General features: G+C 42.4%; 90 protein-coding genes (1 of these 90 running past the window's edge). 36 read left to right on the forward strand and 54 right to left on the reverse strand.

What is annotated here, in order from left to right; genetic code table 11:
- Positions 1-193: 193 nt before the first annotated feature.
- The 4 genes from bioD to coaD all read right to left on the reverse strand — a co-directional run bounded on the left by bioD (position 194) and on the right by coaD (position 3235).
- Positions 194-913, reverse strand: a complete 720-nt coding sequence (bioD, locus tag WAZ74_RS09660) for a dethiobiotin synthase (RefSeq protein ID WP_422308090.1) — start codon at positions 911-913, stop codon at positions 194-196.
- A gap of 11 nt (positions 914-924) precedes the next feature.
- Entirely contained in the window at positions 925-2250 is a 1326-nt protein-coding gene (gene bioA / locus WAZ74_RS09665; RefSeq protein WP_422308091.1) for an adenosylmethionine--8-amino-7-oxononanoate transaminase, read from the reverse strand.
- Positions 2251-2253: 3 nt separating this feature from the next.
- Complete coding sequence (locus WAZ74_RS09670; RefSeq protein WP_201562428.1) at positions 2254-2502, reverse strand: YfhL family 4Fe-4S dicluster ferredoxin; 249 nt, start codon at positions 2500-2502, stop codon at positions 2254-2256.
- A gap of 223 nt (positions 2503-2725) precedes the next feature.
- Positions 2726-3235: a pantetheine-phosphate adenylyltransferase gene (gene coaD / locus WAZ74_RS09675; protein WP_422308092.1), complete on the reverse strand. Its 510-nt coding sequence runs from the start codon at positions 3233-3235 to the stop codon at positions 2726-2728.
- Positions 3236-3501: 266 nt separating this feature from the next.
- On the opposite strand from coaD, the gene smpB reads away from it, so the two are divergent.
- A complete protein-coding gene (gene smpB, locus WAZ74_RS09680; RefSeq protein ID WP_422308093.1) occupies positions 3502-3978 on the forward strand; it encodes an SsrA-binding protein SmpB in 477 nt (158 codons plus the stop codon).
- A 247-nt stretch (positions 3979-4225) separates the two neighbouring features.
- Here the strand turns inward: smpB and rarD are convergent, their stop codons facing one another.
- Entirely contained in the window at positions 4226-5254 is a 1029-nt protein-coding gene (rarD, locus tag WAZ74_RS09685; RefSeq protein ID WP_422308094.1) for an EamA family transporter RarD, read from the reverse strand.
- A gap of 244 nt (positions 5255-5498) precedes the next feature.
- Between rarD and WAZ74_RS09690 the strand changes: the two genes are divergently transcribed.
- From WAZ74_RS09690 to WAZ74_RS09715, 6 genes are all read left to right on the forward strand, one after another.
- Positions 5499-5966, forward strand: a complete 468-nt coding sequence (locus tag WAZ74_RS09690) for an Lrp/AsnC family transcriptional regulator (RefSeq protein WP_422308095.1) — start codon at positions 5499-5501, stop codon at positions 5964-5966.
- Between the two features lie 191 nt (positions 5967-6157).
- Positions 6158-6916, forward strand: coding sequence for a hypothetical protein (locus WAZ74_RS09695; protein ID WP_422308096.1), 759 nt, complete (start codon positions 6158-6160; stop codon positions 6914-6916).
- Positions 6917-7146: 230 nt separating this feature from the next.
- The gene (locus WAZ74_RS09700) at positions 7147-9594 is read left to right on the forward strand and encodes a YgiQ family radical SAM protein (RefSeq protein ID WP_422308097.1); all 2448 of its coding nucleotides are present in this window, start codon (positions 7147-7149) and stop codon (positions 9592-9594) included.
- Between the two features lie 345 nt (positions 9595-9939).
- Positions 9940-10350 (forward strand): hypothetical protein, encoded by a 411-nt coding sequence (locus tag WAZ74_RS09705; protein ID WP_422308098.1) that lies wholly within the window; start codon positions 9940-9942, stop codon positions 10348-10350.
- Positions 10351-10608: 258 nt separating this feature from the next.
- Positions 10609-11133: a hypothetical protein gene (locus WAZ74_RS09710; RefSeq protein WP_422308099.1), complete on the forward strand. Its 525-nt coding sequence runs from the start codon at positions 10609-10611 to the stop codon at positions 11131-11133.
- A gap of 311 nt (positions 11134-11444) precedes the next feature.
- The gene (locus WAZ74_RS09715) at positions 11445-11846 is read left to right on the forward strand and encodes a glutaredoxin family protein (protein WP_422308100.1); all 402 of its coding nucleotides are present in this window, start codon (positions 11445-11447) and stop codon (positions 11844-11846) included.
- A 97-nt stretch (positions 11847-11943) separates the two neighbouring features.
- Here WAZ74_RS09715 and WAZ74_RS09720 read toward each other — a convergent pair whose 3' ends face one another.
- The 7 genes from WAZ74_RS09720 to WAZ74_RS09750 all read right to left on the reverse strand — a co-directional run bounded on the left by WAZ74_RS09720 (position 11944) and on the right by WAZ74_RS09750 (position 22125).
- The gene (locus WAZ74_RS09720) at positions 11944-12831 is read right to left on the reverse strand and encodes a hypothetical protein (protein WP_422308101.1); all 888 of its coding nucleotides are present in this window, start codon (positions 12829-12831) and stop codon (positions 11944-11946) included.
- Between the two features lie 123 nt (positions 12832-12954).
- Positions 12955-15045: an NAD-dependent DNA ligase LigA gene (gene ligA, locus WAZ74_RS09725; RefSeq protein ID WP_422308102.1), complete on the reverse strand. Its 2091-nt coding sequence runs from the start codon at positions 15043-15045 to the stop codon at positions 12955-12957.
- A gap of 169 nt (positions 15046-15214) precedes the next feature.
- Positions 15215-16237 (reverse strand): cell division protein ZipA C-terminal FtsZ-binding domain-containing protein, encoded by a 1023-nt coding sequence (locus WAZ74_RS09730; protein ID WP_422308103.1) that lies wholly within the window; start codon positions 16235-16237, stop codon positions 15215-15217.
- Between the two features lie 206 nt (positions 16238-16443).
- The gene (locus WAZ74_RS09735) at positions 16444-20445 is read right to left on the reverse strand and encodes an AAA family ATPase (RefSeq protein WP_422308104.1); all 4002 of its coding nucleotides are present in this window, start codon (positions 20443-20445) and stop codon (positions 16444-16446) included.
- A gap of 76 nt (positions 20446-20521) precedes the next feature.
- Positions 20522-21004 carry a hypothetical protein gene (locus WAZ74_RS09740; RefSeq protein ID WP_422308105.1) on the reverse strand — a complete coding sequence of 161 codons (483 nt, stop codon included), beginning with the start codon at positions 21002-21004 and terminating at the stop codon, positions 20522-20524.
- Positions 21004-21252, reverse strand: a complete 249-nt coding sequence (locus WAZ74_RS09745; RefSeq protein ID WP_422308106.1) for a hypothetical protein — start codon at positions 21250-21252, stop codon at positions 21004-21006. The genes WAZ74_RS09740 and WAZ74_RS09745 overlap by 1 nt, the downstream gene beginning before the upstream one ends.
- A 69-nt stretch (positions 21253-21321) precedes the next feature.
- The gene (locus WAZ74_RS09750; RefSeq protein WP_422308217.1) at positions 21322-22125 is read right to left on the reverse strand and encodes a sulfite exporter TauE/SafE family protein; all 804 of its coding nucleotides are present in this window, start codon (positions 22123-22125) and stop codon (positions 21322-21324) included.
- 231 nt (positions 22126-22356) lie between these two features.
- Here WAZ74_RS09750 and WAZ74_RS09755 point away from each other — a divergent pair, with 231 nt between their 5' ends.
- Positions 22357-23325, forward strand: a complete 969-nt coding sequence (locus WAZ74_RS09755) for a biotin--[acetyl-CoA-carboxylase] ligase (protein ID WP_422308107.1) — start codon at positions 22357-22359, stop codon at positions 23323-23325.
- 44 nt (positions 23326-23369) lie between these two features.
- The gene (locus WAZ74_RS09760) at positions 23370-24095 is read left to right on the forward strand and encodes a pantothenate kinase (protein WP_422308108.1); all 726 of its coding nucleotides are present in this window, start codon (positions 23370-23372) and stop codon (positions 24093-24095) included.
- A 342-nt stretch (positions 24096-24437) separates the two neighbouring features.
- Here WAZ74_RS09760 and WAZ74_RS09765 read toward each other — a convergent pair whose 3' ends face one another.
- The 12 genes from WAZ74_RS09765 to WAZ74_RS09820 all read right to left on the reverse strand — a co-directional run bounded on the left by WAZ74_RS09765 (position 24438) and on the right by WAZ74_RS09820 (position 41485).
- Positions 24438-25625 carry an isovaleryl-CoA dehydrogenase gene (locus WAZ74_RS09765; protein ID WP_422308109.1) on the reverse strand — a complete coding sequence of 396 codons (1188 nt, stop codon included), beginning with the start codon at positions 25623-25625 and terminating at the stop codon, positions 24438-24440.
- Positions 25626-25856: 231 nt separating this feature from the next.
- The gene (locus tag WAZ74_RS09770) at positions 25857-26777 is read right to left on the reverse strand and encodes a hydroxymethylglutaryl-CoA lyase (RefSeq protein WP_422308110.1); all 921 of its coding nucleotides are present in this window, start codon (positions 26775-26777) and stop codon (positions 25857-25859) included.
- Between the two features lie 192 nt (positions 26778-26969).
- A complete protein-coding gene (locus WAZ74_RS09775; RefSeq protein ID WP_422308111.1) occupies positions 26970-29087 on the reverse strand; it encodes a biotin carboxylase N-terminal domain-containing protein in 2118 nt (705 codons plus the stop codon).
- A 608-nt stretch (positions 29088-29695) separates the two neighbouring features.
- Positions 29696-30502, reverse strand: coding sequence for an enoyl-CoA hydratase/isomerase family protein (locus WAZ74_RS09780; RefSeq protein WP_422308112.1), 807 nt, complete (start codon positions 30500-30502; stop codon positions 29696-29698).
- A 70-nt stretch (positions 30503-30572) separates the two neighbouring features.
- Positions 30573-32183 carry a carboxyl transferase domain-containing protein gene (locus WAZ74_RS09785; RefSeq protein ID WP_422308113.1) on the reverse strand — a complete coding sequence of 537 codons (1611 nt, stop codon included), beginning with the start codon at positions 32181-32183 and terminating at the stop codon, positions 30573-30575.
- Positions 32184-32467: 284 nt separating this feature from the next.
- Positions 32468-34222 carry an AMP-binding protein gene (locus WAZ74_RS09790; protein ID WP_422308114.1) on the reverse strand — a complete coding sequence of 585 codons (1755 nt, stop codon included), beginning with the start codon at positions 34220-34222 and terminating at the stop codon, positions 32468-32470.
- A gap of 278 nt (positions 34223-34500) precedes the next feature.
- A complete protein-coding gene (locus WAZ74_RS09795; RefSeq protein WP_422308115.1) occupies positions 34501-36258 on the reverse strand; it encodes an AMP-binding protein in 1758 nt (585 codons plus the stop codon).
- Positions 36259-36600: 342 nt separating this feature from the next.
- Positions 36601-37869 (reverse strand): FAD-dependent oxidoreductase, encoded by a 1269-nt coding sequence (locus WAZ74_RS09800; RefSeq protein ID WP_422308116.1) that lies wholly within the window; start codon positions 37867-37869, stop codon positions 36601-36603.
- A gap of 174 nt (positions 37870-38043) precedes the next feature.
- On the reverse strand, positions 38044-38763 hold the full coding sequence (locus WAZ74_RS09805; RefSeq protein ID WP_201546288.1) for an amino acid ABC transporter ATP-binding protein: 720 nt from the start codon (positions 38761-38763) through the stop codon (positions 38044-38046).
- Between the two features lie 211 nt (positions 38764-38974).
- The gene (locus WAZ74_RS09810) at positions 38975-39646 is read right to left on the reverse strand and encodes an ABC transporter permease subunit (protein WP_422308117.1); all 672 of its coding nucleotides are present in this window, start codon (positions 39644-39646) and stop codon (positions 38975-38977) included.
- The gene (locus WAZ74_RS09815) at positions 39643-40389 is read right to left on the reverse strand and encodes an amino acid ABC transporter permease (RefSeq protein ID WP_422308118.1); all 747 of its coding nucleotides are present in this window, start codon (positions 40387-40389) and stop codon (positions 39643-39645) included. The genes WAZ74_RS09810 and WAZ74_RS09815 overlap by 4 nt, the downstream gene beginning before the upstream one ends.
- Positions 40390-40489: 100 nt before the next feature.
- Positions 40490-41485 carry a glutamate/aspartate ABC transporter substrate-binding protein gene (locus WAZ74_RS09820; protein WP_422308119.1) on the reverse strand — a complete coding sequence of 332 codons (996 nt, stop codon included), beginning with the start codon at positions 41483-41485 and terminating at the stop codon, positions 40490-40492.
- Between the two features lie 387 nt (positions 41486-41872).
- On the opposite strand from WAZ74_RS09820, the gene WAZ74_RS09825 reads away from it, so the two are divergent.
- Entirely contained in the window at positions 41873-42853 is a 981-nt protein-coding gene (locus tag WAZ74_RS09825) for an Hsp33 family molecular chaperone HslO (protein ID WP_422308120.1), read from the forward strand.
- 153 nt (positions 42854-43006) lie between these two features.
- On the opposite strand, the gene WAZ74_RS09830 is transcribed toward WAZ74_RS09825, so the two are convergent.
- The 10 genes from WAZ74_RS09830 to WAZ74_RS09875 form a co-directional block, all read right to left on the reverse strand.
- Entirely contained in the window at positions 43007-44470 is a 1464-nt protein-coding gene (locus WAZ74_RS09830; protein WP_422308121.1) for an alpha/beta fold hydrolase, read from the reverse strand.
- 228 nt (positions 44471-44698) lie between these two features.
- Complete coding sequence (locus tag WAZ74_RS09835; RefSeq protein ID WP_422308122.1) at positions 44699-46915, reverse strand: PhoX family protein; 2217 nt, start codon at positions 46913-46915, stop codon at positions 44699-44701.
- Between the two features lie 263 nt (positions 46916-47178).
- Complete coding sequence (locus WAZ74_RS09840) at positions 47179-47925, reverse strand: fumarylacetoacetate hydrolase family protein (protein WP_422308123.1); 747 nt, start codon at positions 47923-47925, stop codon at positions 47179-47181.
- A gap of 97 nt (positions 47926-48022) precedes the next feature.
- Positions 48023-48748 (reverse strand): ABC transporter permease, encoded by a 726-nt coding sequence (locus WAZ74_RS09845; protein ID WP_422308124.1) that lies wholly within the window; start codon positions 48746-48748, stop codon positions 48023-48025.
- 13 nt (positions 48749-48761) lie between these two features.
- On the reverse strand, positions 48762-49496 hold the full coding sequence (locus tag WAZ74_RS09850) for an ABC transporter permease (protein WP_422308125.1): 735 nt from the start codon (positions 49494-49496) through the stop codon (positions 48762-48764).
- Between the two features lie 570 nt (positions 49497-50066).
- Positions 50067-51044 carry an ABC transporter substrate-binding protein gene (locus tag WAZ74_RS09855; RefSeq protein ID WP_422308126.1) on the reverse strand — a complete coding sequence of 326 codons (978 nt, stop codon included), beginning with the start codon at positions 51042-51044 and terminating at the stop codon, positions 50067-50069.
- 111 nt (positions 51045-51155) lie between these two features.
- A complete protein-coding gene (locus tag WAZ74_RS09860) occupies positions 51156-52070 on the reverse strand; it encodes a transporter substrate-binding domain-containing protein (RefSeq protein WP_422308218.1) in 915 nt (304 codons plus the stop codon).
- Between the two features lie 179 nt (positions 52071-52249).
- Positions 52250-53050: a transporter substrate-binding domain-containing protein gene (locus WAZ74_RS09865; RefSeq protein WP_422308127.1), complete on the reverse strand. Its 801-nt coding sequence runs from the start codon at positions 53048-53050 to the stop codon at positions 52250-52252.
- A gap of 363 nt (positions 53051-53413) precedes the next feature.
- Positions 53414-54211, reverse strand: coding sequence for an ABC transporter ATP-binding protein (locus tag WAZ74_RS09870; RefSeq protein ID WP_422308128.1), 798 nt, complete (start codon positions 54209-54211; stop codon positions 53414-53416).
- Between the two features lie 225 nt (positions 54212-54436).
- On the reverse strand, positions 54437-54787 hold the full coding sequence (locus tag WAZ74_RS09875) for a hypothetical protein (RefSeq protein ID WP_422308129.1): 351 nt from the start codon (positions 54785-54787) through the stop codon (positions 54437-54439).
- A 606-nt stretch (positions 54788-55393) separates the two neighbouring features.
- Here WAZ74_RS09875 and WAZ74_RS09880 point away from each other — a divergent pair.
- The 4 genes from WAZ74_RS09880 (at position 55394) to gltS (ending at position 59467) form a co-directional block, all read left to right on the forward strand.
- A complete protein-coding gene (locus tag WAZ74_RS09880; protein WP_422308130.1) occupies positions 55394-56695 on the forward strand; it encodes a glutamate-5-semialdehyde dehydrogenase in 1302 nt (433 codons plus the stop codon).
- Positions 56696-56855: 160 nt separating this feature from the next.
- Entirely contained in the window at positions 56856-57689 is an 834-nt protein-coding gene (locus WAZ74_RS09885) for a ribonuclease domain-containing protein (RefSeq protein ID WP_422308131.1), read from the forward strand.
- A 1-nt stretch (position 57690) separates the two neighbouring features.
- A complete protein-coding gene (locus WAZ74_RS09890) occupies positions 57691-58101 on the forward strand; it encodes a barstar family protein (protein ID WP_422308132.1) in 411 nt (136 codons plus the stop codon).
- 94 nt (positions 58102-58195) lie between these two features.
- Positions 58196-59467 (forward strand): sodium/glutamate symporter, encoded by a 1272-nt coding sequence (gltS, locus tag WAZ74_RS09895; protein ID WP_422308133.1) that lies wholly within the window; start codon positions 58196-58198, stop codon positions 59465-59467.
- Between the two features lie 112 nt (positions 59468-59579).
- On the opposite strand, the gene glyA is transcribed toward gltS, so the two are convergent.
- The 4 genes from glyA to WAZ74_RS09915 all read right to left on the reverse strand — a co-directional run bounded on the left by glyA (position 59580) and on the right by WAZ74_RS09915 (position 63929).
- Positions 59580-60836, reverse strand: coding sequence for a serine hydroxymethyltransferase (glyA, locus tag WAZ74_RS09900; protein WP_422308134.1), 1257 nt, complete (start codon positions 60834-60836; stop codon positions 59580-59582).
- Between the two features lie 556 nt (positions 60837-61392).
- Positions 61393-61836, reverse strand: a complete 444-nt coding sequence (locus WAZ74_RS09905; protein WP_422308135.1) for a hypothetical protein — start codon at positions 61834-61836, stop codon at positions 61393-61395.
- A 145-nt stretch (positions 61837-61981) separates the two neighbouring features.
- Positions 61982-62482: a chorismate--pyruvate lyase family protein gene (locus WAZ74_RS09910; RefSeq protein ID WP_422308136.1), complete on the reverse strand. Its 501-nt coding sequence runs from the start codon at positions 62480-62482 to the stop codon at positions 61982-61984.
- 82 nt (positions 62483-62564) lie between these two features.
- On the reverse strand, positions 62565-63929 hold the full coding sequence (locus tag WAZ74_RS09915; protein ID WP_422308137.1) for a GNAT family N-acetyltransferase: 1365 nt from the start codon (positions 63927-63929) through the stop codon (positions 62565-62567).
- Between the two features lie 637 nt (positions 63930-64566).
- Here WAZ74_RS09915 and WAZ74_RS09920 point away from each other — a divergent pair.
- The 4 genes from WAZ74_RS09920 (at position 64567) to WAZ74_RS09935 (ending at position 69291) form a co-directional block, all read left to right on the forward strand.
- Positions 64567-66786 carry an NADP-dependent isocitrate dehydrogenase gene (locus WAZ74_RS09920; protein ID WP_422308138.1) on the forward strand — a complete coding sequence of 740 codons (2220 nt, stop codon included), beginning with the start codon at positions 64567-64569 and terminating at the stop codon, positions 66784-66786.
- Positions 66787-67141: 355 nt separating this feature from the next.
- Positions 67142-67768 (forward strand): rRNA large subunit pseudouridine synthase E, encoded by a 627-nt coding sequence (locus tag WAZ74_RS09925; protein ID WP_422308139.1) that lies wholly within the window; start codon positions 67142-67144, stop codon positions 67766-67768.
- Positions 67769-67991: 223 nt separating this feature from the next.
- Positions 67992-68777, forward strand: a complete 786-nt coding sequence (gene copM / locus WAZ74_RS09930) for a CopM family metallochaperone (RefSeq protein WP_422308140.1) — start codon at positions 67992-67994, stop codon at positions 68775-68777.
- 148 nt (positions 68778-68925) lie between these two features.
- Positions 68926-69291, forward strand: coding sequence for a glutathione S-transferase N-terminal domain-containing protein (locus tag WAZ74_RS09935; RefSeq protein WP_422308141.1), 366 nt, complete (start codon positions 68926-68928; stop codon positions 69289-69291).
- Positions 69292-69457: 166 nt separating this feature from the next.
- On the opposite strand, the gene WAZ74_RS09940 is transcribed toward WAZ74_RS09935, so the two are convergent.
- On the reverse strand, positions 69458-71353 hold the full coding sequence (locus WAZ74_RS09940) for a M61 family metallopeptidase (protein ID WP_422308142.1): 1896 nt from the start codon (positions 71351-71353) through the stop codon (positions 69458-69460).
- A gap of 320 nt (positions 71354-71673) precedes the next feature.
- Here WAZ74_RS09940 and WAZ74_RS09945 point away from each other — a divergent pair, with 320 nt between their 5' ends.
- Positions 71674-72159 carry an FKBP-type peptidyl-prolyl cis-trans isomerase gene (locus WAZ74_RS09945; protein ID WP_422308143.1) on the forward strand — a complete coding sequence of 162 codons (486 nt, stop codon included), beginning with the start codon at positions 71674-71676 and terminating at the stop codon, positions 72157-72159.
- Between the two features lie 522 nt (positions 72160-72681).
- Here WAZ74_RS09945 and WAZ74_RS09950 read toward each other — a convergent pair.
- Positions 72682-74892 (reverse strand): carboxy terminal-processing peptidase, encoded by a 2211-nt coding sequence (locus WAZ74_RS09950; RefSeq protein WP_422308144.1) that lies wholly within the window; start codon positions 74890-74892, stop codon positions 72682-72684.
- 504 nt (positions 74893-75396) lie between these two features.
- Between WAZ74_RS09950 and nagZ the strand changes: the two genes are divergently transcribed.
- Positions 75397-76491, forward strand: a complete 1095-nt coding sequence (gene nagZ, locus WAZ74_RS09955) for a beta-N-acetylhexosaminidase (protein WP_422308145.1) — start codon at positions 75397-75399, stop codon at positions 76489-76491.
- Positions 76492-76599: 108 nt separating this feature from the next.
- Here the strand turns inward: nagZ and WAZ74_RS09960 are convergent, their stop codons facing one another.
- Together WAZ74_RS09960 and WAZ74_RS09965 are read right to left on the reverse strand one after the other, a co-directional pair.
- Positions 76600-78279, reverse strand: a complete 1680-nt coding sequence (locus WAZ74_RS09960; RefSeq protein ID WP_422308146.1) for an OmpA family protein — start codon at positions 78277-78279, stop codon at positions 76600-76602.
- Positions 78280-78774: 495 nt separating this feature from the next.
- The gene (locus tag WAZ74_RS09965; RefSeq protein ID WP_422308147.1) at positions 78775-80301 is read right to left on the reverse strand and encodes a hypothetical protein; all 1527 of its coding nucleotides are present in this window, start codon (positions 80299-80301) and stop codon (positions 78775-78777) included.
- Positions 80302-80913: 612 nt separating this feature from the next.
- Here WAZ74_RS09965 and WAZ74_RS09970 point away from each other — a divergent pair.
- From WAZ74_RS09970 to WAZ74_RS09995, 6 genes are all read left to right on the forward strand, one after another.
- Positions 80914-81522: a rhomboid family intramembrane serine protease gene (locus WAZ74_RS09970; RefSeq protein WP_422308148.1), complete on the forward strand. Its 609-nt coding sequence runs from the start codon at positions 80914-80916 to the stop codon at positions 81520-81522.
- A gap of 131 nt (positions 81523-81653) precedes the next feature.
- Complete coding sequence (locus WAZ74_RS09975) at positions 81654-82649, forward strand: metallophosphoesterase (protein WP_422308149.1); 996 nt, start codon at positions 81654-81656, stop codon at positions 82647-82649.
- 120 nt (positions 82650-82769) lie between these two features.
- A complete protein-coding gene (purE, locus tag WAZ74_RS09980) occupies positions 82770-83330 on the forward strand; it encodes a 5-(carboxyamino)imidazole ribonucleotide mutase (protein ID WP_422308150.1) in 561 nt (186 codons plus the stop codon).
- A 246-nt stretch (positions 83331-83576) separates the two neighbouring features.
- Complete coding sequence (locus WAZ74_RS09985) at positions 83577-84947, forward strand: 5-(carboxyamino)imidazole ribonucleotide synthase (RefSeq protein WP_422308151.1); 1371 nt, start codon at positions 83577-83579, stop codon at positions 84945-84947.
- On the forward strand, positions 84947-85396 hold the full coding sequence (locus WAZ74_RS09990) for a YaiI/YqxD family protein (RefSeq protein WP_422308152.1): 450 nt from the start codon (positions 84947-84949) through the stop codon (positions 85394-85396). The genes WAZ74_RS09985 and WAZ74_RS09990 overlap by 1 nt, the downstream gene beginning before the upstream one ends.
- Before the next feature lie 191 nt (positions 85397-85587).
- On the forward strand, positions 85588-86226 hold the full coding sequence (locus WAZ74_RS09995; protein WP_422308153.1) for an NAD(P)H-binding protein: 639 nt from the start codon (positions 85588-85590) through the stop codon (positions 86224-86226).
- A gap of 96 nt (positions 86227-86322) precedes the next feature.
- Here the strand turns inward: WAZ74_RS09995 and epmA are convergent, their stop codons facing one another.
- From epmA to WAZ74_RS10010, 3 genes are all read right to left on the reverse strand, one after another.
- A complete protein-coding gene (epmA, locus tag WAZ74_RS10000; protein ID WP_422308154.1) occupies positions 86323-87381 on the reverse strand; it encodes an EF-P lysine aminoacylase EpmA in 1059 nt (352 codons plus the stop codon).
- Between the two features lie 60 nt (positions 87382-87441).
- On the reverse strand, positions 87442-88599 hold the full coding sequence (locus WAZ74_RS10005; protein ID WP_422308219.1) for a 4-phosphoerythronate dehydrogenase: 1158 nt from the start codon (positions 88597-88599) through the stop codon (positions 87442-87444).
- A 166-nt stretch (positions 88600-88765) separates the two neighbouring features.
- Positions 88766-89911, reverse strand: a complete 1146-nt coding sequence (locus tag WAZ74_RS10010) for an AI-2E family transporter (RefSeq protein WP_422308155.1) — start codon at positions 89909-89911, stop codon at positions 88766-88768.
- Positions 89912-90799: 888 nt separating this feature from the next.
- On the opposite strand from WAZ74_RS10010, the gene WAZ74_RS10015 reads away from it, so the two are divergent.
- Both WAZ74_RS10015 and WAZ74_RS10020 read left to right on the forward strand, forming a co-directional pair.
- On the forward strand, positions 90800-92515 hold the full coding sequence (locus WAZ74_RS10015; protein ID WP_422308156.1) for an NAD+ synthase: 1716 nt from the start codon (positions 90800-90802) through the stop codon (positions 92513-92515).
- 228 nt (positions 92516-92743) lie between these two features.
- Positions 92744-94018, forward strand: coding sequence for a hemolysin family protein (locus WAZ74_RS10020; RefSeq protein WP_422308157.1), 1275 nt, complete (start codon positions 92744-92746; stop codon positions 94016-94018).
- Between the two features lie 79 nt (positions 94019-94097).
- On the opposite strand, the gene WAZ74_RS10025 is transcribed toward WAZ74_RS10020, so the two are convergent.
- Entirely contained in the window at positions 94098-94862 is a 765-nt protein-coding gene (locus WAZ74_RS10025) for a YggS family pyridoxal phosphate-dependent enzyme (protein WP_422308158.1), read from the reverse strand.
- Between the two features lie 382 nt (positions 94863-95244).
- Between WAZ74_RS10025 and WAZ74_RS10030 the strand changes: the two genes are divergently transcribed.
- Complete coding sequence (locus WAZ74_RS10030; protein WP_422308159.1) at positions 95245-96300, forward strand: type IV pilus twitching motility protein PilT; 1056 nt, start codon at positions 95245-95247, stop codon at positions 96298-96300.
- A gap of 165 nt (positions 96301-96465) precedes the next feature.
- A complete protein-coding gene (locus WAZ74_RS10035; RefSeq protein ID WP_422308160.1) occupies positions 96466-97587 on the forward strand; it encodes a PilT/PilU family type 4a pilus ATPase in 1122 nt (373 codons plus the stop codon).
- A gap of 326 nt (positions 97588-97913) precedes the next feature.
- Here WAZ74_RS10035 and fur read toward each other — a convergent pair whose 3' ends face one another.
- A complete protein-coding gene (fur, locus tag WAZ74_RS10040; RefSeq protein WP_422308161.1) occupies positions 97914-98348 on the reverse strand; it encodes a ferric iron uptake transcriptional regulator in 435 nt (144 codons plus the stop codon).
- A gap of 325 nt (positions 98349-98673) precedes the next feature.
- Here fur and WAZ74_RS10045 point away from each other — a divergent pair, with 325 nt between their 5' ends.
- The gene (locus tag WAZ74_RS10045) at positions 98674-99090 is read left to right on the forward strand and encodes an outer membrane protein assembly factor BamE (RefSeq protein ID WP_422308220.1); all 417 of its coding nucleotides are present in this window, start codon (positions 98674-98676) and stop codon (positions 99088-99090) included.
- A gap of 25 nt (positions 99091-99115) precedes the next feature.
- Here the strand turns inward: WAZ74_RS10045 and WAZ74_RS10050 are convergent, their stop codons facing one another.
- The 4 genes from WAZ74_RS10050 to WAZ74_RS10065 all read right to left on the reverse strand — a co-directional run bounded on the left by WAZ74_RS10050 (position 99116) and on the right by WAZ74_RS10065 (position 102281).
- Entirely contained in the window at positions 99116-99571 is a 456-nt protein-coding gene (locus WAZ74_RS10050; protein WP_422308162.1) for an RnfH family protein, read from the reverse strand.
- A complete protein-coding gene (locus WAZ74_RS10055) occupies positions 99559-100701 on the reverse strand; it encodes a hypothetical protein (protein WP_422308163.1) in 1143 nt (380 codons plus the stop codon). Before WAZ74_RS10055 ends, WAZ74_RS10050 begins: the two co-directional genes overlap by 13 nt.
- A 251-nt stretch (positions 100702-100952) precedes the next feature.
- On the reverse strand, positions 100953-101621 hold the full coding sequence (locus tag WAZ74_RS10060; RefSeq protein ID WP_422308164.1) for a c-type cytochrome: 669 nt from the start codon (positions 101619-101621) through the stop codon (positions 100953-100955).
- Between the two features lie 324 nt (positions 101622-101945).
- The gene (locus WAZ74_RS10065; RefSeq protein ID WP_422308165.1) at positions 101946-102281 is read right to left on the reverse strand and encodes a c-type cytochrome; all 336 of its coding nucleotides are present in this window, start codon (positions 102279-102281) and stop codon (positions 101946-101948) included.
- 387 nt (positions 102282-102668) lie between these two features.
- Between WAZ74_RS10065 and yihA the strand changes: the two genes are divergently transcribed.
- Complete coding sequence (gene yihA, locus WAZ74_RS10070; RefSeq protein WP_422308166.1) at positions 102669-103439, forward strand: ribosome biogenesis GTP-binding protein YihA/YsxC; 771 nt, start codon at positions 102669-102671, stop codon at positions 103437-103439.
- 82 nt (positions 103440-103521) lie between these two features.
- On the opposite strand, the gene WAZ74_RS10075 is transcribed toward yihA, so the two are convergent.
- A complete protein-coding gene (locus WAZ74_RS10075) occupies positions 103522-104241 on the reverse strand; it encodes an HAD-IA family hydrolase (RefSeq protein ID WP_422308167.1) in 720 nt (239 codons plus the stop codon).
- Positions 104242-104441: 200 nt separating this feature from the next.
- Entirely contained in the window at positions 104442-105458 is a 1017-nt protein-coding gene (locus WAZ74_RS10080; protein ID WP_422308168.1) for an RluA family pseudouridine synthase, read from the reverse strand.
- Positions 105459-106696: 1238 nt separating this feature from the next.
- On the opposite strand from WAZ74_RS10080, the gene WAZ74_RS10085 reads away from it, so the two are divergent.
- On the forward strand, positions 106697-111067 hold the full coding sequence (locus WAZ74_RS10085; RefSeq protein WP_422308169.1) for an Rne/Rng family ribonuclease: 4371 nt from the start codon (positions 106697-106699) through the stop codon (positions 111065-111067).
- Between the two features lie 117 nt (positions 111068-111184).
- Here the strand turns inward: WAZ74_RS10085 and WAZ74_RS10090 are convergent, their stop codons facing one another.
- The gene (locus tag WAZ74_RS10090; RefSeq protein WP_422308170.1) at positions 111185-112114 is read right to left on the reverse strand and encodes a DUF808 domain-containing protein; all 930 of its coding nucleotides are present in this window, start codon (positions 112112-112114) and stop codon (positions 111185-111187) included.
- A gap of 463 nt (positions 112115-112577) precedes the next feature.
- On the opposite strand from WAZ74_RS10090, the gene WAZ74_RS10095 reads away from it, so the two are divergent.
- The 3 genes from WAZ74_RS10095 to WAZ74_RS10105 form a co-directional block, all read left to right on the forward strand.
- Positions 112578-113432 (forward strand): DsbC family protein, encoded by an 855-nt coding sequence (locus tag WAZ74_RS10095; protein ID WP_422308171.1) that lies wholly within the window; start codon positions 112578-112580, stop codon positions 113430-113432.
- 282 nt (positions 113433-113714) lie between these two features.
- Complete coding sequence (locus WAZ74_RS10100) at positions 113715-115058, forward strand: homoserine dehydrogenase (protein ID WP_422308172.1); 1344 nt, start codon at positions 113715-113717, stop codon at positions 115056-115058.
- Positions 115059-115152: 94 nt separating this feature from the next.
- Positions 115153-115343: the 5' end (the start) of a thiolase family protein gene (locus WAZ74_RS10105; RefSeq protein WP_422308173.1), read on the forward strand. The gene runs 991 nt beyond the window's last position; only the first 191 of its 1182 coding nucleotides appear in the window; the start codon lies at positions 115153-115155; its stop codon lies off the right edge, out of view.

Below are 115343 nucleotides of genomic sequence, written 5' to 3' on the forward strand. Positions count from 1 at the left end.
CTCTCTGCTGCACTGGTCGTCAAGTTACCCTGCCCAGCCGTTAGCTGGCACGCTGCCCTATGTAGCCCGGACTTTCCTCCCCTGCTCATCTGTTGCCAGTGTGCAGCGGCGATTGCCTAGTCTACCAAGCGCGCTAGTATAGCAAAATTAATATTACTTTCGGAAAATTTTTTAACTTATTTTTAACGGTGATTTATATAAATTTTTGAGGGAGTAAAAAATCTGCATTGTTACAACTATCATTCCCTTGCACAGGTAAATATAACCAATGCGTATTTGGATAATGCTCAGCTAAATAATTTTGCAAAAAATCAATCGTGCTAGTAGCTATCTGTTTATCCGTCTGAGCAGCATTGTCATGAATATGGTTATAAATAACACTATGAACTTTTAGACCACGCGATGTTATCGCCTCTAAACTCAGCAAAGTATGATTGATACTGCCTAAACGACCGGAGGTGACTAGAATGACCGGATAACCTTGTCCTGCAATATAATCTAAGGTTAATAAATCCTCAGTGATTGGCACCAATAATCCGCCAGCCCCTTCTAGTAGCACCACGTCATACTCGGTTTGCAGACTCTTTGTGGCGCTCGTGATGACATCAGGCTTAAGAATATCGTTAGCAATTTTTGCAGATAAATGCGGTGATGCCGGTTTTTCATAACGATACGGACAAGTCATACTATCAATATCACACAGTTGTAGCGGAATACCCATTAACTGACGATGAGTAATAATATCATCGGCAATACCCATCTCGCCGTTATTTGGATTTATTGCCACCCCAGTTTGTACCAGCTTTTGGGTCATGACATTGACGCCTTGCTGCATGAGTGCTTTGGCAATCATACCTGTCGCATAGGTTTTGCCAATATCGGTATCGATGCCTGAGATAAATAGCACGCTCATAGCTATCCTTACTACCTTTTTGCTATCAAAGAAACTTGGGTTAAATAACTACTGACCACTTTTAATAACGCTTGGCACAAGGTTATAAGCTCGTCATCGGTAATCACATAAGGCGGCATAATATAAACCAACTTACCAAACGGTCTGACCCAAATACCGTTTTCAATTAGTAAAGATTGAAAAACTGGCATATTAACCGAGTCGTTTAATTCGATAACTGCGACTGCCCCTAAACAACGTAATTCCTTAACACCTTCTAGCTTTAATACTGGAGCAAGTTCTTGTTTCATGACAAATTGCATATTTGCCGTGCGTGACTCAATATCATAAGACAATATCAAATCAATCGAAGCACAAGCGACCGCACAGGCTAGCGGATTGCCCATAAAGGTCGGACCGTGCATCAGTGCCGGATACTCACTTTGGCTAATGGTATCGGCAATCTTACGCGTACATAAAGTGGCGGCAAAAGTCATATAGCCGCCAGTAAGCGCCTTGCCTACGGTCATAATATCAGGGCTAATATTGGCATGCTCACACGCAAATAACTTACCACTACGCCCAAAGCCAGTCGCAATTTCATCCGCTATTAATATCACATTATGTTCATCACATAATTGGCGTAATAGTCGTAAATACTGAGGGCTATAAAAGCGCATACCGCCTGCGCCTTGAATAATTGGCTCGATAATAAAGCCGGCAAGCTTATCGCTGTTATTGACAAAAAATGTCGTTAATTTATCACATTCATTTTGGGTAATATCACGCCCAAATCCCATTGGTGGCGCTGGTACGAAGTGTTGCATTGGTAATTGCTTACCATACAAACTGTGCATACCACCAACTGGATCACAAACACTCATTGCATGCCAGGTATCGCCGTAATAACCTGAGTGGGTCGAGGCAAACTGTTGCTTAGTCGGACGCTTCGCAGCGATTTGATATTGCAACGCCATTTTAAGTGCCACTTCTACCGCGATGCTGCCGCTATCAGAATAGAAGATAGCATCGAGTCCAGCAGGGACAATGGAGAGCAGTTTTTTACCTAAATCTATTGCTGGTTGATGGGTCAAACCGCCGAACATGACGTGCGCCATTTTGCCCAACTGCTCAATCATCGCCGCATTTAACTTTGGATGATTATAGCCATGAACGCTTGCCCACCACGATGACATGCCATCAATCAGGCGCGTGCCGTCTTCAGTGACAATATAAATACAATCAGCGTGGTCAATAACAATATTTGGATAACTGGGCGGCAAGCTGGCATAAGGATGCCAGAGATGTTGCTGATCAAAGTCGTTTGTTGGTTTCGTAGATGAGAGTGATGTTGTCATGTTTTATTTACCAGTGATACGCTTATATTTTGACATTAAATCACTTTCAGTTTCGACATGATTAGGATCATGAGGGATACAATCAACAGGGCAAATGACCACGCATTGCGGCTCATCAAAGTGCCCCACGCATTCGGTGCATAAATCAGGGTCAATCACATAAATATCATCGCCTTCTGAGATAGCGTCGTTTGGGCAGGCAGGCTCACATACATCACAGTTGATGCATTCATCCGTAATTAATAACGCCATGAACGGCTCCTTGTTTTTCTATAAGACGTTTATATACTTGAGGCATTTTTGAAAAGATACAGTGCTGCTGGGATAATTTTTTTGTAGCCTTTGTCGGCATAGGCCTGCGTAGGCACAGCAAGCAAGAAAAATTTACCCCAGTAGCGCGTTATAATATTTGTAATTCTTTGATTCAGAATTAACTATATTTATTAAAAGATAAGCAATCTAACAGGTACGCAACCTACTTGCTACCGAGCTTTTGAATAAAAGCTTCAGACACACAGGGCGGCACAAACTTGGTCACATCACCACCCAATTTAGCGATTTCACGAATCATCGTCGATGAGATAAAGGAGTAATTCTGCGATGGTGTTAAAAACACCGCTTCAAAGTTTTCATCTAGCTCGCGATTCATATTCGCCAGCTGAAATTCATACTCAAAATCTGACATCGCACGCAGACCACGCAACACGGCAGTAGCGTTTTTTTCACGCATAAAATCGACCAGCAAGCCCTCAAAACCAACGACAGATACTTGGGGTAAATCAACAAACACCGTCTCGACCAAAGCGACGCGCTCTTCAAAATCAAATAATGGCTTTTTATGGTGCCCTGAAGCGACGGCTATCACTACCTCATCAAACAATTTGGTCGCACGCGTGACTAAGTCCACATGACCATTGGTGATGGGATCAAAAGTGCCAGGGTATAATATTTTGGTATGCAATTTTGAAGAAGTAGGAAGACTCATAGCAGGACCAATATGGTTGGTGATAATGTGGGTGGCAATAATGTGGTATATGCTAGCAAATTTTGCCCAAACTTAATACTTATCTGCTACATTTGTCCTAACAGCGGATTTACCTTTTCACCGACTGCTTTGCTACAATAGTCGGTTCGACTCATCCATCTTATCATTCAAAAAAAGATAACCCAGAGTCAAGGGCGAGGATGAGGAATTAGTAAGACTAGAAAAATAGGGACAGCGTATTTTTAAGAAGTCCTTATGGAGACATTATGTCAAAAAAATCAAAAAAACCAGAAAATCAAATTTGTGCCAATAAAAAGGCTCGTCATGAGTACTTTATTGAAGAAACCTTTGAGGCCGGAGTAGTGCTACAAGGTTGGGAAGTAAAAGCCATTCGCGCTGGTAAAATGACCATTACTGAAGCTTATGTCATCTTCCGTAATGGTGAAGCTTTCTTATTCGGCTCGCATATTCAACCGCTATTAAGTAGCTCAACCCATATCGACCCTGATGGTATTCGTACCCGTAAGCTGCTACTCAATCGCCGCGAAATCGAAAAGCTATTTGGTGCGGTCAACCAAAAGGGCTATTCCTGTGTACCGTTATCTTGCTATTGGAAAAACTCACTGGTGAAATGCCAAATTGGTTTAGCATTAGGTAAGAAACAGCACGACAAACGAAAAACGCTTAAAGACCGTGATTGGGAACGTGACAAACAGCGTGGCTTTAAACAGCATTTAGATTAAAACCCTCTCATTTAAACCGATTGGTTTTAGTCTAAAAGGAACGGACGATTCAGCATTATACTGAATCGTCCGTTTTTATTTAATAAATCAGCTCTATTTATAAAGCTCTAAATATAATAGATACTCTAATTAAGACAAAACAGCGATGCTAGGATGAGCTTTTCGAAGCCTCTGGAGCGACGAAGTTGCACAGCAAGCGAGAAAAACTCATCCTAGTGAAGTTATATTTTTGGTATGTTTTTTATATTTATTTAACGATAACTTGCTCAATTTTTGTCGTTTGCGATTGTTTATGAACACGGCGCAATTGGCGAACCCCATGAGCAATTAGAAAGACAATACCAAGCCAAATTAGTCCGTAGCTATAAATCATTGCTGACTCAAACGGATTACCTAACACAGTGATTGCTAAAATAAATAACAACGCCGGTTCTATATAGCTCATCATGCCATAAACGTTGACGGGTAGCATTTGGCTGGCATCGACGTTGGTTTTCATCGCTAATACACTCATGATGCCAAGTCCGACGAGCATCGCAATAAAGAAACCAGAGCTGCTGACCAAGTGTAAGCTAGTCGGTGCAATAAAGAATAAGTACGCTAAGGCAAACGGGGCGAAGATAGACAAATCGACCAACAAGCCAGTAATCGCACCAATACCTTGCAGACGACGTAAAATATAATAAATAGGATAGGTTCCACAAACCCAAAGCGTCGCCCACGAAACGCTTTGGGTACGCACAATCTCACTACCCACGCCTAGTGCGGCAAAGCCAACCGCCAACCATTGTAAACGACTTAATTTTTCGCCAAATAAGACGCAACCAAAGACCACCATCATCAATGGAAATAAGAAATAACCCATTGCTGTCTGTATGCCTTGTCCATTTACTGGCGCCCACATAAACAACCAAAACTGACTGAGAAATATCGGTGTTGGCAATAGTAACCACGCCCATTGTTTGAACGTACCTAGTGCTTTGAGCTTATCAATGTGCAAACCCAAGCGCCCACTGATGAGTAAATAGCCTATTAATGCCGCCCACATCGCCAGCATGCGCCAGATAAACACTTGTGTGCCTGATAACGGTGCTAAAAAGCTACTGTAAGCATAAAGTACGCCAAACAAGACATTTGAGAATACCGCTAGCAGTACGCCCATGATTAAGGTGCGTTGCTGTGTGCTACCCGCTGTCCACATCGCAGGCAATGGCAAGCGCGAAACAGTGGTTGCTAGCGTATTGGTGAATACAGTGGATAGGATTGAGGTTGACATAAACAGCACCGTAAATAGAAGACGTTAAGCAAATCCATGATTAGTGGGTGTGACTACTGGTCAGCTTTGATTGATACGGTATATTTTAAGATAAAGCTATGAGATATAAATTCTATTTATAATCGATAATGAATAAAATTATCATTTTAAGCACTACAATCTAAATATTTTCTTATAAATTAATTTATAGTGATAATAACGATATATAAAAAATTAATGATGTAATTTTTTGGGAAGAAATACTTTGAGCCAACCTTTAGATAATATCGATAAAGCGATTTTAAACTTACTACAAACGGATGCGACACTGCCACTAAAAGCCGTAGCAGCACAAGTACATGTCTCTATCGCTACTGCCCAGCGCCGCATTCAAGCATTAATTGACAACGGAGTAATTACCAAGCAGGTCGCTATCGTTGAGCCAAATAAGGTTGGTTACGGTCTAACAGCCGTGGTAATGATAGAGATGTTACGTTCTAATAATTCAATGCAGCATCGATTTGAGCGCTTGATGCATGATCAACCACGAGTGATGAGCTGCTATGAAGTATCGGGTGATGCGGATTTTATGTTAATGGTTAATGCCAAAAATATGAATGATTACCATAACTTTACGCGCAATTTGCTGACCTACGAGAACAATGTGCGCAGCTTTAAAAGTCAGTTTGTGATGAATTTTACTAAGAGTGGCACTAAGATTTTGCTTGATTAAATTTTTCTGGAAAATACAGCGATTGCTAAGTATGGTCAGATCTAAATAGAAAATAAGTATTTATATTAAAACGCTTGTATTACTTTAAATGGTCGATATTAGTAATGAATAACTGCTAATATTAATAATAAGTAAATATCGATAATTCGACCTAAATTCAACCTCGAAAATACGGACAAGGATGCCCTCTTATGATTAAAAGTACCGCGCATATCAATATAGAAAAACCTATTCAATCACTGCTAAAACGTATCAATCCAAGAGCAGTCGTATCAGGCGCAGCGCTTGCGACATTACTCGCCAGCTCAGGCTGTGCAACCAGCTCATTATTAGAAAATAATAATCAGGTAACAACCAAGATTAGCAGTAACGTCTTGTCCGAGGATCAAATTGTCGCCTTTGGTCGTCCTGCACAAGCATTACCAAAAATGCCCAACGCTACGATGGTCATCGTCGGTGAAAAGAATAGCTATGTGCTGACTCAAGGTGGCACAGAAATGGTGAGTTTATTGACCAATTTGACCCCAAAAAATATCCAAGTCGATAATGAAATGAAGTTTTATGTACCCAATAACGATGGTTACTTTCAAGGAGAAATGAAGCTTTCTTATGCTAAATTAAAGGATGAGTTCAAGCGTTCTGACTATCAGTTCTTTTTACAAAATAATGGTAAAGAATGCACCTCAGCCAGTGATCAGCGCATCAATGCTCAGCGTTTTTGCTTTAGCGTTCCTGTCAAAGGCGCTATCTACCCACAAGTAAGTAATTTAAGCTTAATTCAATCCAATTATCGCGCCTTAAGCAAACCTTATATGGTCAGCTTTTATACCCAAACACAGCAAAACCAAGTCTCTCGTAATGGACCAAATAGCGCCCAAAAACTGGTCTTACTACCCTTTGCTCTGGCTTTTGACGTGATTACTTTTCCTTTCCAGTTATTAGAGCAATAAATTTACTCTACTAAAGACTGCTGAAAACAAGGAGGCTGCTCATTTTTGGCAGCTTCCTTACTTGTATATTACCTTACGCTATCAATAACTTATCGCCAATCGTTTATCACCGTTTATCACATAATGAGTGCAATTCATGTTAAAATGAGCGCCTTTAATTTAGCCATTATTGTCGTTTATTAATAGGGGCTATATTTTCAGTGCCATTTTTCTAATTAACAGGTCCGCTCATGTCTGCCGATACCATCGCCCGCACCGCCTTTAAACAAGGCACCAAACCGCTTTACGACTATGACAAACACTGGGCGAGCTGCTACGAGCCTGCGCCTTATTTACCGATGAATCGTGCTGAGATGGACGCGCTTGGCTGGGATGCTTGTGACGTTATCATTATCTCGGGCGACGCCTATGTCGATCACCCAAGCTTTGGTATGGCGATTATCGGACGCTTGCTAGAATCACAAGGCTTTCGCGTTGGTATCATTGCTCAGCCAGATTGGAAAAGTAAAGACGCCTTTATGGAGCTTGGCAAGCCAGTCTACGCTTATGGTGTGACTGCCGGTAATATGGATAGCATGATTAACCGCTACACTGCCGACCGTAAGATTCGTAGTGATGACGCTTACTCTCCGGGTAATGTTGCAGACAAACGCCCTGACCGCGCTGCTATCGTTTATAGCCAGCGCTGCCGTGAAGCCTATCCTGATGTGCCCATTATCTTAGGCGGTATCGAGGGCAGTTTACGCCGTATCGCTCATTATGATTACTGGTCGGATAAAGTCCGTCGTAGTATCTTGATGGATGCCCGTGCCGATGTTTTATTATACGGTAATGCCGAGCGCGCTATCGTCGATGTGGTACACGGTCTCTCAAAAGGCTATACCTTTGAGCAAATGAGCAAGTTGCGCGGTACAGCGTATTTATTGACCCCGACGCGTCGTCACTGGCAAGCAGATATGACCGAAGTCGCTAGTAATGACGTTGATACGGTCGGTCGTGTTGATCCGATTATCAATCCATATGTGATGACAGAAGACGTTGATCAATGTTCAATCGAGCAAGAAAAGCCGTCTGACTCACCGGTTGGGCAAGCGCTTTCGGGAATGGCAGGGCAATATCCGGGTTTCGTTTCTGAGCCTGTGACCAATAAAATTCTGAATGCTGATCAAGTTGATGAAGAAACGCAAGTCGTACAAATGCGCGGCTTTGATAAACCGCAGACCGCTCGCAAATATAAACTAAAAATGCCAGCACGCGAGCAAACCGTGATTCGCTTGCCTGACTATGAGCAGGTCAAATCTGACCCAGTATTATATGCGCATGCTAGCCGTATCTTGCATCTTGAGACCAATCCGGGTAATGCCCGTGCGCTCGTCCAGCGTCATAGTAGCGGTGCAGGTAACTCATTTACCTCTATCGATGTGTGGCTCAATCCACCACCGATTCCGCTATCAACGGAAGAGATGGATTATGTATTTGACTTGCCTTATGCACGTCTGCCGCATCCAAGTTATGGCGATGCGCGCATTCCTGCTTATGACATGATTAAATTCTCAGTGAATATTATGCGTGGCTGTTTCGGCGGTTGTACTTTTTGTTCTATCACCGAGCACGAAGGACGCATTATCCAGAACCGCTCAGAAGAATCTATCCTACGCGAAGTTGAAGCCATTCGTGATACGGCACCGAACTTTACTGGGGTCATATCAGACCTTGGTGGCCCAACTGCCAATATGTATCGTCTCAACTGTAAAGACGAAACCATTGAAAAAAATTGCCGTAAGCCATCGTGTGTCTATCCTGATGTCTGTGAAAACCTGATTACCGATCATAGTAATTTGACCAAGTTGTATCGTAAAGCACGTGATATTAAGGGCGTGAAGAAAATCCTTATCGCCTCAGGTCTACGTTATGATTTGGCGATTAAAGACCCTGAATACGTCAAAGAATTGGTGACCCATCATGTCGGTGGTTATCTAAAAATTGCGCCTGAGCATTCAGAAGAAAACGTTTTATCAAAAATGATGAAACCGGGCATGGGCAACTATGACAAGTTTAAAGCCATGTTTGAGCAGTACAGCCAAGAAGCAGGCAAAGAGCAGTATTTGATTCCTTACTTTATCGCTGCCCATCCGGGTACCAAAGATGAAGATATGATGAATCTGGCGCTTTGGCTAAAAGGTCATGGCTACCGCGCTGACCAAGTGCAGGCTTTTTATCCAAGCCCGATGGCGACGGCAACCACCATGTATCATACCCATAAAGACCCACTGCATAAAATCAGTCGTAGTGAAGGTGATATGGATATCGTCAAATCTGGTAAGCAGCGTAAATTGCATAAAGCCTTTTTACGCTATCACGATCCAAAAAACTGGGTATTATTGCGTAAAGCACTACAAGATATGGGACGTGGTGATTTGATTGGCAAAAATCGTGGCTGCTTAATTCCACCATTTAATGCCAGCTTAGAAGGGCGTGAAGCCGCGCAAGATAGCTATCAATCGGCACGTAAAAAGAACAGCCGCTTAGGTAATGATTCAGTGAAGCGTAGCAATAAAACAGCTGATAGCTGGTCAGGTAAAGCTACTACTGGCAAAAGCGCTGGTAGCAAAAAGAATGTGAGTAAAGGTAATTTCCAAACTCAGCATACTGGTCTACCGCCACGCAAAACCAAATAAATAAAGCGGTAGCTCATACTACCAAGTTAATTTATTTTTAAAACCATCAAAACGTCTTAATTAAGTTCAATAAAAAGCGCCCATCGACTCTTCAATCGATAGGCGCTTTTTATTTGAACCATTTTATATCTTTGGCTCATTTACTGTTTAAGTTGCTCACATTTAGTTGTTGTTTAAAACACTTTAAATGAACGTTACATTAGTCAGTTATTAAGTAACTAAATGAACACGTAACAAACAATTTCTAACATTATATAAGCGCTTTCTTCGTTAGTATGTGCGCTATGTGCTTAACGCACAGTTAATCAGAAATACACGATCATTTTTATGCCTTTGGAGAAAACCATGAATACCCTAATTAAACTTGCTACTGCCCTACCTGCACTTGCCCTATTGAGCGCCTGTGCGACTACCGCTCCTACTACGCCAAATACTCCTGCGTCAGAAAGCGTGACTGATGCCGCTTATGACCGCATGGCACCTGCACCTTATACTTGTACTGATGGCAGCACTATCAACGCAAAACAGTCAATCAACAAAAAACAAGTGATGCTAAATGCTACCTTGCCTAAAGTAAACTGGGCAAACCAGCCAATCATCCTAAATGGCGCTGTTCAAGGCGATACCGCAAGCTATGTGAATGAATCAAACCCAGAAGTGGTCTATGCATGGCACATGAAAGGCGACAAAGGTATCTTCGCTATGAAATGGGCAAATGGTAAAGAATACCAAGTAAACTGCCAAGTAGGTAGATAGTCATTTCGGTTTAATCGTTCATTTATAATGATAAATCTATCATTGTTAAACTGAGCAATAGCATAAACAGTCATCGAAAGGTGGCTGTTTTTTTATGCCTGCTGTTTCAAATAGCTTTATAAATAACGATGGCATTATTTAATTTTACGATATTAAACCGTCAGCATTCTGATGTATTTAACTAGAGAAGCGGTACGAAAGCTGTCAAAATAGCCAATGCATAAAAACAACTCATAATGAATAAAAAAGGATACCTCGATGTCAAAGCGTCTTATAACCATGCTTATCATTACGACTGCCAGTATGTGGGCGCTGGCAGGCTGCGACAACAGCGCTGATACTGCTAATAAGAATACTGATACGGCAGTATCGACGACCGACTCAGCGACAGTAAATACGATTGATTGGTCAGCAATGGATAGCGGTGAGAAGCCAGCCGATCTTACTAACTATCAATATCCGTTTGCGCTTGATAGCCAAAATGTCCGCGACTACGCAGAGTATTTCAAAGTAGATAATGCTACGGCTCAGCATAATCTGACGGTGAGCATGGCAAGTAATGAGGCGCTATCAAAAGCCTTGGATCAGCTAAGTGAAAGCTATGTCTCACATGAGCTGACCGATAATAAAGACATTAAGCTAATCATTCATACCACGCCTGACATCGCTGCTGGCAGCTATGACTATGTGTTAGAAGGTGACTTTGGTAAAGGGTTGGTATTGCCTATCGTGATTATGCCGGATGGTGTGAAAGGTAATGTTGTTCCTCACGGGGGTTCGTAGACGCTGGATAAGTCAGATCAATTGAATCAGTAATTAGCATATTCGATAAAGATTATTTAAGAGAAAGGTTTTGGGGTTGGTATAGCTTGGATGGTCATTCGTGCAAAAGTGTGGCGCAATTTTAGATTTGCAAGGATAACTCTCTTAATAAAATGATATTTAATAGTAAAATTATAGACTATAGTTTATAATTTTAGTTATATAAAATTGATTTTACATAGTATTTGCCACAGCTTATAGCTTACTAAAAAACTTAAAGCTAAACGTCGAGGCAAAATCATCCTAAATAACCTTTATTAAAAAGAGTCAGCATGTTTAATCATAATAGAATACGTCTGAGGATTACTGGATTTGCACTGTTGATAGCCGTTAGTGCGTTAACCGCTTGCTCTAATAGCACCGCTAATACCACCAGCTATTCCACAGAAGATATTCAAATCCTAGCTTCAAGGGTTAAGGCCAAAGAAGTCACCATTTATAGCACGTCCGACTGCCTTTACTGCAATCAAGCAAAAAGCTGGATGAATGAGAATAATATTGCTTTTACCGATTGTGACATAGAAACCAGCCAGCAATGCGAAAAAAAATACAAATACTATAAAGCCGATGGTGTTCCCTTTATCGTCGTAAAACGACAGGGCAAAGAGTACCTGATGCGAGATGGATTTGATAGCGACGAGCTGTTAGCAGCACTACAAGACGGCGCGTTATAGAATTGAGTTTCCAATAACTTATTTTCTGCTTTGCAGCTCAGCTGATTAAACCTACCGATAAGGGTTGTTTGAGAGTTTGATTTTGATCTTATGAAGATCATTTCCTATTTGGAATTTTGGATATAGTTTCCATCAATAAGCTTTTGAACTCTTTATAGCAACTTATCGCTTTCTTAAATTCTTCGAGATTCGCGTTAAATAATATGTTTCTATCCAATGGTTGCTTTCCGCCAAAGCTATAGGCTATTGAAGTATTACCTTTGACTTCTACTTCTGAGTAGCTACCATCTGCATTCTCTTCCATTTTTGTTGTTTTTATAATGGTTCTAATAACAGGGGATACGATACCAGCTGTTATCCTCGGAGCGATATTGTGGCTATTTAGATTCCTATAGTCTCCAGTCAATTTTTTCTGATAGTGTCTATCATTTAAGCTCATTAATTCATAAAAGAAATCATTATAATCACAGAAATGTAAAACCTTTCGCAATATTTTTTCTTTTTTCCTTCTATTAAGATATATCGGTTCCAATTTAGGCAAAATAGGATCATAGCCTCTAATTTCATCCTTATACTTTTTATCAAAAGCTAATCGTATTTGATGGAAGTTTTCAATACCAACACTGATAAAAGTATCTTTGATTCTGCTAGGTACGAATAAGCACTTATTAATAATTAACTCTAAGAACTCACTCTCAAGTTCCCATTCTTTTTGCTCATCTTTCTTGTAAAAATCTAACACTTTATTCCACGCATACCAACGATGAAGTAAATGACACCATTCATTAAGAATATTAGTAATCTCTCTTAGGTCATCTTCTATCATCATTCTTCCAAAGATATCTATATCTCTATCATGGATAAAATCAAACTCATAGCTCAAATAATGTAATTCAGACTCTAAATCTCCAGACGAGAAAATTTGTAAATATTCCTCATAAGCTTTTTTTAAAAATGCATTAGCATCTATCTGGTTTCCTAACATAAAAAACCCTCATTATTCATTAAAGCTTAGTTGCGTGAGTGGTGCAGAGAATAATTAAAAGAAAAATAAGCCTGATAATCTTTGGTGGGTCAAGCTATCGCGAACCCACCCAACTTTTTTAATTTATGAACTTTTTAATAACACCAAAAACTCTTCTTCACCCACCACTTTTACGCCTAGTTTCTCAGCCTTCGCCATCTTCGAGCCAGCCTTATCGCCTGCCAGTAGCGCAGTGGTTTTGGCGGAGATACTGCCTGAGACTTTGGCACCGAGCGCTTGTAGTTTGGCTTTGGCTTCATCGCGCGCCATACTATCAAGCGCACCCGTGATGACCCACGTTTGCCCATCGAGCGGCAATCCTTCTGATCCTACTTGCTCAACTTTATCCCAATGCACACCTGCTTCGCGTAATGCCGTGATGACTTCGATATTGTGCGGTGCGCGGAAGAATTTATAAGCAAGCTCAGCAGTGATAGCGCCAACATCAGGTGTTACTAATAATGCTTCAATATCAGCAGCCATTAACACATCAAGGTCGCCAAATTGTTGGGCAAGATTCTGCGCCGTTGTTTCACCAACACCGCGAATACCCAGCGCATAGATAAAGCGTGAAAGTGTCGTATGTTTACTAACTTCGATAGCGCTAAGGATGTTTTGTACCGACTTTTCGCCCAGTTTCTCAAGCGTAATCAGCTCCTCTTGATGATTGTACAATTGATAGATATCAGCGACTGTCTTGATCAAGCCATGCTCAAAAAAGCTAATCAACCAACTTGCCCCTAAGCCATCGATATCCATCGCTCGACGCGAGACGAAGTGAATGAGTGCTTCTTGCTGCTGCGCGGGACAGAACAGTCCACCGGTACAACGCGCCAACGCTTCATCTTTAGGCAACACCACAGGAGAGTTGCACACTGGGCAGGTCGACGGTAGCTGTACCGGTTCAGAATCTTCTGGACGTTGCTCATGCCAGACGCGTGTGACTTTAGGAATAACATCGCCTGCACGGTGGATACTGACCATATCGCCTGCCCGTACATCCAATCTTTGAATCTCACCAAAGTTATGCAAGGTGACATTACTAACGGTTACGCCGCCGACTTTCACTGGCTCAAGCTTACCAACTGGAGTAATTGCGCCAGTGCGCCCAACTTGCCATTCAATAGAGCGCAAACGGGTCATGACGGTTTCGGCAGGGAATTTATAAGCGGTTGCCCAGCGCGGCTCCCGTGATAAAAAACCAAGCTGCTGCTGTAACGCTAAGCTATTTACCTTGATGACCATGCCATCAATCTCAAACGGCAAATCGCTACGCCCTTCAACCACCGACTCATAGTAGGCTTGCGCCTCGCGTGGATTTTGCACGACCTCGACAGCACTGACGGTAAAGCCGATGTCTTTTAGCCAAGCAAGGGCTGCTGATTGGGTGTCAATGGTGACTGGTAGACCTTGATTAACCGAATAGCAATAGAAGGCTAATGGACGACTGGCGGCGACGCTTGGGTCGAGCTGACGTAAGCTTCCAGCAGCGGCATTGCGTGGATTGGCAAATATTTTTTCTTCATTCTCTGCCGCTAAGCGATTAAGGCGCTCAAAACCCGCCTTTGGCATCAGCACTTCGCCGCGTACTTCTAATAGCTCAATATCAGCAGCATTAGAGAGCCAAAGTGGCAAGTTACGAATGGTTTTGGCATTTTGAGTGATGTCCTCGCCTGTTTGCCCATCACCACGCGTGACCGCTTGCACAAATTTGCCATAAACATATTTAAGCGAGACCGCTAGCCCATCAAGTTTTAACTCCATTTCATATTCAGGACTTTGTTGCGCGACACTTAAACGGTCGTTAACACGGCGCATAAAATCACGCAGATCATCATACTCAAAGACGTTGCCAAGCGAGAGCATGGCGATATCATGAGTCACTTGCGTAAAAGCAGATAGTGGCATATCACCGACTTGATTGATGGGACTGTCAGGCTGCAGTAAATCTGGATATTGTTCTTCCAGCGCCAATAAAGAGCGGCGCAACTGATCGTATTCGCTGTCTTCTAAGATGGGATTATCGAGCACATAGTAAGCATAATTATGGGTTTTAAGCGACTCAATAAACATACGCATATGGGCGACAATTGCTTTATCGTCTGTGGCAGTTTTTATAGCGTTACTATTGTTGTCACTAGCGTTGGATGTGGTCGGTAATGTAGGATCAGTCATAGTCGGCGTCTTTACGATTCAAGATGCCGATATCATAACAAGTTTGCAGGATACTCGGATAAGATTTTACAGAAAATCAGGATAATGGAAAAATAAAAAAAGGCAAATAACGTCACAAGCGCTATTTGCCTTTTAGATGATTGATAAGCACTTTTAAATTTTGATTTGCTTAACCTTCATAGTCACGGACTTGATTACGCAGCTGCTGCTTGTATTCTGGGGTAATTGGTTCATTTTCTTCATCAAGCATAATAGCGTCTAAATCGCTTGCCATCATATAAGCAACGCTCATCATACTATCAAAACTGCGCAGTGCTTGCGGATGCGGTAAAGACAAAAATACCACTACACCATTATAACTATTGGTCGCCACGCTATGCGGATCAAAAGGCGCGATACCACTATCGGTGATGCCCATCATACTGAACCATAGCATACCCGTACCGTCTTTTTGCTCATAGCGATGGAACATATTCATCGCCCCGTAGCGCAGACCATATTTATCAATTAACGCCAATAAATCACGACCACGAATCACCGCTGCTGGACGGTCGCGATATTGGTGCGGCAATATGGTGATATTGATGTTGTCTTTAGCATTAATCAATGGACCGTTTTGCCCTTCATCAACCGGCTCTGATAGATGCTGGTCAAGGATTGGGCTATTATCGTTAAAGCTTGGCTCTTCTGCCGTATCAATTGATGGCATCAGGCTGTCAGTGGCAGACATCAAACTTGAAAATGCATCAGGCTCTTGCTCGATATGCATGTGCTCAGCAGTTTCTGCAAATTCGCTGTTATCGGCATACTGCGGCTCCGCCTGCCAGCGTGCATAATCTTCTTCATCAATGATATTATCATCCATTGTATGACCGTTTATAGTATTGTGCTCAGCCGCCAGCTGTGCATCGACATGAGTATGTGATTGAGTCAAAGGTTCTTCTTCAACAACCGCATTTAAATAACTGCGGTCAGGGCCGATGCTCGTCTCGCCAGCGACCGTATCATCCAAGTCTGGCTGATCGACGATATTGCGCTCATGACGCGGTATGATGGGAATACCATTTTTATCATAATTGACCGCGGCAACTTCAGCGTTTTTGCGGCGCTTAAAGCTACGAATGACCATAAACAGCCCTGCAAGCACGATAAATGCGGCAATGGCGATCAATATAAACTGAATAGCGGTCATGAGAAATACATCCTAATATATGACAAAAGGGAATACACAAGAGGGGATAAATGGCAATAGTCTAGCATGGCTAATTAATATCGTCACCATCTAGTCATCGTTTAACGTCAGTCCGACATACTTGCGTGACGTTACAACCTCAGCCTTAACTATAACACTAGCAGCGGCTACCAGTTATCACTTATTTTTGCTACACAGCGATGCTGTTAATCAGAAAGGTAGCGTGCCGCCTCATCGAGTGAGACACTGACTAAAGTAGAAATGCCGGCGCTTGGCATCGTGACGCCCTTTAGCTCATCAGCAATCTGCATCGTCAGCTTATTATGACTAATAAAGATAAACTGTAAATCGTCTGCCAATTCATGAATGAGACTGGTAAAGCGTGCGACATTAGCATCATCAAGCGGCGCATCAACTTCATCAAGCACACAAAACGGTGCTGGATGCTGCTTAAATATCGCAAAAATCAAACTCAGCGCGGTGAGGGTTTTTTCACCGCCTGATAATACTGCCAAGCGACTATTACGTTTGCCTTTTGGTTGTGCCATTAAGGTCAGTCCTGCCCGCCATTGTTCTGATTTTGGCGCATTAGCAGGCATATCGTCGGTGTTAAGCGTTAAGCTGGCGTGTCCGCCGCCAAAGACTTTGGCAAATAAATTGGCAAGCTCATTATTGACCGCATTAAGCGTCTGTATAAACAGCGTCTTGGTGGTTTCATCAATAGAGGCAATTGCTTCAGTCAATGTCTGCATACTGGCCGCAATATCTGTTGTCTGCTGCGCGAGTGGCTCTAAGCGCTCATTAACTTCTGCCAATTCTGCCACTGCCGCAAGATTGACCGCACCTATTTTGCTTAATTGCTGCTCAAGCTTACTACGCTCAGACTCAAGCTCAGCGATTTTTTCTGGGCGTACGCGGCGATCATGCGCGATAAAGTCCGCCAATAGATTTGAGACACTCATCACTTGTTGCTGATGCTGATGCTGATGCTGTGGATGCTGCCGTAAGTCCGACTGCGCTTTATATTTATGACTGATGCGATAGTATGCGTCTAGGGCATCTTGCGTATGGCTGCTGGCATCATCCAATCGTGCCGCACTTAATGCCAGCTCCGTACTATGATGAGCAAGCTCGCTTTGTTGTGTTTGCAATGACTGTTGCAGCGTCTCTAACGCCGTCTGCTGCTGAGCGTAGTCTTGCTTAAGCGCCGTCAATGCGGTTTCGTGCGTCGTCAATAACTTCTGCTGCTCATCGCGCGCGGTTTGTGCCGTCTGCAATGCTGCTTGCAGTGCTGGCAGCTTGTTTTGCTGCTGTTCATAATTTGTCTGTAAAACTTTCTCACTTTGTAGCGACTTCTCATATTGCGCACTTGCCCGTGCAAGACTGCTAACGCTATGTTCTAGCCGCATGTCGCTCTGCTGAATACGCAGTTGTAAGGCTTGCCAAGCATCGTCATCGGCTTGACGGCTACGAGCAAGCTCACTACGCTCAGCTTGTAATTGCTGGCTTATCGTACGGGCATCAGCTATTTGTGGCGTCAGCGCTGCTATCTCGCTTTGGATATGCTGCTGCTCCTCATTAAGTGCTTGTAGCTCTTGCGTCAATTCTTGCTGCTCTTGCTCAAGGGCGGCTTTATCAGCATTTAGACGTTCACTGTCAGCTTGCAGGCGCTCAGCGTTAGCTTGTTGGGTAGTTAGTTGCTGCTGATAGTTATGTTTATCACAGATTAATTGCTCAGCTTGAGCGCGAGTCTCTTCCAAACTTATCGTTAATGCATCGTAGTCACGCTGGTTTTTAGCAAGGGCTTGTTGCTGAGCTTGTATCTTGGTTTCAAACTCATCAAGCAGTATTTCTAATCTTTCTAAACGCGTGCGCTGTTGTAAGCGCTGAGTTAAAAATTGGCTGTTACTGTTATTGCTACCATTCTGTCCATCTTGCGCGCCCGCAAACTTATTGAGATTAATCGTACCCTGACGACTGATAAGCCAACCATCAGTCGTTAGCAAAATGCCTGACGATGGTAAACCTTTTAAGATAGCAGTAAGTTCTGCGAGAGAATGCTGCTGAGTCGTTTCAGGTTGCGTAATATATAAATAACACTGCTGCCAAAGCGCCAATGTTGGCTGCGTAATCAGCTGTGATAAGGGCAGTATTTTATCAATCAAGTTATCTGGTAAATCATTAATAAATAGCGCTGCATTCACGTCATTTTTTTTAGAAGATAACCATAAGCTGTGACCCATTTCTATTTTGCTCAATGAGTTATCTTTTGTATTAATCTGCGCGTTTTGAGTGTTTTGATAAGCAAATAAATCGGTTAAGTTAGGCTCAAGCACCTGCCATAAGCTGTGCGTTTTCTCAGAGGCGTCAATAGCGTTATCAATGCTTGATGGGTTAATTTGGTTAGAGACTAGCACATGGCTGTCCAACCATAACGCCAACACACTATCGAGTAGCGCTGCGTGTTGTTGTCCTTTTGCACTCAGCTCAATATGCTCACGCAAAGTTGTAATGGCTAATTGGTTATCGTTATTTGCTACCTTATTTTCTAAGCCAGTTTCTGTTCGGTCAGCTTCTATTTCAGTCGCTGGCTGTTGAGATTTTAGTATCGGCTTCGGATGCAACATTTGATGTAAGGTATCGTATTCACTCGCCAAGACAGCGTGGCGTTTTTCATTCTCACTCAACTCGCGCTGCTGCGTGTTTAAGCGCTGCTGCAAATCGTGCGCGCGCGGTTGTAGTTCAGACAGTCGTTCATCGACGCTATCTTGTTGGCGCTCCACCTGCTGCAACTGTTTATTTAGCTCAGTCACTTGTATCTCTAGCGTCTGCTGCAAGTCTTGCGCGTCATTTATCTGTTCATCAGTATTTTCAGCTCTATTAGGATTATCAATAGGCGATAGTGACTGTTGTAATTGCTGCCAGAGATTCTGCCAGTTTTGCTGGCGACGCTGCCACTTATCATGGTTTTGCTGATAACGTTGTTGTGCTTGGCTATTGATAGCTTGTTGTTGCTCAAGCGTGCGCGCATTGTCTTGCAAACGGGATAGCTGGTTTTGCGCCTCATGCCATGCGCGCTGCAACGGTTGCTCGTTGCATTTATGTGACTCACGTTTACTGCCTAATTCGCTAAGCTGTGGACGCAATGCGGCTAATGACTCTTGCTGCTCGGCTTGCTCGGCTTTTAATTGTTCAATCTCATCAACGGCTTGCGTGCGCTGCTGATCTAAGCTATTTAATTGCTGCTTAATGGCAATCAGCTGTGACTTTGTATCGCTTAGTTGATGCTGCGCTTGTTGATGGCTTAATTGCTGCTGATAATGAGCGCTTTGGGCATCGTCCTTTATCCATTGCTCTTGATTGATGTGAGCAGCCAACTTATCTTGCGTGGCTTTTAGAGTCTTGTAGCTGGCTTGCAAAGTTGCGACTTCTACAGCACTACGCTCATGGGCTATTTTTTGCTGCTGCTGATTGTGTTTGGCTTGATATAACTGCTGAATGGCAAGTTGCTGCTTAATATCAGCAAGCGTTAATGCCAATTCCTCATAACGCTCAGCACTGGCTGCTTGTTTGGACAGTCTCTTTTGTTGGCTGACCAACTCGCTTTGCATATCGTACAGGCGTGCTAAATTATCTTGCGTCTTCTCTAACTTTTTTTGTGTTTCCTCGCGGCGTGCTTGATAGCGTGACACGCCTGCCGCCTCTTCGATAAATTCACGTAGCTGCAATGGATTAGAATCAACGATGCGCCCAATCATGCCCTGCTCGATGACCGCATAACTACGTGCGCCAAGTCCCGTCCCTAAGAACACATCAATCACATCGCGGCGGCGACAGCGTGTACCATTAATAAAATAATCTGAGCGCCCCTCTAAATTTACCTGACGGCGAACGGACAGCTCTTGATAGAGGTTGAACTCATGGCGAATACCCGTTTGCTCATCTTGGGTATGCTCAAAGGTTAGCTCGACACTAGCGACACTTTTTGCGGCTTTATCTTGCGTACCGGCAAAGATGACATCACTCATCGCGCCACCACGTAATTGCTTGGCAGAAGTTTCGCCCAACACCCAACGAATGGCATCAATGACGTTCGATTTGCCACAGCCGTTAGGCCCGACAATGGCAGTAATGCCTCGAGGAAAGGTAAAAGTGGTTGAGTTAGCAAAGGATTTAAAGCCTGCCAATTTTAGAGATTTTAAACGCATGAAAAGTCAGTAATATCAGCAAAAACAGGCGGCTATTCTACCTGAAATTGTGGGAAGTTTTAAGGGTTTTAGAGGGTTAAGTATAATCTGATATGTGATTCTTAATTTGATCATATAATTTATCGAAGGCTTCATTAAACCTTACTTTCAGTGCTTCTCGATTATATATATCGTCAGAACTATCGTTAGAGCCATGAGCCAAAAAAAACTGACGTGAAACTGTCAAAAAATCTTCACAATCAGTAGTTAGTTCAGAAAAATATAAAACAGTAATTATTTCAATTTTTGCACCTTTTTCATCAAACTCAGCAGTATCTATATTATTGCCACTTTCTTCTTGAGATAGTTGCGAACTAATAGTCTTCAAAATATTAGTAAAATCAATAATTCTAAACAATAACTCTTCATACTTTTGTCTTAAAAATACTTGCCGTTCATATTTATGTTCAGACTTCTGCTTCAAAAATCCAATACTCTGACTAACTAAGACACCAAATAGTGCCGAACCTGAAGCAATCATAGCGGTAACGAGGGTTTCACTTTGTAAGAAAGTTTCCATTAAGTCTTTACTCGCTTAGCCCACCATCTTGATATGAGTACGAGCATGGCAACAGCATAAAGCAGCCAAACGCCACCTTTTAATAAGTCGATGACTATAAACGGAGATTTTGATATTTCACTCAAACTAGATGCCGATATATTTTTCGCATAGCTTTGGGCGACAAGGCCTAAGAAGAAATAGAGCGCAATTGCAATAAAAGTCGTTAGAATTAATGCGATAACAAATCTTTTGTCATTCCTATACATACTTTTTATCCTTGTAAGAATTACTTAATAGCGCGTTGCTACTCAGATTTAAACCTATAGTATGCCAGTCTAAATCACCCCAATTCCACTTAATAATAACTGCCCACCAGCAAATAGTAATAAAACCCCAAAAGCGCGTTTTAGCATTAAGGCTGGCAGTTTATACGCAAGCTTCGCGCCGACTTTTGCCATAACAAAGCTAATCACTGAAATGCATAAGAATGCAGAAATATGTACGAAGCCTATCGTACCCTCTGGTAAATTTTCGACATTTTGACCAAACCAAGCGAATCCTAACGCACCTGCAACAGCAATCGGCAGACCGCAAGCAGCAGCTGTACCCACTGACTGCTTCATCGTTAGCCCTGCCCAGTTCAAAAACGGCACCGTTAAACTACCACCACCGATACCAAAAATAGACGAGGCCAAACCAATGCCAGTACCTGCGCCGAATTGCACGCCAGTAGAGGGCAGCGGTTTGCCCAGTTGTTCTTTATTAGAGAAGAATAGCATTTTTATAGCGACTAATAATGCACCGCCACCGATAATAGCTTTCAATGCTTGACCATCAATCGACTCTGCAACACCCGCGCCGATTAAACTTCCGATGACCAAACCCAGTCCCATTTTACGCCAGATATCCCAGCGCACACCGCCACGCTTATTGTGCGCAGTCATTGAGCTGATTGAGGTCACCACAATGGTCGCTAAAGAAGTGCCAATCGCTAAATGGGTGACTACTTCAGGCGGGAAATGATAAGCAGTAAAAATCCATACCAATGCCGGTACAATAATCATGCCACCACCAACGCCGAACAAGCCTGCACAGACGCCCGCAAATGCTCCTGCAATAACAAACCATACGTATAACATCATCAAGCTTACCTTTTAATGGGCTTTTTTATATAATAGTAGATGGCTGCATCTTATAAAGTCAGTACTTATAAGGGCAGCATTTATAACCTAATCATTTATAATAACAGTACTTAGATTGGATATATCATCCGTGACAGCCGCTTTCTGTTTCTTATTTTTGACAATCGCCTCAGTATATCAAAGATTGTCCATAGCACATTTGCTCCATTAATCATATTGACGAAACTTATGCCGCCACTCGCCCAGTTACCTGACTCTATAACCGAGTCATTCGAGCTTGATTATTTACCTGAGCTTAATCATCGCCATCTAACAACCAGCGCCTCGACCAACAGCGAGCTGATTGCAGCGGTACAAAATGGCTCGCTAAATGCCGCAGCGATGCATCTATTAACTGCGGAAACCCAAAGCGCTGGGCGTGGACAACATGGGCGCTCATGGCAATCACCGCGTGGCAATGTTTATCTGTCCTTATATTATCCAGTGCATATGCCGATTAGTGGTTTATTATCGTTAATCATTGGCGTAGAGCTAGCAAAAATGCCGGTTATCCAAACACTAAACGAGCAATTACGGGCGCAAGGATTGACGCCCATCGGGGTAAAATGGGCCAATGATTTGGGCTTTTATTCATCTCAACATCAAATTGATTTAAATAGTTCCCAGTTAGAACAAGAAACGACGCCCTTTTATAAGCTTGCTGGTATTTTAATAGAACCGGTATTACAAGCAGGCAAATTGGTTGGCGTAGTGATGGGCGTTGGTCTCAATGTAAAGGCAACGCCGCATCTAACAGCACAAACCTGCGAAGGTATGAATTACCAAGCGATTAGCTTACAAGATATCGAGCAGCTACTAGAGCCAGATAGACAAACAAGTAATTTACCAAGTTTACGTGAGCTTTATCAGCAAATGAGTAAGGCTTTAATAGCGGCGATGACACGATTTGAGCATTTAGGATTAGAGAAGCCAACCGGTCAACGCTACAATTTGGACAGCTTTTTAACCCAATTTGACTCAATGGATGCACTAGCAGGACTACGCTTGCGCATCATCCAAGAGCATAATGGTCAGACAGAAACGCTCACTGGCTATGCGTGCGGTATTGATACACATGGATGTTTGCAATTGCGCCAAGATAACGGTAATATTTCTGCGCTTTTTACCGGACGCATCGACGTTATTAATAAGGCGTAAAGCACTGACTTAACGTGCGCTAGCTATATAAAAAAGGGATATTTATGCTCTGGCTTGATCTTGGAAATACCCGCCTTAAATACTGGCTGACCGATGATATCGGGCAGATAGTTGCGCATGATGCCAAGCAACATTTGCAAGCGCCTGCTGAATTACTGATGGGTTTGACCGATCGCTTTGAGCGTTATGCCCCTCATTTTATCGGTATTTCATCGGTGCTCGGCGATGATCTTAATACAAAAGTCTCAGAGACGCTCAGTCGCCTTAATATTCCGTTTGAATTTGTCCATGTCGATGCCAATTATCCGCTGATGAAAAGCGCCTATAACGACGAGCAGCTGGGCTGTGATCGCTGGCTGCAAATGCTAGGCGCAGTAGATAAAACCAAACGTCAATGTGTGATTGGCTGCGGTACGGCAGTGACCATTGATTTGATTGATCATGCAACGCATTTGGGCGGTTATATTTTCCCAAGTATTTATCTGCAGCGTGAGTCATTATTTTCTGGTACTAAGCAAATTACTATTTCTAATGGCACTTTTGATAGTGTCGGTCAAGGTCTTAATACGCAGGATGCGGTACATCGCGGGATATTATTGTCCATCGTCGGTGCTATCAATGAGATTAGCAATCGCCATCCTAACTTTGAAGTGATTATGACAGGTGGCGATGCCGCTATTATTGCCCAACATGTTAATCGCCCTGTACGACTTCGTGATGATTTATTGTTAAATGGCTTGGCAAGATATTTTGATCATAGTAATAAATAGCTATCGTATATTTTCATCTTTTATAAAGTAAGCATAAAAAAGCAGGACGCTTAAAACGTCCTGCTTTTTTAGTTTTATCAAAACATTAGTATTTTTATACCACTTTCAAAATTTAGAGTAGTTCGGAAAACTTGTGTAAGCACTATACCAAGTATAGTTGATCCACTTTTAAAAAAGTACAACACTACTGGAGTTAATTATTCGCAGCCTCTGTCTGCGTAGGCACAGCAAGCAAGAAAAATTAACCCCAGTAGTGATTGATAATATTTGTATTTCTTTTATTTAGGACGGACTATAGCCTTAGCAAGTTTGACAAAGTTAATCGACTTTTGGGTGTTGATATTACTTAGTCTCATTAAACAGCTCACGACCAATTAACATACGGCGAATCTCACTCGTACCCGCACCAATCTCATAGAGCTTGGCATCACGCCAGTAACGACCTAGTGGATACTCGTTGGTATAGCCATTACCACCGAATATTTGAATGCCTTCGCCTGCCATCCATGTGGCTTTTTCAGCACACCATAAAATCACACTGGCACAATCTTTACGTACTTCTCGGCTATGACCAGCACCGCGTTTATCTAGCATATCCAAGTTTTTACCCACGGTGTACAAGAAGCTGCGACCTGCTTGCAGTATGGTGTACATGTCGGCGACTTTGCCCTGAATGAGCTGGAATTCGCCAATCGCTTGTCCAAACTGCTTACGATCGTGAATATAAGGCACGACATTGTCCATCACGGCTTGCATGATGCCGATAGGACCTGCTGCCAATACCGCGCGCTCGTAATCAAGACCACTCATCAAGACTTTAACACCTTCGTTTAGGCCGCCCAAGATATTTTCTTTAGGTACTTCAACATTGTTAAAGGTCATCTCACCCGTATGACTACCGCGCATACCGAGCTTATCGAGCTTTTGCGCCGTGCCAAAGCCTGCCATGCCTTTTTCAACGATAAAAGCAGTCATACCTTTGCCGCCTAGCTCTGGATTGGTCTTAGCATACACCACCATTACGTCAGCATCAGGACCATTGGTAATCCACATTTTACTACCATTTAGCACATAATGACCGTCTTTCTCTTCGGCTTTCAGCTTCATACTGACCACATCTGAGCCAGCGCCAGTTTCACTCATGGCGAGTGCACCGATAAACTCGCCGCTGATTAGTTTTGGCAGATATTTTTGTTTTTGCGCCTCTGAGCCATTACGCTTGAGCTGATTGATACATAGATTTGAATGCGCACCATAGCTAAGTGCCACAGAGGCAGACGCACGGCTAATCTCTTCCATCGCAACCATGTGCGCGACGTAGCCCATGTCAGAGCCACCGTATTCCTCGGGAACGGTGATGCCATGTAGACCAATATCACCCATTTTTTGCCATAAATCCATTGGGAACTCATCGCTACTGTCAATCTCGGCCGCACGCGGAGCGATTTCTTTGGCAGTAAACTGCTGCACCATATCACGTAAGGCGTCGATATCTTCGCCAAGCTGAAAATTCAATCCGGGTAAACTCATAACCATTCCTTGTATTTTGATGTTTTAGATTTTAATCCATTTTTTAAAGCACCATCTTTTTGAGACCATTTTTGATGTCATAGTCAATTCTAAATAAGATTGATACGTTAATAATTCCGTGCTACTGGTGCTAATTTTTCTTGCTTGCTGTTCGCAGGCGTGACAGAGGCTGCGAAAAATTTACTCCAGTAGCACTTATATCAGTTTTAAAGTAAATAAATTATATGTTGGTTAAGATTGACGTTTATTAATCAGCGCTCGTGCTACGTTTGAACCGTTAGGACGACCCAAAAACTTACTGATACGCTCACCAGCGACCACTAGCTTTTCCAAATCGATACCGGTACTTATTCCCATGCCATGCAGCATGTAGACCACGTCTTCAGTCGCGACATTACCCGTTGCACCTTTGGCATACGGACATCCGCCAAGTCCAGCGACTGAGGTATCAAATTCACTGACGCCCATCTGTAGTGCCGCTAAAGTGTTACTTAGTGCTTGACCATAAGTATCATGAAAATGCCCTGATAGCATGGCAATATCTGCATACTCAAGTGCTGCTTGTAGCGCGCGCTGTACCTTTAAAGGCGTACCTACGCCAATCGTATCCGCAATACCGATCTGCTCTGCGCCAATTTCAAGCAAACGCTTGGTCACATAGGCCACTTGGCTTGAGTCAATCTCACCTTCATAAGGGCAGCCAACGGTGCAAGAGATCACGCCGCGCACTTTGATACCTTGCGCTTTTGCTGCAGCGGCAACGGGCGCGAAACGCTCAATGCTTTCATCAATACTGCAGTTGATATTCTTTTGACTAAAGGTCTCGCTGGCTGAGCCAAAGATGACGATTTCATCAGGGCTATGCAAGATAGCATTCTCAAAACCGCGCATATTGGGAACCAATACCGAATAGCTCACATCTGCTCGACGCGTAGGCGCAAGTGCTTCGAGCAGCGCGCTATTATCGTCCATTTGCGGCACCCACTTTGGTGACACAAAACTAGTGGCCTCAAGCTTTTTTACGCCTGCAGCAATCAAATCATTAATAAGCGCTTGCTTAATCGCCGTTGGTACCGTCATAGATTCATTTTGTAAGCCATCGCGTGGACTGACATCAACGATGGTGACGTGTTTTGGATAGGAGAGTTTCATACTTGTCGTCCTTTTTATTATTCGCCTCTTTATAATAGATTCAATTTAGAAATATTATAGGATTGCTGGGATAAATTTTGTGAAGCCTCTGGAGTGCGAAGCGTACAGCAAGCGAGGAAAATTTATCCCAGCAGAGCGCTATTTTAAACGAACCACTTATATATTGAATTGACTATGTTATCGGTACTTCAGCTATTCGCTTTCCGTATCAATGCGTAATAACTCGTCACCATCAGCGACCAAGTCGCCCGCACCAAATAGCAATTCTGCCACCACGCCATCTGTCGGTGCCGTAATGGTATGTTCGATTTTCATCGCTTCGATGACCGCTAATGGATCGCCTTTTTTTACGCTATCACCGACGGCGACTTTAAAGGCAACGACTTGACCCGGCATTGGCGATTTTAAGCTACCAACCGCCGCATTCTCTTCGCCAACATGTGCCATGATATCAACGAGCCTAATCTCATCACGCCCGCTATCGGTAAACACATAGACGGTTTCATGGTTTGTCCAGCTTTGGACGTTGATACGCGCACCATCTAACCATAAGGTATGATTGTGTGCATCAATGCTGCTATAGCTGACTTGACCTTCATAGACCGTTTCTGTCTGGGCAGCTACGTTCGCGTTGCTATTATCTTGCGTGTGAGCAATTTCTTTTTCAATGACTAGCGTAAAGCTACTGAGGTTATCGCTGCCCTTTTTGCTCTCTGAACAATTAGCATTGTGCCAGTTGCTAATACGAGTGTTATAAAATTGCTCTGCGTAAACCAAGCTAAACGAACGTGTGTAATCGCTAAAGGCACGGAAACCTGTAGGCTGGCTAAAGGGATCAGTATTTATACCTTTATATGCCGCCTCACTAGCAAGCTGCTGTGCGATAGCCGTCACCGCGAGTGTCGATAATGCAAGCGGATGCTGATTAAACAGCTGCTCACGCTCACGCTCAATCAATGCCGTATCAAGATTTGCTTGGCTAAAAGACTCGGTATTTATGATGTAACGTAAAAATGCCACGTTATTTGGTAGACCGACTATTCGCGTTTGCGCGAGTGCGCGATCAAGCTTGGCTAACGCTTGCTCGCGAGTGGGCGCATGGACGATCAATTTGGCAATCATAGAATCATAAAACGGACTGATGACATCGCCTTCGCGTACGCCGTCGTCGATACGCACATCAGTGCTATTCTTATTAATGATGAAAGTACTATGTTCAGGTTTTTGATAAGTAAATAAAGTGCCCGTCGCTGGCAAAAACCCATTATCAGGATTTTCAGCACAAATACGCGCTTCTATCGCATGACCGTTGATCGACAGCTCTGCTTGCTTTTTCGGTAAGGGTAAACCTGCCGCTACTAACAGCTGCCATTCGACCAAATCTACGCCAGAGATGGCTTCACTAACCGGATGCTCAACTTGCAGTCGGGTATTCATTTCCATAAAATAGAAATTCATCGAACCCGCGCGCTGCTCAACGATAAACTCAACCGTACCTGCGCCAAAATAATTGACCGCTCGCGCCGCTTCGATTGCCGCAGTTCCCATCGCTTCACGCATCGCCGCGTCAACACCCGGTGCTGGCGCTTCTTCTAATACTTTTTGATGGCGACGCTGTACCGAGCAATCACGCTCAAACAGATGCACATAATTGCCATGGGTATCACCAAATACTTGGATTTCGATATGGCGTGGTTTCAACGCGTACTTTTCGACCAATACTTGATCGTTACCGAAGCTGGTAATGGCTTCACGGCGGCATGATTCTAACAAGTCAATAAAATCACTGCTTTGCTCAACGATACGCATGCCTTTACCGCCACCACCAGCACTGGCTTTAATCAATACCGGATAACCAATACTGTCGGCTTGCTGTTGCAAAAAATGGGCATCCTGATTTTCACCGTGATATCCGGGTATCAGTGGCACGCCAGCTGCTTCCATCAAGCGCTTGGACTCAGATTTACCGCCCATGGCACGGATAGCGTCAGCAGATGGACCGATAAAGACCAATCCTGCATCTTGACAAGCTTGAGCAAAGTCCGCATTTTCGCTTAAAAACCCGTAACCTGGGTGAATCGCTTGTGCGCCTGTTGCTTTGGCAATCGCAATGATGGCGTCGCCTTTAAGATAGCTGTCTTTTGGCGCAGAGCCACCTAAATATACGGCTTCATCGCAGACAGCAACATGCTTGGCTTCACGGTCAGCATCAGAATAAACGGCAACGGTATTGATACCTAGACGCTTGGCAGTCGCAGCAACTCGGCAGGCAATTTCACCACGATTGGCGATCAAAATTTTGGAGAACATAACAGTCCTTTTTTCTAAAAATTAAATTATATGAATATAAGTTAGAAAATATTTATTAATAAAAATCAGTACTAATTCTAATCTAAAAACTTTTTAAATTTATCGGTTAAACTTTTAACAAACAATCACCCTGTGATATCTCTCCAGTATGTAAGCCATCAACTAAGACTCTATAAACTAAGGAAGGATGATCTAGAATAGCTTTGCACATCGTTGGTAAGTTTCGACCATCTGCTTTTTGTAGAGTAAGAGAGTCAATTTCTTCAAACCCTTCGTTACAAAGGTAACCTGTTACAAAAGTCCCTTCGTTCTCAATTCCAAAAACATCGAGAATATAAAGAAAAGGGCTTTGATGGTGATTTTTTACGGCATCTCTTATTAAGTCATACTTAATGATTGGAAATCCCGGAAACTCCTCTTGTGCCGCTTTTAATGTCTGAATAATACTAGCTGATAAAGTTCTATCTTATGATTTTGCCAATATTTCATATAAAGTGTCGCGATATTGGTTAGAAAAATTTTCAATATCATTGCGGATTTTTTCAACTTTGACTATTTCTTTTGATAAGCTCATATACTTTTTTCTCTTTGGTTACGCCATTTTTTTCTTAACCTTCAGCTAACCAATCAGGCTGGCGTTTTTGTAAAAACGCTTGTACGCCTTCTTTACCTTGCTCTGATGAGCGGATATCGGCGATACCTTTAACCGTATCAGCAATCAGTTCATCGGTAATGGCTGCGCCTGCGACGTCATGTAATAAGCGCTTGCAAGTCTTGACCGCATCAGGGCTGTTTTTAACCACTGTGGCGCAGAATGTGGCAACCGCATCATCAAGTGACTCTTCACTAACTCGCTCATGGATAAAGCCAAGCTGACGGGCTTTTTTGCTATCGAATACTTCTGCACTTAAGAAATAACGTTGTGAGGCTCTAGCACCTAATGCTCTAATAACATAAGGGCTGATAGTCGCTGGTGCTAAGCCCAAACGTACTTCGCTAAGGCAGAAACTAGCAATTCTCACAGCGATTGCTACATCACAGACTGCAACCAAACCCATACCGCCTGCATAGACATCACCTTGTATAGCCGCTATCGTTGGCTTTGGACATTCATAAATGGTCTTTAGCATTTGCGCTAACTTGTCCGCATCCGCTAGATTCTCTTCATAGCTATAATCCGCCATGGCGCGCATCCAATTCAAATCGGCACCTGCACAAAAAGCTTTGCCCGCTGCCGCTAAAACGATAACACGTACTTGATTATCATCACCAAGTGCATTAAATGCGTGGGTTAGTTCGACAATCATTTCATCGTTAAAGGCATTACGTATCTCAGGGCGATTCAGTGTTACCGTTGCAACGTGCTGCTCAACGTTAACCAATAGGCTTTTATAATTATTCAAAGTTTGTTGCATAACCTTCTCTACATTTTTATAAACGTGAAATGACTGGGAATATTTTATTGAATGCCACATTGCTGCATTGCTACATTCTAAAGACACCAAAAGTCGTCTCTTCAATCGGGGCGTTATGAGCGGCACTAAGCGCTAATGCCAATACGTTACGGGTATCAGCAGGGTCAATCACCCCATCATCCCATAGACGAGCCGTGGCATAATAGGGATGACCTTGCTTTTCATACATCTCACGAATCGGCGCTTTAAATGCTGCTTCATCTTCCTCACTCCACGCCTCGCCTTTACGATCAAAGTTATCACGCTTGACGGTTGCGAGTACTGACGCTGCTTGCTCGCCGCCCATCACAGAAATGCGCGCATTTGGCCACATCCATAAGAAACGCGGACTATAAGCACGACCACACATACCATAGTTACCTGCACCAAATGAACCACCAACGATGACAGTGAACTTAGGTACTTTTGCATTCGCTACTGCCATCACCATCTTGGCTCCATGACGGGCGATACCTTCGTTTTCATATTTACGACCAACCATAAAACCAGTGATATTTTGCAGGAATATCAATGGGATTTTTCGTTTACAACACAGCTCAATAAAGTGTGTACCTTTTTGCGCCGATTCACTAAATAAGATGCCATTATTGGCGATAACACCAACTGGCATGCCTTCGATATGAGCAAAACCACACACTAGCGTCGTGCCAAAGCGCGCTTTAAATTCATCAAAAGCACTGTCATCGACGATACGGGTAATAATCTCCCTAATATCAAAGGGCTTGCGCTTATCGGTTGGAATAACACCGTATAGCTCTTTAGCATCATAGCGTGGCGGACGTGGTTGGATTTGATTAGCAATGTTTTTAGCAGGACGATTTAGATGGCTGACAATATTGCGCGCTATTGATAACGCATGCGTATCGTTTTGGGCTAAATGATCGACGACGCCTGACAGACGAGTATGCACATCGCCGCCGCCCAGATCTTCTGCTGTGACTTCTTCACCTGTTGCGGCTTTGACTAATGGTGGACCACCCAAAAAGATAGTTCCTTGGTCTTTGACAATAATAGACTCGTCGCTCATCGCTGGCACATATGCTCCGCCAGCGGTACAGCTGCCCATTACCACTGCAATTTGTGGAATACCAGTGGCACTCATATTAGCCTGATTAAAAAAGATACGACCAAAGTGCTCTTTATCAGGAAATACTTCATCCTGATTGGGCAAATTTGCACCGCCCGAATCGACCAAGTAAACACAGGGCAAGTTATTTTCTTGCGCAATTTCCTGCGCGCGTAGATGTTTTTTCACCGTCATTGGGAAATAAGTACCGCCTTTTACGGTGGCATCATTACAGACAATCATGCACTCAGTACCGTTAATGCGACCGATACCGGCAATCACGCCAGCCGCTGGAATATCTTCGCCATACATATCGTGCGCCGCCATCGGAGCAACTTCTAAAAACGGCGTCCCGACATCCAGCAAACGCTCAACACGCTCGCGAGGTAGCAACTTGCCACGTGCCAAATGCTTGGCGCGCGCACGCTCTGATCCGCCTTGGGCGACTTTGCGTAGGTGCTGATATAAGTCATCAACGACCTGTTGCATGGCAGCAGCGTTTTGCTGAAATTCAGCAGCGTTTGGACTCAATTTACTGGTTATGATAGCGCTCATGATATCCCTTTTCTTTAATGCGTAAATGCGAGTGACTGTTTTTATGATAATAATATTTTATGCGAATTATTCTAACGACTGGTTATTTTAGTCTTGACTCGTATCCGTATAGTCAATTCGATTTATAATCGATACAGCGAGATTTGGGTGAATTTTTTGCAGCCTCTGTCGGCGTAGGCAAAGCAAGCCAGAAAAATTCATACAAGTCTCGCGTCATAACATAACGTATTTATTTCATTTGTTATCGACTATAACCTTTAATAAGGTAGCAATAATAGAATGGGCTATAAACCTAGCTCTTCTCTCATCTGCTCAATAATTTTATATTTCTGAATTTTACCAGTGATGGTCATTGGGTACTCGGTGACGAAGCGATAATAAGTCGGCACTTTATAATGGGCGATATGCTCACTACAGAATTGGCGCACTTCTTCTTCCGTTAAGCAGCCCTCTTCTTTAGGAATAATCCAAGCAGCCAATACTTCGCCATAACGCTTATCTGGGATGCCAACGATTTGTACATCACGGATTTTGGGATGGCGATAGAGATAATTCTCGACTTCTACTGGATAAATATTCTCACCGCCACGGATGACCATATCTTTACTACGACCAACGACTTTGACATAGCCATCTTCATCCATCGTTGCCAAATCACCCGTATGCATCCAGCCATCTTGAATGGCTTCGCGGGTTTTAAAACGACTGCCCCAATAACCTTTCATCACCGAATAACCACGGGTCAGCAACTCGCCAGTCTCACCTAACGGTAAAATCTCGCCTGTTTCGGTATCAATAACTTTAACTTCAAGCGCTGGCTGCACGAGTCCCACGGTCGAGACTTGCTTATCAAGCGGCGTATGTTCATTGGTCTGACAAGAAACGGGACTGGTTTCAGTCATACCATAAGCAATGGTGACCTCTTTCATATGCATCTCATCGATGACGCGGCGCATGACCTCAATCGGACAGCTAGAGCCCGCCATAATGCCAGTACGCAAGGTAGATAAATCAAAGTTTTTAAATTCAGGATGATCAAGCTCGGCGATAAACATCGTCGGTACACCATGTAGACCAGTACATTTCTCACTCTCGACTGCTTGTAAGACCGATAACGGCTCAAAACCATCATTTGGATAGACGATACAGCCGCCATGGGTGAGAATGGCTAAATTACCAAGCACCATACCAAAGCAATGATATAACGGTACTGGAATACACAGTCTATCCTCTTCAGTGAGGTTCATCGCCTCACCGATAAAATAGCCGTTGTTTAAAATATTTCGATGGCTTAGAGTCGCGCCTTTGGGTGTTCCTGTCGTGCCACTGGTAAACTGTACATTAATAGCATCGGTATTTTTAAGCTGTGCTTGACGCTCAGCAACACGCGGATCATTGGCATCACCTTCCGCCATCCATGCAGAAAATTTCTGCATAAAGTTAAAGTCTTCTTCACTATCCGGCTCATCAATCCAAATAATACGCTCAATCGTTGGAATCTCAACCAAATCAAGTTGGGTATAGTCTTTATGATAAATTTCAGGACACATCTCACGAATCAATTGCGCGTAATCACTGCTTTTAAAATGGCGCATGAGTACAAGAGCCGAGCAGCCCAGTTTATTTAGCGCATATTGCAGCTCAAAAACACGATAAGCAGGATTAATATTGACGAGGATAATACCGACTTTTGCCGTTGCCAATTGCATCAGTAGCCATTCAGCATTGTTATGCGACCAGATACCGATACGATCACCAATCTCAAGCCCCATCTCAATCATGCTGCTCGCTAACTGATTAACCTGCTGTTGCAGCTGTTGATAAGTCCAGCGGATATTTTGATGGCAGACGACCAGTGCTTCGCGTTCAGGATATTTGGAGACAATAGCATCAAAGAAATCACCGATGGTCGCTTCAATTAGCGGCACATCAGGACCTTTATCATAGCTTTTAGTGAGTGGCGCATTTGCCGAGCGGGCACCCATATTAATACTGGGAATATTATTTAGAATGCTATCAAAATGAAAATTCTGAGTCATAACGAGTCCTTTCGTTTTACTTTTTATGGTGCTTATTGGTCGCCTCCGACCCCTTCATTCTTCCTTGAACAGGTCTTGACTAGCGTTAGCTACTATAACGCCATCAATGAAAGCCTGTCAATAATAGCAATACAATTCGTATCATTTAAAAAGAAAATATAAAACCAATTTATCATTGATTGCTAGATGACGAGTCTTTTATGTGACTTAAATCGGAAAAGCCAGCCTTATACCATAATAGTAAAAAGCTGGCTTTTCCAGTCATTAATAGTCTCAAATTATCTTAGACCCATCTCCTCTATCATTTGCTCAACGATTTTATATTTCTGAATTTTGCCAGTGACGGTCATAGGATATTCGTCAACAAAGCGGAAATATGTCGGCACTTTATAATGAGCAATATGTTCACGACAAAACTGTCTTATCTCTTCTTCACTTAAGCTATCCGGCTCTTTTGCAATAATCCACGCTGCCAATACTTCGCCATACTTTTTGTCAGGAACGCCAACTATTTGTACATCGCGAATTTTCGGATGGCGATAGAGATAGTTTTCGACTTCTACTGGATAGATATTTTCGCCACCACGAATGATCATATCTTTACTACGCCCAACCACAGTGATATAACCATCTTCATCCATCGTTGCCAAGTCACCGGTATGCATCCAGCCATCAGTGATTGCCGCACGGGTTTTAAAGCGGCTACCCCAATAGCCTTTCATCACCGCATAGCCATACGTATGTAATTCACCTGTCTCTCCAATCGGCACGACTTGACCCGTTTCAGTGTCAACGATTTTGACCTCAAGACCTGGCAGCACCATTCCTACGGTAGAGACTCTCTTTTCAAGTGGCGTTTGCGAGCTGGACTGACAGGAAGCTGGACTGGTCTCAGTCATCCCATAAGCAATCGTAACTTCCTTCATGTGCATCTTATCCATCACACGGCGCATGACCTCAATCGGACAGCTAGAGCCGCCCATGATACCGGTGCGCAAGCTGGACAAATCAAAGCTATCGAAGTCTGGATGATCGAGCTCCGCGATAAACATCGTCGGTACGCCAAGCAAAGCGGTACATTTCTCTTCTTCGACCGTCTGCAATACCGTTAGCGGATCAAAACCATCGTTAGGATAAACCGCACAGCCACCATGGGTTAAAATGGCAAGATTACCGCCCACCATGCCAAAGCAGTGATAGAGTGGCAATGGGATACACAGCCTATCATCACTGGTCAACTTCATGCCTTCGCCAAGAAAATAACCATTATTAAGGATATTACGATGGCTTAAGGTGGCGCCTTTCGGTGTCCCTGTTGTGCCACTAGTAAACTGCACACTAATAGCATCAGTATTCTTAAGCTGCGCTTGGCGCTCTGCAACACGCGGATCGTTGGCATCACCTTCTGTCATCCAAGCCGAAAATTTTTGCATAAAGTTAAAATCTTCATCACTGTCTGGCTCATCAATCCAAATGATGCACTCAATCGTCGGAATCTCGACCAAATCAAGTTGCTGATAATTTTTATGATAAATCTCAGGACACAGCTCACGAATCATCTGCGTATAGTCGCTGCTTTTGAAATGACGCATCAATACCAATGCCGAACAGCCCAATTTATTCAGTGCATATTGCAGCTCAAAAGTACGATAAGCAGGATTGATATTGACTAGGATTACACCGATTTTTGAGGTGGCTAATTGCATCAAAAGCCATTCAGCATTGTTATGCGACCAAATACCGATACGATCGCCTATCTCAAATCCCATCTCAATCATGGCACTTGCCAGCTGATTAACTTTTTCCTGTAACTCACGATAAGTCCAGCGGATATTTTGATGACGAGAAACCAAGGCTTCACGCTCAGGATATTTACTGACAATAGCATCAAAAAAATCCCCGATGGTCGCTTCTATCAGCGGCACATCAAGTCCTTTATCATGGCTTTGGGTAAGTGGCGCATTTACCGAGCGCGCACCTACATCAACTTTTGGAACATTATTAAAGATACTTTCGAAATCGATAAGCTGAGTCATAACGAGTCCTTTCGTTTTACGGTTGAGGGTTTTTAGCAGTGCGATAAAAATAGGCTACCAAAGTAAATGCGATATTTCCCTTGAATACTGTTTAACGCATACTCTTTATCGCTGTAGGTTTATCACCACAGATTCTGATTAAACTAAACTAAGTTTTAACCAATGATACAGTGCTTTAAATTAAAGAATATCAATAATAATACGATCTGTATCGATAATATTAGACTGAAGCGTTCTTAAGTCTAAAATCGATAAAAGAAATGCGGTAGATATGAATGAAAAAAAGCCAGCACTGCATTAGAATGGCAGCACTGGCTATGGGGCTTAGAGTTTTTTTAATAATTAAACGTTGGGTGTAACAGGTGCTTTGATGGTTACCGTTGCGCTAACTTCATTATTATCATCGAGCAAGTTCATAATGAGCTCATCATCACTTTCAGTCGCTACTTGCCAATTACCGTTTGCTTGCGGTACACCTGTTACCATCACCGAAATTGCTTTATTTTTTAGGCGAATCATTGGTGGTTTATGCTCATAACCACCATGCTCTAACCCTAAGATATCATCAGCAATGGTTGCTGCTTGCGCACGTAACGGTGCTACATAACGACAAGCAACACCATTGATTGACATACAGTCGCCAATTGCATAAATGTTTGCCGTAGTAGTACGCAGCGTCGGCGCGTCAACCTCGATACCAGTACGGCGATTAAACTCAACCCCAGCGGCGGTTGGCAATTTATCATCGACGGTCAGACCTGTACTAGCAATCACATGGTCAACGATCAATGGCTCAAATTGCTGAGCCTCTGCATTTTCTACACTAGAGGAAACTGACTCATAGCTAACTTGTAACTTTCCATCATTATTGACATCATTACTACCATCACTGATACGAGTAATACCAGATACCTGACAACCCCCTAAAAAGTTAATACCTTGTGATTTGACTGCCTCTGCAATGCGTGCGGTCGCTTTTGCTGGTAGCATTTGCGATAGTGGCGCGTCATTTAAATCAATCAATGTCACTTGGTGACCTGCTTTTAGCAAGTCTTCAGCAATCTCAGTACCGACCATACCAGCACCAACAATAGCGATATGCTGACTACCTGTTGCTAGCTTTTCTTGTAGCTGCCCAAAACGCTCAATATGATTGACATGCCAAACCAAGTCTTCTGGTAAGCTTTTTGGAAAGATAGGATGCGCACCCATTGCTAACACCAATTTGTCATAATTGATCGTTGCGTAATTGGTATAAACAGGGTCTGAGCGCAGCGCAGAGATAAGCTGTAATTGTTGGGCAGTAGCGTCAATATCAGTCACATGCGTATTGGCAAGTAGCGTCACTTGCGCCGCTTTAGCAGCATCAACGCCAGTTGCTCGCACTAAGTCTGAGGCACGTTTATTTTGACTGATTGCCATGGTCAGCATAGGCTTGTGATAACGATCGCCACTATCGGCAGTTATCAAGGTAATCGAGATGTCTTTATCTTTTGCGCGAATCGCATCAATGACATGCCAGCCTGCCAAGCCTGCACCAATGATAACAATACCTGCAGACGATGTAATAGACGATGCTGCAGATGGGACGGACTGATTTCCTATACTCATGTTAGCTCCAATAAAGTTGACGGATTATTTTAATTATCAGAATATTGACCGTTATTATATCAGTAAACACACATTCACCCACATTAACATTCATATTAAATATATAATTAATTATCAAAAAAAGCGCCTATTAATAATAGACGCTTTTAAAGATAAAAATATCTAACTGCCATGCTAATGATTCAGAATCTTCGATAAGAACATTTGCGCGCGGTCACTTTTTGCGCCTTCAAAGAACTCATCTTTACTACAGTTTTCGACGATATGACCTTCATCCATAAAGATAATCCGGTTAGCAACCTGATTGGCAAAACCCATCTCATGGGTCACGCACATCATAGTCATACCATCACGGGTCAGCTCAATCATCACATCGAGGACTTCTTGAATCATCTCAGGATCAAGTGCGGAGGTTGGTTCATCAAATAGCATTGCCACCGGATCCATCGCTAGCGCGCGGGCAATCGCCACACGCTGCTGCTGACCACCAGACAGCTCCGCTGGATATTTCGCCGCCTGAACCGTCAGTCCAACACGATCTAAATAGGCCATGGCTTTTTTCTTAGCTTCGTCTTCTTTACGACCTAATACTTTGATTTGGGCAACGGTCAAATTATCAATAATCGTCAGATGCGGGAACAGCTCAAAATGCTGAAACACCATACCTACTTGACTACGTAGCTTAGGCAAATTGGTCTTTGGCGCACCCACTGAGATACCGCTGACCATTATCTCGCCCTTTTGAAAAGGCTCCAATCCATTGACGGTTTTAATGAGCGTGGATTTACCACTACCCGATGGACCACAAACGACAACGACATCGCCTTTATGCACATGCGCAGTACAGCCAGTCATCACCTGAAAGTCGCCATACCATTTACTAACATCGGTCATCTTGATGACAATCTCATCGCTTGCATGACCATTATTAGTGACCAGTCCGCCAAATTCATTTATATACGTGTCAGCATTATTCATCACCGGCTCATTCATCACTGGCTCCTAACCACGTTATTTTCACAATCATTATTAAATAAAGGTTTTAACGCTAATATTTTGTTTTAACGCTAATACTTTAATGTCTAAAATTTTAGCGAATACGCTGTTAAAACCTTAAACGCTTTTGTATTTGTTGCACGCCAATAGAGGCACTCAAACTGATGATAAAGTAAACAGCCCCTGCCCCTAATATATAGGGCGTTAATAAACCCATCAGCTCACCACGGACGTAGGCGGCGCGGAAAAAATCCGTTAAGCCAATCGCAAAGACCAATGTCGTATCTTGAAATAAAATAATACATTGCTGCAAAATCAGCGGCAGCATCTTGCGAAACGCTTGCGGCAAAATGATTAAGCGCATGGTCTGCCCATAAGTCATACCCAGTGCTTTAGCCGCATTTACTTGACCACTGCCGATGGATTGAATACCGGCGCGTACCACCTCGGAAAAATAAGCGGCCTCAAACATCATAAAGGCGACCACACAAGAGGTAAAGGCGGTATCTAGTTGTAAGTATTTACCAGCTACCCAAAAGTAAATCATCGGCACGGCAAAATAAAACCATAATAATACTAATAATAGCGGTACAGAACGAAAGTAATTGACGTATAGCTTAGCCGGTATTTCCAAGGCTTTAATACCAGATAGGCGCATCAAGGCCAATACTGTTCCTAAGCTGATACCGCCTAAGATAGCTAAAAACAACACTTTCAAGGTTGTCAGCATACCGCCCATCAAGCCAGGATATGCGGTTGCAAGTTCGGTCATCATATTCATTTCTGACCTCCTGCGATAAGCCCAGGTACACGCAATTTACGTTCAATCAAACCCATGATGGCAATCAAAGACAGATTAAACACCAAATAAATGATGGTTGCATAAGTATAAATCTCGAGACTATTTTGGGTATATTCACTAATGGTTTTGGTTTGGCTAATCAGCTCCATGACCCCCACTAGCGAGGCGACCGACGCATTTTTAAAGCAGTTGGTCAGCTCCGAGCTAAGCGGTGGCAAAATAACCCGAAACGCTTGTGGCAACAGCACTTCTTTATAAGCTTGTGGGATACTAAACCCTAGCGCGTAGGCAGCATTAATCTGTCCTTTTGGTAACGACTCGATACCGGTACGCACCTGTTCGACAATACGTGCAGCGGTAAATAAGCCAAGACCGATACTCGCTGATAGCATAGCTGACGTATTTGGCGACAAGTCTTTATACCACCATTCTTGAATGGCAGGTGTCAGCCAACCGGGGGCGATATAAAACCAAAAAAACAGTTGCACCAATAATGGGATATTACGAAAGAACGTCACATAAGCGGTACCAATCGCACGGGCACCCTTATTAGGTAGGGTGCGCATGATACCAAAAATGGTACCGATCACCATGGCAATCGCCCAAGCGATACTACCAATCAATAATAACCAGCCAAGACCAGTAATCATCCAATGGATATAAAGCTCATTACCGATACCGGTTTGCTCAAAGAGCACACCCCAGTTCCAGCTATAATTCATAATTGTCTCTCCGAGCAGCGGTTAAAAAACCTACGCACTCAGATTGACTGTGAAAGCCAATCTGAGCGCGTAAGTAAGCTATATTGAGGGACAAGGATTGTTATTGCGCAGTTGCTACTTTTGGCTGATCACTATCATGTGGATTGGCAATCAAAGCTTTTAAGTTATCTGACATCTCAAACTTTAGGTTGACGTTTTTCGGTGGAATAGGATTCATGAACCATTTGTCATAAATGGCATTAATTTCACCTGACTTAAAGACATTGGCTAGTGCTTCATCGACCACCGCTTTGAATTCAGGATCGTCTTTACGCATCATACAACCATAGATCTCGAACGATTGCGGCGTACCAACGATGACCCAATCATCAGGATTTTTAGCTTTGGCTTTTTCGCCAGCCAATAATACGTCATCCATCATAAAGGCATCAGCACGACCGTTCTCGAGCATCAAGAAGCCTTCGCCGTGGTCTTTAGCAGAGATGATATTGGTATTCATCTTTTTATCATCATTGTACTGACGGATATAACGCTCTGAGGTGGTACCGGCCGTCGTGACCAAGGTTTTATCTTTTAGATCTTCAAACTCATTAATACCAGAGTCTTTTTTGGTCAATAGACGCGTACCGATTTCAAAGAAACCGTTTGAGAAGGCCACTTGTTTTTGACGCTCTTCATTATTGGTGGTTGAACCACACTCAAAATCTACGGTGCCGTTTTGTACCAATGGGATACGAGTTTGTGAAGTGATTAGGTTATAGCGAATTTTTAGATCTGGCATATTCAGCTTTTCTTTTACGGCTTCAACTACTTTCATTTCTAAGTCGTGCGCATAGCCGATAGGCTGATTCGGATCGTCAGCGATATAAGAAAACGGGATAGAGGAGTCACGGTGACCAACAACGATAGTGCCTGATTGTTTGATCTTGTCTAGCGTGCCATTGGCATTTGCTGGCGCTTCTGTGGTCGCCTCGCCATCTGCTGGTGTAGCGTCAGTACTGGTTTGACTGCTGTTGTTACAGCCTGCCAATCCTAGCGCCATAAAAGCGACTAACGTTAACGGTTTGGAAATAGAGGTAGAAAGAGAGTAAGCCATGAAATACATCCTTTTATCACATTATCACAAAATTTGAAGGGGATTTAGGCGTCATAGATTTATTCTAATCAAATTTATCGCCATGCATCCGTGCTGTTGCTGTTATTTATCACTATGCAACTCAATGTTACTGTACAACAAAATGACTGATGGGGGTAAACTTTTTTTACTCAGCCGACTATTTTAGGTTATTAATTTCTTTAGTATGAGAATCCTTATGTAAAATAAGCTTCAACGTCTTTAATATAGATAAGTATTTTCCAATATTGATCGCAGAATTTTTTCTTAGTAAAGCCTGTTCATTGCGTCATTGACCTAGCAAATATGATTGATAAATTCTTATTAATCCCCATTAAGCTAATAACTTCTTAATCTTATAAATGACTTATGACACAAGATACTCAAGCCCCAAATAACGCTGGCCAGACTGTTGGCAATACTCACGATAACGACTTACGTCAACGCTTTTTTATCGAAGATTCACCTGTGCGTGGCGATGTAGTACGCCTATCACGTAGCTATGCGACGATGATTGCGCAAAAGCCCTACCCTGAGGCGATTAAACGCTTATTGGGTGAGATGCTGACGGCAGCAAGTCTGCTTATCAGTACGGTTAAAATCAATGGTCGCTTGTCGATTCAATTGCAATCATCTGATAGTGATAGCTTGCTCAATTGGGCGATGGCAGAATGCGATCAAGACGGCATCATTCGCGCGCTTGCCAGCTGGAAAGGTGAAACTGATGAGCAAGTGCAAGCTTGGGAAAGCATGACCCATGCTAAAGAAGCCTTTGCTGAACTGGGCGCTACCGGTCAAGGCGTATTGTTTATTAATATTCAACCTGATGGCGGCGAGCCGTACCAAGGTATCGTTGAGCGTAGCCATGATAATCTAGCAGACTGCTTAGCTCATTATCAAAAGCAATCGGCGCAGATTCCAACGCTAATCAATTTGGCATCTGATGGTTTGCAGGCGGGTGGTATATTGGTGCAAATGCTCCCTCGTACGGCTGAAGAAATCTATAAAGTTGAGCAAAACGAAGATGCCGGTATCGATGATGATTTATGGACACGCTTGTCGGTATTGACACGCACGCTAAAAGCAGAAGAGCTGACCACGCTCGATACTAACGAGATTCTGTATCGCTTGTATAATGAAGAAAAAGTCATTGCCCCTGAGCCTGTTGCACTATCCTTTGGTTGCACCTGTTCACGCGAAAAGTGTGAGATGGCCATCGAGCAAATCGGTGAAGCGGAAGCACTGGATATCGTTGCAGAGCAAAATGGTAGCTTTGAGATGGACTGCGGCTTTTGCGGTGAAATTTACACATTTAACAAAGACGATGTTGCGGTAATTTTTTCTGAATAGTTCTTTGCTGAATAGTTTTTAGTTTAATCTGCTTAGCCATTTGGCTATAAAAAAACCCTCAGGTGTGATGCTTGAGGGTTTTTTTATTCATTCTTATTATTTTAAATCTTATCTACACTGTTATTTAAAATAATACTGGTTGCTTAAAAACCTTTAAGCATCATACGATTTTGGATAAGAATAGATACGCGGATTAAGGGCGTATTTCGCTTCATGAGCATCACCCAACCTATTATCTAACAGCCAAGCAATGATTTGCTGATGCACTCTACCGCTGTAGATTAAATTCATATGATTGACCCCATAAAAAATCGCTTTATGGCCTTCTGGTACCGACAAAGTATGCTCTTCAGTATACTCACCAAGTGCCGATTCTACCGAAACCAGTCCATCACCAAGTAAGCTTGTGGTTTTAGATTCAAAATGCGTCTCGATCAAGGCTGCCGCGATTAAATAAGTATTCACATGCAACGGTAAGCGAGTAGGATGGCGAAACTCTGCTGGGAGAACACTGCGCCCTTCTAGAGACTTCCAGTCAGCATCTCTAATACTGCCGTAACGCAAATCGATAATACCAGCACTCCGCAAATCACCCAGTGTGGCCAGTGATCCTGCAAAGGGCAGATTGGCTATTTTATCTTGGACAAAATTGCCAATGCGCTCTAAGCTTGCGCCATGATGCGGCGAGCCTAAGGTAATAAGATTAGTCACACGCTTTACCCAGCTAAAGCCCTGTTCTTTGCCATAAAACAGCGCACTACGGCTCACAAGACCGCCCATACTATGACCGATTAAATCAATCTGAGTGATGTCTGGGTTATCCTCAACCAAGTTTTCCAAAACTTTAGCAAAGTTACGTCCATTACTTGAGATGCGTCGTCCGGTATTGTAATTTAAATACAAAACCGTCGATTTTGGTAGGCTGCTCGCCAGCGATTTACCTAGATTGCCTTCTTCAGATATCTGCCAGCTTAAGTGACTCATACAAAGCCCATGGCATAAAATAATAACGCGCCCTGACAGTGCACCGCTTTGCACACGATTATACTTATCATACAGCGTCATCGAAACTGCCAATGGATTATGGTGATTGACAAGATGATCGCCCATGACCCCGTTTAATATATTAACCATGCGTCGCAAGTTTTTCGGTAATGGTTGTACTTTTTTTGGCTTCAAAATATTGTTATAAAGACGCAGCCCTGACGCTAGGTTGTTGCCGACCAGTTGCATCGTATTGCGTACTAAGCCATAAATCCGACCCGTGATACCGCGCTGCCACTGGTCAAGATTACCATCATTAAAACGCCCCAAGGGACGCAATAGAATCTCACGGTGGACAGCCTCTACGATATCAGTCACTTCAACCACACCCATCGTTGCCAGTTGAGCCAAGCCTTCAAAAAAATCAACCAAAGAGATTGGCTGATAAGGCTGGGTGTCACTATTATCCACATTTTCTGCAGTCAGCTCATCCACATAAATATACTCAAGTTTATCCAACTCTTCGTATACGTCTCCATGGAAATCTGAATCCGTACCGAACTCAGCATCTGGCGGACGTCGAGTAGTGGCAAATAAATCATGAATAGAGTTTAGCGGTTTTGGACTGGGCATAGTGTTGACACATCAAGCGATTAAAGTAGCTTTACATACTAGCCTGTAAATGAACTAAACAGAAGAAAAGGATTTAACTATCAAGTACGTTTATTGTCAAAGAACTTCTCAATCTTCTAACATCACAGCTTACACATTAGCGCCTATCGCCCAAAACATAAAAACCCCAAGTCAGACTTGGGGTTTTTACGTTTATTAAGACATATCCGTATTGATGTAAACATTTAACTAGACAAACGACTCTGCCAATATGACATCGCCATCCTCGCGTGTAATCATCACGGTTGCTGAGCGCGGCGTACTGCCGCCAGCAACAGCGCCCCAATTATTACCCGGGTGCTGAATATTAATAAACAGCGTTTTGAAGTCTGGAGTCATCGTAATGCCTGTGACTTCGCAGCCTTCAGGACCGACAAAGAAACGTTTGATATTGTCATTATTAGCAGGCATACCGACTCGGGTTTGTTGTCCTGCCGAAGTCGTGGTAAGCGTGCCATCGCTGACATTACCCGGTAACGCCGCCAGCAACATACAGCTGCTGGTATCGGTATAAGCGCCGTCGTCCGTTTGAATCCATAAGACACCACGTGGATCGAAGTACAAACCATCGGGTGAAGAAAAATCGTTATTGTCATTTAACTGTGACAAGTTTTCTGCTGACAAATCACTCGGTGCAGCAAATAAATAAATATCCCATTCAAAACTCGTTGCCGCATGGTCGCCGCCTGCTTCCGCCCAGCGAATAATATGACCATTATCATTGCCGCGCGCTTTGCCACCAGTATCATAGCTGCGCGGATTGGCAGCGGAAAGTGGCTGATCATCACGTACGCCGCGATATTTATTGTTGGTCAAAGTAACATAAACCTCACCAGTGATAGGGCTAACCGATACCCATTCTGGTCGATCCATTTTAGTAGCCCCAACCGTATCTGCCGCCGCACGGGCAAAGACCAATACCTCATCTTGCCCATTAAAAGGCAAAACAGTATTGGAGGCATCCAGTCCATTTTGACCATAGATCAGCGCTTTCCATTCGCCACGACCATTTTCATTAAAGATAGCAACATAGAGCGTGCCCTCATTCAAATACTTATCACCCGCTCTTAACCCACCACCGATATCATTATTTGACCATGTGGCTTTGGAAACAAACTTATAAATATATTCGCCTCGAGCATCGTCACCCATATAAAATACCACGGGCTTGCCTTGTTCAACAGGGGCATAAGCGCAATTCTCATGAGCAAAACGTCCCAGTGCCGTGCGTTTTTGGGGCATAGAGTTTTGATCAAAAGGGTCAATCTCTGTGATGTAACCAAAGGTATTAAAGCCATTTCGATAATCATTAGCAGCGCTCGCACCGACGGCGGTCATATCCCAGCGTGAAAACTCGTCTACTATCTTGGCATCTTTGGCTTCAGGGGTATGCCATAAATACTCCCAACCAGGGAAGTTCTCCGTTGCGCCATAGCGTTCGCGACCATAGTTGTGTCCATCGCTGAATTGGCTGGCGTCTTGCCCACGTGCAAATACACCTAAGAAATTCTCTTCTGTCGTCAAATAGGTGCCCCAAGGTGACAAGCCTGCACCGCAGTTATTATTGATACCACGAGTCTGAAAGCCTGTCGGATCAAACTTGGTCTTAACCAAATCAGAACCAGCAACTGGCCCAGTTAATTGCGCAGTCGTACTGCTGGTGAGACGGCGATTGTATTTTGAATCGCGCACCATCTCATAGCCCGTACCATCGGTGCGGCGACTCATCTCGACCACAGCCACCCCATGGCAATTGACCTCTCGGCGCACGTCACTCGCGAGGCGACGATTTTGAAAGATTGGCGCGGCATTATTATCTTGGATCATATGATAACCAAACGGGCTCAACTCACTACTGTTGACATATTCATGATTCATCACCAGCAGCCCATTTTCTGACGCTTTGGCATCATAGGCACCACCCTTTTTGCCAAAAAACCACATGCCATCATGGTTATCACCCATACGCCATTCGAATGATTCTGCTGACTGCTCTCGATTGTCTTTCCAATCATCGATACCAGAAATCAGCGGCGTACCTAGAGGCAGTATAATCTCTGCTTTATAGCCTGCTGCTACGCTCATCGTTTCGGCAGTGGAATGCGCCACTGCTGTAAACTTCAAAGTTTCGGGACGTTTGAGATCACCTTGTGCAGGGATAGCAGCATTATTGTCGTTATTATTATTGTTGTTATTGTTGATAGGACTGCTGTCATCGTCATCACTACAGCCAACCAACGGTAGCGCACCAAAAAACGCCGCTGCCGTCAATCCTGTGCCACCTTTTAAGATACTACGACGGTTTAAACGACGACTAATAATGGTTTGAAAATCGATATTGTTAGTCGGATTGGAATCTTCAACGACTTCATGGGCAAGTGGTTGCTTGTTATTCAATAATGTCATTATCAGTCACCTTGCTGTTGGGCTTGATTGGCATAAAAGAGTTGATTGCGATCTTATCGTTGCAATCATTAAAATACGAATTACGCCCAAGTCTACTGAGTGTTTATGACAGTACGTTGACATCCAAATGATAATTTGATGATAATCTAATGACAGTCCTTTTTGATGGCCTTATAAAACAAAAAAAATCCCAAGCATTTACTTGGGATTTTTTATAGCGTCGATGTATTTGGAAACTTATACGATACTGTTTCTATCAAAAATTATCGAACTTGCACCTGCCATTCATGGTCACTGAGCTTGAATGTTAACGCATCACCTGCTTGCAATATACCAACGCCACTTGGTGTACCAGTCATTATGACATCACCAGCTTGCAGACTAAAAGCATGGCTGATATTGACCAATAATTCGTACACTGGAAACAGCATCAAGGCACTATCACCATCTTGCTTTAGCTCATTATTGATATAAAGCTGATATTGGACATTTTTAAAGTCACCAAATACTTGCGGCTCAAGCCACTCACCAAGGACACAAGCGCCATCAAAGCACTTGGCGCGCTCCCACGGATGACCTTTGTCTTTTAGTGTAGTTTGCAAGTCGCGCAAGGTCAAATCCAATCCTAACGTCACGCCACCGATTGCTTGTTGCGCTTGCTCAATCGTTGCCGCAGATAAATCCTCTGTCAGCTGAATACATAGCTCAGCCTCATAATGCGTCTCACCAAACTGCTCTGGGTTTGGCAGTACAACGCCATGATGCATAGAAACCACCGAAGAAGTGGGTTTCATAAATAGCATTGGCGCTGTTGGCACTTCATTACCTAATTCACGAGCATGCGCCGCATAGTTACGACCAACGCAAACGATTTTACCAATAGGCGCACGTAAGCGCTCATTAATGTTTTTAACATCGTTATCGTTATCGTTATCGTTATCGTTATTTTTATCGCTATTGACACCAGCAACAATAGCATTCGCTAACGACATATGTGGTGATTGGCTCATACTAGACTCTCACAGCAAATGATTGATATTTTAAAAATAGACAGATACTGCATTATTTAACACGGCATTTATAAGAAGCGGTTTTCATGACCACTTATTAGCCAACGGTACGTGTGGTTACATCTGGCGGTACATAACTTGCGTGACGATTCATTCTTTTTTCAAACATTCTAAAGCTAAATAGGATAACCCATGACAATAAGAGATAGACAATACCGGCAGCAAAAAACAGCTCCATTAAGGTATAAGTGCGCGCACTAATCGTACGAGCGACGCCCGTAATATCCATCAAAGCAATGGTTGAGGCCAGCGCACTGCCTTTTAGCATAAAAATTACTTCGTTGCTGTATGCCGGAATCACAATACCAAAAGCACGCGGTAAGGTAATACGGGTCAGTTTTTGCCATTTTGACATCCCAATCGCATCGGCAGCTTCAAGCTCACCCACTGGAATATTTTGGATAGCCCCGCGAATAATCTCGGCTAAGTACGCACTGGTATTTAGGGTAAAGGCAATGATGGCGCACCAATACGCTTGGCTCAATACCGGCTCCCACAAAAATGAGTCACGTACCGCTTCAAACTGCCCAAGACCATAGTAAATTAAAAATATCTGTACCAGTAGCGGTGTGCCACGGAAAAAGAAAATATATAAAAAGGGTAATATCTGTACCATCCAGTTTTTGGACAATCGTAACAATGCCAAAACCAAACCGAAAAATAGCCCGATAACACCTGACACCACCACCAGCTGTACAGTCAATACTGCACCACCAAGTAAATCAGGGATATGCTCAAAGATGACCTGCCAATTCCAATCCATAGTATCTCTCCCCTTACCCTATGGTCGATTGACGGTGAGTGGTTTGACGACTCAGATTTTTAGCATAACGCGCCGCCGGATTGGCACGCCATTCAAGCCACATCATAAAGCCCGTAATCAGCATGGTCAGACCCAAATAAATAATCGCCGCTGCCATATAAAAGGTAAACGGCTGCTGTGTTGACTGCGCTGCGCGCGAGGACTGATACATGATATCTTTGAGACCGACGACCGAAACTAATGCAGTATCTTTGAGCAGCACCAAGAATAAGTTCCCCAAGCCTGGCAAAGCAATCTGCCATACTTGTGGTAAGGTAATACGATAAAAGATCTGAAAAGGACGCATGCCTATCGCTTGCGCCGCTTCACGTTGCCCTATCGGAATCTCTTGAATCGACATGCGAAAAATTTCAGTCGCATAAGCGCCAAAAGCGATAGACAATGCCATGACACCACCCCAAAAAGCACTAATTTCGACATAGTCGTTATAGCCGAACTTTTTGAGAACGCTCATCAGTAATATAGAGCCGCCATAATAGATAAACAGTACCAATAACAGCTCAGGAATACCGCGCATCGTGGCTGTATAAACAGTCGCGATTTTACGCAGCAGCCAGACATTAGACAACTTCGCTGTGGCACCGAGTAAACCTAAGAACATGCCGATGATCAAGCTGGTCATGGCAAGCTGTATGGTGACGGTAGCGCCGCTTAATAAAAGCGCGCCAAATCCTTGTAAGTCAAACACAATTATCCACTCAGTCTCTTTATATTAGCAAGTTGCAAAATATGAGTTAAAAGAATCAGCATCAATGGCTGAGCGCTGCTAATAAACGTATCGTAGATCAAATGGATATTGATCGTTTGCGTCATAGATTGACGCTAGATTCATACGATTATTGCCACGGTAATTGACACAGTAGAAATGAGCGCCGATTTTATCATATTCGTTCGCCGCTATGTTAATACTGACGCGTAAAAGCGTTGCCTAAATAGATACTTATACCCTCAAATACCAAATAAAACAGCTAAACCTGACTAAATTTGACAGTCATTGACATATAAAATAGCAGCATTACATTAAAAGACCAAAGCTGAGAATTAAAAAGGACATCGCCATTTAGGGGATGTCCTCTTAATAATCAATACCATTGTTCGTACCATTTTATTTATTTGCTATTGAGCGCTACTATAGCTACTTCAATATAAAAAGATACAACGTGATACTGGAATGAATTTTTTGCAGCCTCTGTCACGCTTGCGAACAGCACGCAAGAAAAATTTATATCAGTAGCACGTTATTGCAAACGTATCTCTTTTATTGAGGACTGACTATATCTATCACCGGTTGCTCAGAGGTTTCTGCCGTCTCGTTTTCCGTAACAGCGTTTGTCGTAACAGCGCTTGTAGCTGCTGCTGGCAGGGCAAAGTATTTTTGATTAATTTTATCGTAAGTACCATTGGCTTTTATATTGGCCAATGATGTATTAATTTTTGCTTGTAAGGCTTTATCATTCGGACGTACGGCAATCGCAAAGTTATCATTAATGTCAATCTCTTCACCTTTTAGCACATAATCGCTACCTGATGGTGAGCTGAGCCATTCTATCGCTGGCAGTTTATCAGATATCATGGCATCGACGCGACCAGCACCCAAATCTAAAAAAGCATTACTCAACGTATCATAGAGCTTCATATTGGCTTTTGGATAAGCTTTTTCTAACCACTGCGAAGAAATGGTAGAACGCTGCGCGGCAATAGAATGAGTGTCGATATCGCTGCTATTGCTTGGATCAAAGCGACTGTCTTTTTTGGCCAAAAACACCAAAGCATTGCTAAAGTAAGGATCCGTAAAGGCAACCTGTTGCGCGCGCTCAGGAGTGACCGACATCGCCGCAACGATAGCATCGTACTTGCCCGCTTTTAGACCGGGGATAATACCGTCCCAATCTTGCGCCATAATGTCACAAGTCATTTTCATATCATCACAGATAGCATTGGCTATCTCAATATCAAAGCCACCCAGTGTCCCATCCGCATTGGTATAGTTAAAGGGTGCGTAAGCGCCCTCAGTACCGATGCGTAATACCTCATCCGTCGCTGCCGCAGCAGTGTCAGTAGTATCTGAGCTGGCACTGTCGTTAGACTCATTTTGACCACCACTACAGCCCATTAAGGCTAAAAGCGCAGCCATTGCTAGCATCGGCTTTAATAAATGCTTACTTGCTACCGACATAGTAGCAGATGTTCTGGTCATTGAAACTGAGACTGCAACTGGGACAAAATGGTTGCTCATAATCATCCTTGATTTTGTTACTAAGTAAAATACTGATAAGCATTCGTTAAAATACGTATTGGCTTAGATAGATATTCGCCAAGAGCCGTATTAGTTAGTCGCTGCTTCTGCTTACTCTTCTTTAGTAATCACAGCATTTGTATCGACATTAGCATCATCAACCACGACCTCCTTAACATCGCTCGTCACGACTGCTTTTTGTACAGCAGCGGTTGAGCTGGTGCCAAAGTAACTACCTGTAATTTGGTCATAAGTACCATTGTCTTTTAGTTCAGCCAAAGCTTTATTGAATTTGGCGACCAATGGATCACCTTTACGGAAGGCAATACCCATGGCATCATCGCTGGTACTGATTTCTTGACCTTTAACTTCATAGTCTTTACCAGCTTCTGTTTTTAGCCAATCGATACCTGTTACTTTATCAGACATCATCGCACGCACGCGACCTGACGTTAGATCTAGGTAAGCATTGTCTTGGGTGTCATAAAGCTTAATATCAGCATCGGCATGTTTTTCTTGCAAATACTGCGAGGCAACTGTTGAGCGTTGTGACGCAATTGGTTCACCTTTCAATGCTTCTACCTTGACATCATCGCCTTTTTTACCGATTAAGACGATGCCGGTATGAAAGTAAGGGTCGCTAAATTCGACCACTTCTTTACGTTCAGGAGTGATGGACATACCAGCAATCGCAGCATCAAATTTCTGCGCATTTAGTCCTGGAATCAAACCATCCCAATCTTGAGAAATGACTTCACATTTGGCTTTCATTTGCGCACATAAAGCATCAACCAGCTCAATCTCGTAGCCGATTAGTTTGCCATCAGCATCGGTATAGCTAAATGGCTTATAGCTTGATTCTGTTGCGATTTTTATGTTCAAAGGCGCATCAGTAGCAGCATCAGTTTCGGTACTGTCTACAGGTGCTGAGCTATTATTACAACCTGCCAGCATAAGCATTGCTGCACTAAGTGGCGCTAACCACAAGGCTTTTTTACTTATCGATGATGTCATTGCTGAGGACATTGAAATGATCATGTTTATTATTCCTTAATATATTTACCAGCCGTGTATTAATCCGCTATTTATGAATCAAAGCCTACTCATCAGCGCTATTCGTCAAAGATATTCATCAAAGCTACTCATTGGCGCTATTAATGATAAGTATTAATCAAAACGATTGATTCAAGGTTAGCAATCAAAGATTATTCACCAAAGTTTTTCTGTTCAAGGCGTGCAAGCTCACCGTTACTACGGATTTCGCTCAGCGCTTTATTAAAGTCTTCTTTGATTGCATCACCTTTACGCACAGCAATGGCAATATTATCGTCATTATCAATTTCATCACCAACGATACCGAAGCCTTGTGGGTTATCTGCCAACCATGACTTAGCGGATACTTTTTCAGCCAGTACAGCATCACTGCGACCAGATTTAAGATCTAGATAAGCATTGTCATAATTGTCATATAGCTGAACGGTATTGCCTTCTTTGCCTTCATAGTTATCTTGCAAATAAGCACCTGGCGTCGTTGAGCGTTGACCACCAAGCGTCAGACTTTTGATGGATTTAGGATCAAAGCCACCTTTGGTATCGGTCAGCCATACCATGGTATTAGCAAAGTAAGGCTCGGTGAAATCAACCTTTTCTTGGCGTTCAGTAGTGATAGACATACCAGCGATAACCGCATCATATTTCTGTGCCAATAAGCCTGGAATAATGCCATCCCAATCTTGGGCGACTATTTCACATTTGGCTTGCATTTGCTTACACAATGCATTGGCAACGTCGATATCGAAACCTGCTAAACTGCCGTCGGCATTGGTATAGTTAAAGGGAGGATAAGCGCCCTCAGTGGCGATACGAATGGTCTTGCCAGCTGTTTCTGCTGCGGGTGCATCTGCATTGGTATCAGCAGATTCATTGGCAGGCTGACTACAAGCGCCAAGCATTAGCGCAGCGGTGACGGTCATCGATGACCATAATAAGCGAGAATTCGACATCATACATTCCTTAAATTCTGATGGATTTTTTAATATAGAGGTCTGATATTTTGTGCTCTGACATCCCTGTCAGATAAGTCACTCAGCTAATACTGCTAACAAAAGATAAGATAGAAGCAGACGTCATTAACAACGGCTTATAAACCTTTTGATAATACCTGAGTAAAATATCAAAAACAAACGTTTTGCCTACCGACTGTGATTATAGGGTAATAAACGTACTAAGACAGTTACTCAGGAGTAATCTTGGCGTCTCAAACGTCGTTGCATTAACCGTTATAACGATAAAATCGTCATAACATAATATAAATTCGTTTTTTAGTTTTGATGATGCTTAGTTTTGATGGTGTTTAGTTTTAACAATATTTAGTTTTGACGATGCGAGGCCATAAAGTCTCTGACACGCTCAGATTTAGGATTATCAAAGACTTGTTCAGGGGTACCAATCTCTTCAATAACGCCTTGATGCAAGAACACAACCTTGCTCGATACCTCACGAGCAAAACGCATTTCATGAGTCACAATCAGCATAGTACGCCCCTCTGCAGCCAGCTCTCGCATAACGGCAAGTACTTCATTGACCAGCTCAGGATCTAATGCAGAAGTTGGCTCATCAAACAATAGAACCTGAGGCTGCATCGCAAGCGCGCGGGCGATAGCAACACGTTGACGCTGACCACCGGATAGATTTGCTGGATACGCATCTTTCTTATCGAGCAGACCGACTTTAGCCAGTAGCTTTTCACCATCACTAATCGCTTGGTCTTTTTTTATTTTTAAAACCTGCATTGGCCCTTCGATAATATTTTGTATGATCGTTTTGTGTGGCCATAGATTAAAATTTTGGAAGACGAAGCCCACGCGCGCGCGCAGATTTTCTAACTGCTTAATGTCAGCCGCTTGCAGCTCGCCTGATTTAGCAGGTTTTAGCATTAGCTCATCATTACCGATGATGATGCGACCCTGATTGGGCTTTTCAAGCAAATTGATACAGCGAAGCAGGGTCGACTTACCTGAGCCAGATGAGCCTAAAATAGAGATGACATCGCCATCATAGGCGGTGAGAGACACCCCTTTCAGCACATCCAATGAGCCAAAACTTTTATGAATGTCTTGTAAATCTAAGGCGATAGGCCGAGTCGGGTTCTTTGCAGTATCAAGCATGGTTTAGCAGACTTCCAATAAATATGAGTGAAAATATGAATAAAAAAGAGATATAAAAAAGAGATATAAAAAAAAGAGGTATAGAAAAAATGCAAAATCTATAGCTGCTGATTTTGAGCTTTTGGGCAGTAAATTAAATTTTATAAAATAAAGCCCATAACACGCAATCAGTTATGGGCCTCATTTTATCATCTTAATACTGTTAGCGCTGTTTTATCTACGGAATTAGTAAGTTGAAACGTGTTCTTCGCTCTCGCTACCATCCAACACTTCTGACTCATCAGCAGTCGCTACAGCGACGTCATCATTGCTACCGACGGCCATACCTTCGTTAGTGTTGGCATCTGCACTGTCATTCGCGCTCGCTACGGCGATATCATCAGAGCTGCCCGCAGTGGCAACGCCCGTCGCCGCTTCTTCCACCGCAGTCTGTCCATCAACTGCTGGTGCAGTTTCTATAGGAGCCTCTTCTTTTTTGCCACAGGCGCTTACGGTTAATGCCGCGGCTACTAATCCTACCGTCAACCAGCTTTTATACGTGCCAGCTTTTTTAACCTGATTATTTTCAATTGCCATTTTTATTCTCCATTATCAATATTAAATACTTAAGCGTTATTATTAATACTTAGGCGCTATTAATAATACTTAAGCGTTGTTATCAAAAGTTACTCATACTCTTATGGCTCACTATACTCATGATTGATAACCACTACCTTAGCAATTACAGTCACTTTCTGTTAAAAGTACGTAACGATAAATTTGTCTTTAATAACGGCTATTTCATTACTGATATAAACTTAAATACAAAAAGCCAAAGGTACATTAAAAATAATAAAAACGTCGAAAATAGGTGCTGAAACGCTTGCAGAAACGGTCACTCTTCACAAAACCGACTTTACTATCGTCGTAATCTCCTCTATGTTAAATAGCAGAGCGCCATCAGGGTGCGACAACACATATATTTATCAATGTATTTTTTAGAAGCATAAATTTTAGAGCATGCATTCATTTGGCAGAATTACTGACTTTTTAGATGGCTTTATATGCCTTTAGCTACGTTTATTCACTTACGCTCATGCTATAACATCTAAGATTTACTATTATTTATTGGTTTACAGATTACGGTTATACAAACTGTCTATTTATAGCCAAACCTATTTATCACTATAAGGAAGAAAGTTTATGAGTCAATTAGATACCACAGACGTTACCGCTTACATGCAAACCGTTGGTAAGCAAGCACGCGCGGCATCAAGGGCACTCGCTGCTGCTAATACTGGCGATAAAAACTCAGCACTCATGGCGATTCATGAAGTACTAAAAGATGCCAAACAAGATATTTTATCCGCTAATAAAGTCGACATGGATAATGGACAAAAAAACGATTTAGATGCCGCCTTACTTGATCGCTTAGAGCTAAATGATGCGCGCTTCGACGCTATGCTACAAGGTTTAAAAGACGTCGCGGTGCTACCCGACCCTATCGGTGAAGTCACAGACATGACTTATCAGCCATCTGGTATTCATCTAGGAAAAATGCGCGTGCCACTTGGTGTGGTCGGTATGATTTATGAATCGCGTCCGAACGTGACTTTAGAAGCTGCCTCTCTGGCGCTAAAGTCAGGCAATGCGATTATCCTGCGTGGTGGTTCTGAGGCATTTGAATCCAATCAAGCGATTGCTAAATGCATCTTAAAAGGGTTACAGAAAGTCGGCATGTCTGAGCACAGTGTCCAAGTGCTAGAGACCACTGACCGTGCTGCCGTCGGTGAGCTTATCACCATGACTGACTATGTCGATGTCATCGTGCCACGTGGCGGTAAAGGCTTGATTGAGCGCATCAGCCGTGATGCACGCGTCCCCGTTATCAAACACCTAGACGGTAATTGTCATACCTTTATCGATAGCGATGCCGATGCTGAGATTGCCATTAAAGTAAGCGTTAATGCTAAAACTCATCGCTACGGTACTTGCAATACCATGGAAACCCTGTTGATTGATGAATCCGTTGCCAATGAGCTATTACCAAAAATTGCTGAAGCGATTATAAAAGCTGATGATGCGATGCAACTGCGTCTTGATGATAAATCACAGGCTATTTTAAATGACAATGCTGTTCTGAAAGGTCATTTATCAGCGGCGACAAGCGAGGACTGGGATACCGAATATCTCGCTCCTATTTTAGCGATTAAAATCCTATCCGGTATCGATGAAGCAATTGACCACATTAATACCCATGGTAGCCATCATACCGACGTCATTATTACTGATAATTATACTAAGTCACAACGCTTTATCCGCGAAGTCGATTCAGCAAGTGTGATGATTAACGCCTCTAGTCGTTTTGCCGATGGTTTCGAGTACGGTCTTGGTGCTGAGATTGGCATTTCAACTGATAAGATTCATGCGCGTGGACCGGTCGGCCTTGAAGGTTTAACCTCACAAAAGTGGATTGTCTATGGTCATGGCGAAACGCGCGCCTAACGCATTACTTCTTCACTACAATTTACAGCCTCACCTAAAGTATAATTGGTACAAAACGTCAGCTTAATTGCTGGCGTTTTTTTATTATTGTTAAATATGTTATATATGACATATAAAATTATTTTACATAATAAAAATGATGAATAGGACGATGATACCCATGCAAAGTGGCAAGATTAAACACTGGAATTCAGATAAAGGCTACGGCTTTATCGATGTGGACAATCAAAAGGAAGACGTGTTTTTTCATGTGAGTACAGTGCGATTATCACAGCCAATCAGCGAAGGGCAACGCGTTTATTTTAATAGCCAGCGTAATGAGAAAAATCAATTACGCGCTACTGAAGTCACCTCTAATGAATTAAGTATTTTAGAAACCGCAGTACCAAATTCAACACTAAGCTCAACACCAAGCTCAGATTCTAATCGAACAAATACTCGATCTGATATTCAAAACAATAATAAAAACAGTAGTCGACGCAACCAGTCAAACAACCAGTCAAACAACCAGTCAAACAACCAGTCAAACAATAATTCGAAAAACAGTCGTGGCAGTCAACAGAAAAAAAGCGCCCTATCCACCTTGTTTAGTTTGATTGCCATTATTGCTGTCGCTATTTATTTCTTTGCGGATTTAAAATCCAGTTTTTTTGTAGATGGCACGCAACCAGCTACGGTATCGCAGACTTCCTCTGAACCAGCAAGCGCCTCAAATGCAGCTTCTGTCACCGGTGATGCGCAGATAGATAGAACCATTACGCTTATTAAACAAGGTGGACCTTTTCCTTATCCCAGTAAAGATGGCACGACGTTTTATAATCGAGAAGGCAATCTACCAGCACAGTCGCAAGGCTACTATCGTGAATATACTGTACCTACACCAGGCGTTTCTCATCGTGGGGCGCGGCGCATTGTGACGGGCGGTCAACCACCGACCATTTATTATTTGACGGTTGACCATTACGATAGCTTTCAGAAATTGGAGGTAAATTAACATGAACCAAGCTATTTACTATATTCATCAAAGCAGTGTTAAGCAAAGTGGCGTCAAGAAAAGCAATACTAAGCAAAACAGCATTGAACAAGAAAATAACGAGATTAAAAGTGACGCGCTCAATAACATCCCTGAGCAGGCTATTAACATTTCTATTGGTGAGGTGTTAGATAAAGAAACGTTATTGACCAGCTTAGCTAGCGCTTGCGATTTTCCAAGTTATTTTAGTCATAACTGGGATGCTGCATGGGACTGCTTAACGGACAGTGAGATTGGTCATTTGAAGCTTGATTTAACGCAGGTAAAAAATATCAATACTGAAGATTTCAATAGCTTTAAACGCATCATTGAAGACGCCTATAGGGATTTTGGCAGACCACAATTATGGATTATTGTGGCAGAAAATGATTAATTTTAGTTGCTCGTATGACAAGAATCTGAATTCGAGATAAAAACAGATTTATCCCGAATTCAGGTTCATTACTATTTATAGAAAGGATTAACTTATGGAAGTTACATTAAATGGATATTACACGCTAATATTTGCAACACTGGTGCTGTTACTTGGGCGCTTCTTAGTTAAAAAAATCAAGTTCTTGGAAGACTTTAATATTCCAGAGCCGGTTGCAGGCGGCTTGATTGCTGCGGTTATCGTTTATTCCCTTAATTTAATTTGGGGCTATAGCTTTAACTTCCACCAAGGCTTACAAACAGCGACCATGCTGATGTTTTTTGCCTCTATTGGACTCAGTGCTGATTTTGGTAGGCTGAAAGCAGGTGGTACGCCATTATTAATTTTCACTATCGTCGTATCGGTATTTATTGTCTTACAGGATGTCGTTGGTGTTGCAATGGCAAGCGCATTAGGACTTGATCCTCTGCTCGGATTGGTTACTGGCTCTATTGCATTAACTGGTGGGCACGGCACCGCTGGTGCATGGGGCGTGGTACTAGAAGAACAATACGGTGTGGTCGGCGCAACGACGCTGGGTATTGCCGTGGCAACTTATGGCTTAGTGGCAGGCGGTCTAATTGGTGGTCCCGTTGCGCGCCGATTGATTTCAAAGCTTGGTTTAAAACCGACGCCAGTGAATCAAAATCCAAGTGACGTCGAAAAACTTGCCGCTAAACAATCGCTATATAGCACCAAACATGATGAAGATAGTGACGACAGACAGGAAGAAATGTTTGAAAAACCTGATAATATTCGCCTAATTACCGCTTCTTCAACGATTGAATCATTAGCGCTATTCGCAGCAGCTTTGGCTTTTGCAGATATTATGACCATCGTTGCAGAAGGTACGGCGTTTGAATTACCTACCTTCGTTTGGGCACTAGCAGGCGGCGTGATTATCCGTAATGCATTAACCATGGTTTTCAATTTTGATATGTTTGACCGTGCTATTGACGTTATTGGTAATGCCTCATTGAGTCTGTTTTTAGCAATGGCATTGTTGTCATTGAAGCTATGGGAGTTGACTGAATTAGCAGGACCTGTATTAATTATCTTGCTGGTACAGACATTCGTCATGATTGCTTATGTGTACTTTGTGACCTTTAGAGTGATGGGTAAAGATTACGATGCCGCAGTATTATCAGCAGGACATTGTGGTTTTGGTATGGGTGCGACCCCAACCGCTATTGCCAATATGCAGGCAGTGACCGATCGCTATTTACCATCGCCTAAAGCGTTTTTGATTGTACCAATGGTTGGTGCGTTCTTTGTCGATATCGTCAACGCAACGGTATTGCAGATATTTACGAAGTTGCCATTGTAAGCTATTGATACAATGTAATTAAACTAAAATCAATGAGAAATAAAAAACCGCCTAGCCATTAAGCTAAGCGGTTTTTTATTTCAGTCAATTTTCAGTAAAAGTAGATTAAAAATTACTGATTTTTAGCATACACAGGAAGCTCTTTACAAATAGCTTCTACTTTACCACGTACTTCAGCGGTGACTGTTTCATCGCCACGGCTGTCTAGCACGTCACAGATCCAACCTGCCAAATCACTAGCTTGCGCTTCGTTGAAGCCACGAGTAGTAATTGCTGGTGTACCGATACGCACGCCAGAAGTCACAAACGGTGATTTAGGATCGTTTGGTACCGCGTTTTTGTTCACGGTAATGTGCGCATCACCAAGCCATTTATCCGCTTCTTTACCGGTCATTTCTTGCTTGACTAGGCTGATCAGCATGAGATGATTTTCAGTACCGCCAGAGATGATTTCATAGCCACGGTCGATGATGACTTTCGCCATTGCTTGGGCGTTTTTAACCACTTGCTGCTGATAAGTTTTGAAATTGTCTTCTAATGCTTCTTTAAATGATATCGCTTTGGCAGCGATAACATGCATCAATGGACCGCCTTGGTTACCTGGGAAGACGGCTGAGTTTAGCTTTTTCGCCAGTTTCTCATCACGAGCAAGAATCATACCTGAGCGTGGACCGCGTAAGGTTTTGTGCGTGGTAGTAGTCACGACATCAGCAAATGGTATTGGGTTTGGATAAACACCGCCAGCAACTAGACCAGCAACGTGAGCCATATCAACTAACAAATAAGCGCCAACTTCATCAGAGATTTCACGGAAGCGCGCCCAATCAACCACTTGTGAATACGCTGAAAAACCAGCGATGATCATTTTAGGTTTGTGCTCTTTTGCCAAACGCTCAACTTCGTCATAATCGATAAGACCGGTTTCTTCAACCAAACCATACTGCACAGCGTTGTAGTTCAAACCTGAGAAGTTGATATGCGCGCCATGCGTCAAGTGACCACCCGCATCTAGGCTCATGCCAAGAACCGTATCATTAGCGTCTAACAATGCTAAGAAAACAGCAGAGTTTGCTTGGCTACCAGAATGCGGTTGGACGTTCACATATTCTGCACCGAATAGCTCTTTTGCACGGTCGATTGCCAATTGCTCAACGACATCGACATGCTCACAACCACCGTAATAACGCTTACCAGGATAGCCTTCAGCGTATTTATTGGTCAAATCAGTACCTTGCGCTTCCATCACTGCTTGTGAGCAGTAGTTCTCTGAAGCGATCAGCTCAATGTGGTTTTCTTGACGGACGCTTTCAGCGGCCATGGCTTCAGCAAGTACTGGATCAAAATCTTTGATAGAAATATCTTTAAACATAGTAAAATCCTAAGTAGTGACTGTCGTTAGTAGTAACTTTCATTGAAAAGAAGTGAGTAGCAAAAGAAGTTTGAAATAGGCAAGCAAAAGTAATCAGCTTGTTATGAGCTTGTCAGATTTAGCCATAAATTCGATACGCGCTGGCTTCGATATCATCACTAAAGTTTAAGTGTATCATGAAACTTTATATTGCGAACGCAAAAAAACCTCATGGTAAGCTGAAGGATTTAAATGACGTTATCATAGAAATAAATGCGCAATAGAATCATTGTTTTATCTTTATTATTCTTAGGTCTTATTAAATTTGTTGTATAGTCGATCTACTATAAAACAAGCACAGTGCTACTGGGATAAGTTTTGCGCCGCCTCTCTCTGCGCAAGCAAGCAAGAAATTATCCCAGTAGAGCGTTGTAATATGTGTACTTATTTTAGTTAGGACTAACTATACAAATAAATATTCATCATATACATAAAAAACAGCCACTCTAAGGTGACCGTTTTATTTAATAAATAGCAGCAGCTCTCTTTTAAAGACGCCATCTAACCATCTGCTTTATTATTGTATGCTAACCAATGGCTTCGATACCCAACCTTCACCTTGATCGCTTTGTACATGATAAAAGCCATTCTGCTCAGTGCCCATGTATATCATCATATCTTGCTGAGACAAAGTCGCAACCGCATTTGAGTCTTTGTTTGCTTGAGAATGCAGTTTGGTTTTTTGCAATTTACCAGACAATACAGAACCAGAAACCAATTTACCTTGGTTGTTTTGGTAAGATTGTTCCGTCAAACCAACCTCATTACTTAAATCAGTGACCGCACGCTTACTACCAAGAATAGTATCAGCAGTACGTCCAATAGAACTGATCGTGTTTTGGACATTATACATATTGTCCAAAAATCCAGCATTGGCATTAAATGATAAGCCCATGATAAGTGCGGCTGCTGTTAAAGCAGTAATAGATTTTGGCAAAAGCACATTGACTGATGATGTCATAAGGGTTTCCTGATGTTAAGATAAGTATAAGTATGTTACTAAATTGTATTTATACCACATCTATTAATTATCAGATAGCTTTTATTTAAATTTCAGCATATAGATTATATTGTTTCCTTAAAAGCTTAATAATATTTTTAATTTATTAAGAATTACTACCTAAGAAATCAGGTAAAAACGTCTCACTAATCAGTAATTTACGACCATACCAATCATAAAGCGTTTGCCGTTGCCAGCCATCTGCAGTATATTCAATAAAGCGCTGATTAGGCAAGGTACGGCTGCGCTTAAACAGCACATAACCAATCGGTGTGCTTTTAAGTTGCTGAAGACGACGCGCGCGGCCCTTCAAACTCGATAGCGGGAAGATACTTTGTGCATGTACCCATGGCAGCTCATCATTGCCATATAGCTGTGCTTCGCGTACCCACGCTAATAAGGGCCGGCTCAGTGCCGCGCCTTGCAGACCTAACTGCTTTTTTTGTGCTAAAGATAATAGCCGATAACCCTCAAAGCTACGTTCTACACGTAATGGCTGCCCTGCTTTTGCTTCTAGCAAAGCAGTCAGAGAGCCTTCGGTATTTAGCCAAGATAATAGCTCAGTCGGCGGTAAGGAATTGGTCAAGCAAGGAAGATTACTGGTCATAGTTTATGGCTAATAGATGCTCATTAGATAGATGATTGTTAAATAGAAACTTGTTAAAGAAAAATAAGGTTAATTATTGCTATCAAACATTGGTGCTATCAAACGTCGGCATATTATCAATATTAAATGGCAACGCCTCGAATGCTTGCTGGCGATACTGCGCCATATGCAGTCGATCTTTTTTACAAAAATCGCCAATCGCTGGTATAAAGCGCAAATCATAAATGCGATGCAAAGAGTGCGTCTTAGTAGGAACAAAGCCGCGAATCAATTTATGCTCGCCTTGGGTGCCGGGATCAAAATAGCTCAAACCTTGCTCAATCGCAAACTCAATACCTTGATAATAGCACAGCTCAAAATGCAAGCTATCATACTCGCCAAGCGCACCCCAGTAACGACCATACAAAGTCGCATTTTCACTGTCTGGTTTGTCATATAAAAACAGACTGCTAGCGATAATTTCACCACTTACATCAACGGCTTGTGCCAACATTAGGTGCTCAGGCATCCCTTGCGCTAATGCTTTGAAAAATCCCATGGTCAAATAAGGCTGTTGTCCTCGTATCGCATAGGTCATCACATAACAATGATAAAATGTCTTCCAGTCGGCATCGGTGATTTCATCACCGCATTTTCGCTGGCAAGTGATTCCTTGCTCGGCGACTTTTCTACGCTCAGCACGAATGGTTTTACGTTTTTTAGCTTTCAGCGTCGCCAAAAACCCTTCAAAGTCTGTAAACCGCTCATCATTTTGACTGAGATTTTTATTTTGCCATAAAAACTGACAGCCTTGGCGTTCAAGTATCGGTGTATAAGCGGATGTCGACTCAGAAGCAGGATTTTGAGCTTCTATATCGAGATTCATATTGGTGTCAATGGGCATTGATGTGGTCGCGATTGCAGCCAATTCAGGCGTGACAAACAATCCATGCCAACCTGACGCGCCAACTTGCTGGGCAATATCATCCACTCCGGCAATTGCTGTTTTTATAATCTCTGCATTTAGCGCCTCGCCCTCTGCCAGCCATAAACGCTCGCCGGTGACGGGCGTATAAGGGGCGCTAGTAACGAGGCGAGGATAATAATCGAGACCATACTGTGCATATGCCTGCGCCCACGCATGGTCAAATACGAACTCACCTTGATGATGACCTTTTACAAATACCGGCATCACGGCAATCGGCTCTGATATATCTAATGCCGATGATGATAATGGTGTCAATGATGCCGTTGAAGAATCTGTTATCGCTGTGCTGCTATCGCTAGCAGAATCCTCTACATGATATATCAACACATAAATGGGTAACCAGCCCGCCTGCTCACCAATTGCTCCGGTGTCACTTAGCGCCTGCCAAAAAGCGAATGACATAAAAGGGGTGTCTGGCGTTTGCCACTGTGCTCGATTCTGCCAGCTCATATCGCCAAGTAGTGCGTACTGTAAACTCATAATGCTCACTATTTATTTTTATATACCCCTAGCCTAGCAAAATTCTACTCGCGTGCTGTCACAATTTGCATACTAAATGAGCGAAACCTATAAAAATCGTTTTAACTGGTTGTAAATCAATCATAAAAAAAGCCATCTACAACAATATAGATGACTTTTTTACAATTAATTTATTTTTTAAAATAACATTAGAGGACGCTTGTTTGTTACTTGTATCTACAATGTGACTATCCGCTTTATTACTTATATTAAAGAATAGTGTTTGTATAGAAAGGATGAAATTTTATCAGATGACTGGTAGAATAAGGCTCTTAATAGCTTAATGTAATTCAGAGATATTAGAAACAAGCGAAAACGTTATACTTAGTTCATTATGCGAGATTGACATCGCAGCAGATTTATAATTAGTTAACTATAATGTGGCTTTCGCCATTCACCTTCAGGCAGTTAAGACAGTCAAATTGCCTTCTTAACAAAAGAAAAACTCTAAGTAGACTCGAAAGTCTTCAAGAGGCTGCCTACAAAAAATTAGCGATAAGCTATTTTGCCTAACCGCATGGTCCATTACTGCATAAAGGCTGTATTAAATTATATTTGAACCTTATTATTAATTATAACCAAAAGGAATGCCCTACTAATGTCAAAAATTATTTATACAAAAACTGACGAAGCCCCAGCGCTAGCGACCCTATCATTCTTGCCTATTATTAAAGCGTTTACCCATACTGCAGGAATTGAGGTTGAAAGTACTGATATTTCTGTTGCAGCGCGAGTGCTGGCTGAATTCCCTGAATACCTAAAAGAAGAACAACGTGTTCCTGACAATCTAGCTGAGCTTGGCAAATTGACGCAAGATCCCAATACCAATATTATTAAATTGCCGAACGTCAGTGCCTCTATTCCACAGTTGAAAGCGTGTATTAAAGAGCTTCAGGACAAAGGCTATGCGATACCTGATTTTCCAGATGATCCAGAAACGGAAGAAGAAAAGTTAATTCGTCAGCGCTATGGTAAAAGCCTAGGCAGTTCGGTGAACCCTGTACTGCGTGAAGGTAACTCAGATCGCCGCGCACCGAAGGCCGTTAAGAATTTTGCCCGCAAACATCCGCATTCTATGGGCGAGTGGAAACAATGGTCACAGACGCACGTATCACACATGCACAGTGGCGACTTCTATGCTGGCGAGCAGTCTATTACTCTAGATAAAGCACGTACTGTACGTATGGAGCGCGTTGCTGAAGATGGCACTATTAATGTCTTCAAAACAGGCATCGTTTTGCTTGATAAAGAAGTCATCGACCTGATGTTCATGAGCAAAAAAGCGCTACTTGAGTTTTATGAGCGTGAAATGGAAGACTGCCGTGAAGCCGGTATTTTATTTTCATTACACGTAAAAGCCACCATGATGAAAGTATCGCATCCTATCGTGTTTGGCCATGCGGTTAAAACATACTATAAAGATGCCTTCAACAAACATGGCGCTTTCTTTGACGAGTTAGGTATTAACGTCAATAACGGTATGGCAAGTTTATACGAAAAAATCGCTGAGCTACCTGCCAGTAAGCGTGAAGAAATCGAACGCGATTTACATGCTTGCCAAGTACATCGTCCACGCCTAGCGATGGTTGATTCTTCAAAAGGTATCACCAACTTCCATTCACCAAGTGACGTGATTGTCGACGCGTCGATGCCTGCTATGATCCGCTCAGGCGGTAAAATGTGGGGCGCTGATGGCAAAATGTATGACTGTAAAGCGGTCATGCCTGAGTCTACCTTTGCGCGTATCTATCAAGAAATGATTAACTTCTGTAAATGGCATGGCAATTTTGACCCAACCACGATGGGTACTGTCCCTAACGTTGGTTTGATGGCGCAAAAAGCAGAAGAATATGGCTCGCATGACAAGACTTTTGAGGCGAGTGGTTCAGGGTTAGCTCGTATTGTCGATGAAGAAACCGATGAGGTATTGCTTGAGCAGCAGGTTGAAAACGGCGATATTTGGCGCATGTGTCAGGTAAAAGACGAGCCTATCCAAGATTGGGTAAAACTTGCCGTACGCCGTGCCCGTGAATCAGATACGCCGGTCATCTTTTGGTTAGACCCTTACCGTCCGCATGAAAACGAGCTGATCAAAAAGGTCGAAACCTATCTAAAAGAGTACGACACCGAAGGCTTGCATATTGAAATCATGTCACAGGTTCGTGCGATGCGTTATACGCTAGAGCGCGTTGCCCGTGGTTTGGATACCATCTCTGCAACTGGTAATATTTTACGTGATTACCTCACTGACTTATTCCCAATTTTAGAATTAGGAACGAGTGCGAAAATGTTGTCAGTTGTACCGCTTATGAAAGGCGGCGGTTTGTTTGAAACAGGCGCTGGTGGTTCTGCACCTAAGCACGTTCAACAGCTGTTAGAGGAAAACCATTTACGTTGGGATTCCTTAGGTGAGTTCTTAGCCTTGACCGTCTCTTTGGAGCATTTGGCAAGTCACGATAACAATGCTAAAGCGCAAATCTTGGCGGACACGCTGGATACGGCGACCGAAAAACTATTATTAAATAACAAAGGTCCATCACGTAAAACGGGTGAGATAGACAACCGTGGTAGTCATTTCTATTTGGCCATGTACTGGGCGCAAGAGTTAGCCACGCAAGACCAAGATGCTGATCTTAAAGCGCAATTCGCACCGCTTGCGCAAAATCTTGCAAGCAATGAAGACGCTATTGTTAAAGAACTGAATGATGTTCAGGGTAAAGCCGTAGACATCAAAGGTTATTATTTGGCAGATGAAGCACTGGCTGAGCAAGTCATGCGTCCAAGCAAATTATTCAATGACGCTATCGCTTCGTTGTAGTTATAATTATAATTGTGCTTAGTTAGCTTTTCTTAGAGCTTTCTGAGTTTATATAAAAAACGCCCCAATAGTCTAGGACTGTTGGGGTATTTTTTATTGCAAAAATTGCATTTTATTTTTTAGATTTTTTAAAACCGTATAATGCGATTAGGCATGCATATACTTAATAATCGCTTTACCAAAATCAGAATTTTCGATACAACAAAAGGTGAGGCAGCTTGATAGATTATATGTTTTAAGCTTCTTTGGCATTCTGCTATGCTACCTACTCTATGTTTATTATAATTTATTTATATACCAATTTTTACCTGTATAACCTGCTATTCATCATTTTATTTTTGGGAAACGCTATTTTATGTCTAGCTCTAGCCTCATTTTATTTAACAAGCCTTACGGCGTACAAAGCCAATTCCGTGATGACAGTAATAATGACCATACCACCCTATCAGAATATTTTACGGATAAATCTCTTAGAATCGCCGGTCGGCTTGATGCTACCTCAGAAGGGCTGCTGATTTTGACCAGCGATGGACGCATTAATAAAGCCATTACTCAGCCGCCATCTGCGAAGAATTTTGCCCAAAACAAACAAAAACAGGGCAAGACCTATTTGGTGCAAGTGGAAGGCGTAGCAACTGCTACACAACTAAAGAAGCTAGCATCTGGGGTTATATTAAAAGATGGTAAGACTTTACCAGCATCCGCTGTGCTGGTTGATGAAGCAGAATTACCTATGACATTATGGCAACGCGATCCGCCTATTCGTGAGCGTAAAAATATACCGACATCATGGCTGATGCTTACCATATATGAAGGTAAAAACCGTCAAGTCAGGCGTATGACGGCGCATGTAGGCCTACCTTGTCTGCGCCTGATTCGTTGGTCGGTTGCAGGATTCGAGCTTGGAGAACTGGGCGTTGGTGAGTTTGTACGTATTCACCTAAATAGTGAGCATTGTCAGCAATTAGGAATTAGGAATTAGGAATTAGGAATTAGGAATTAGGAATTAATCTATAATTTGTTCATTGATTGATTTAAAAGCGCTTAATTGTGGTACTGAATAAATATATTACGCCATTCTAAACATAGCGTCTCGAACGCGTAAGGTTTATCTGTTAACATTCAAACCTACGTTATATATGAGCTGCTTGCTCATTGTTTATCTTGTTTGTTATTGTTCCTCTTATTTATAGTAAGGATATGTCATGACCGCTTCTCATCGCTTTGCCTTGTTCGCTACTGGTATTTCTGCTGCGCTGCTGCTAAGTGCCTGCCAGCCAGCAGCAGATAATAACGAGGTGATACCAGCACAAGAAGCGACACCGGCTGAGCAGTCTGACATTCCTGATGATATGGACGCTCATGCTGGTCTTGATATGACTGAAGGCAACGCTATAGCAGACGATACGCAAATGACGGACATACTCAAAGATTATACGAAGTCGATGACCAGTATGCATAATGAGATGATGGTTGGTATGGCTTATAACGATCCTGATACCGCGTTTGCAAAAAGTATGCTGGGTCATCATCGCGGCGCAATAGACATGGCAAAGATTGAGCTCAAATACGGGGCAGATGAGGAAATGCTTCAGCTTGCAGAAGACATTATTGACTCACAGCAAGTTGAGATTGATATCATGAACAAATGGCTTGCTAGCCACCCTGATGCGCCCAAACCTAAACCCAATACTGAGGCGATGCAACAAGCATATGTGAGAAGCATGGATGTCTTAAGTGGTGATATGGTGTTGGGTATCGCTGATCCTGACCCCGATATGGCGTTTGCGCGTGGTATGCTTGCACATCACATTGGCGCAGTGGATATGGCAAAAGTACAGCTCAAATACGGTACTGATGAAGAAATGCGTCAGTTGGCACAAGATATCATCGATGCTCAGCAGCCTGAAATCGAAGTAATGCAAGAGTGGATTGGCAAAACGTCATTTGATGCCAAAGAGACTAACAATCTAACTGATAGTGCGCAGTAAACGCAAGATGCTGTGATGTTAGAAAGATAACGCTCAAAAATAATCTAACTCATTATAGATTTTTAATTTACAAATATTAGCGCTTAACTGAATATTTAAATAAGGAAGTGGTATTATCCCCTACACAATATAATCCATAGAGGTCTATATGTTAGTTAATTTGATACGAGAAGGTTTAGGACGGATCATTGCTGCTATGAGTGTATTGACTCAAGGTAAGCCAATGACACGCAGTCAGGAAGAGCAAGCGGAAGTGACTGCTGCCTGTAAAGATTTATCACTATATCAATTTTATGCCTGTCCTTTTTGTATAAAAGTGCGCCGTCAAATGCATCAATTAAACTTACCTATCGAATTTCGAGATATAAAAAACAATCCAGAATTTCGCACTGAGCTCGCTGAGAATGGTGGGCGCGTCAAAGTACCTTGTTTACGTATTGAAGAAAATGGTGATGTCCAGTGGATGTATGAATCAAATGATATTATCGCTTATTTACAGCAACGCTTTGGCTAATATCTCTGATAAGTGGATAAGTAAAAGTCCTTATTGGCTCGGGTTAGCAACAGCCTATTAATAACAGCCTAATCCGACCATTTATTTATTAGATCGAGTCACGCTCATTGCTTACTAACCCTACCTACTATGCATTCTATGCATGGATTTAAAAAGTTTTATCCCTTTAAGACTTAACAAAGTCAGGCGTTAACCATTTATCAAATCCTAATTTTTCTAGCTTTAAACTTACCTTGTGCGGACTGACTGTGCTTGCTTTATCTTGTTTGCTATCGTTCATCTCACTTGTCACATTCGCTGCTACGATGACATACAGCAACTCATCACGACGGAATAGATGACAGTCAATCTCAGATTGTGCCATTGATACAGCAGCCAGTTGCTTACTGTCAGCTTTGATACCATCCAGAGCAATGATGACATCATGGGCAGATATGCCTGCTTTAGCAGCAGCACTCCCACGCCGTACCTGATTTACCTTGAGTCCAGCAGGCGTTTCCGTACATCGCATGCCCCACGGTAGAGATTTATCAGCCGTTTCTTTGCTGTTGCTATGCACTGTGATACCGTTTGCCGTAAGCAGCGCTTCCATCGGTAACTCTTCAACGCCATTGACATAACGTTGTTCAAATTCTTCCCAATCCGCTACTGGCATAAACTGCCCTATCACTGCACCCATATCAGCACTATTGATACCAATGCGCTTGTTGTCATTTTGCTTGGCTCGATTATAAAAGGCTTTAACCACATCAAACAAACGATAACGACCGTTACTTTTTTCAAGCAGCGTTAAATCTAAACATAAGGCTACCAACGCGCCTTTATTATAATAGCTGATCCCCGCATTGCCAGTATTCTCATCATTGCGATACAGCTTTATCCATGCATCAAAACTCGACTCTGCCACACTTTGCTGCGCTCGACCCGGCGTTTGATAATAGCGACTCATCTGCTCCGCCAGTAATTTCAGATAGCTTGCTTTGTCAATGACTCCTGACGCTTGTAGCATAAAATCATCAATATATGAGGTAAAGCCTTCAAATACCCACAGCAAAGGTGTAAAAGCTTCGCGGCGTAAATCCACCTCTAGCATGACATCGGGACGGACGGTTTTGACCCACCATGCATGGAAATACTCATGGCTACATAAGCCTAAAAATCGCTGATAATCCGTACTCGGTAACTCAGGCTCATTGGTAGCAGGTAAATCGCAGCGCGGGGTAATCAAGCTGGTAGAATTGATATGCTCTAGACCACCATAATCTTGCCCGCTGGCATAAGTCATAAAGGTATAGTGATTGAATGGCGCATCGCCCAGCCAGTTAAGATAGCTCTGACAGATTTGGGTGATGTCTTGCTGCAGGCGTCCCATATTAGCGTTATGCTTACCAGAGAGAAAAAAGCGATGGCTGAGCGTTTGGTGCTGATTGTCTTGAATAATAAAGTCGAACTTCTCTTGTACAGCAATCTCAAAGGGATAATCAATCAATTCATGATAGCTATCAGCTTGCAGACCATATACATGCTGTGCATCGCTCTGTAAATGTGTGGCGTCAAGTCCAAATGCCAATAGGACGTTTTCTTTATCTTTATCGACAAAAAACGTTACTGGCACGATTAAACTAACTTGTACTGGTAACGGCTCTTGTCCATCAACGGCCAATGCTAAAGAGGTGAAGTTGCCATAAAGACGCTGCTGATCGACATAGGCGGTGCGCACTGATAAGTCGTAACAGTAAACTTCATAATGGACTTTGACTATTTGCCCTGCTGCAACGTCTGGCAGTTGCCACGTATGTTTATCTGTTTTTTGGGCACGATAGTATTCAAAGTATTCATTACTTTCGTTTGCTATTTGATAATGCACCGCGGTTATATTTCGGGCAAACTCCCGTATCAAATAACTGCCCGGAATCCATGCTGGCAGCCATAGTGAAAGTACGTCAGTATTGGCAGTAAAGCTCAATGTCACATCTACTAAATGCTCATGAAAACGCTCAAAGTTAAATTGGTAATGGATATTGCCTATCTGTTGATTAGAAGCATGAGAAGATGAAGTCATGGTCGTTTATTATCCTTATGTTTATAGCTATGGTAGAAGTCATTAGCCAAAAACGCAACCTTCAAACTATCAATGAATAATAGGTTATACATTTAAGAACAATGCTCATTTACATTAATTATTCAACTAATTGGCATTTTTTATTATTTTAACCTTGAAAGTGATGCGAGCCATCGCAATTAAAGAGGCTAACTGCTAAAGTTACCCTAATAAACTGATGATAATTGACTAATGACGTGGCTATTTGGCTGGCTGATTGGCTTTTTTAGGTTTATTGCAACCGTATTTAAATTTTAATATCAATATATTTAGGATAATTTATGACTACTATCGCAAAAGACACTGCCGTCAAGTTTAACTACACCCTAAAAGACGACGAAGGTAATATCCTTGACCAGTCTCCAGAAGGTCAACCGCTTGCTTATTTGCATGGCCATAGCAATATCATTCCCGGTCTTGAGCAACAACTAGAAGGCAAATCTGCTGGCGAAAGAGTCAATGCTGTCGTTGAGCCTGCTGATGGTTATGGCGAATACCAAGCACAAGCGGTACAACATGTACCACGTGACAACTTCCAAGGCGTTGATGATATCCAGCCTGGTATGCAGTTTCAGTCAGAAGCTGGCGGTCAAGTGATGCTGGTGACGGTTACTGAAGTCAATGAAGACGAAGTCATCGTTGATGCGAACCATCCATTAGCAGGTAAGCGTTTGACTTTTGATGTTGAAATCCAAGAAGTACGTGCTGCTACTGAAGATGAACTAAACCATGGTCATGTCCATGGCGCTGGTGGCGTTGAGCACTAATCTCTTGTAGATAAAAGTGAAAAATAATTAGGCGATGAATGGCTATAAAACTTATCGTCTAATAGTAAAAGGTCAGTAGAGCGTTCTATCTACTGACCTTTTTTTATGGGTAGCTTTCAAAAATATTTTATAGAAATTATCGTCTTTTAGGGATGACAAAATTCTTTAGACGTAACAAACTCTAGAGGTAACAAAGCCGCATAACGACAAGCATTACGCGGCTTTTATCACCAACCATCCATGTTAATATTATTCAATACTTAATCCCGAAGTATCTCATAATGTTCAGGCATCCAGCCTTATCATCCCTAATTAGCAAATCACCTATCCCTGATGCGACCTTTAAGATACCAATCCCTAATACCTATGAACCTTTTCGTTCAATCGTGCCGTACAGTTATAATCGCAGATTTAGCCAAGGTTAGTAAGAGGTCTAAACGTCAATGCATGTAAGCATATGCTTACATGCATTTTTAATGGCCCTTTAAACGCCATAATTGACATTTGATAAAATTGTACTATTTATAACTTTCCTTCAGGGCTAACCAGTACTTTTGGATTGGCACTAAGCATGATATAAGCAGCTTCATTGATAAACGCTTCATCTTCAGGTAATTCTGGACGCTCCAAAGCCTTCATCTGACTACGTTCTTCGAACTTAGCATCCATTGCCGCTTGATAAGTATTCCAGTTGGCATAAGGACGCTCACCGGTTGCGATAAGACGTTTATTCTCAGCTTCTAATGAGCGTTTTTCTATCAGCTGCATTTTGGCACGGCGGCTATTGATATCGAGAGGGAAAGGTTTTTTCTCATCTTCCATATTACGAATATCATTTAGCGTTGATAGATAAACAAACTGTGGGTTTTTCTGTTGACGAATTTTTGACTGTTGGTTTAGCGTTGCTAGCGTATCGGCAGTGAACTTACCTTCAGGTTTGTACGGGGTCGTTTTAATCGTATCCCAAGGCAGCGCTTTTTTCTGTGCGCGCTCGCCAAAGGTTGCAGCGTCGTAGATGTTAACCAGTTCAACATCAGGCACGACACCTTTATTCTGCGTACTACCACCAGTAATACGGTAGAATTTACGCTGAGTTAAAGTCGCAGAACCCAAAGCCAAGCTATCCAATTGGATTTGTGCAGAGCCTTTACCAGTGGTCGTGCTACCGACGACCAATCCACGACCATAATCTTGAATCGCTGCGGCAAATATCTCACTAGCAGAAGCAGATGCTAGGTTGGTAATGACGACCACCTTGCCCTTATAAAGTTGTTCGCCACCATCTATATCATCATAGACTTGAATATTGCCGCGATTATCACGAATTTGCACCATTGGTCCGCTCTTCATAAAAAAGCCGAGCATTTTAGCCACTTCATCTAGCGAGCCACCGGGATTGTTACGTAGATCAACCACTAGACCGTCGATATTCTCTTTATTAAGCTCTTTGAGTGCCTTTTCGGTATCGATACTGACACTACGGTACTCCTCACCATTACGACGAGCGCGATAGTTTAGATAAAAGCTAGGTATCTCAAGAACCCCAATACGTTTTGGTGTTTTATCAATATTAGGACGCTGAACTTCGACGATGCGTTGAGTGACACCTGATTCTTCTTGCGCAATAATATCTCGAACCACAGTCACATTACGGGCGCTAGCATCAGGAGTATTGGGCTGACGTACTTTGATTGTCACCGAGGTACCGCGCTTGCCACGAATCAAACTGACAATCTCACGCGTTGACCAGCCAACTACATCGGTCATGGTTTCGCCGTCTTTTGCGATACCAATAATCAAATCATTAGGCTTAATCTGGCCAGATTTGGCCGCCGGACCTCCATCAACTAATGTCACAATCCGAGTATAATCTGGATTTTTTCGGTCAGGGCGAATAGAAACCCCTATCCCTTCTAACTGCAGACTCGATTGAATTTGCAATTCATTGGCTTGAATAGGCGCATAATAATTACTGTGCGGATCATAAGTCAGCATCGCCGTATTTAAGACGGTTTCCATAATCTCATCATCTGTTAGACGGGTAAACTGCTCTTGCTGACGCGATAAGCGATTAAGCAAAATCTCACTCGGCGTGCGTTCATCATTACGCACCAAATCTTGGCCACGGGTGATATCTGGATTGTCTAAAAATACTTTTTCTTTTGCTTTTTCGTCTTCTTGACCTAAAGTAATGCTCATCAATTGAAACTTAAGCTGGCGCGCCCAATAGTCACGCTGCTCTTTCTTAGTTTTAAAGTGATTGAGCTTTTCACGATCAAGGACAATCGTATCCTTACCGGTTAAATCAAGATCTGTCTTCAGCATCTTTTTTGCCATGGCAAAATATTCATTCGAGCGTTTACGATAGCGCTCAAAGACTTCTACTCCCGCAGACAAATCGCCACGCTTAAGGCGAGCACCGAACTCATCAGCATATTTTTTCTTAAACTCATCGACATCAGATTGTAAAAACAACGTATGGTTTGGATCTAGGCTGTCGATGTACATAGACAGAATCTCGCTACCGGTTGCCGTATCGAGTGGCTGATTGAGATAATGACTGCGATCCAGCAATGCGGCTACTTGGCGAGTAGTGACCTGTTGCTCAGGTGTCTGCACGAAGCCTGCTGTATTACTATCAGCCACTGCAGTGCCGTAGCTTTGGGTAAGAATAAGACCAGCGATACCCACTGACGCTGCACTGAGTAACCACTGTGCTGGTTGTTTTTTCATCATATATACCTAATTATTTTAAGTGAAAAGTATGCTTGGGGGTTATCAAAATCAAAAGTTATCTATAAACGACTGTCCATAAAATTCAGCGGCGTTTTACTCTATTATATTTACCATTAAACCATCCATTACGCTAGCATTAAAAGCCGAAAATACAGGAGAGTTATTTTTGTTTTATCATTAAAAAATCAATCAATACTAGCATGGACATAAATACGGCACTGTCTCAAACTGTATAAACAATCTTACACGCTACGCTGTCACATACCAAACTTTCTAGCCATCACTTAAACATGTCTACAATCAATATCAGTTAATAAATATCAGTCAATACCTTCAAATCAATTAATCTGCTACATTATGCTCAGCTGGTAATAGCTGTCATAATAAGACCATAATAGCGATGTATTATAGATGTCATTTATCATCGTTTTTCCGTTTAACTTATCATATAACTCAATTTAACTTATCATAAAAAATATATAGCATAATAAGGATCACGCAATGTATGGCGTCTTAATGATTGATATCGATAGTACTGAACTGACTGCTGAAGATGTCAGCTTAATCAAACAAGCCCAAGTTGGCGGGGTGATATTATTTGTCCGCAACGTAGCAGATGCCGCGCAAGTGCGAAGGTTATGTGACGACATACGCTATCATAATGCTGACATACTCATCGGGGTCGATCAAGAAGGTGGCCGCGTTGCCAGACTACGTAACGGTTTTACGCCATTACCAGCGATGGGTAGACTCGGTGAGTTATTTAATCAAGATCCTAACCGCGCGCTTAGCTGCGCTTACGATTGTGGCTATCTAATGGCAGCAGAAGTATTGGCGGTCGGGATTGATTTGAGTTTTGCACCGGTGCTCGATAGAGACGGTATTAGCCAAGTCATCGGCGATCGTAGCTTTCACCATGAACCTCAAGCTATTATTGCTTTGGCTACCCAGTTTATGCGCGGTATGAAAGCGGCTGGCATGGCAACTACGGGTAAACACTTCCCTGGTCACGGTGCTATCGCTCCAGATTCGCATGTGGCGGAAGCCATCGATACTCGTAGCTTAGATGACATCATGAATAGCGATATGCAGCCCTTTGCGCAAACGCTGCCATGGCTGGATGCTCTAATGCCAGCACATGTGATTTTTTCGCAAGTAGATAATAAACCAGCGGGATTCTCAAAAATTTGGCTCAAAGACATTATCCGAGACCAGCTAAATTTTGATGGCGTCTTATTTTCTGATGATTTATCTATGGCTGGGGCGCAAGCAGCAGGCGATGTCAGCGCGCGTGTCACGGCAGCGATTGAAGCAGGTTGCGACATTGCCTTAGTCTGCAACGATCGTGTCGCTGCTCACGAAGCGGCCAAAGCGGCCCAAGAGCTGCCTTATCCCAATCAAAGTCGTATTAAAACCATGTGCGGACAAATACCAGCTTGGCAAGGTGACCTCGAATCTACTTGTCAGCAGTTTGAGTATTGGCAACAGGCAAAAGAGAATATCTCACAGACGTTCTTTCCTATTCAAGCAGAACATCAAGAGGAATCTCAAATATCGGCTAACGCTGAGTTAAAAGACCCAACGGATTATAAGTAATCTTTATTAGAAATATTTTTAGCAAAATAAAAACCGCACCTTAATGAAGATGCGGTTTTTCTATTTTAGAGCTTAATTTAAGACGTATCAGTGATTACTGAGCAATGATTAATTCTTTGCTTTCGGGTCTAATGCACTACCACGGCTGGCATCATCACTATCTGGCAAAATATCATCATTATCAGGGTCTAATGGATTCAAATCTGGATCTGGCATATTTACGTTTACACCGCGATCATCAGCATCTGGCGTCAAATCATCGTTATCGCTGTCCAGTGGATTCAGATCTGGATCAAGCGCACTGTTATTAATCGCCATACCATCATTTGCAGTCGCAGTCTCGTCATATACCACAAACTCAATGCGGCGGTTACGGAAACGACCCTGATCCGTTGAGTTGTCGGCAACAGGATCTGTTTCACCCATCCCTTTGGTCATAAGCTTACTTGGATCAGCACCTTGTGCTACCAAATAATCTTTCATCGACTGGGCACGCTCTTGTGACAGCTTCATATTATAAGCAGCATCCGCTGTTTTGTCGGTATGACCAATAATCATCAGCTTCATATTTGGCACTTGTTCCATCAACTTCACAGCGCGGTCTAACAGCACTTTATTGGCATCAGGAATAACCGCCTTGTCCACTTCAAAGTTAACCACTTGTAGACTTAGAGCACGAGCGACATCACGAGGATCTGGGTTCTGACCAAGATTATCCATCGCCGCTTGAGACGCTGTTAAGCTATTATCAATCTCACTTTGCTCATTCAATGGACCTTCAGCCATCACCGTCATCGCTGGCGCAGCAGCTTGCAGATCAGATACTAGCTTGCTTAGAGCGGCAGCGTCAGGGGCATTGACCGTAATAGTATCGCCTTTAATCAGCATACTGGCATTTGGTACATTTTTGAAGATAGGCAATATAGTAGCAAGCTGAGTAGCCGCTGGCATATCTATTGAGAAACCATCATCGACATCCGCGCGACAATTATTAGCATCATCACCGAAGACGCCATTAAGGGCAGTCATCACGTTGCTTTGTAGGGTGTCATTACCAACATTCATACGGCAAGCATATAGCTCACTATTTTCGCCCGTAGCGATACGCAAGGATGCAGGTTCAATACCAGCAGCGACCGCTTGACCATCTCCATTGGCTCCTTGCTGTTCTGTGATAACCGGTTTACCGACCGGCTCAGGATTGTCTTGGCAACCTCTTAATAGAGCCCAAGCCAATGCCCCTAAAATAATCAGTCCAATAATAGGTAGCAGCGCTTTCATAAAGCTGCCATCTTTTTCTTCTTGACGTCGCAGTGGTGCCGTAGTTGTGGTAGTAGAAATTCGTTCACCAGCGGGCGCAGCGGCAGCCAGACCAACAGGCAAGACAGCACTTGCCCATACAGGAATATGATGCTGATAACCGGCAAGGTTGTCATTTAAAAATTGTGGTACTGGCGTTGTGCCAGCTAAGCTTTTGATTTCGTGATAGGCGAGCGGCGCTGCCATAGCAAGCAGCCCACGAACAGCCGTAACATCGACATTGTGGTGACTGGCAAGCTCACGAGCGATTTGGTCACGATGCGTGTCTTCTGTCCATACACGATCGTAGAAACTCTGATCATCACGTGCAATATTGTCATTGGCAAAACGATTATAAATATCATTATCTGCTAGACGGACAGCAAAAATAGCATAAAACTGTTCAAGCAGATTTTTCTTAGCAGGATTGTGGTCATCGCCTAGTACTGCTGGGCTCACCGTCCGTGTTAAATGACTGATAATATCCATAACATCCTTCCTCAATTAATAATTATTTTAAGTAGCTTGTCTTATATAATTTGAATTTTTAAAAAATAGAACTTAGGTAATAAACGATATTACGTAATAAACAATAGTAGGTAATAATCTGAAAGTAATAAAGAGCCACGCTACTAAAAACCAGCGATGACTACATTCAACTTTTTGTATTATAAAAGTATTAAGCACGCATTCACAATCAATGCCCTGTTGTGAAAATGCTACATTAGGTAATGTTTCAGTTGTTACTCGTAACTCTCACGTCTGTATCATACAAACTACTCACATAGTAGTGGCGAGCAGCACAGTTACATATAGCATAATCCTAAATAGCATCCATTTGATGATTTTCGAGTACAGAAACTCGCTTATTTAAAATTTACATTTTATTCTAAAAACACAAAAAGTGCCGTATAAGAAAAATTATAAGGCACTTTTTTTAGCTTTCTATTTATTGATTAAGACTGCGTATTAAGACAAGTCTATTTATCTTCTAACTTGCGCAGGCTCAACTACGATGACATTGTTTGCCATATCATCTGCTTCGGATAAAGAAATAGGACCATTTGATCTCGCAGGTGCATTATTGAAATCATTATTATTTCTTGCAGGAGCAGGCAGCACATTATCATTGGTATCATCATCTGACGCCTGATATTCCACGTTATTATTATTTTCATAAGAATTATTGGTGGGAATGCCATCATTTTGAAATTGATTATTCATACTATTTGCATTGTTCATGGCCGCCTCATCTCCTATACCGTTATTATCGCCATTCACATTGCCAGGTAATGGTATCGGCGCAGTACTATCAATCATCATCGCTGGTATCAAAGTGCGTATATCAGTAACCAAACGCTGGAGTTGCATGCTGTCTGGCGCCTCTAAGGTAATACGGTCATTTTGCAAGTGCAGACGAGCAAATGGAGTCGATCTTAGCAGTGTCAGCACGTTAGGTAACGCTTCTACAGGCATATTAGCAACGCTGTTGGCAACGCCCGTCTGCACGGTCAGCTGGCACATACTTGCCTGCTCACCGAAGCTGGTATTAAGTGCCTGTTGCAGCGTAGTTTGCAGTGCAGCATCGCCGACTAAGCCACTACAAGTGTATAAACTACCGTTATTGTCTACTCCAACGATGAGCTCAATCGGCGTTAATACTTGCGTTGGTGGCGCAGGCGCAGGTACGACGACAGGCGCTGTCACCACGGCTTCAACTGGTGGCGCATTATTAGGTCTGATTAATAATGCCCAAACAAGCCCAATAGCTGTGATTGCTCCTAGTAATACAAATGTCCATAGCAACAGATCATTACGTTGATTACGGGTACGAACTTTTTCTCGCCTTAAGTCGTTGTTTTCTGCCAAATGGTGTTCTGCTGGAATCACATGAATCGAATCAGCACTAAGACGCTCATCCAGAGTTGGTATGGGAGATTCTACCGTCATGTTTGCGGGTGGATTGATGATATCAGCAGCCGCTGCCTCGTGCTTATTTAGGGAAACAGGTATTACGGGCGCTGCTGCCGCACTCGCCATTACACCTTGGCTTTCAAACAACTCATCATTAGGACTTTGCGAAGCGGTGATGATAGATGCTGACCATATTGGCAGATAATGGCGTAATGAGGATTGCTCGCCTTGTAAAAATGCGGGTAAAAACTGCCCATTTGCCAGTACCTTAAGCTCATGATAGACAAGTGGCGCGGCATTCATGAGCAATTGCATGGTCGCAAACTCATCAATATGATGGGTTACTGCAAGCTCTTGAATCATAGTTCGTCTTGCGTTTGGCGCTTGCCATAGCTGCTCAAACAAAGGTGCCTGTGCTGCATTGTCAGTAGTAATCACCTGATCATCACGCAGTAACTGTGAGTAAACTTGTGGCAATGCCAAACGTGCTACCAACATTGCATAGAATTGCTCTAATAAGCTGACATGGGACACGCTACTTTGGTCACCTAACACAGCTGGGGTCACCGTTTGCTCTAGGTGGTCGATGATGCTCATAAGTTACGGCCTCTGTCAGCGTTAATATTAAATAGTTAAAAACTGTTTATTCATCTTTACAAATCGCGCTTAATCAATTGCTTACAAAACCAGTGAGTTTGCTGGCAATAATGGTATGTAAATTGCGTTTTGTAGCTATAGTTATAGTGGATCCACTTTTAAAAGAATACAGTGCTACTGGGATTAATTATTCGCAGCCTCTGTCTGCATAGGCACAGCAAGCAAGAAAAATTGATACCAGTAGCACGTCATAATATTTGTATTTTTTTATTTAGGACTGACTATATAGTATAGATATTTTAATTATTTTGGACTTGATAAGCATAAATAAATTATATAAGCGCATTATTTTGTCATTGCGCTAACCGTTACTGTCAGTATACGAAGCATTACTCATTGTGGCTAATACGGTGTTATATTATTCGATACAAACAATTATTAAAGCATAATTTTGTCAGATATTAGTTTTCGCATTATCGCTGCTATTTTTAATGTGAGCACATAACTGTTTAAATCGGTCAGATCTAGGTATTATTCAGCCGTAAGACTTAGGTTTTAAGCATTGTCATATATATCACTATTGTTTATCAGGCCCAGCCTAAGGATTTCCCATTGTTTAACCATACAACGCTTATTATTATAATCACGGTTATTATCAGTTTATTAGCGTGGCAGAACAAAACCCTCTTTAATCGACTTATTTTTTATCCACCAGCAATAAACAATGGTCAATGGGATCGCTTTGTCACTCATGGATTTATTCATGCTGATAGTATGCACCTATTATTTAATATGTTTACCTTGTATTTTTTTGGTCGTGCTATCGAAGGTTTATATCAACCATTTTTATTCGGTTATGGCTTTGTGGTTTTTTATGTTCTTGCCATTATTGTCGCGATTATTCCAAGCTATATTAAGCATAAACAAAGCGCCAGTTATTTAAGTTTGGGGGCATCTGGTGGCGTATCAGCCGTACTTTTTGCTTTCATTCTGCTCGCGCCTTGGGAAAAGATTTATCTGTTTGCGATTATCCCTATCCCAGCGATATTATTCGCGGTCGCTTATGTCGCTTATAGCATCTATTCAGATAGACGCGGCGGCTCAAATATCAATCACTTGGCACACTTGTGGGGCGGTGCGTTTGGTGTCATAGCGACAATCGCTCTACAACCACAAGTATTGCCGCATTTCCTAAATGCGCTGTTGTCGCCTGGTTTTTAAGCACTGCTACATTTTACTTTGTACGAGCTTCTTATTTTTACTAACCGTTTAAATGATTGAACCATTATTAATATGGCTTTATGTTGTGCACAATTTGTGGGCAATTTTATCTTTAAATTTGATGACTTATTATGATTATAGATGTTATCGGTGATATACATGGTTACGCAGATAAGCTGATCGGTCTGCTAAAACAGTTAGGTTATGTTCATAATGGTCAGTATTTTGTGCCGCCATCAGGTCATCGAGCGCTATTTATTGGTGATTTAATTGATCGTGGTTCGCAGCAAATAGCGACGTTAGAAACAGTTTTTGCGATGCTTGATGCAGACGTGGCTGACGCGGTGATGGGCAATCATGAGTATAATGCGTTGGCATTTGCTACCCTTGACCCTAGTGATACCCTTGACCTTAGTGACACTTATAGTGCTAATGACATTAATAGTAATAGCTCTCAGCAATATTTGCGTTCACACAACGAAATACATATACGTCAACATGAAGCGTTTTTGGCAGAAGTGCCGTTTGGCTCAGACAGTCATCAATATTGGCTACAGCGGCTATATGAACTTCCTTTATGGCTTGAAACGGAATACGCTTGCTTTGTGCATGCCTGCTGGGATGTGGATAGTATGGCGATACTCAAGCCATTATTGACTGACGATAATTGCCTAACACTACAGGGTTTGATAGCAACATCTAAAGAGGATAGCGTGCCATTTGACGCGCTGGAGCGAGTATTAAAAGGCGTAGAAACACCGTTACCCAATGGTATTGTGATGATTGATAAAGAAGGTACTAAACGCACGCGAGTGCGGGTACGTTGGTGGCTTGATGAGCTGAATAAACGCACCATCCATGAGGTTGCCCGTGCTCCTGCATCTGCATTGGCACAAATTCCAATTGACGTGCTGGCTGAAAATATTGATTTCGCTCTTAAAACACATAAGCCTGTCTTTGTTGGTCATTATTGGCTAACCGGCACGCCTGAGCCACTTAGCCTACAAGTCGCTTGTACCGACTATTCAGCAGCGGTAGACAGCGGTTATATGACCTGTTATCAGCTCGATACCGAACAGCCACTACCGTTAAAAGCCAGTAATTTTGTACAACACCTGCACGATTGAGACGGCAATACAGCTTAACAATATTACCGCTATCAACCTCGCTTCGATATTAAACAGCAAACTTGGCTTTACGAATACAGCAAAACTTTTGTATGATGGTCTTTTTGAGGATATCAAAGCATGAGCACCACATCAGCTACTGTTAACGCGATTGATCAAAACGGCCCTATTACCTCTCCTGCTGGTCAACCAAAAGTTGGCATTATCATGGGCTCACAATCTGATTGGGCGACCATGAGCGCTGCAGCGCAGTTGCTAGCAGACTTTAATATCGCTTTTGATTGCGAAGTGGTCTCGGCACATCGTACGCCTGACAGATTGTTTGACTATGCCAAGAGCGCTAAAGGTAATGGCTTGCAAGTTATCATTGCTGGTGCTGGCGGTGCAGCTCACCTGCCCGGAATGTGCGCCAGTCAAACACCGCTGCCTGTCTTTGGTGTCCCTGTAAAATCGTCGATGCTCAGTGGTTGGGACAGTCTACTGTCTATCGTGCAGATGCCTAAAGGCGTTGCCGTTGGCACTTTAGCTATTGGTGCCGCAGGCGCGTATAATGCTGCCTTGCTTGCGATTCAAGTCTTAGCCTTGCATGATGAATCGATTGCTACTAAGCTCGATCATCTTCGTGAAACGCAAACCGACACTATTCTTGCCAGCCCAACACCAGGTATTATCAATACCTAATAATCATTTGCTTCATTAAAGGAAATAACAGCTAAAGGAAATAATAGCTGTCTTTTTATTTAATGAATGAGCATTATCTTTAATAACAGTTGCTTGAATATATATGTTCTCCACTGTATTTTTATTGTTCGTTAGGTTGTACTAAATACAAGGTGCATGCAGTGCACCTTTTCCTATTTTAATAGACTCATTTTTAGATTCTAGTATCCTAAAAAAATTCTTCATTTTTTATTCAAAGAGCCTGCCATGACTACAGCGAACGCTTATCCTATTACCCAAACCATCCGCACCATCGGTATTTTAGGCGGTGGTCAGCTTGGTATGATGCTTGCCGAAGCAGCGATACCACTGGGTTATCAATGTGTGTTTTTAGAAGACAGTACCGACTGCCCTGCTAGCCTATACGGGCGTGTCTTTAGCAATAAGCAATTAGACGCCTTTATTGCCGCCGCCGATGTGTTTACTTTGGAATTTGAAAACACACCGACCGCCACGGTCGAACAGTTGGCAAGCTTATCGAAATCGGGTAGCAAACAAGGGATGTTTCCGCCACCGATTGCCCTTGATATTGCCCAAGACCGCTTAAAAGAAAAGCAGATGTTTAACTTACTTAATATCGCAACCGTCCCTTTTATGATGGTCAATTCTGAAGCCGAATTAAAGCATGCTTGTAGCGAGTTAGGACTGCCTATTGTCCTAAAAACCAGCCGTGGCGGTTATGATGGTAAAGGTCAGTTTGTCATTAAGAAAAATAGTGATATTAAATCCGCTTGGCAAGCGCTCAAAGATGCAGTCACTGGTAAAGGTTCACTTACCCCAACCCCTGCCCCATTGATTGCGGAAGGCTTCATCAATTTTAGCCGTGAAGTTTCCATTATCGCTGCCCGTGCACAAAACGGTCAGGTACGCTGTTATGATTTGGTCGAAAACCATCACCATCATGGGATTTTGGCTAAGACTCAAGCCCCTGCCATTGGTACCAGTCACTTATTTAAGCAAGCAACCGATGCGATTACCACCATCATGAACCATTTAGGTTATGTCGGCGTGATGGCGCTTGAGCTATTCGTCACCAAAGATGCACGTGGTAACGACGCTTTACTTGCCAATGAGATTGCCCCACGCGTACACAACTCTGGACATTGGAGTATTGAAGGCGCGGTCACCAGCCAATTTGAGAACCATATTCGTGCCGTGGTCAATTTACCATTGGGTGATACTGATAATGTCCATCCAGCGATTATGCTCAATATCTTAGGACAATATCCTGATATCAGTGCCGTGCTAAGTATCGATGGCGCACATTATCATAGCTACCATAAGGCTGAACGCGATGATCGTAAAATTGCGCATATTACTTTGATGCCAAATGATGTTGCCGATTTAGAACCTGCTTTAGCCAAACTTGTCGCCGTGCTACCTAATAAAGTAGGTCTTGATAAAAAATTGGCTGCTGTTGATAGCGAGTTAAAGATGGCGGATGACTTAACGACTATTAACACTGAAAATGACACCAATACTGGCAAAACCTCAGATAATATCAGTGTCAGTATTGAAGATAGCAAAACAGATAATGCAGTAGATACTAAATTAAAAGCAGATAAGGTTAAGAAATAATGCAGATTTGGGTGGATGCGGATTCGGTGCCATTAATTGCCAAAGATTTGATTATCAAAACCGCTGAGCGCACGCAAACCATGGCAATATTCGTCGCCAACCAGCCTATTAAGCTGCGTAAGTCACCGCTGCTCGTGATGACAGTGGTGCCGTCTGGCTTTGATAAAGCGGATGATTATATCGTCGAGCAAATACAACCAGGCGATTTAGCCATTACTAGTGATATTCCATTAGCCAATGATATTTTAGACAAAGGCGGTATGGTCTTGACGGCACGTGGTATGGTTTACGATAAAAATAATATTAAGCAAAAGCTTAACATGCGTGATTTTATGGATACCATGCGCGGCACCGGCGTACTAGAGCTACAAGAAATGAGCGGACAAAAACCTTATGGCGACCGTGACAAAAAAGCCTTTGCCGATGGTCTTAATCGCTTGGTCCGTTAATTTTTATAAATAACGGTCTCTTTTGTTATTGTAAATTGACTATACCCTCTATGCTTCCTTGCAAACGCTATACACTCTATAACCAAACACTATGCAATCGGCACGCATCATAACGAAGCATGCTGTCTATTGTTGTTACGCTCTATTTAGTTTGCATAACAACGATAACGTATATAAAAATAGGAATGATTATGAAGATTTTAGTGATTGGCGCAAGTGGTCGAGTGGGTACTGATTTAGTTAAGCAATTATTAGCAGATAACCATCAAGTTATCGGTACTACCCGTAAGGAAGAAAAGTTATTTAGCGATGATAATTATAGCCAGTTAGACTTAGACATCACTGCTGAAAAGGATGCTATTCAGAGCCAAATCGACCAAGATATCGATGCAGTATATTTTGTTGCCGGCTCGGGTGGTAAGGATATCTTAGAAGTTGATTTACATGGTGCGGTCAAGACCATGCAAGCAGCACAAGATAAAGGTATTAAGCGTTATATCATGTTGAGCACGGTATTTTCATTAGATACTAGTAAGTGGGACAATGCCGGTATTGCTGATTTAAAAGAGTACTATATCTGTAAGCACTACGCCGATCAGTGGTTGGTGAACAATAGCACCCTTGACTACACCATCGTACAAGCAGGGGCGCTAAAAGAGCGTGCAGCGACAGGTAAAATCACCATTAATGATAATAGTGCGGGTGAAAACTCAATCGAAGATGTCGCCACTACTCTAGCAGCTGTGCTCAATGCAAATAATACTATTAAGAAAGTTTTTAGTCTGCATAACGGCGAGACAGCCATTGATAAGGCTATCGCAACATTATAATAAAGCCCAGCTATATAATATTTATAGTTAAAAACAAAAAATCGAGTAAGTTAAAAGGCTTACTCGATTTTTTATAATGCACAGTCTAATAGATTATCAAGCCAATCCGCTTGGGAACGGAATCACCTTTTCTAAGCTCTTTGCGCCTGTTATCACCATGAGCAATCTATCTATACCAACAGCGATACCGCTACAAGGTATCAAGTCATCAGATGCCGCCAATAAACGCTCATCGATAGGCATTTGCGGCAAATTATGCCGCTTGCGTAATTGATTGTCCTGCTCAAAACGTTTCCTTAACGCCTGCCCATCTGCCAACTCATCATAGGCATTGGCGATCTCAATGCCATTGATATATAGCTCAAAACGCTTAGCAATTTTATTACCGTCTTTGTCAAAAGCCGTCTTTGCTAGCGCGGCTGTCGCTGGCGGGTATTCTATAATCAACGTCGGCAAATCATGACCTAGATTTGGCTCGACCGCATGGCTAAATAGTAGGTCTAGCCAATCTTGGCGACGATTCTCATCATCTATTACATAGCTGGTATTAGCATTCAAGTCAGTAGTTTTAGAGTTAAAATCAAAGCCGGTCAACCCTTTATCTTCTGCCACCGCTTGTAATGCTGAGAGACTGGCTGTCAGCGGATGAATGCCAACGAAATCCATAAAAGCATCGACATAGCGATAATGACTCAGCACAATTGGATAGCCATAGAGCGTCTCCAATAATTCACCAAGTTCAGCGGCTATATCATCTAAGCTATAACTTGGCTGATACCACTCAAGCATAGAAAATTCAATATTATGCCGTGTACCTATTTCGTTATCTCGAAATACGGGACAAATCTGATAAATAGGTACCTGCCAGCTAGCTAGTAAACGCTTCATGGCAAATTCAGGCGAGGTATGCAAATAATAGGTATAAGGTTTATCTTGATAAGTGACTTGCGCGGTAACTGACTGTAAAAAGGTGTCGGTATTGCCTGCTTGTGATAGGAGCGGTGTCTGTACTTCCAATACTTGCCGACTAGTAAAAAACTGACGGATAGTATTCATAAATTGCGCGCGCTGCTGCGCCATCGCCAAGGTCATGGTTGGGGCGTAGCTTTGTTGATAGCTTAGGTCAGTTAAGGGCGAATTGCTTGCTTGGCTCATTAGTATCTACTATGCCTCATAAATCCTAAAAACAGGAGTTTAAATGGTGACGCTTAATTTTTAAGACTGCCATTCACGGCGTAAGTGATAATCACGGCGCAATTGATCGAAGTCAGCGCCATTTACTTGCCCATCCGCTATCTTGTTTCTTAATGAAGCATCATCTTGCATAATGTCATAAAATTTTATCAATCTATCTGGATGTGCCTTGAGCTCAGACCATAAAAACATATTGAGCGGCAATAACGCATGCATAGATTGAGTAGGTGTGACCGATAATTTTTCACATAGGGCATCATAAATGATTTGCGTACCGCGCAGCTTACCTTCGACCGTATAGCCTGCGATATGCGGTGTGGCAATCGCAAGCTTTGATAATAAAGTTTCGGATACCTGTGGCTCGTATTCAAACACATCAAGCACCACTTGGCGATTGGTAGAGCTAATATCGGCTTCGAGAGCCGCTGCATCAATGACAGGACCTCGCGCACTATTAATCAGCATAGTCTGCGGCGACATCATTGCCAAAGATTTTGTATTGATAAGATGGCGCGTTGGATAATCGCTGCCATTACCGCTGACACTGCTACTTACAACATTACTTTCAATATCTTGTTTGAATGTAGTTTTTTTATCCGTTAAAGGCACATGCAAACTAACCACGTCGCTTTGGCTTAACACCTGCTCGAGACTGGCGTTGTTAATATCCGAAGTCGGTAGCAATGAATCATAACCCAATATCTGCCAGCCCAAATCACTTGCGTACTTGGCAAGTGTACTGCCAATATTACCAAGCCCGATGATACCCAATGTTAATGGCATCATGGATATGGATTGCTGCCAATACTGCGGGCGCAAGGTTAAAATAGCAGTCAATACATATTGTGCGACTGAATGCTTGCTACAGCCAGCCGCATTGGCAAAAGTAATATTGCGTGTCGCCAGATAATCTTGATCAACATGGTCAGTACCGATAGTCGCAGAACCAACAAACTTCACACTATGGTTATCAGCTAATAATGCTTCGCCTACTGGGGTCACAGAGCGTATCAATAACACATCTGGCTGATATTCTGCCAGCAATTGCGCATTGATATCGCGTCCAACAACGCGAATCACTTTCACCTGCTGCTCAGCATTCTGTCCAAGTGTGGAAGCATTAAAAAAATCATCGAGGTTTGCGATATTACTGTCCGCCACAATCGTGATGTTTTTAATAGTATCTATCTTATTATTCATAGTATTCGCAACCGTCTTATTTAATATGGATAAGCCTCTCTATTAATCTAGGCTTTTTTATACAAGCTCTTTTATACAGGCTCTGTTTACTTGCAAGTGATTCATTTAATGACAACAACAGTCTAACTTATCTTTTATTAAGCCATTACTCTTCAGTTGTCTCTTGATTCCGTTTATTGGTTTTGATTAGATTCTGCCCATCAGCCAACATCACTTCTTGTTGAGCAAATAGCTCATTCTTATGCTGCGATATCCACTCACGCCATACCGCAAGTCCGATTGCCAATACTACAGGACCGATAAATAAGCCCACAAAACCAAAAGCTGTCAAGCCGCCCAGTACACCAATAAAGATTATGATAAAAGGGATTTTGGTGGCGCCGCTAATGACGATAGGACGGATGAGGTTATCAACCCAGCTAATCACCAAGATGCCCCAAAGCGCCAAGCCGATACCTTCGACGGTATGTCCTTGACTTAGCAGAAAAATCGAGACAGCGCCCCAAACGAATGGCGTACCAAATGGAATTAAGGCAATAATAAAAGTCAAAATAGTCAGCAAAATAGGACTTGGTGCACCGGCAAAATAATAGCCGATACCTGCTAGCATGGCTTGAGCCAATGCAGTCAGACCAATACCATAGACTACCGCACGCGTAGTCGTACCGACAGAGTCAATATAACCATCGATACGATTGCCGATAATATTACGTAATGCTTGGCGGATTTGGCGAATCAAGCTGGTGCCATCACGATAAAAGAAAAACAATGTCATAAGCGCCATACCAAGCTTAGCTAGACCACTAAACACCACATCAAATGCGATTTTTCCGTAATATAAATGCGACTGCACCCAAAGACGAAAAGCTTCCAACGTGCCTTCGGGGTTTTTGTTGATTCTCCATAAGATATCTTTGACTTGCTGACCTAGTATTGGCAAGTCTTTGATAGAATCAGGCACATCCAAATATCCCACTTTAATGCGATAGATTAAATTACTGATTATGCTTAAGGCTTCCTGCTGCAAGATGAAGATACCAACCACGACAGGCACCCCTATCATCAAAGATATACTCACGGTCATAATAGCGGCGCTAAAGTTTGAGCTAAACCTGACTCTTTGATGAAAGAAATTATAAACAGGAAAAGTGACATACGCCAAAATCGCCGCCCATAGTGCCGGTACAATAAAAAACTGCACGACTTGGAAACACAATACGAACAGCACTACCAATAAGGTGATTGCCAGCAAGCGCTGAATAATAAATTCTTTTGTCCAGTTTTCAATCATAGTCTATAAACCAAGAGCGGACAGCAGACACCTTGTATGGCTCTACTGTAAATCTTATAAATGGGTCACATCAATCACCGACGAAGTCCGTAATTTTTATCCATTAGCGAGTGTTTTGAATAGTGCGGGTTTGGGTGAAGCTTTGCTTTAGATAGATTTATCGATCAGAGAACCATAACATAGCAATCGGCCCTCAACAGCATTTTTCTATCACCATCAGTAGCATTTTCTATGAATAGTTTTCGTCTGTCATTTGCATAGCTTAATGGCTCAGCAAACTAATATCAAAGCCATATTATGCAATAAAATAGCCCAAATAAATAAGGCTATGTTGTAACCTTTACTTACAACTTTCTTTGAGCTGTCTTTATCCTTGCTGATGCTAACTGTCAAAACTTGCGGGCTAGCATTATCTTGTCAAAAAAATTGATATCTATCATTTTTTTAATTACTTTTAGATTCGATATCTAGCAAGCTAAATCACTGGCTGGTTCTATTAGTAGCGACAATTGATGTTATACTAAAGGGATTGATTTACGCTTTTAAATGCCGCTCTATCGGTCTAGATAAATTTATCTTCATTAAGATAAGACCTGAGCACTTTAAAATAACTTACCTTCATTCTTATCTTTTGCCCTACTCTTGATGATATTTGACATTAAATTTAGAGCATCGATATATAGATTGAAAAAGCAGAGAAGCATAACATTCATGCTTCTATCAGCTCTACGCTCATGATATCGATTCAATATTAAAGCGTCGTATTTTGAGTAAATGATTAAAAATTCATATTTTGCGTCGATTTCGGAACAAAACTTTGATTTGGTTTTATTTGAAACCAAGACGGATTCAACAAATTTAAACAACCTATTGATAGGAACAATAACAATGTCAAAAGACACTACAAGAGATAATACAAAAGACACTGACAACCCTAACCTTACTCCTGCTAATGCCGCCAATAAGGCCTCTAAACCACAAGATAGCGTTACTTTTGCTCTAGCCCAATCACACTTCTTAGTCGGCGATATCAAAGCCAACGCCGAAAAAATGCGTACATTAGCATTGCAAGCACGTGAGCAAGGCGCTGATGTCATTATCTTTCCAGAGCTAGGACTATTAGGCTATCCACCACAAGATTTATTATTACGCCCAAGTTTATCAGGTCGTATCAAAAGCGCGTTATCGTCGTTAAGTGATATCGATGATATCGTGATGATTGTTGGCTATCCGCATGTCGATCATCACGGGACTTTTAATTCGGCGGCCATCTTACATAATGGTCATCAAAAAGGCTTTTATCATAAGCAAATTTTGCCAAATTATGGCGTGTTTGATGAGCGCCGTTACTTTGATAAAGGTCGCAATCAAGTCTTATTTGATTATAAAGGCATGACTATTGGTCTACTTATCTGTGAAGATTTATGGGAAAAAAGTCCGATTGCCGAACTTAAAAAACAAGGCGCTGACCTTGTTGTGAGCTTAAACGCCTCACCATTTGAGATTGAAAAACAAGACACTCGTAAAACAATGCTCGCCAAACGTAGCCGTGAAAATAACTTACCTATCATCTATCTCAATGCCGTGGGCGGTCAGGATGATTTGGTATTTGATGGCGGCTCTATGGCCATCCAAGCGGACGGCAGTGTCGCACATGAAGCCTCACGCTTTATGAATCAATTGCTGCTGGCAACCTATAATGTGAAAACAGCAAAATTCGATACACAGGCCAAAACACCCTTATCGTTGAGCCGTGAATCAGAGATGTATCAAGCGTTGGTTGTTGGTTTACGTGATTACGTCAATCTTTCAGGATTTACTGGCATCATCCTTGGCTTATCAGGCGGCATTGATTCAGCATTAACATTATGTATCGCCGTCGATGCACTGGGCGCTGATAAGGTTTACGCGGTCATGATGCCGTACGAATACACTTCACAAATCAGCTTAGAGGACGCGCAAGCACAAGCACGACGCTTGAATGTCTCTTATACCGTCTGTCCTATCTTCGATGCAGTCGAAGGCATTCGTCATACCCTTGCGCCACTGTTTAACAAGTCGCCAGCCGATACCACCGAAGAAAACATCCAAGCGCGTGCGCGCGGTGTTGTGTTAATGGCGTTGTCCAATAAATTTGGGCATTTGGTCATCACGACTGGTAATAAATCAGAGCTGGCGGTTGGCTATTCAACCTTATACGGCGATATGGCTGGCGGCTTTGACGTCTTAAAAGACGTGTATAAATCACAAGTTTATAAACTGGCCAGCTATCGCAATCGTTTAGAAGACACGCCAGTGATCCCTGAGCGCGTGATTACTCGTCCGCCATCCGCTGAGCTGCGTCCCGATCAAAAAGACCAAGACAGCTTGCCTGATTATGATGTTCTAGACGGTATCTTGATGTCATATATTGATGAAGATATGGGTTATCAAGATATTGTAGATAAAGGGTTTAATGCTGACTTGGTCGCTAAAGTTATCCAAATGGTCGACAATAGCGAATATAAGCGCTCGCAGGCACCGATTGGTACTAAAATTAGTCGCAAAGCCTTTGGTCGTGAGCGCCGTTTTCCACTTGTCAATAAGTGGTCAATAAAAGGCTAAGCCGTGACGCTGAATCTATCATCGATAACCTTTTATAGTACTTTTTAAAGGTTTGATAAATTTAGGCTTTTATATAATATAATAAAACTGTTTTATAATTAGCTGGGTGCTTGCCCAGCTTTTTTAGTTTTTGTACATAAATAACTTCTAAGTATAAAATCTTTTTTGTTTCGAAACCTTTCACCTATTATTTTCTATCTACCTTATCTATTTCTACCCGAGTATTTCATGAGCTTGCTAACCGCTGGTGTATTTATTTTCATATTAATTGTGCTAAGCGCTATCGTTTCCAGTTCAGAATTGGCACTGGCTTCCGCCCGAAAAATCAAGCTACAAGTCATGGCTAAAGAAGGCGAGGTACGAGCGCTTGACGTGCTCAATATGCAAGAGCAACCTGGCAGCTTTATTACTGTGGTACAAGTGGCGCTTAATGCGGTGGCTATCTTAGCAGGGGTCATTGGCGAATCCGCCATCAGCCCTTATTTAGAGCGCTTATTCGGTAACGAAACAGTTGCTTCTGTTGTCTCATTTATTTTGGTCACCAGCGTGTTTGTACTTTTTGCGGACTTGATGCCCAAGCGTTTGGCGATGTCCAATGCTGAACCTATCGCGGTCAAAATGGTACGGCCGATGATTTTCTTTATTTTTTTGTTTAAACCAATTATTTGGGTATTTGATGGGGCGGCAAACTTTCTCTTTAAGCTCATAGGCGTGTCAACCGTCCGCCAAGATGAAATGACGTCAGAGGATATTTATGCGGTGATGGACGCCGGTGCTGAAGCCGGTGTCATTAAGCGTCAAGAGCATCATTTGATTGAAAATATCTTTGAGATGCAAGAGCGTACAGTGACCTCAGTGATGAATCCGCGTGAGCATATTGTTTATTTCGATACCAAAGTCAGCACCGAACAGGTAGTTGAGGTGATGATTAAGCAGCCACATAATAAATTTTTGGTCTGTAACGATGATGATTTAGAACATATCATTGGTTATGTAGAGTCACGCAGCTTTTTAGCCTCGGTACTTGAGCAGCAAGAAGTTTGTCTAACGGACAAAGCATTGCTAAAACCTGCCCTGTTTATTCCCGATACCTTATCGTTATTTGAAGTGCTTGAAACGTTTAAATCGACGGGTGCAGATTTCGGCGTTATTGTAAATGAGTATGCATTGGTCGTTGGTGTGATTACGCTTAAAGATGTAATGAGTATCGTTATGGGCGAGCTGGTCACCTTAGAGGAGCAGCCAATTGTCCAGCGCACGGACAACTCTTGGTTAATCGATGGCATGACACCTATTGAAGATGTGATTCGCTCATTGGGCATGGTCAATTTACCGCATAGCCAAAATTACGAAACTATTAGCGGCTTTATGATGTATATGCTGCGTAAAATTCCTAAAAAAACAGACAGCGTCGAGTATGCCAATTACCGTTTTGAGATTATCGCGACTGATAATCTCAAAATCACTCAGCTGCTAGTGACAAAGTTTGAAGATGTCATTTAGTTGATGTAGCACATGATGCACTTTAATAATATCAGTGTTGGCTTTATGACAAGCTTTACTTTCAGACGCGCGTGCTAAATCAAGAACGGGCTCCAAATATTGCGGTACCGACGCGCACCATAGTGGAGCCGCTAGCAATCGCATCAGGCATATCGTCGCTCATACCCATGCTAAGCGTATCCCATTGACTAAGCTCAGGATGTTCATATTTAATCTCTTCAAATAATTGCTTGATTCGCTTAAAAGCATCCGTATTTGCTTTGGCAGGAATAATCATCAGCCCGCGCAATTGCAAACGCTCATAAGCTTTGATGACTGTTATTAATGCTGGAAGCTCCTCTGGCAAACACCCCGACTTACTGTCTTCATTATCAATATTAATCTGGATTAGGACGTTTAAAGGTGGCATTCCATCTGGACGTTGGTCATTGAGACGCTTGGCAATAATGTCACGCTCAAGCGTTTGTACCCAATCGAAATGCTCAGCAATATCGCGTGTTTTGTTACGCTGAATACTACCGATATAATGCCAAACGATCTGGTCGTACTCTGCCTGTCCTTGCAGGGTTTTTATTTTATCAATAGCCTCCTGCAGATAGTTTTCGCCAAAATCGCACTGCCCTTGACGCGCTAAAGTCACAATCATATCAACAGGCTTAGTTTTAGACACCGCAAGTAAGGTGACGCTATCTGTCTGTCTGTTCGTCTGCTCACACGCCTGTGCCACCTGTTTGCTTACCTGCTGCCAATTTTCAATGAGGGTCAGATCTTGAACTTCCCCTTCATTATTTATAGGACTGGCAGAGACATTATTTGTATTTTTTTGATGAGAATTAGCATTCATAAAAAACTCTTATAGGTAAAACAATGAATTATTTTAAAAGACGCTTACCATAGGTTGCTTTTATGGTAAACATAAACTTTTAATAAAAATGACGTTTATTGATTGGAGTAAAAAGGTGACATTTATTGATTTAAGTGAAAAGGTACTGGTAAGCTATTTTTGCATTTTATTCAGTTAGCAGATGGTTAAATGGGCAGAGTCTTGTTATTATATTGTTACATGGTTTAACATATACTGCTGAAAACGATAGTAATAGTAACAATCATAGTCCAGCCTAACCTATCTTAGAGAGATTGGTTTAAATAATGTCATAGAATCATGCATATTATCTGCTTCTATGTTCTTTTGCCTTACCCTTATTTACTGATAGGAATATCCGATTATGGCTGAAAAAAATAATTTAAGCATCGAAGACCTACTACGCTTTACAGTCAAGCATAAAGCCTCAGATTTACATATTTCAGCCGGTATGCCAGCGATGATTCGAGTCGACGGCGAGATGACCCGTATTAATATGCCAGAGATGAGCCATCAAGTGGTACATCAGCTTATCTATGACATCATGAATGATAGGCAACGCGCCGATTTTGAAGAATTTTTTGAGACGGATTTCTCCTTTGAAATTCCTAATTTAGCACGTTTTCGTGTCAATGCTTTTAACCAAAATCGCGGTGCTGGCGCCGTTTTCCGTACGATTCCGTCAAAAGTTCTCACCATGGAAGACTTAGGAATGGGTGACGTTTTCAGACGTGTTTCTGACTTTAAGCGCGGCGTAGTATTAGTCACTGGTCCAACTGGCTCAGGGAAATCAACGACGCTGGCGGCCATGATTGACTATATCAATGAAACCCGTAAAGAGCATATTTTAACTATTGAAGACCCGATTGAATTTGTTCACGAGTCTAAAAAGAGTTTGATTAACCAGCGTGAAGTACACCGCGATACGTTAGGTTTCGATGCAGCACTGCGATCAGCTTTACGTGAAGATCCCGATGTTATTCTAGTTGGTGAGCTACGTGACCTTGAGACCATACGCTTGGCGCTAACTGCGGCTGAAACTGGTCACTTAGTCTTTGGAACTTTGCACACCAGCTCCGCTGCAAAAACGATTGACCGTGTCATTGACGTATTCCCTGCCGCTGAAAAAGATATGATTCGTGCGATGCTATCGGAGTCGCTACAAGCGGTTATCTCGCAAACACTCTTGCGTCGTCAAACTGGCGGTCGAATTGCCGCACATGAGATTATGTTGGGTACGCCCGCCATTCGTAACTTGATACGTGAAAATAAAATTGCGCAAATGTACTCTTCTATCCAAACCGGTGCAGGTGATGGCATGATTACGCTCGACCAAACGCTTAAAAACTTGGTATCAAAAGGTACCATTAGCAAAGACGTCGCACGACCGTATGCTAAGCAGCCTGAAGCCTTTATATAGAATTGGTTTTCATAAGCCTACCATTTATCAAATAACTCGATGATAATTACATGTTTTTGATCGGCTTATCTTTATTTTAATGGTCATTATTCGCGATTTTCAAAAGTTTATTGAAGCAAATTTTATTCTATTTATTGCATATTTTATCGCACATACAGGTACGTTATGGACATTGATAAACTTTTACAACTGATGATTAATAAAGATGGCTCCGACCTTTTTATTACGGCGGATGTCGCGCCTTCCATGAAAATCAATGGAAAAATTCTGCCCGTTGGTAAAACGCCCTTAACGGCTGAGCAAACCATGAGGCTGGTGAAAGGTGTAATGACACCAAATCAGCAACAAGAGTTTAAAGATACCAATGAGTGTCAGTTTGCGATTACCGATCAAGCGCAGCAGGCACGTTTTCGGGTAAGCGCCTTTGTGCAGCGCGATATGGCAGGGATGATTTTACGGAAAATTGAAAATAAAATCCCCACTGTTGAAGAGCTGCGTCTACCACCCGCACTAAAAGAGCTGGCAATGAAAAAACGTGGAATTATCTTATTGGTCGGCGCAACGGGTACCGGAAAATCGACTACCCTTGCGGCGATGATTGGACACCGTAATCAAAACTCTCACGGTCATATCATTACCATCGAGGACCCTATTGAGTTTGTACATAAACATCGCGGTTGTATTATTACCCAGCGCGAAGTCGGTATCGATACCCATTCTTTTGAAGCAGGTCTAAAAAACACCTTACGCCAAGCGCCTGACGTTATTTTGATTGGTGAGATTCGTAACCTCGAAGTTATGAACTACGCCATCCAGTATGCAGAAACAGGACATTTAGTATTTGCGACCTTACACGCCAATAATGCCAACCAAGCGATTGACCGTATCATTCACTTTTTTGAAACCAGCCGCCATAATCAGTTATTTATGGATTTATCCCTTAACCTACAAGCCATTATCGCTCAGCAATTGATTCCAACGCCTGACGGTAAAGGACGCCGTGCGGCTATTGAAATTTTATTAAACTCTCAGCTGATTAGTGACTATATCCGTAAAGGCGAAATTCATGAAATCAAAGACGTCATGACGCGCTCACGCGATAGTGGTATGCAAACCTTTGATCAAGCGCTCCTTGATTTATATGAAAATGGTGAGATTACTTATAAAGAAGCGATTCTTCATGCTGATTCTCCCAATGATTTACGCTTAAAGATCAAACTTAGCAGCAAAAATGGTAACGCTAATTTAGATGAAGGTGCCGATAGCTTGTCGTTAGATATCACTTAGCCATTGTTTTTTCAGCAGACTTCACAACGTCTAGTACTGATAAAGTTAACACTAATAAAATCAACACCCAAAAAAAGTCCTCACAGACGATGAGGGCTTTTTTATAATTATTTATAATCAGTATACGTAAGATAATACAGATAGAGAAAAGAAAGCTATAGTTAGTCCAAGGTAAAAACGATACAAAGGGGGCTGGGAGGATTTTCTTGCAGCCTCTGTCGGCATAGGCATAGACACAGCAAGCTAGAAAAAGTCGTTCCAGTCTCGCATCTTAAAATCACCTATCTATTTTATTTGTTATCAATTATATAATCAATTTAAAAGGATTATTTAGCGCTGTCTCTACAGGCTTGGTTATCACAGATACCGTAGAGTACCAAAGAATGATCCGATATTTTAAAGCCATGTTCTGCCGCTACTTTTAGCTGTTCTTCTTCAATTATTTTATTGTGAAATTCAATAATCTTACCACAGCCATCACAAACCAGATGGTCATGATGTTCTTCTTGGGTAATCTCGAATACTGATAGATTGTTTTCAAAGTTATGGCGCTCGACAATACCTGCTTGCTCAAACTGAGTCAATACGCGATAAACAGTCGCTAGACCAACATCCTCGCCTTGCTCAATCAGCGCTTTATAAACCTCTTCTGCACTCATATGATGCAGCTCAGCACTCTCAAGCAGCTCTAAAATTTTGATGCGCGGTAACGTTACTTTTAAACCCGCTTTACGTAAATCTTGATTGGTAAAAGAAGCCATAATATCCCTTCTGACTATGAAAGTCTTAGCAAGTAAATTCAAAAAAACACGAGATAAATAATCGTCAATGGTTAGCAGTTATTGATTATTAAAGAACCAAAATCATGCAGAGTTAGCTGCTATTAAGCATATTTCTAATATATTTTTTCTAAAAATAGGACGACAAGTCTATGAATTTAAAATATAAATAATAGATGAAGCAAGACATCGTTTGGTAAATAATGTCGTAAGTGGTAGGCAATTGCAAGTAAATGACGTATCATTTATCCAAGATTTTCGGCAAGACCAGCATCCACCGTCCTTAGCCGTACCTAACCCATTTTTTATGAGTCATCTTACCATGATAAAGACCTTAAATTTACGCCCGTTAAGCCTTGCAAGTACATTACGCAAGATTGTCATTACCAGTATGCTTAGCGCCTCTGTTGCTATGTCTGGCTGCTCATTACTGAGTGTATACAAGATTGATTTGCCGCAAGGAACACCCATCACTCAAACGCAAGCGCAAAAACTGCAAGTGGGTATGAATCAAAATCAGGTACTTTATATTCTTGGTAGCCCAGCGATTAAAGACACGCTAGAGCCTAAGCGCTGGGATTACATTTATGACTATCAAGCAGGGACAGAAGGTCGCCGCAAAGGTATCGCTGATGTTAATAATGCCAGCCAGCATTTAGTTATTTACTTTGATGATAATGGCATAGTCACTCGCATTCAAGGTGTAGAAACCCTCCCTAAATAATAGCTCTGATAACAAGCTTTAGGCATCAACCTCGAGATTTACTTTTACGCTGAGACATAGGATCAGCGTTTAAGCTTCTATACACCTCTATCCGGTCAAAAGGTTGCAATAGATAGCTGAGTGGCTGCTTTTGCGCATAAACACCGACATGCCAACGTTTAGCTGTTGGCGTCACGATATCAGTGACTTCTTCGCACCATCTAGCCAATCCTTCGAACTGAGTTAACCAACCTGCTTGCCCTAATGCCTCATACAATGTCGTACCATAACTGACCTGTAAGGTTAGATAATGCTGACGTTGTGCCTCTTCAGCATACGCTAAGTACACCGTCATTATAGCTGTTTGTTGAAGCGTATCTGGTTGAACAGCATCTTGTTGTTGAAGAACACCATATTGAACAGCAGCTTGTTGAATAGTGCTATTTTGAGACAGCGGCATAGCACTATCAATTTGACCTTCACCAGCTGTTAGCTTAACCACTGCATCACCCAACCTATTAATGCTAACAGTAATGCCAGCGGCACAATCAAACGTATCGCTATTCGCCACAAGTTATAAAAAGCTTCATTGCCAAAGTTTAAAGACTTACGCAAATGGCTGATTTTCATCTGCCAACCTGCAAAAACTGACAATAATAATACCGCAATACTACTGATAATAACCAATATCCCCACCAGCCAAACGGTTGGTATGGCAACGACCAGTAGCAAAGCTATGGCGAAAGTTAATACCAAGCTTACCAGCAATCCAAATTTATGCGCTAGCTGCTGAGTACTATAATGTAGTAAGTAACTCACCACAAACAACACGCCAACCCAGTACAATAGCTGACCTATTGGCGGTAGCACCATACCACTGATAAATAAAGCCACCATCCCGACCAATAACTGCAATATCCAAATTGGTAGCACCAGTTTCGTTGCCCGATATTCATTTGCTTCATCAGCGTGAGACGATTTTTGCGCATTATGATTATCGGCTCCTACCGCGGTTACTGCTTGTGTAGTCACTAGATTTTGACCGAACCAGTATAAGCCTGTACCCGCACCAACACTGACCAATGCCAATGCGACCGCCCTTGCCCATTCACTTAAGGTAACATTGGTCATCGCAAAGGTAATATTTGGCAAGCCGTTTGCCACTCCTAACAGTAAACCAACCAGCATTAAGCCCAAACCAATCGGCAAAGGTGTCACACCCAGTAAACTTAATAACACCGCAATGACCATCAAACCTGCGGCAATCGCAAAGCTTGGCACGGCAGGCGCACTATTAAGCTCAGTTAGAGCTGTCAATATGCCAGTGCTCGCACCAGATATCACGAGCGCTGCAATAATGATAGAAACTAAGGCCGCTAACCAACCAAACCCTCGCCATAGCGAACTGGCATCTGCCTCTCGAGTGAGCTTTTGCATACCAGCCAAAGGGGCATCGGCACTACGATAAGCCAATGCTATCTCAGCATAAATGACTGGAAGCGAGACCAGTACCATTGCTAATAACCACAGTAACCAAAAATCAATCTCACCGATTGACGCCGGCGCAAACCAGCGAAATAGCAATAACGGTAGCAGCGCTGCAATAAAATAAGAAGCATAGCGAATCATCATAATTTACATCCAAGCGATTCAAGGTGAATAACATCTAATGATACAGACCAATGATAAATAATAAACGCCGTTCGGTCTGCTCATAGTCGCTTTATATAATATAAGGATCTGCCATTATATAAGGACTGACAGTTATAAAAAAACCCCGAAATCGGGGTTTAATAGCTAAGTAATAACGGATACAAGTAAAGTGCTTATTCATACTAAAAATTAGTAACAATCTGAATTAGGCACACTACGTCTATCAGAGATTAGTGAATCGCGCTCACATAGTCTGACAAAATACGAATGTCGCGATCAGATAGCTTAGAAGCAACAGTTTGCATCATGCCCATCTCGCCTTCTTTTCCTGCATCATTGACACGTTTTTGATCATCGCTATCAATGTCATCTTCTCGACCAGCAGCACGGAAGAGCTTTAGCTGAGTAGCGATATATTCAGCATGCTGTCCACCTAAACGTGGAAATGCTGCCCATACGTTACCCGCTGCATCTGGACCATGACAACCTGCACAACCAATAACACCGCGCGATTTATCACCGCCTAAAAATAGCTTAGTGGCTTCTTGTGTGGTAGCAGGATTACCGAATCCGACACCCCAAGGTTTTTGGCTTGAATAGTAGCCCGCAACGTTGGCTAAATCTTGCTGCGACAAGTTTGCTACTTGCGACTGCATGATACCGTTTTTGCGGTAGCCTGCTTTAAAATTGACCAATTGCTTATATAGATATTTGACGTTTTGACCACCAAGGTTAGGCTGGGCTGGCACAGCGCTCACCCCATCAACACCATGACAAGCAGCACAGACTGTTTCTGCGATTTGCTTACCGGCATTAAGATCATATTCAGGAACAGTGATAGCAGCTTGTACGCTGAAACTTGCAACACATAAGCTGGCGGCAGCGATTAACTTTTTCATTGATACAAATCCTACTAACTCGATGTAAGCATTATCTAGAGTGATTGCATTGTCAAGAAACATCATATTTGCAAAGCCATTATTCAGCCAGCTAAGCCATATATTTTGTAGTCTTTATCACAAGCAGCCCGAAAGCACTTACTAATATCAGGGTTTATTTTGGATTATTATAGCAAGACTTTTTACTATTTGCCTACTTAATCGTAGTATTAGACAGTTTTTCTACTCATAGCCTCAGTGCTTACTTAATAAAAAACAAAAAGCGCAAAAGGTTCTGTAACCTTGCGCCTTATATTCGTTATTTAAGCGTTTGATTCTTACTCGCTACTTACTCATATACTCAATAAGCTTGCGATAATCATCGTTGCTACAGTCCCCACACAATCCACCTGCTGGCATTTGAATCATACCACTTTTAACAGAATTGATTAGCGCTGGCATGCCTTTTTGTTTTATCAGCTGTTGCCACTTTGCACTGTCGCCTTTTCTGATAGCATTTAAGGCGCCACTATCATGACAAGCGGCACAAGAGTCAGTATAAGTCGTAGCAATATCCGCTGCACCTGCGTTACTTATCATTGCAGTGCTGAGAATCAGCGCTGCGCTAGTGCTGGCTAGCAAGCGGTAACTGTTGGCAAAAATCGTGGTGATTGACAACATAGTGCACCTCCTTTCGTTTATGCATTAGCTTCATCAACAATACCATTAAACGTATTTAATTAAACCTATTGTCTTATAGATTGTAACAACATATGTCGAACTAATATATATATAAATAGTTTAGCTTTGTTAACGCTGTTTGATAAGGCAGATAACTTTCATTAAGTACTGATTCACTTTAATGGTATTCTGTGATTAATATGAGGCTAATAGCCGTTATTTCAATAACTAAACGCATTAATAGTATAGAATAGTCACTAATTTAAAACGCTTATTTTACAAAAAATTGGTTTTTAGTTGCTAGCTGCTAAAGAAGCTGTGCTAGTCGCTGATCAACTGCAAAAACTTTAACTACCGTATCTATATTTTAACCGTAATGAGTCATTTATGAGTACCCCGTTCAATGATGTCTCCGCGAAGCATGCGGATTTTAATACCAAAGCCCGTCAGCGTATTCAGCAAACTGAATTTATGACGTCAGCGCCGACCTTTCGTCTCTGTCCTCCTGATATAGGATTAGAGGTGGCTTTTGCTGGACGCTCAAACGCTGGTAAATCTTCAGCCATCAATGCGCTTACCAACCAGCGCCAATTGGCACGCTCATCTAAAACGCCTGGTCGTACGCAAATGATCAACTTTTTTAGTATTGGCGATACCGATAGGCGCTTGGTCGATTTGCCAGGTTACGGTTATGCTGCAGTGCCGCTAGAGATGAAAAAAGAATGGCAGGTTGAGCTAGAGGAATATCTAGTATCACGCTCAAGCCTTGCAGGTTTGGTGCTGATGAGTGATATCCGTCATCCATTGAAGTTCTTTGATGAGCAAATGTTACGTTGGGCAAAAGATGGTGAGCTGCCCGTTCATATCTTGTTGACGAAAGCAGACAAGCTGAAGTATGGCGCTTCTAAAAATGCTTTGCTCAATACTCGTAAAAAACTGAAGCAACTGGGTTTGAACTGTAGTATTCAGCTATTTTCTGCATTAAGAAAAGAAGGTCTCGATGAGTTAGCAGGCGTTATGGGCAACTGGTATGAGTATCAGCTCGATGCAGACAAAATTATTGAGTCCTCTTTTGCGTTACTAGAAGGTGCTGAGCTAGAAGACGCTATCGAAAAGGATGCGCTTCAAAAAGACAGTTCTCAAGCAGAAAGCAAATAAATCTTATAATTTTTAATAAAAAAGGGTTTATCGTTATTATCGATAAACCCTTTTTTTTATTGTGATTTAGAATGATTTTTATTTAAGCACATAATAACTCAGCCAACGCTTGCGGCGTGTCTACTTGATAACTCGGCTGCTGGGCGGCAAGTTCGCTACTGCTAGCGGTACCATAATTAACCGCAATACTGGTCATACCCAAACTATTGGCCATTTGAATATCGTAAATGCTATCACCGATAAATACGGCATCAGAGATTTGCTGCTCGGTATACTGCAAAATATCCGTCAGCATTTGCGGGTCAGGTTTTGAGCCTGATTCATCAGCACAGCGCGTCGTGACAAAATAATGATGGCTATCAGAGGCATTCAAAACCCGATCCAATCCCTTTCTTTTTTTACCTGTGGCAACAGCAAGCTTGCGATCTTGCTGCTGTAAGGTTTGCAGCATATTTTCTATCGGCGCAAAAAATGGCGTACTATGGCTATTAGCAATATAATAATCCGCATAACTTTGCTGAATCGCCAGCTTCTGCACATCGGTTGCTTGCGGACATAAAATCTCGATACCTTTCATTAAGCTGAGTCCAATAATGTCTTTGACTGCTTTATCAGTCGTCTTAAAGCCATGCGCCTCAACTGCTACATGCATAGACTCAACAATTAAGCCAATCGAATCCATCAGCGTACCATCCCAATCAAATATGATTAGAGTCTTATCTGCTAGATGATGTGGGTCAGCTAATTTGCAATGCTTAGCAGGGATTGTCGCTGCCATTGTCGTTGTAACAGTTTGGCTCATAAATAGACCTTCGAGAATAATAAATGGCAGATACAGAAACGTCACGGCGACTTATTATTTATAAGATATCCGTGACGTTTGATGCTGATGCTGATGCTGATGCTGATGCTTAAAGAATTTAGATTGAAACCAAAGTGGCTAATCTGCTTTGTTTAGCTGCTTATATAAACTTAATTTAGAAGCTTAATTTGCGCAGCAGCTTATTTAGGCAGATTGGTTTTAATATCTTCTGGCATCCAGTTGAGCATCTCGTCTGGTAATGGCGCCGTGATGGTTTCATAACCTGGAATATCTAAGCGCCATGCATGTAAGCACAGACGATGAACCCCAGACTTATCATGCACATGATACTTATCATCCCCTAAAATAGCATGACCGATATGCGCTAAATGCACACGGATTTGATGGGTGCGCCCTGTCAGTGGTTTCGCTTCAATCAAGCTGACTGGTTGATCAGCGATTGTAAAACGACCATGAACAACAATATCTGTCTGACTTTCTTTGCTTTGCGGATCTTGTGCATCCACCTTAACGCGGCGCTCACCGCTGGCAAGCGTATAACGTAGCAATGGCGCGTCGATACGTTGTTCGTTGAGCGCAGGCTGCCCTTTTGCAATACATAAATAATGCTTTTGAATGGTTCTGTCGACCAGATACTGCTGCAATGTTTTAAGCGTCGAGCGTTTCTTAGAAATCATCAGCAAACCTGACGTATCTTTATCAATACGATGTATCAGCTCTAAGTATTTTTTGCCAGTGACTTCACGCATGGCTTCAATGACGCCAAAATCAAGACCACTACCACCGTGAACAGCAATGCCTGATGGCTTATTGAGTACGATCAAGCCTTCATCTTCGTAGACCACACGTGCCAACAGGCTCTTGGCAAATTCGGTACTGATGATAGGTTTTTCGCGAGTGGCGAGTACGACCGGCGCAATACGTACCACGTCTTCACGCTGCACTCTGTCATGCGCTTTACAGCGCTTATTGTTGACTCGCACCTCATCTGAGCGAATCATTTTATAGATATGCGGTTTTGGCAAACCCTTTAAGCGATTAAGCAAAAAATTATCTAAACGCTGGTCATGCTGATGACGCGTAACCTCAAGATAATTAACCTTGCCAAAGTTACTAATCTCATCGTCAGCACTTTGTGGGCGCGTTTTACTGTTAAAGATGGCTGGCGCTTCGTGAATAGGTTCGTCGTTTGTCATTTTCGAGTTCGTCATTTTTAGTTAGGTATTTACACAAAGATTTGCTATAGTTTAGCATGTTGAGCGCCAATACGGCAGAGGCTGCGACAATAAATCATTGCTAATTGATTGTTGTTTCCGATAGGATATCGCTATTTTATAACTTGCTAAAAGCTTGCTGTTAAAAATAGTTAGACTATATAACCTGCGAAAGTTGGGCGTTTCATCTAATTTTAAGGGTGTTATGCCAACAGATATACCCTATAATACCCAATGAATTGTAAGCACAACGCTGATATTTATTAGTACAAAGTAAATATTTCTTGGTACAAAACATTGTGACAACAAATAATAGCATCGCCTTAATAAATTTGGCAAAAGCCCCTTTATTAAGCGGTAACAACATACCCTTTACCCCACTACCCGCATGATGACGACTTGATTTGATGATTTATTATCTAACAGTCCTTTAGACGCGCGCAGTTGAGCAAGTATGGATTGGTTAAAGCGAAAATTGAGAACCAGTTATATAAAATGAGTCTTGATAACTGCCTGAGTGTTGGTGGTCAAACAGAGAACGATAAGTAGGATAAACATGAGACACCGTGCCGATAAGCCGGTCATTTATTCTGTTTGCCAAGTACGCCCCGCTGATGACTAAAGCAGCAATAACTCGCTTTGAGACGCCCAAGATATTATTAACACTATAGTTAAAAGAACGATAAATAAAGAATGACCAATTGCTTCACCTGAATGGATAACCGCTGAATAACACTATTTTATATAATAGTCATTATTGACAGCGATATTATTGCTAGACCTTGATTGATTAACCGTGACAGCACGATGCTTATTTAGTATCAGTAGTCCCTTTATAACTCAGTAACTATCCACCGCCACTATTACAAAGTGCGCTGACCACTAACATGGATAGAAGTGCTGATAGTATAAAAGTGCTGATAATAAAAGATCACTAACCTGCTCATGCATTAATCGTTATGACAAGCCTGCTTATAATAAGATATGGATACGCTATAGCCTTACACTCTATACCCTCTATGTTGACGTTACCGCCATTAGCTTCGCTGATGATTTTAGGTCAAAAGCTTTTGAAAAAAGCCGCCGCGCTTTATTAAATTCATGCTTTACGTTCTACCGTTAATTAACATCCGCTCACGCTAATTTTATTATTAGCAGCGCTTGCCACTTTGCTCTAAAGCCTGTCTCGTCATCGTTATGCGTACTCATAGGATACCATTATGAAACGCATTTTGATCAACGCTACCCAAAACGAAGAAATTCGTGTTGCCCTTTGTAAAGGCAATCATCTGTACGATTTCGATTTAGAAAACCGTACCCGCGAACAAAAAAAATCCAATATCTATAAAGGTCATGTGACCCGTGTCGAGCCTTCGCTTGAAGCCGTGTTTGTAGAATATGGCTCACAGCGTCAAGGTTTCTTGCCGATTCGTGAAATTTCTGCCGAATATTTAAGTGGCAACCCACGTGACGAAAACATCAAAAAACTGATTAAAGAAGGTGACGAGCTCATCGTCCAAGTTGAAAAAGAGGAACGCGGTAATAAAGGCGCTGCTCTATCGACTTATGTGTCATTAGCAGGACGTTATCTGGTATTAATGCCGAATAACCCTCGCGGTGGTGGTATCTCGCGTCAAATCTCAGGTAAATTGCGCGAAGATATGAAACGCATGCTAGGCAGTCTTGATTTGCCAAAAGGCATGAGCGTCATTATTCGTACTGCCGGTATTGGTAAAACCCAAGAAGATTTGCAACACGATTTAAATCATTTGCTGAATATCTGGCAAGCTATCCAAGAACAAAATCAAAAATACCCATCACCGCGCTTGGTTCATCAAGAAGCAGGTGTGGTTACGCGTGCTGTGCGCGACTATCTACGTGATGATATTGCTGAGATTTGGATTGATAACGAAAACGCCTATATCGAAGCCGCTGGTTTTATCGATGCGGTCATGCCAACACAAGCAGAAAAACTGCGCAAATATACCGATTATGAGCCCATGTTTTCGCGCTTTAATATCGAAAAGCAGATTGAAACGGCTTATCAGCGCGAAGTTCGTCTGCCATCAGGTGGCTCAATCGTTATCGATCAAACTGAAGCGTTGGTCTCTATCGACATCAACTCTGCTAAATCTACCAAAGGCTCAGATGTTGCTGAGACCGCTTATCATACCAATCTAGAAGCAGCCGATGAGATTGCTCGCCAATTACGTTTACGTGATATGGGCGGCCTAATTGTCATTGACTTCATCGATATGAATGACAATAAACATCAAAAAGAAGTCGAAAAACGTCTGATTGATGCGACCAAATATGACCGTGCTCGCGTCCAGTTTGGCGATATCTCGAAGTTTGGCTTGATGGAGATGAGTCGTCAACGCCTACGTCCGTCGCTAGAAGAATCAACCGGTTATATCTGCCCACGTTGTCATGGCAACGGCATGATTCGTGATTTGCGTTCATTATCATTGTCAATTATGCGTCAGATTGAGCAAATTGCGCTAAAAGAACGTCAAGGTGAAGTGCAGGCAGAAGTGCCGACCGATATCGCAGCATTCTTATTGAATGAAAAACGCGATGCCTTAGTTTATCTCGAGCAAGATAGCGGTACGCGTATTACTATTTTGCCACACGCGCATTTAGAATCGCCAAACTTCAAATTGCACTTTAATCGTGATGGCTTTGCCCCATCGAGCTATGAGCGTATTACGGATACAGCCCAAGAACATAGCGATTTGGGTTATGAAGTTGACTGGCAAACCGCTGAAAAAGAGCGCCCAGAGCAACAGCCTACCCGCCAACCACGTCAGGTTGCGGATAATGGCACCAGCAATCAAGCCCCTGCTCCTACTAATACACAGTCGAGCACGCCTGAGCAGCAGCAGAATACTACCAGTCATAGCAATGAACGTCGCAACAGTGCGAATACAAATGCGAATACAAACAATATTTCGCCAGTGCATGCGCCGCAAGCACAGAGTACTCCGAACGTTGCGACCACTTCTGCTCCAGTAGTGACTCAATCTGCTAATGTTACTGCTGCCCAGCCGCAAGCAGTTGCTTGGTTGTCTAATTTGTTTGCCCAAGCGCCACAAGCACAAACGACCAATGGCGTCAGTAGTCGCGATGCAGCTGAAGCTATTGAAGCGCTGGTCAATACCGGCGCGCAGAGTCTGGGCTCGTTTGGACAAGTGGATAACAGTGTATTAAATGATGACAATCAAAACGCATCAGCACCCAAACAAAGCAACAATCAGCAGAATAGTAATCAAAAAAGCAGTAGCCAACCGTCAAATAATAACGCTAATAATCAGCAGGCACGTCATACCGATAACGTGACTGATAATAGTAATACTGACGATAGCAGCGACGCTGAAGATAGAAGAAGACGCAAGCCACGCAAAACAAGACCCTCTAAGCCGCGTCCAAGAAAAGAGCCGTCAGATGAAACTGGCAATAGCGCCGCTAGTGATACGACTGACAGCAGCCCAACGAGCGCTGAAGATAAAGCTGACAACCAAGATAAACGTCAGCAAGATAACAGACGCCCTAACGATCGCAATCGCAACAATCGTCAAGACAACCGTCACAATGCAAACGAGCGCAATGCCAGCGGAAGCAATGTTAGCGAAAGCAATGACTCTGAAAATAAGAGTAATGAGAACAACACTGTAGAAGAGCAAGCTCGTGCTAAGCGCAAATCACATAGCCAACGTAGCTCACGCGGCAAACTTGAGCGCGGTGAGACATTAACAGCGGCTAATAGCCAGCAAAACAATCAACAAAGCAATAAAGACGCTAACGGTAGCAAAAGTCAGTCCAATGCACGCCGTAATCAAGATCCTAACGAGGTTGTGTTGCAGGTCAATGAAATCGCTACTGAGCTCAAATCGCCAGAAGTTGTGCACTTGTCTTTAGATGACAGTAAATCAGTACGGGCAGCACATCAGACGACTGAAAAGCAAAATTCGGTAAATAATAACAATGTTACTGATAGCGTAAAAGAGCATCTAGAAAACAATGCCCAGCAGCATGCTGATAAGCAGACGGCAGTTGAGCAAAGTACCATTCAACCGTCTGCTAATATAAACAGCGACGCTACTGATAGTGCAAAAAATAGCACTATACAAGCCAATACTGCTGTAAATGAAAAAGCTTTAATAGAAGAGGCAAAAGTAGAAGATACGCAGATAAGCACTACTGATAGCAAAGCGCAAACATCTGTTTCGGCAGAAAGCGCTAAAGCCGACGATAAGAAATCCTCTATAGCTGAGACAGCAACCTCAAAAGTTAGCACTGATAGCCAAACTAACAGTACTGCTCATGAGCAAAAATCAGTTGAGGCCAAAGTAGAGGATATCGCGCCAGTAGCAGTAGCTAAAGAAATAGAAGCTGATGATAAAAGTGTTGATACTGACCAAGTAGCTACTGATGTTACCGATACTAGTAGCGCCAGTCACTCAGCGATTGAGCCTATCCATGAAGACTTATTTGCTAAACGCTACATTACTGCCGATAAATTTGGGCAAGCCAGTAATGACCCACGCGTGGTACGTCGTCAGCAGGCGGAAGCACAAGCTCCTGAAACAGCTCAGGTAGACACACAAAACCAGCAAACCATTATGAGCGCACCGACCATTCGTGGTACGGTTGGTGAGTTTATCCGTGCGACTCTACCAGAGGCTGAAAGTCGCTTAGCCACAGACGGTGTCATCAACTGCTTTAACGCTGCTATTGCTTTGCATCTAAAGCAGGCAGACGTTCAAGTCGCAGCAAATGATAAGCTTGAAAGCACCAATGACAATCAACTTGCTACTGGCGAAACTGCCAATAATAATTTTGATTTTAGCAACTACGGCTATCAGCCATTAGCAGCAGATTATCTCGCACGCTTTGAGGCGATGACGCAAGCCGTCAGTCAGTTTGCAGCAACGCAAGGTAAAACAGACGTGGAGCCGCGTGCCATTAATAAACGGGCGAGCAACGACCCACGTGGTCAGCACCCTGACTATAAAGAGTCAGCAGTATTTGCTGTTTCCGATGAGCCAAATAACGAATCAGTTCAAGCTACTAGCGAGATTGACACTCAGACAGTAGATGCAACGGCTTTGGCTAATCAAGCGCAAGCAGCTGAGGTGAGTACGGATAGCGAACAGCTGCTACACATAGAGCAAACGTTAAAAGAAGTAAGCACGGAGCAATCTGAAGTTGAAGTCACTCCTGAGGCTAAAACTACGAAGGATGAAGCTGCTGACGTCAACGAAGCGGAGCTAAAAGAACCTAAAGTTAATGATGAAGTTGCTGAAGTTAAAGAGGCTAATATAGAGCAAAGCGAAACTGAGCAACCTGCCGAATCAATAGTAGAACTATCTACGAAAGAGGAAATTCAGGCAGCGAAGTCAAAAACGACGATAGCCAGTTATAAAAATATGATTGAAAACGTGGCTGAGCAACTGTTACCACAAAAAAGTATGTTTAACTTAACGACCCCTAAGGTGCCAAAGGCTCGTACTCGTAAGCCTAAGGCTGAGCATAAGAAGCCAACGCAAGCTGAAAAATCGGAGTCTGATAACTCAGATAGCGAGAGCTAATCGCAGTAAACTAAAAGCAGCCTTAACGATAAAAGCCCCAAAGTTGCTTATAACTTTGGGGCTTTCAACTTTAGGGCTTTTTTATACTTAATCGAATTTGCTTAACTGACTGTCTATTTAATGTGCAGAAGAAGCACTTTTGTCTTTATTGCGTATTTTACCAATCACAGTGACAATAACGACGACTAAAACACCGATAACTAGACCCACTAATCCATTTAATAACATAGTCGTTAGACTTTCAAATACACCAGTCAGATGCGCTATGTCCTCAACTTCGTGATGCAAAAAACTAATACCATGAACTAAGATGCCACCACCTACCAAAAACATAGCTAACGTGCCAGCGATAGATAAAAACTTCATTAATTTTGGCGCAGCAGACAATAGAAACCCACCTATTTTTTGCTTAACATTGCCCGATTGCTTCATCAAATATAAGCCTAAATCATCAATTTTGACAATACCTGCGACCAATCCATAAACGCCAACAGTAATAGCGACTGCAATAATAGCGAGAACCAAGCTTTGCTCTAACAACGTTGCACCAGCGGCTGCACCAAGCGAAATCACAATAATCTCAGCCGATAGCACAAAATCTGTGCGTACTGCGCCTTTTATCTTTTCCTTTTCAAAAGCGACCAAATCGATTGTCTCATCGGCATTGGCACGTAGGCGCGCATTTTGCTCTTCATCGTGCGGCAAAAGATGTGGCCAAAACTTATGGATTATTTTCTCCGCACCTTCATAGGCTAAATATAACCCGCCACACATCAATAGCAATGTTACTAACGGTGGATAAATAGCGCTAATCAATAGTGCTGAAGGTACCAAGATAAGTTTATTGATGAATGAGCCTTTAGCCACTGCCCACACGACTGCCAACTCACGATCTGCTTTGACACCAGTAACTTGCTCAGCATTAAGTGCTAAGTCATCACCTAAGACGCCAGCCGTTTTTTTGGCAGCAACCTTGGTCATTAGTGAGACGTCATCTAATATCAAGCTGATGTCATCAAGTAGGGTTAATAAACTGGCACCTGCCATAATACACGTTCCTTAAAATAAATTTAGTGAAATAGAAAAATTTGAAATAATGATTATTAAATCTGATCGCTATTTAATTAACCTCTGTAAACCATATAATTTCTTGTAGCCTACCTAGACATAAGGTTATATTACATAGCATAAATGTATCTTGTCTCTTATTATGCTTTTCATTATGAAGACATTCTAATAATCTATTTAGGAAGACAATAAGATGGCTTTTAGTCGTGATTTATAAAAATATGTTAATATAGAGCACTTTCTATTTGCTGATTCTGCAATTTGCTTCTGCAATTTTTATTTTCGAAAATCATTGAAAATCAATCTATTAAGAACTATCTCATTAGTAATTTATATAACAGCTTTTATTTAGTAGCTTTTATTTACCAAAAACTTACCACTTATCCCAATACCTTTTGTTACGAACACACGATTAGGCATATCTGCCTATAGGAAACGCCCTATGTCCTTATTCCATTCTAACGCTACGCTCACTAGCAAAAAACTTTCTCGCAACCACCTATCTCGTGCAACGGCTGCTGCATTGCTGGTTGTTGTTGCTGCTGGCTGCTCTAATAATGCCGCAGATGCGACCAGTAACACCAACGTTATCAATAGTGCCAATGCCAAAACTAGTACAACCTCGATATCTAAAGACAGCAATGCCGATGTGGTCAAATCCTTGCAAGCCAATTTAAAAACATCAGGTATTGAAGAGACTATTCTCTCAGCGGTACCTACCGATATGGCGGATATTTATTGGGTGACTGCTGAAGGGCTGCCTTCGTTTTTTACGGATAAAGGAGGCAAGCATATTATTCAAGGGCAAATTATCGCAGTTGGTGCAGAAGCGCCAGTAGATATTAGTGCCGCGTTGGTTGCTAGTACCGCCCAAGCAGCGCTGAAAGCAGTCGACAAAAAAGACATGGTTATTTATCCAGCAAAAGGTGTGACAAAGTCTGTGGTTTACGCATTTACTGATGCAGATTGTGGCTATTGTCGCAAATTGCATGAAGATATGGCGGATATTAATGCCCGCGGTATCGAGGTGCGGTATTTGGCATGGCCACGCAGCGAAGAATCGGTACCAAAAATGGAAGCCATCTGGTGTAGCGAAGACCGTAACGCCGCCATGGATCAGGGTAAAGCGGGTGCAAATGTGCAAGCAGCTAGTTGTAACAGCCCTGTACAATCGCAAATGGCGCTTGGCAGAAGCCTTGGTGTCAACGGTACGCCTGCTATCTTTACTGAATCTGGACAGCAAGTGGGTGGTTATTTACCAGCCGCACAATTGGCACAAGCGATAAATGCTAGCTAATATCTATCCCATGATATTGCTGACTTTGGCGACATTGAGAGTGGGTAGACGCCATCAGCGCTTGTCGGTATGATACGATAAAGCGCTAGGCAAAATTAGCCGTATATTTTTATCTAAGCTATTGTTTATGTAAGTTATTCATATAGGCATTTCTCTATTTAAGCACTTTTATAATCTAAGTACTTTGATAATCTAAATATTTTGATAATCTAAGTGCATTTATAATTTAAGTGCTTTTACAGAAACATTTTTTATCCAACTATTTAATCTCTTGAGGATACTGTGAGCAAATCCATCAAACTAGCGATACTTGGTCTAGGCACCGTCGGCACAGGTGTGATCAATCTAATCAATGATAATTTAGATGAACTAAAACGTCGTAGCGGACGCGACATTGTGATTACCGAAGTTGGTACCCGTCGTCAGCGTGACGATATCGATCCTAATATTATTCAAAACAGTGATTTGATGGCAACCGCTGCCAGTGATAATATCGATATCGTCATCGAAGTGATCGGCGGTACTACTCTCGCGAAAGACGTCATTATGCACGCCATTAAAAATGGCAAGCATGTAGTCACGGCCAATAAAGCATTACTGGCTGAGCATGGTAATGAGATTTTCGCTTTCGCGGAACAGCATAATGTCCACGTCGCTTATGAAGCAGCGGTAGCTGGCGGTATTCCGATTATTAAAGTCATGCGTGAAGGATTGGCTGCCAATAAAATTGATTGGCTGGCTGGCATCATCAATGGTACTGGCAACTTTATCATGACTGAAATGCGTGATAAAGGTCGTCCATTTGCAGACGTTTTGATTGAAGCACAAGAGCTTGGTTATGCAGAAGCAGACCCTACTTTTGATGTTGAAGGGATTGATGCCGCGCACAAACTGGCACTACTTGCCTCTATCGCCTTTGGTATTCCGCTACAGTTTGATAAAGTTTACTGTGAAGGTATTACTGGTATCACCTTACAAGATGTTAACTATGCTGAAGAGCTTGGCTACCGTATCAAGCACTTAGGTTTTGCGGTGCGCCGTGATGGTACAGGTAATGGTGAAGCCGCTGGTATTGAGCTGCGTGTACATCCAACGCTTATTCCGCAGAACGCCCTACTTGCCAACGTTAATGGTGTAAAGAATGCGGTGTTGGTAAACTCTCATCCACTTGGGCAAACGCTCTATTGTGGCGATGGTGCAGGTGCTGGCGCGACTGCTTCTGCGGTAATGGCAGATGTGATGGACTTAGTACGCGTCTTGGGTACTGATGATCAAAGCAATCCAGGCAATAATAGCCATCATGTTCCACACTTAGCTTTTATACCTGAGCAGTTATCGGACACGCCGATATTGCGTGCTGAGCAGATGATCACCGGTTATTATTTACGCGTCCATGCTTATGATAATCCTGGGGTATTGGCTGATATCACGCGTATTTTGAGTGATGCTGGTATCAATATCGATGCAATTTTACAAAAACCTGCCCATAAACTTGGTCAAGTGCCCGTGATTATCTTAACGCTACCTGTGGTTGAGAGCCAAATGAATCTGGCCATCGAAAAAATTGAGAAGCTAGATACGGTTCCTGATAAAGTGGTACGCATTCGCCTAGATGAGCTGGCGTAAGTCTGATCATTAAAAAGTCTGGCAGTTAAAAAACCAAATATCTACTAAGTAAGTAAAACACTTTCATTTAAAATATATAAAAGGAATAATAACGATGTCAAACGATGCAATTGTAATTTTAAACGGCGCACGTACCCCAATGGGCGGCTTCCAAGGCGCACTTACCGATGTTAGCGCAACTGATTTGGGCGCTACCGCTATCAAAGCTGCTGTTGAGCGCTCAGGTGTTAACGTTGATAGTATCGATGAAGTCATTATGGGTTGTATCTTGACCGCAGGTTTGGG

Origin of the sequence: Psychrobacter sp. (genome assembly GCF_049295055.1) — a bacterium.
Classification (GTDB): domain Bacteria; phylum Pseudomonadota; class Gammaproteobacteria; order Pseudomonadales; family Moraxellaceae; genus Psychrobacter.

What these genes read in the sequence shown, in the direction of transcription:
- WAZ74_RS09745 (WP_422308106.1), bottom strand. Translation starts at nt 21,252, where the DNA reads ATGTATAGGAATGACAAAAGATTTGTTATCGCATTAATTCTAACGACT.
- WAZ74_RS10030 (WP_422308159.1), top strand. Translation starts at nt 95,245, where the DNA reads ATGGCTGAAAAAAATAATTTAAGCATCGAAGACCTACTACGCTTTACA.
- WAZ74_RS09875 (WP_422308129.1), bottom strand. Translation starts at nt 54,787, where the DNA reads ATGGCAATTGAAAATAATCAGGTTAAAAAAGCTGGCACGTATAAAAGC.
- nagZ (WP_422308145.1), top strand. Translation starts at nt 75,397, where the DNA reads ATGTATGGCGTCTTAATGATTGATATCGATAGTACTGAACTGACTGCT.
- ligA (WP_422308102.1), bottom strand. Translation starts at nt 15,045, where the DNA reads ATGACTGATCCTACATTACCGACCACATCCAACGCTAGTGACAACAAT.
- WAZ74_RS09865 (WP_422308127.1), bottom strand. Translation starts at nt 53,050, where the DNA reads ATGATGTCGAATTCTCGCTTATTATGGTCATCGATGACCGTCACCGCT.
- copM (WP_422308140.1), top strand. Translation starts at nt 67,992, where the DNA reads ATGACCGCTTCTCATCGCTTTGCCTTGTTCGCTACTGGTATTTCTGCT.
- WAZ74_RS09935 (WP_422308141.1), top strand. Translation starts at nt 68,926, where the DNA reads ATGTTAGTTAATTTGATACGAGAAGGTTTAGGACGGATCATTGCTGCT.
- WAZ74_RS10065 (WP_422308165.1), bottom strand. Translation starts at nt 102,281, where the DNA reads ATGTTGTCAATCACCACGATTTTTGCCAACAGTTACCGCTTGCTAGCC.
- WAZ74_RS09890 (WP_422308132.1), top strand. Translation starts at nt 57,691, where the DNA reads ATGAACCAAGCTATTTACTATATTCATCAAAGCAGTGTTAAGCAAAGT.
- WAZ74_RS09775 (WP_422308111.1), bottom strand. Translation starts at nt 29,087, where the DNA reads ATGTTCTCCAAAATTTTGATCGCCAATCGTGGTGAAATTGCCTGCCGA.
- WAZ74_RS09755 (WP_422308107.1), top strand. Translation starts at nt 22,357, where the DNA reads ATGCCGCCACTCGCCCAGTTACCTGACTCTATAACCGAGTCATTCGAG.
- WAZ74_RS09695 (WP_422308096.1), top strand. Translation starts at nt 6,158, where the DNA reads ATGATTAAAAGTACCGCGCATATCAATATAGAAAAACCTATTCAATCA.
- WAZ74_RS09910 (WP_422308136.1), bottom strand. Translation starts at nt 62,482, where the DNA reads ATGACCAGTAATCTTCCTTGCTTGACCAATTCCTTACCGCCGACTGAG.
- WAZ74_RS09870 (WP_422308128.1), bottom strand. Translation starts at nt 54,211, where the DNA reads ATGCTTGATACTGCAAAGAACCCGACTCGGCCTATCGCCTTAGATTTA.
- WAZ74_RS10035 (WP_422308160.1), top strand. Translation starts at nt 96,466, where the DNA reads ATGGACATTGATAAACTTTTACAACTGATGATTAATAAAGATGGCTCC.
- WAZ74_RS09855 (WP_422308126.1), bottom strand. Translation starts at nt 51,044, where the DNA reads ATGAGCAACCATTTTGTCCCAGTTGCAGTCTCAGTTTCAATGACCAGA.
- purE (WP_422308150.1), top strand. Translation starts at nt 82,770, where the DNA reads ATGAGCACCACATCAGCTACTGTTAACGCGATTGATCAAAACGGCCCT.
- WAZ74_RS10055 (WP_422308163.1), bottom strand. Translation starts at nt 100,701, where the DNA reads ATGATGATTCGCTATGCTTCTTATTTTATTGCAGCGCTGCTACCGTTA.
- WAZ74_RS09960 (WP_422308146.1), bottom strand. Translation starts at nt 78,279, where the DNA reads ATGGATATTATCAGTCATTTAACACGGACGGTGAGCCCAGCAGTACTA.
- WAZ74_RS09715 (WP_422308100.1), top strand. Translation starts at nt 11,445, where the DNA reads ATGTTTAATCATAATAGAATACGTCTGAGGATTACTGGATTTGCACTG.
- WAZ74_RS09765 (WP_422308109.1), bottom strand. Translation starts at nt 25,625, where the DNA reads ATGAGTTTACCCGGATTGAATTTTCAGCTTGGCGAAGATATCGACGCC.
- epmA (WP_422308154.1), bottom strand. Translation starts at nt 87,381, where the DNA reads ATGAGCCAAGCAAGCAATTCGCCCTTAACTGACCTAAGCTATCAACAA.
- WAZ74_RS09880 (WP_422308130.1), top strand. Translation starts at nt 55,394, where the DNA reads ATGAGTCAATTAGATACCACAGACGTTACCGCTTACATGCAAACCGTT.
- rarD (WP_422308094.1), bottom strand. Translation starts at nt 5,254, where the DNA reads ATGTCAACCTCAATCCTATCCACTGTATTCACCAATACGCTAGCAACC.
- WAZ74_RS09795 (WP_422308115.1), bottom strand. Translation starts at nt 36,258, where the DNA reads ATGACTCAGCTTATCGATTTCGAAAGTATCTTTAATAATGTTCCAAAA.
- bioD (WP_422308090.1), bottom strand. Translation starts at nt 913, where the DNA reads ATGAGCGTGCTATTTATCTCAGGCATCGATACCGATATTGGCAAAACC.
- WAZ74_RS09985 (WP_422308151.1), top strand. Translation starts at nt 83,577, where the DNA reads ATGACTACAGCGAACGCTTATCCTATTACCCAAACCATCCGCACCATC.
- WAZ74_RS09990 (WP_422308152.1), top strand. Translation starts at nt 84,947, where the DNA reads ATGCAGATTTGGGTGGATGCGGATTCGGTGCCATTAATTGCCAAAGAT.
- WAZ74_RS09670 (WP_201562428.1), bottom strand. Translation starts at nt 2,502, where the DNA reads ATGGCGTTATTAATTACGGATGAATGCATCAACTGTGATGTATGTGAG.
- WAZ74_RS09770 (WP_422308110.1), bottom strand. Translation starts at nt 26,777, where the DNA reads ATGAAACTCTCCTATCCAAAACACGTCACCATCGTTGATGTCAGTCCA.
- WAZ74_RS09700 (WP_422308097.1), top strand. Translation starts at nt 7,147, where the DNA reads ATGTCTGCCGATACCATCGCCCGCACCGCCTTTAAACAAGGCACCAAA.
- glyA (WP_422308134.1), bottom strand. Translation starts at nt 60,836, where the DNA reads ATGTTTAAAGATATTTCTATCAAAGATTTTGATCCAGTACTTGCTGAA.
- WAZ74_RS10015 (WP_422308156.1), top strand. Translation starts at nt 90,800, where the DNA reads ATGTCAAAAGACACTACAAGAGATAATACAAAAGACACTGACAACCCT.
- WAZ74_RS10090 (WP_422308170.1), bottom strand. Translation starts at nt 112,114, where the DNA reads ATGGCAGGTGCCAGTTTATTAACCCTACTTGATGACATCAGCTTGATA.
- WAZ74_RS09905 (WP_422308135.1), bottom strand. Translation starts at nt 61,836, where the DNA reads ATGACATCATCAGTCAATGTGCTTTTGCCAAAATCTATTACTGCTTTA.
- WAZ74_RS09790 (WP_422308114.1), bottom strand. Translation starts at nt 34,222, where the DNA reads ATGACTCAGAATTTTCATTTTGATAGCATTCTAAATAATATTCCCAGT.
- WAZ74_RS10075 (WP_422308167.1), bottom strand. Translation starts at nt 104,241, where the DNA reads ATGAGCCAAACTGTTACAACGACAATGGCAGCGACAATCCCTGCTAAG.
- WAZ74_RS09740 (WP_422308105.1), bottom strand. Translation starts at nt 21,004, where the DNA reads ATGGAAACTTTCTTACAAAGTGAAACCCTCGTTACCGCTATGATTGCT.
- WAZ74_RS10095 (WP_422308171.1), top strand. Translation starts at nt 112,578, where the DNA reads ATGTCCTTATTCCATTCTAACGCTACGCTCACTAGCAAAAAACTTTCT.
- WAZ74_RS10060 (WP_422308164.1), bottom strand. Translation starts at nt 101,621, where the DNA reads ATGAAAAAGTTAATCGCTGCCGCCAGCTTATGTGTTGCAAGTTTCAGC.
- yihA (WP_422308166.1), top strand. Translation starts at nt 102,669, where the DNA reads ATGAGTACCCCGTTCAATGATGTCTCCGCGAAGCATGCGGATTTTAAT.
- WAZ74_RS09825 (WP_422308120.1), top strand. Translation starts at nt 41,873, where the DNA reads ATGACACAAGATACTCAAGCCCCAAATAACGCTGGCCAGACTGTTGGC.
- WAZ74_RS09860 (WP_422308218.1), bottom strand. Translation starts at nt 52,070, where the DNA reads ATGTCCTCAGCAATGACATCATCGATAAGTAAAAAAGCCTTGTGGTTA.
- WAZ74_RS10010 (WP_422308155.1), bottom strand. Translation starts at nt 89,911, where the DNA reads ATGATTGAAAACTGGACAAAAGAATTTATTATTCAGCGCTTGCTGGCA.
- WAZ74_RS09780 (WP_422308112.1), bottom strand. Translation starts at nt 30,502, where the DNA reads ATGCAACAAACTTTGAATAATTATAAAAGCCTATTGGTTAACGTTGAG.
- WAZ74_RS10085 (WP_422308169.1), top strand. Translation starts at nt 106,697, where the DNA reads ATGAAACGCATTTTGATCAACGCTACCCAAAACGAAGAAATTCGTGTT.
- WAZ74_RS09995 (WP_422308153.1), top strand. Translation starts at nt 85,588, where the DNA reads ATGAAGATTTTAGTGATTGGCGCAAGTGGTCGAGTGGGTACTGATTTA.
- WAZ74_RS09710 (WP_422308099.1), top strand. Translation starts at nt 10,609, where the DNA reads ATGTCAAAGCGTCTTATAACCATGCTTATCATTACGACTGCCAGTATG.
- WAZ74_RS09885 (WP_422308131.1), top strand. Translation starts at nt 56,856, where the DNA reads ATGCAAAGTGGCAAGATTAAACACTGGAATTCAGATAAAGGCTACGGC.
- WAZ74_RS09945 (WP_422308143.1), top strand. Translation starts at nt 71,674, where the DNA reads ATGACTACTATCGCAAAAGACACTGCCGTCAAGTTTAACTACACCCTA.
- WAZ74_RS09965 (WP_422308147.1), bottom strand. Translation starts at nt 80,301, where the DNA reads ATGAGCATCATCGACCACCTAGAGCAAACGGTGACCCCAGCTGTGTTA.
- WAZ74_RS09705 (WP_422308098.1), top strand. Translation starts at nt 9,940, where the DNA reads ATGAATACCCTAATTAAACTTGCTACTGCCCTACCTGCACTTGCCCTA.
- WAZ74_RS09805 (WP_201546288.1), bottom strand. Translation starts at nt 38,763, where the DNA reads ATGACCGATGTTAGTAAATGGTATGGCGACTTTCAGGTGATGACTGGC.
- WAZ74_RS09915 (WP_422308137.1), bottom strand. Translation starts at nt 63,929, where the DNA reads ATGAGTTTACAGTACGCACTACTTGGCGATATGAGCTGGCAGAATCGA.
- WAZ74_RS09730 (WP_422308103.1), bottom strand. Translation starts at nt 16,237, where the DNA reads ATGACCGCTATTCAGTTTATATTGATCGCCATTGCCGCATTTATCGTG.
- WAZ74_RS09920 (WP_422308138.1), top strand. Translation starts at nt 64,567, where the DNA reads ATGTCAAAAATTATTTATACAAAAACTGACGAAGCCCCAGCGCTAGCG.
- WAZ74_RS09735 (WP_422308104.1), bottom strand. Translation starts at nt 20,445, where the DNA reads ATGCGTTTAAAATCTCTAAAATTGGCAGGCTTTAAATCCTTTGCTAAC.
- WAZ74_RS09950 (WP_422308144.1), bottom strand. Translation starts at nt 74,892, where the DNA reads ATGAAAAAACAACCAGCACAGTGGTTACTCAGTGCAGCGTCAGTGGGT.
- WAZ74_RS10080 (WP_422308168.1), bottom strand. Translation starts at nt 105,458, where the DNA reads ATGACAAACGACGAACCTATTCACGAAGCGCCAGCCATCTTTAACAGT.
- WAZ74_RS09800 (WP_422308116.1), bottom strand. Translation starts at nt 37,869, where the DNA reads ATGAGTATAGGAAATCAGTCCGTCCCATCTGCAGCATCGTCTATTACA.
- WAZ74_RS09830 (WP_422308121.1), bottom strand. Translation starts at nt 44,470, where the DNA reads ATGCCCAGTCCAAAACCGCTAAACTCTATTCATGATTTATTTGCCACT.
- WAZ74_RS09845 (WP_422308124.1), bottom strand. Translation starts at nt 48,748, where the DNA reads ATGGATTGGAATTGGCAGGTCATCTTTGAGCATATCCCTGATTTACTT.
- WAZ74_RS09925 (WP_422308139.1), top strand. Translation starts at nt 67,142, where the DNA reads ATGTCTAGCTCTAGCCTCATTTTATTTAACAAGCCTTACGGCGTACAA.
- bioA (WP_422308091.1), bottom strand. Translation starts at nt 2,250, where the DNA reads ATGACAACATCACTCTCATCTACGAAACCAACAAACGACTTTGATCAG.
- WAZ74_RS09810 (WP_422308117.1), bottom strand. Translation starts at nt 39,646, where the DNA reads ATGAATATGATGACCGAACTTGCAACCGCATATCCTGGCTTGATGGGC.
- WAZ74_RS10025 (WP_422308158.1), bottom strand. Translation starts at nt 94,862, where the DNA reads ATGAATGCTAATTCTCATCAAAAAAATACAAATAATGTCTCTGCCAGT.
- WAZ74_RS09760 (WP_422308108.1), top strand. Translation starts at nt 23,370, where the DNA reads ATGCTCTGGCTTGATCTTGGAAATACCCGCCTTAAATACTGGCTGACC.
- WAZ74_RS09720 (WP_422308101.1), bottom strand. Translation starts at nt 12,831, where the DNA reads ATGTTAGGAAACCAGATAGATGCTAATGCATTTTTAAAAAAAGCTTAT.
- WAZ74_RS09750 (WP_422308217.1), bottom strand. Translation starts at nt 22,125, where the DNA reads ATGTTATACGTATGGTTTGTTATTGCAGGAGCATTTGCGGGCGTCTGT.
- coaD (WP_422308092.1), bottom strand. Translation starts at nt 3,235, where the DNA reads ATGAGTCTTCCTACTTCTTCAAAATTGCATACCAAAATATTATACCCT.
- fur (WP_422308161.1), bottom strand. Translation starts at nt 98,348, where the DNA reads ATGGCTTCTTTTACCAATCAAGATTTACGTAAAGCGGGTTTAAAAGTA.
- WAZ74_RS10020 (WP_422308157.1), top strand. Translation starts at nt 92,744, where the DNA reads ATGAGCTTGCTAACCGCTGGTGTATTTATTTTCATATTAATTGTGCTA.
- smpB (WP_422308093.1), top strand. Translation starts at nt 3,502, where the DNA reads ATGTCAAAAAAATCAAAAAAACCAGAAAATCAAATTTGTGCCAATAAA.
- WAZ74_RS09820 (WP_422308119.1), bottom strand. Translation starts at nt 41,485, where the DNA reads ATGGCTTACTCTCTTTCTACCTCTATTTCCAAACCGTTAACGTTAGTC.
- WAZ74_RS09785 (WP_422308113.1), bottom strand. Translation starts at nt 32,183, where the DNA reads ATGAGCGCTATCATAACCAGTAAATTGAGTCCAAACGCTGCTGAATTT.
- WAZ74_RS09975 (WP_422308149.1), top strand. Translation starts at nt 81,654, where the DNA reads ATGATTATAGATGTTATCGGTGATATACATGGTTACGCAGATAAGCTG.
- WAZ74_RS10045 (WP_422308220.1), top strand. Translation starts at nt 98,674, where the DNA reads ATGAGTCATCTTACCATGATAAAGACCTTAAATTTACGCCCGTTAAGC.
- WAZ74_RS09940 (WP_422308142.1), bottom strand. Translation starts at nt 71,353, where the DNA reads ATGACTTCATCTTCTCATGCTTCTAATCAACAGATAGGCAATATCCAT.
- gltS (WP_422308133.1), top strand. Translation starts at nt 58,196, where the DNA reads ATGGAAGTTACATTAAATGGATATTACACGCTAATATTTGCAACACTG.
- WAZ74_RS09835 (WP_422308122.1), bottom strand. Translation starts at nt 46,915, where the DNA reads ATGACATTATTGAATAACAAGCAACCACTTGCCCATGAAGTCGTTGAA.
- WAZ74_RS09840 (WP_422308123.1), bottom strand. Translation starts at nt 47,925, where the DNA reads ATGAGCCAATCACCACATATGTCGTTAGCGAATGCTATTGTTGCTGGT.
- WAZ74_RS09815 (WP_422308118.1), bottom strand. Translation starts at nt 40,389, where the DNA reads ATGAATTATAGCTGGAACTGGGGTGTGCTCTTTGAGCAAACCGGTATC.